General features: G+C 71.7%; 84 protein-coding genes, 1 tRNA gene and 5 pseudogenes (1 of these 90 only partly in view). 42 read left to right on the forward strand and 48 right to left on the reverse strand.

The window, feature by feature from the left end; all coding sequences use genetic code 11:
• A protein-coding gene (locus tag ACIOC1_RS01540; protein ID WP_401851077.1) for an alpha/beta fold hydrolase crosses the window boundary here: on the forward strand, positions 1–628 show its 3' portion. The gene continues 149 nt to the left of window position 1, outside the view; only the last 628 of its 777 coding nucleotides appear in the window; the start codon falls outside the window, past its left edge; it ends in the stop codon at positions 626–628.
• 99 nt (positions 629–727) lie between these two features.
• Here the strand turns inward: ACIOC1_RS01540 and ACIOC1_RS01545 are convergent, their stop codons facing one another.
• The gene (locus ACIOC1_RS01545) at positions 728–1,612 is read right to left on the reverse strand and encodes a sigma-70 family RNA polymerase sigma factor (RefSeq protein ID WP_401851080.1); all 885 of its coding nucleotides are present in this window, start codon (positions 1,610–1,612) and stop codon (positions 728–730) included.
• Between the two features lie 246 nt (positions 1,613–1,858).
• Here ACIOC1_RS01545 and ACIOC1_RS01550 point away from each other — a divergent pair, with 246 nt between their 5' ends.
• The 4 genes from ACIOC1_RS01550 (at position 1,859) to ACIOC1_RS01565 (ending at position 4,601) form a co-directional block, all read left to right on the forward strand.
• The gene (locus ACIOC1_RS01550; RefSeq protein ID WP_355336493.1) at positions 1,859–2,656 is read left to right on the forward strand and encodes a ferritin-like domain-containing protein; all 798 of its coding nucleotides are present in this window, start codon (positions 1,859–1,861) and stop codon (positions 2,654–2,656) included.
• A complete protein-coding gene (locus tag ACIOC1_RS01555) occupies positions 2,653–3,495 on the forward strand; it encodes a ferritin-like domain-containing protein (RefSeq protein WP_355336494.1) in 843 nt (280 codons plus the stop codon). Before ACIOC1_RS01550 ends, ACIOC1_RS01555 begins: the two co-directional genes overlap by 4 nt.
• Before the next feature lie 127 nt (positions 3,496–3,622).
• Complete coding sequence (locus ACIOC1_RS01560) at positions 3,623–4,060, forward strand: cupredoxin domain-containing protein (RefSeq protein ID WP_401851082.1); 438 nt, start codon at positions 3,623–3,625, stop codon at positions 4,058–4,060.
• An 85-nt stretch (positions 4,061–4,145) separates the two neighbouring features.
• Positions 4,146–4,601, forward strand: coding sequence for a hypothetical protein (locus ACIOC1_RS01565; RefSeq protein ID WP_391126687.1), 456 nt, complete (start codon positions 4,146–4,148; stop codon positions 4,599–4,601).
• A 99-nt stretch (positions 4,602–4,700) separates the two neighbouring features.
• Here the strand turns inward: ACIOC1_RS01565 and ACIOC1_RS01570 are convergent, their stop codons facing one another.
• From ACIOC1_RS01570 to ACIOC1_RS01590, 5 genes are all read right to left on the reverse strand, one after another.
• Positions 4,701–5,111 carry a rodlin gene (locus ACIOC1_RS01570; protein WP_355336497.1) on the reverse strand — a complete coding sequence of 137 codons (411 nt, stop codon included), beginning with the start codon at positions 5,109–5,111 and terminating at the stop codon, positions 4,701–4,703.
• A gap of 156 nt (positions 5,112–5,267) precedes the next feature.
• Positions 5,268–5,633 (reverse strand): hypothetical protein, encoded by a 366-nt coding sequence (locus ACIOC1_RS01575; protein WP_355336498.1) that lies wholly within the window; start codon positions 5,631–5,633, stop codon positions 5,268–5,270.
• Between the two features lie 144 nt (positions 5,634–5,777).
• On the reverse strand, positions 5,778–6,545 hold the full coding sequence (locus ACIOC1_RS01580) for a chaplin family protein (RefSeq protein WP_391159056.1): 768 nt from the start codon (positions 6,543–6,545) through the stop codon (positions 5,778–5,780).
• A gap of 164 nt (positions 6,546–6,709) precedes the next feature.
• Positions 6,710–6,943: a chaplin gene (locus tag ACIOC1_RS01585; RefSeq protein WP_355336751.1), complete on the reverse strand. Its 234-nt coding sequence runs from the start codon at positions 6,941–6,943 to the stop codon at positions 6,710–6,712.
• Positions 6,944–7,269: 326 nt separating this feature from the next.
• Entirely contained in the window at positions 7,270–7,680 is a 411-nt protein-coding gene (locus ACIOC1_RS01590; RefSeq protein ID WP_355336500.1) for a rodlin, read from the reverse strand.
• Positions 7,681–8,120: 440 nt separating this feature from the next.
• On the opposite strand from ACIOC1_RS01590, the gene ACIOC1_RS01595 reads away from it, so the two are divergent.
• From ACIOC1_RS01595 to ACIOC1_RS01630, 8 genes and pseudogenes are all read left to right on the forward strand, one after another.
• Positions 8,121–9,293: a glycosyltransferase gene (locus ACIOC1_RS01595; RefSeq protein WP_401851084.1), complete on the forward strand. Its 1,173-nt coding sequence runs from the start codon at positions 8,121–8,123 to the stop codon at positions 9,291–9,293.
• A gap of 371 nt (positions 9,294–9,664) precedes the next feature.
• The gene (locus tag ACIOC1_RS01600; RefSeq protein ID WP_401851086.1) at positions 9,665–11,581 is read left to right on the forward strand and encodes an exopolysaccharide biosynthesis polyprenyl glycosylphosphotransferase; all 1,917 of its coding nucleotides are present in this window, start codon (positions 9,665–9,667) and stop codon (positions 11,579–11,581) included.
• A gap of 3 nt (positions 11,582–11,584) precedes the next feature.
• Entirely contained in the window at positions 11,585–13,024 is a 1,440-nt protein-coding gene (locus ACIOC1_RS01605; RefSeq protein ID WP_401851088.1) for an O-antigen ligase family protein, read from the forward strand.
• Positions 13,021–14,955, forward strand: coding sequence for a murein biosynthesis integral membrane protein MurJ (gene murJ, locus ACIOC1_RS01610; RefSeq protein WP_401851091.1), 1,935 nt, complete (start codon positions 13,021–13,023; stop codon positions 14,953–14,955). The genes ACIOC1_RS01605 and murJ overlap by 4 nt, the downstream gene beginning before the upstream one ends.
• A gap of 286 nt (positions 14,956–15,241) precedes the next feature.
• A pseudogene (locus tag ACIOC1_RS01615) lies at positions 15,242–15,925 on the forward strand (polysaccharide deacetylase family protein); the annotation flags it as partial.
• 188 nt (positions 15,926–16,113) lie between these two features.
• Positions 16,114–17,274, forward strand: coding sequence for a glycosyltransferase (locus ACIOC1_RS01620; protein WP_401851093.1), 1,161 nt, complete (start codon positions 16,114–16,116; stop codon positions 17,272–17,274).
• A gap of 8 nt (positions 17,275–17,282) precedes the next feature.
• Positions 17,283–17,984 carry a lipopolysaccharide biosynthesis protein gene (locus ACIOC1_RS01625; protein WP_355336506.1) on the forward strand — a complete coding sequence of 234 codons (702 nt, stop codon included), beginning with the start codon at positions 17,283–17,285 and terminating at the stop codon, positions 17,982–17,984.
• Between the two features lie 335 nt (positions 17,985–18,319).
• Complete coding sequence (locus ACIOC1_RS01630) at positions 18,320–19,417, forward strand: GNAT family N-acetyltransferase (protein ID WP_401851095.1); 1,098 nt, start codon at positions 18,320–18,322, stop codon at positions 19,415–19,417.
• 12 nt (positions 19,418–19,429) lie between these two features.
• Here the strand turns inward: ACIOC1_RS01630 and ACIOC1_RS01635 are convergent, their stop codons facing one another.
• On the reverse strand, positions 19,430–21,436 hold the full coding sequence (locus ACIOC1_RS01635) for a glycosyl hydrolase (protein WP_401851097.1): 2,007 nt from the start codon (positions 21,434–21,436) through the stop codon (positions 19,430–19,432).
• A 323-nt stretch (positions 21,437–21,759) separates the two neighbouring features.
• Between ACIOC1_RS01635 and ACIOC1_RS01640 the strand changes: the two genes are divergently transcribed.
• Positions 21,760–22,233: a tyrosinase family oxidase copper chaperone gene (locus ACIOC1_RS01640; protein ID WP_355336508.1), complete on the forward strand. Its 474-nt coding sequence runs from the start codon at positions 21,760–21,762 to the stop codon at positions 22,231–22,233.
• A 102-nt stretch (positions 22,234–22,335) separates the two neighbouring features.
• Positions 22,336–23,205, forward strand: coding sequence for a tyrosinase family protein (locus ACIOC1_RS01645; protein WP_355336509.1), 870 nt, complete (start codon positions 22,336–22,338; stop codon positions 23,203–23,205).
• Between the two features lie 141 nt (positions 23,206–23,346).
• Here ACIOC1_RS01645 and ACIOC1_RS01650 read toward each other — a convergent pair whose 3' ends face one another.
• Positions 23,347–23,610, reverse strand: a complete 264-nt coding sequence (locus tag ACIOC1_RS01650) for a chaplin (protein WP_188284466.1) — start codon at positions 23,608–23,610, stop codon at positions 23,347–23,349.
• Positions 23,611–23,852: 242 nt separating this feature from the next.
• A complete protein-coding gene (locus tag ACIOC1_RS01655; protein ID WP_401851099.1) occupies positions 23,853–24,587 on the reverse strand; it encodes a hypothetical protein in 735 nt (244 codons plus the stop codon).
• Positions 24,588–24,875: 288 nt separating this feature from the next.
• Between ACIOC1_RS01655 and ACIOC1_RS01660 the strand changes: the two genes are divergently transcribed.
• Entirely contained in the window at positions 24,876–25,379 is a 504-nt protein-coding gene (locus tag ACIOC1_RS01660) for a DUF5949 family protein (protein WP_355336511.1), read from the forward strand.
• Between the two features lie 124 nt (positions 25,380–25,503).
• On the opposite strand, the gene ACIOC1_RS01665 is transcribed toward ACIOC1_RS01660, so the two are convergent.
• Complete coding sequence (locus tag ACIOC1_RS01665) at positions 25,504–25,776, reverse strand: hypothetical protein (protein WP_188284469.1); 273 nt, start codon at positions 25,774–25,776, stop codon at positions 25,504–25,506.
• 254 nt (positions 25,777–26,030) lie between these two features.
• Between ACIOC1_RS01665 and ACIOC1_RS01670 the strand changes: the two genes are divergently transcribed.
• Positions 26,031–27,113, forward strand: coding sequence for a hypothetical protein (locus ACIOC1_RS01670; RefSeq protein ID WP_355336512.1), 1,083 nt, complete (start codon positions 26,031–26,033; stop codon positions 27,111–27,113).
• Here ACIOC1_RS01670 and ACIOC1_RS01675 read toward each other — a convergent pair.
• The 3 genes and pseudogenes from ACIOC1_RS01675 to ACIOC1_RS01685 form a co-directional block, all read right to left on the reverse strand.
• On the reverse strand, positions 27,101–27,682 hold the full coding sequence (locus ACIOC1_RS01675; RefSeq protein ID WP_355336513.1) for a hypothetical protein: 582 nt from the start codon (positions 27,680–27,682) through the stop codon (positions 27,101–27,103). The genes ACIOC1_RS01670 and ACIOC1_RS01675 overlap by 13 nt on opposite strands.
• A 168-nt stretch (positions 27,683–27,850) precedes the next feature.
• Positions 27,851–28,243: pseudogene (locus ACIOC1_RS01680) on the reverse strand (DUF1992 domain-containing protein); the annotation flags it as partial.
• Positions 28,244–28,291: 48 nt separating this feature from the next.
• The gene (locus ACIOC1_RS01685) at positions 28,292–29,962 is read right to left on the reverse strand and encodes a SpoIIE family protein phosphatase (protein ID WP_355336514.1); all 1,671 of its coding nucleotides are present in this window, start codon (positions 29,960–29,962) and stop codon (positions 28,292–28,294) included.
• A 223-nt stretch (positions 29,963–30,185) separates the two neighbouring features.
• Between ACIOC1_RS01685 and ACIOC1_RS01690 the strand changes: the two genes are divergently transcribed.
• Positions 30,186–31,247 (forward strand): alpha/beta fold hydrolase, encoded by a 1,062-nt coding sequence (locus ACIOC1_RS01690; RefSeq protein WP_401851103.1) that lies wholly within the window; start codon positions 30,186–30,188, stop codon positions 31,245–31,247.
• A gap of 12 nt (positions 31,248–31,259) precedes the next feature.
• Here ACIOC1_RS01690 and ACIOC1_RS01695 read toward each other — a convergent pair whose 3' ends face one another.
• The 3 genes from ACIOC1_RS01695 to ACIOC1_RS01705 are packed head-to-tail and all read right to left on the reverse strand — an operon-like array spanning position 31,260 to position 32,925.
• Positions 31,260–31,694: a DUF5994 family protein gene (locus ACIOC1_RS01695; protein ID WP_355336516.1), complete on the reverse strand. Its 435-nt coding sequence runs from the start codon at positions 31,692–31,694 to the stop codon at positions 31,260–31,262.
• The gene (locus ACIOC1_RS01700) at positions 31,691–32,350 is read right to left on the reverse strand and encodes a hypothetical protein (RefSeq protein ID WP_401851106.1); all 660 of its coding nucleotides are present in this window, start codon (positions 32,348–32,350) and stop codon (positions 31,691–31,693) included. The genes ACIOC1_RS01695 and ACIOC1_RS01700 overlap by 4 nt, the downstream gene beginning before the upstream one ends.
• The gene (locus ACIOC1_RS01705; protein ID WP_401718216.1) at positions 32,350–32,925 is read right to left on the reverse strand and encodes a DUF5994 family protein; all 576 of its coding nucleotides are present in this window, start codon (positions 32,923–32,925) and stop codon (positions 32,350–32,352) included. The genes ACIOC1_RS01700 and ACIOC1_RS01705 overlap by 1 nt, the downstream gene beginning before the upstream one ends.
• A 216-nt stretch (positions 32,926–33,141) precedes the next feature.
• Here ACIOC1_RS01705 and ACIOC1_RS01710 point away from each other — a divergent pair, with 216 nt between their 5' ends.
• Positions 33,142–33,663: a GNAT family N-acetyltransferase gene (locus ACIOC1_RS01710; protein WP_355336519.1), complete on the forward strand. Its 522-nt coding sequence runs from the start codon at positions 33,142–33,144 to the stop codon at positions 33,661–33,663.
• Between the two features lie 30 nt (positions 33,664–33,693).
• On the opposite strand, the gene ACIOC1_RS01715 is transcribed toward ACIOC1_RS01710, so the two are convergent.
• The gene (locus ACIOC1_RS01715; protein WP_401851110.1) at positions 33,694–35,442 is read right to left on the reverse strand and encodes a helicase HerA-like domain-containing protein; all 1,749 of its coding nucleotides are present in this window, start codon (positions 35,440–35,442) and stop codon (positions 33,694–33,696) included.
• Positions 35,443–35,539: 97 nt separating this feature from the next.
• Between ACIOC1_RS01715 and ACIOC1_RS01720 the strand changes: the two genes are divergently transcribed.
• Both ACIOC1_RS01720 and ACIOC1_RS01725 read left to right on the forward strand, forming a co-directional pair.
• Positions 35,540–35,836, forward strand: a complete 297-nt coding sequence (locus tag ACIOC1_RS01720; RefSeq protein WP_188284476.1) for a type II toxin-antitoxin system VapB family antitoxin — start codon at positions 35,540–35,542, stop codon at positions 35,834–35,836.
• A 21-nt stretch (positions 35,837–35,857) separates the two neighbouring features.
• Complete coding sequence (locus ACIOC1_RS01725) at positions 35,858–36,577, forward strand: LytR C-terminal domain-containing protein (RefSeq protein ID WP_391042312.1); 720 nt, start codon at positions 35,858–35,860, stop codon at positions 36,575–36,577.
• Between the two features lie 111 nt (positions 36,578–36,688).
• Here ACIOC1_RS01725 and upp read toward each other — a convergent pair whose 3' ends face one another.
• Positions 36,689–37,324 (reverse strand): uracil phosphoribosyltransferase, encoded by a 636-nt coding sequence (gene upp / locus ACIOC1_RS01730; RefSeq protein WP_355336522.1) that lies wholly within the window; start codon positions 37,322–37,324, stop codon positions 36,689–36,691.
• A gap of 214 nt (positions 37,325–37,538) precedes the next feature.
• On the opposite strand from upp, the gene ACIOC1_RS01735 reads away from it, so the two are divergent.
• The 4 genes from ACIOC1_RS01735 to ACIOC1_RS01750 all read left to right on the forward strand — a co-directional run bounded on the left by ACIOC1_RS01735 (position 37,539) and on the right by ACIOC1_RS01750 (position 39,246).
• Positions 37,539–37,847 (forward strand): hypothetical protein, encoded by a 309-nt coding sequence (locus ACIOC1_RS01735; protein WP_401851961.1) that lies wholly within the window; start codon positions 37,539–37,541, stop codon positions 37,845–37,847.
• 271 nt (positions 37,848–38,118) lie between these two features.
• The gene (locus tag ACIOC1_RS01740; RefSeq protein WP_355336524.1) at positions 38,119–38,658 is read left to right on the forward strand and encodes a hypothetical protein; all 540 of its coding nucleotides are present in this window, start codon (positions 38,119–38,121) and stop codon (positions 38,656–38,658) included.
• Between the two features lie 32 nt (positions 38,659–38,690).
• Positions 38,691–39,125: a nucleoside deaminase gene (locus ACIOC1_RS01745; protein WP_355336525.1), complete on the forward strand. Its 435-nt coding sequence runs from the start codon at positions 38,691–38,693 to the stop codon at positions 39,123–39,125.
• A gap of 31 nt (positions 39,126–39,156) precedes the next feature.
• Positions 39,157–39,246: transfer RNA gene (locus ACIOC1_RS01750), tRNA-Ser, on the forward strand.
• A gap of 93 nt (positions 39,247–39,339) precedes the next feature.
• Here the strand turns inward: ACIOC1_RS01750 and ACIOC1_RS01755 are convergent.
• Complete coding sequence (locus ACIOC1_RS01755) at positions 39,340–39,945, reverse strand: Uma2 family endonuclease (RefSeq protein ID WP_391042308.1); 606 nt, start codon at positions 39,943–39,945, stop codon at positions 39,340–39,342.
• A 267-nt stretch (positions 39,946–40,212) separates the two neighbouring features.
• Here ACIOC1_RS01755 and ACIOC1_RS01760 point away from each other — a divergent pair.
• From ACIOC1_RS01760 to ACIOC1_RS01775, 4 genes and pseudogenes are all read left to right on the forward strand, one after another.
• Positions 40,213–40,623 (forward strand): annotated as a pseudogene (locus ACIOC1_RS01760) (transposase); the annotation flags it as partial.
• 29 nt (positions 40,624–40,652) lie between these two features.
• The gene (locus tag ACIOC1_RS01765) at positions 40,653–40,982 is read left to right on the forward strand and encodes a hypothetical protein (RefSeq protein WP_401851114.1); all 330 of its coding nucleotides are present in this window, start codon (positions 40,653–40,655) and stop codon (positions 40,980–40,982) included.
• A gap of 158 nt (positions 40,983–41,140) precedes the next feature.
• Positions 41,141–41,371 (forward strand): hypothetical protein, encoded by a 231-nt coding sequence (locus ACIOC1_RS01770; RefSeq protein ID WP_401851117.1) that lies wholly within the window; start codon positions 41,141–41,143, stop codon positions 41,369–41,371.
• Between the two features lie 3 nt (positions 41,372–41,374).
• Positions 41,375–41,983 carry a histone deacetylase gene (locus ACIOC1_RS01775; RefSeq protein WP_401851120.1) on the forward strand — a complete coding sequence of 203 codons (609 nt, stop codon included), beginning with the start codon at positions 41,375–41,377 and terminating at the stop codon, positions 41,981–41,983.
• Here the strand turns inward: ACIOC1_RS01775 and ACIOC1_RS01780 are convergent.
• Positions 41,958–43,097, reverse strand: coding sequence for a Fic family protein (locus ACIOC1_RS01780; RefSeq protein ID WP_401851123.1), 1,140 nt, complete (start codon positions 43,095–43,097; stop codon positions 41,958–41,960). The genes ACIOC1_RS01775 and ACIOC1_RS01780 overlap by 26 nt on opposite strands.
• Positions 43,098–43,345: 248 nt before the next feature.
• Here ACIOC1_RS01780 and ACIOC1_RS01785 point away from each other — a divergent pair, with 248 nt between their 5' ends.
• The 6 genes from ACIOC1_RS01785 to ACIOC1_RS01810 all read left to right on the forward strand — a co-directional run bounded on the left by ACIOC1_RS01785 (position 43,346) and on the right by ACIOC1_RS01810 (position 49,130).
• Positions 43,346–45,346 (forward strand): phospholipase C, encoded by a 2,001-nt coding sequence (locus ACIOC1_RS01785; RefSeq protein ID WP_401851125.1) that lies wholly within the window; start codon positions 43,346–43,348, stop codon positions 45,344–45,346.
• Positions 45,347–45,598: 252 nt separating this feature from the next.
• Complete coding sequence (locus ACIOC1_RS01790; RefSeq protein ID WP_188284483.1) at positions 45,599–45,763, forward strand: hypothetical protein; 165 nt, start codon at positions 45,599–45,601, stop codon at positions 45,761–45,763.
• Between the two features lie 83 nt (positions 45,764–45,846).
• A complete protein-coding gene (locus ACIOC1_RS01795; protein WP_355336532.1) occupies positions 45,847–46,140 on the forward strand; it encodes a Dabb family protein in 294 nt (97 codons plus the stop codon).
• Between the two features lie 256 nt (positions 46,141–46,396).
• Entirely contained in the window at positions 46,397–47,218 is an 822-nt protein-coding gene (locus tag ACIOC1_RS01800) for a SigB/SigF/SigG family RNA polymerase sigma factor (RefSeq protein WP_391042301.1), read from the forward strand.
• 167 nt (positions 47,219–47,385) lie between these two features.
• Positions 47,386–48,228: an RNA polymerase sigma factor SigF gene (locus ACIOC1_RS01805; protein WP_093712083.1), complete on the forward strand. Its 843-nt coding sequence runs from the start codon at positions 47,386–47,388 to the stop codon at positions 48,226–48,228.
• Positions 48,229–48,281: 53 nt separating this feature from the next.
• Entirely contained in the window at positions 48,282–49,130 is an 849-nt protein-coding gene (locus tag ACIOC1_RS01810; RefSeq protein ID WP_401851128.1) for a hypothetical protein, read from the forward strand.
• Positions 49,131–49,329: 199 nt separating this feature from the next.
• Here the strand turns inward: ACIOC1_RS01810 and ACIOC1_RS01815 are convergent, their stop codons facing one another.
• Complete coding sequence (locus ACIOC1_RS01815; protein WP_355336534.1) at positions 49,330–49,515, reverse strand: hypothetical protein; 186 nt, start codon at positions 49,513–49,515, stop codon at positions 49,330–49,332.
• A gap of 263 nt (positions 49,516–49,778) precedes the next feature.
• Here ACIOC1_RS01815 and ACIOC1_RS01820 point away from each other — a divergent pair, with 263 nt between their 5' ends.
• The 3 genes and pseudogenes from ACIOC1_RS01820 (at position 49,779) to ACIOC1_RS01830 (ending at position 52,724) form a co-directional block, all read left to right on the forward strand.
• Entirely contained in the window at positions 49,779–50,261 is a 483-nt protein-coding gene (locus tag ACIOC1_RS01820; protein WP_355336535.1) for a MarR family winged helix-turn-helix transcriptional regulator, read from the forward strand.
• 12 nt (positions 50,262–50,273) lie between these two features.
• Positions 50,274–51,959 (forward strand): annotated as a pseudogene (locus ACIOC1_RS01825) (MDR family MFS transporter); the annotation flags it as partial.
• Positions 51,960–52,262: 303 nt separating this feature from the next.
• Complete coding sequence (locus ACIOC1_RS01830; protein ID WP_355336536.1) at positions 52,263–52,724, forward strand: PPOX class F420-dependent oxidoreductase; 462 nt, start codon at positions 52,263–52,265, stop codon at positions 52,722–52,724.
• Between the two features lie 58 nt (positions 52,725–52,782).
• Here the strand turns inward: ACIOC1_RS01830 and ACIOC1_RS01835 are convergent, their stop codons facing one another.
• The 10 genes from ACIOC1_RS01835 to ACIOC1_RS01880 all read right to left on the reverse strand — a co-directional run bounded on the left by ACIOC1_RS01835 (position 52,783) and on the right by ACIOC1_RS01880 (position 65,030).
• Positions 52,783–54,012: an FtsX-like permease family protein gene (locus ACIOC1_RS01835; protein WP_391042295.1), complete on the reverse strand. Its 1,230-nt coding sequence runs from the start codon at positions 54,010–54,012 to the stop codon at positions 52,783–52,785.
• Positions 54,009–54,860 (reverse strand): ABC transporter ATP-binding protein, encoded by an 852-nt coding sequence (locus ACIOC1_RS01840; protein WP_401851963.1) that lies wholly within the window; start codon positions 54,858–54,860, stop codon positions 54,009–54,011. The genes ACIOC1_RS01835 and ACIOC1_RS01840 overlap by 4 nt, the downstream gene beginning before the upstream one ends.
• Positions 54,861–54,964: 104 nt before the next feature.
• The gene (locus tag ACIOC1_RS01845; RefSeq protein WP_401851131.1) at positions 54,965–56,035 is read right to left on the reverse strand and encodes an efflux RND transporter periplasmic adaptor subunit; all 1,071 of its coding nucleotides are present in this window, start codon (positions 56,033–56,035) and stop codon (positions 54,965–54,967) included.
• Complete coding sequence (locus ACIOC1_RS01850; RefSeq protein ID WP_355336538.1) at positions 56,028–56,552, reverse strand: hypothetical protein; 525 nt, start codon at positions 56,550–56,552, stop codon at positions 56,028–56,030. The genes ACIOC1_RS01845 and ACIOC1_RS01850 overlap by 8 nt, the downstream gene beginning before the upstream one ends.
• 90 nt (positions 56,553–56,642) lie before the next feature.
• On the reverse strand, positions 56,643–57,890 hold the full coding sequence (locus ACIOC1_RS01855; RefSeq protein WP_355336539.1) for a HAMP domain-containing sensor histidine kinase: 1,248 nt from the start codon (positions 57,888–57,890) through the stop codon (positions 56,643–56,645).
• Entirely contained in the window at positions 57,887–58,579 is a 693-nt protein-coding gene (locus tag ACIOC1_RS01860; protein WP_355336540.1) for a response regulator transcription factor, read from the reverse strand. Before ACIOC1_RS01860 ends, ACIOC1_RS01855 begins: the two co-directional genes overlap by 4 nt.
• Positions 58,580–58,830: 251 nt before the next feature.
• A complete protein-coding gene (locus tag ACIOC1_RS01865; RefSeq protein WP_401851134.1) occupies positions 58,831–61,053 on the reverse strand; it encodes an ArnT family glycosyltransferase in 2,223 nt (740 codons plus the stop codon).
• Positions 61,050–62,567, reverse strand: a complete 1,518-nt coding sequence (locus tag ACIOC1_RS01870) for a glycosyltransferase (protein WP_401851136.1) — start codon at positions 62,565–62,567, stop codon at positions 61,050–61,052. Before ACIOC1_RS01870 ends, ACIOC1_RS01865 begins: the two co-directional genes overlap by 4 nt.
• Positions 62,568–62,592: 25 nt before the next feature.
• On the reverse strand, positions 62,593–64,233 hold the full coding sequence (locus tag ACIOC1_RS01875; RefSeq protein ID WP_401851139.1) for a sensor histidine kinase: 1,641 nt from the start codon (positions 64,231–64,233) through the stop codon (positions 62,593–62,595).
• A 20-nt stretch (positions 64,234–64,253) separates the two neighbouring features.
• A complete protein-coding gene (locus ACIOC1_RS01880) occupies positions 64,254–65,030 on the reverse strand; it encodes a response regulator transcription factor (RefSeq protein ID WP_355336754.1) in 777 nt (258 codons plus the stop codon).
• 442 nt (positions 65,031–65,472) lie between these two features.
• On the opposite strand from ACIOC1_RS01880, the gene ACIOC1_RS01885 reads away from it, so the two are divergent.
• Entirely contained in the window at positions 65,473–66,345 is an 873-nt protein-coding gene (locus tag ACIOC1_RS01885) for an MEDS domain-containing protein (RefSeq protein WP_401851141.1), read from the forward strand.
• On the opposite strand, the gene ACIOC1_RS01890 is transcribed toward ACIOC1_RS01885, so the two are convergent.
• The 4 genes from ACIOC1_RS01890 to ACIOC1_RS01905 form a co-directional block, all read right to left on the reverse strand.
• Entirely contained in the window at positions 66,305–66,790 is a 486-nt protein-coding gene (locus ACIOC1_RS01890) for a cytidine deaminase family protein (protein WP_401851143.1), read from the reverse strand. The genes ACIOC1_RS01885 and ACIOC1_RS01890 overlap by 41 nt on opposite strands.
• Before the next feature lie 294 nt (positions 66,791–67,084).
• Positions 67,085–67,825, reverse strand: a complete 741-nt coding sequence (locus ACIOC1_RS01895; RefSeq protein WP_401851145.1) for a class F sortase — start codon at positions 67,823–67,825, stop codon at positions 67,085–67,087.
• Between the two features lie 233 nt (positions 67,826–68,058).
• Positions 68,059–68,472 carry a hypothetical protein gene (locus ACIOC1_RS01900; protein ID WP_401851148.1) on the reverse strand — a complete coding sequence of 138 codons (414 nt, stop codon included), beginning with the start codon at positions 68,470–68,472 and terminating at the stop codon, positions 68,059–68,061.
• A gap of 606 nt (positions 68,473–69,078) precedes the next feature.
• Positions 69,079–69,360, reverse strand: coding sequence for a hypothetical protein (locus ACIOC1_RS01905; RefSeq protein WP_355336548.1), 282 nt, complete (start codon positions 69,358–69,360; stop codon positions 69,079–69,081).
• A 386-nt stretch (positions 69,361–69,746) separates the two neighbouring features.
• Here ACIOC1_RS01905 and ACIOC1_RS01910 point away from each other — a divergent pair, with 386 nt between their 5' ends.
• Positions 69,747–69,950, forward strand: coding sequence for a hypothetical protein (locus tag ACIOC1_RS01910; RefSeq protein ID WP_401851150.1), 204 nt, complete (start codon positions 69,747–69,749; stop codon positions 69,948–69,950).
• 620 nt (positions 69,951–70,570) lie between these two features.
• On the opposite strand, the gene ACIOC1_RS01915 is transcribed toward ACIOC1_RS01910, so the two are convergent.
• The 3 genes from ACIOC1_RS01915 to ACIOC1_RS01925 form a co-directional block, all read right to left on the reverse strand.
• On the reverse strand, positions 70,571–71,152 hold the full coding sequence (locus tag ACIOC1_RS01915; RefSeq protein ID WP_401851153.1) for a type II toxin-antitoxin system VapC family toxin: 582 nt from the start codon (positions 71,150–71,152) through the stop codon (positions 70,571–70,573).
• Positions 71,149–71,967, reverse strand: a complete 819-nt coding sequence (locus tag ACIOC1_RS01920; protein WP_401851155.1) for a hypothetical protein — start codon at positions 71,965–71,967, stop codon at positions 71,149–71,151. The genes ACIOC1_RS01915 and ACIOC1_RS01920 overlap by 4 nt, the downstream gene beginning before the upstream one ends.
• Before the next feature lie 338 nt (positions 71,968–72,305).
• Positions 72,306–73,037 (reverse strand): DUF4145 domain-containing protein, encoded by a 732-nt coding sequence (locus ACIOC1_RS01925; RefSeq protein WP_401851158.1) that lies wholly within the window; start codon positions 73,035–73,037, stop codon positions 72,306–72,308.
• Between the two features lie 773 nt (positions 73,038–73,810).
• On the opposite strand from ACIOC1_RS01925, the gene ACIOC1_RS01930 reads away from it, so the two are divergent.
• On the forward strand, positions 73,811–74,743 hold the full coding sequence (locus ACIOC1_RS01930) for an aminoglycoside phosphotransferase family protein (RefSeq protein WP_401851160.1): 933 nt from the start codon (positions 73,811–73,813) through the stop codon (positions 74,741–74,743).
• 299 nt (positions 74,744–75,042) lie between these two features.
• On the opposite strand, the gene ACIOC1_RS01935 is transcribed toward ACIOC1_RS01930, so the two are convergent.
• The 8 genes from ACIOC1_RS01935 to ACIOC1_RS01970 all read right to left on the reverse strand — a co-directional run bounded on the left by ACIOC1_RS01935 (position 75,043) and on the right by ACIOC1_RS01970 (position 84,969).
• Positions 75,043–76,158: a hypothetical protein gene (locus ACIOC1_RS01935; RefSeq protein WP_401851162.1), complete on the reverse strand. Its 1,116-nt coding sequence runs from the start codon at positions 76,156–76,158 to the stop codon at positions 75,043–75,045.
• Positions 76,159–76,246: 88 nt separating this feature from the next.
• Positions 76,247–78,325 (reverse strand): methyltransferase, FxLD system, encoded by a 2,079-nt coding sequence (gene fxlM, locus ACIOC1_RS01940; RefSeq protein WP_401851164.1) that lies wholly within the window; start codon positions 78,323–78,325, stop codon positions 76,247–76,249.
• Between the two features lie 24 nt (positions 78,326–78,349).
• On the reverse strand, positions 78,350–79,618 hold the full coding sequence (locus tag ACIOC1_RS01945; protein WP_401851166.1) for a lanthionine synthetase C family protein: 1,269 nt from the start codon (positions 79,616–79,618) through the stop codon (positions 78,350–78,352).
• The gene (locus ACIOC1_RS01950; RefSeq protein ID WP_401851966.1) at positions 79,615–82,557 is read right to left on the reverse strand and encodes a lantibiotic dehydratase; all 2,943 of its coding nucleotides are present in this window, start codon (positions 82,555–82,557) and stop codon (positions 79,615–79,617) included. Before ACIOC1_RS01950 ends, ACIOC1_RS01945 begins: the two co-directional genes overlap by 4 nt.
• Before the next feature lie 213 nt (positions 82,558–82,770).
• A complete protein-coding gene (locus ACIOC1_RS01955) occupies positions 82,771–82,950 on the reverse strand; it encodes an FxLD family lanthipeptide (protein ID WP_401851168.1) in 180 nt (59 codons plus the stop codon).
• 472 nt (positions 82,951–83,422) lie between these two features.
• Positions 83,423–83,698 (reverse strand): helix-turn-helix transcriptional regulator, encoded by a 276-nt coding sequence (locus tag ACIOC1_RS01960; protein ID WP_401305317.1) that lies wholly within the window; start codon positions 83,696–83,698, stop codon positions 83,423–83,425.
• A 260-nt stretch (positions 83,699–83,958) separates the two neighbouring features.
• Positions 83,959–84,360, reverse strand: coding sequence for a hypothetical protein (locus ACIOC1_RS01965; RefSeq protein WP_401851170.1), 402 nt, complete (start codon positions 84,358–84,360; stop codon positions 83,959–83,961).
• A gap of 108 nt (positions 84,361–84,468) precedes the next feature.
• A complete protein-coding gene (locus ACIOC1_RS01970) occupies positions 84,469–84,969 on the reverse strand; it encodes an ATP-binding protein (protein ID WP_401851173.1) in 501 nt (166 codons plus the stop codon).
• Between the two features lie 194 nt (positions 84,970–85,163).
• Here ACIOC1_RS01970 and ACIOC1_RS01975 point away from each other — a divergent pair, with 194 nt between their 5' ends.
• Entirely contained in the window at positions 85,164–86,336 is a 1,173-nt protein-coding gene (locus tag ACIOC1_RS01975) for a helix-turn-helix domain-containing protein (protein ID WP_391159257.1), read from the forward strand.
• Between the two features lie 7 nt (positions 86,337–86,343).
• Here the strand turns inward: ACIOC1_RS01975 and ACIOC1_RS01980 are convergent, their stop codons facing one another.
• Positions 86,344–86,748 (reverse strand): type IV toxin-antitoxin system AbiEi family antitoxin domain-containing protein, encoded by a 405-nt coding sequence (locus tag ACIOC1_RS01980; protein ID WP_401851176.1) that lies wholly within the window; start codon positions 86,746–86,748, stop codon positions 86,344–86,346.
• Positions 86,745–87,600 (reverse strand): annotated as a pseudogene (locus tag ACIOC1_RS01985) (IS5 family transposase). Before ACIOC1_RS01985 ends, ACIOC1_RS01980 begins: the two are co-directional and overlap by 4 nt.
• Between the last annotated feature and the right edge of the window lie 626 nt (positions 87,601–88,226).

Below are 88,226 nucleotides of genomic sequence, written 5' to 3' on the forward strand. Positions count from 1 at the left end.
GCGTGTCCTCACCCCGACCCTCCCCGGCTGGGACGGCACGCCCCGGCCCGAGGCGTACGACGGCGTGGACGACCTCGCCGTGGCGTACCTGGAGCTGCTTCGGGAGCGCGGGCTGCGTGACGTCCTGGTGATCGGCTCCTCGCTCGGCGGCTGGATCGCGGCCGAGATGGCGGTACGGGACGGCGCGGGCCTGATCACCGGGCTCGTCCTGATCGACGCGGCCGGAGTGCTGGTCGAGGGCGAGCCAATGACGGACTTCTTCGCGCTCGACGCGCGGGGCGTGGCCGAGCGCTCCTTCCACGACCCCGACCGCTTCTTCGTGGACCCCGCCACCCTCCCGGCCGGTCAACTGGCCGCGCGCCAGGCGAACATGGCCACTATGCGGATCATCGCGGGCGACCCGTACATGCACACGCCCGGCCTGCGCGAACGGCTCGCCGACGTCCGCGTCCCGACCCTCGTCCTCTGGGGCGAGAGCGACCGCGTCTTCACACCGGGGTACGGGGCCGCGTACGCCGCCGCTTTCGCCGACGCGCGCTTCGAGGTCGTCCCGAAGGCGGGCCACCTCCCGCAGATCGAGCAGCCGGAGGCGACCTTCGCGGCGATCGACGCCTACCGCGCCCGCTAGGCCCCGGCACCCGGCAGAAGAACCGCCCAGGGGCCGCGCCCCAAGAACCACCGGCGAACCCCCACGGCAGAGGAACCGTCCTCGCGGCGCGGGGGAGGGTCACTCGTCCACGACGACGACCCGCAGGAGCGAGAGGCGGGCCTCGTCCGCGAGGACGTGAATTTCGGCGACGCGCCCGGATGGGCTGACGGTGAGGGTGAAGACGGCGCGGGCCCGGCCGTCGTGGATCCAGGCGAGCTGGGGGACCCCGTCGACGAGGACGCGGCGAGCCCCCTTGGCCCGGGTGAGGAAGGTGGTGGCGACGGCGGCGGCGCCGCGGACGGAGGTGGCGCCGGACAGGGCGGCGGCGGGATCGGCCCGGAGCACGACATCGGGGTCGAGGAGTTCGAGGAGCGCCTCGAAGTCCCCGCCGCGGGAGGCCGCGAGGAAGGCGTCGACCACGGCGCGGCGCCGTACCGCGGAGCGCTCCTCGTCGACGACGGCGACCCCCTGCACCCGGCGCCGGGCGCGACTGGCGAGCTGACGGGTGGCGGCGGGCGAGCGCTCCACGATCGGCGCGATCTCGTCGAAGGGAACGGCGAACATGTCGTGCAGGACGAAGGCGAGCCGTTCCGCGGGACCGAGCGTGTCGAGGACGACGAGCAGGGCGAGCCCGACCGAATCGGCGAGCAGCGCCTGCTGCTCCGGGTCGGTGTCCTCGGCCGCGGCGGCGCGCGTGACCGGGCCTCCCGAGGGCGTCTCCAGCGGCTCCTCGCGGCGGCTGCCGCGCGAGCGCAGCATGCTCAGCGACACCCGGGCCACCACCGTGGTCAGCCACCCGGCGAGATTGTCGACCTCGTCGGCGTCGATCCGGCTCAGCCGCAGCCAGGTCTCCTGCACCGCGTCGTCCGCCTCGCCGGTGGAGCCGAGCACCCGGTACGCCACCGCGCGCAACCGGCCGCGCTGCTCCTCGAAACGCGCCGCCAGGAACTCGTGCTCGTCCATCGGGCCACCCACCTCCGTCACCTCGTCGTCGTGGCAGTGACCCGCCGGACGGGCCCGATGTGACACCTGGCGGTACCGCCACGCACCGTACAGACGCTTTTACTGGGCGGAACGGCCCCCTGCCGTCACCCGGAAGAGTGGTCTCGGTGCCCGTACGGAGGACGGGACCAATCCGGATGAGCCGCCGCCACGAACCTGTCGCAGGAGTGCCCTCACAAGAGCGGGCACCGTGAGAGATGGGGCGTGATGGGCGTAGAGCGCATCGACACCCGGCTGCTCGAAGAACTGACGGAGCAGTCACAAGACCTGAACAGTGACGCCTTGCGGATCACCGCGAGCGCGCTGGACGACTTCCGCGCGGCGGCACAGCCCGCGCCGGCGTCCTCGCGCCGCTGGTGGCACCGCGGCGGAGCGGTCGCCGGAGTGGCGGGCGCCGCCGCTCTGCTGCACACCTCGCGGGTCGCCGCGGCCTCCTCCAGCGACGACATCATGGCGCTGCAGACGGCGGCGTCGATCGAGAACCTGGCGATCAGCGTCTACCAGACGGCCGCGGGACTGCCGTTCATCAAGGACGGCAACAAGACGATCGCGGCGTTCATCGCCAAGACGACCACGCAGCACCAGGCGCACGCGAAGGCGTTCAACTCCGCCGCCACCCAGGCGGGCGGCAAGGCGCAGGACCAGCCGGACCCGAAGTACGCGGCCGTGGTCAAGCAGGCGCTGCCGTCGATCAAGACCCCCGCGGACGTCGTGAAGCTGGCGATCACGCTGGAGGACGTCGCGGCCCAGACGTACACGAAGAACGTCAGCCAGGTCAGCAACGGCGACCTGCGCAAGCTCTTCGCCTCCGTCGCGCCCGTCGAGGCCCAGCACCGCGCGACGCTGCTGGCCGTACAGGCGCTGCTCGCCGGGAACATGGGCGACCTGATCGCCATCCCGACGGACGTCGCCAAGCTGCCCGCCGCGGCAGGCAGCGTCGGCTTCCCCAACGCCTTCTACCCGACCAAGAACGCTTCACCGATCTCTGAGGGGGCCGTGAAGTGACCACCGCACGCGACGGCTGGGAGCTGCAGATCAGCGAGCGCGAGCTCGCCCGTCTCACCCAGGACATGGAAGAGGCCCACCGCGACACGCTGCCCGCGATGCGTGCGGCGGCCGCGGACCTCGCAGCGGAACAGCGCGACAAGGCACAAAGCGACCGGCGCGGCGGGGTGGCCGACGCCTCCCGGCGGCGTTTCCTGCTCGGCGCCGGCGGGGTGGCGGCGGCGTTCGCGCTCGCGGCGTGCTCCAGCAGCGACAAGAAGACCTCCGCGGACTCCGCGACCGGTGCGCCCGGCGGCTCGCCGACCGCCTCGGCGTCGGCGTCCGGGAGCAGCCAGTACACCGGTGACCTGAAGGTCGTCGCGCTGGCGACGGCGCTGGAGAACCAGGCCGTCGGCGCCTACAAGGCGACGCTGGAGGCGGCCAAGGCGGGCAAGCTCGGTACGGTGCCGCCGGCCGTCGCCACCTTCGTGACGACCGCGATGGCTCAGCACGCGGACCACGCGAAGGCGTGGAACGCGGTACTCACGGGTGCGGGCAAGCCCGCCATCACCAATGTGCCGCTGTCCAACCAGGCCGCCACCCTCAAGGCGCTCGGCGAGGCGAAGACCTACGGCGCCGTCGCCAAGCTGGCCCTGCAACTGGAGGACCAGGCCGCGCAGACGTATCTCTTCGCGACCTACAACGTCACCAGCCCCGCCGGGATCGCGACCGCCGCCACCATCGCGCCGGTCGAGGCGCAGCACGCCGCGATCCTCAACTTCGTCCTGGGCCAGTACCCGGTCCCCGACGACTTCCTGCCCGTGGACAAGGCGGCCAGCCCGACCCTGCTCACCGTCTGACCCCACCTGTACGGGACGGCCCGCACCCCCACACGGGCCGTCCCGTGCTTCGCCCGAATTCCGAAGGGAAAAGCCCGAGTTGATCGTCACCCGGCTCCACGCACGCACCGCTCCCGTCCCCGTACGCGTGCCTTCGCGCGTCCCCGTACGCGTACGCCGTGCGCCGTTGCTGGCCGCCGCCTGCGCCGCGCTGGCCCTGACCGGTTGCTCCAGCTCGGGTTCGAGCGGCAGTAGCGGTACGAGTACGTCGGCGGCTGCCACGTCGGCGTCCTCGTCCGCGTCGAGTTCCGCGTCGGCCTCCAGCGGCGGTGGCGCGGACACCATCGTCATCCAGAACTTCGCCTTCACGCCCGCGTCGCTGACGGTCGCGGCCGGCGCCACCGTGACGGTCACCAACAAGGACTCGACGGCGCACACGGTCACCTCGGTCAAGAGCGGCCAGTTCAACACCAACGACATCGCGCCGGGCAAGACGGTGACCTTCAAGGCCCCCTCGGCCAAGGGCACGTACGACTACATCTGCACGATCCACCAGTTCATGAAGGGCACGCTCACCGTGAACTGACGCGCCGTCGGATCACCGCGCGTTCCGCTCCCCCCACCGTGGCCGTACGACCCGTACGCGCCGTACGAGGAAACGAGGATCCGTCATGCCGTCAGCCGGGGTCAGCTCCACCGGCCGAGCGCTCGACCTGGCGGCACGCCTCGTCGCCGCCGCCGGGCTCGCCGTGGACGCCTATGTGCACGCCAAGCTCGCCGACCAGTACGACGCGGTGTCCGCCGACATCAGCCAGGGCACGCTCTTCCGGATCGAGGCGGGCATGGCGTCGTTCGCGGCCCTGCTCATCCTGGTCTGGCGCCGCCCGCTCAGTGCCGCCCTGGCCTGGCTGGTCGCCGCGGGCGGCCTCTTCGCCCTGATGCTCTACCGCTATGTGAACGTCGGCGCGCACGGCCCGTTCCCCAACATGTACGAGCCGGTCTGGTTCTACGACAAGAAGCTCGCCGTGTGGTCCCAGATCGTCACGATCGTCATGGCGACCGGCCTGCTCATCCACTGGTACGTCACCCGCGTCACCCGCCGCCGTGACGCGTCCACGCTGCGCTAGGAACACCTCTCAACGACGAACTGCCCGATCCGGCCGGTGCGGCCGGGTCGGGCAGTTCGCTGTGCGGTGCGGTGGAGCAGATCAGCCGTGGGGGGCGGATCAGCCGTTGTGCACGCCGTTGCCGGACAGGACCGGGATCTGGTCCAGGATGTGCGAGGCGGGCTCGTCACCCTTGATCTGGCTGCTGTTCTCGGCGCACTGCTGGTTCTGCGGGGAGGCCAGGACGTTGATGTCCTGGACCGTGACCGGCACGAGGCCCACGAGGGAGCCGACGTTGGCCTTGACCGGGACGCCGAGGCAGGGCTTGTTCAGGGTGCCCTGGACGAGGCCGATCTGCGGGCTCTGGGTGCCGCCGGTGTGGGTGTTGCCGTAGCTCTGCTCGGCGCCGTTGCCGTTCACCGTGGTCGTGCCCTGGTCGTCGCCGAGGGCCATGGCCTGCGGGGCGGCGGTGACGCCGACAGCAACAACCGAGGCGGCGAGCGCAGCGCCGGCCAGCATCTTCTTGATCATCTGAAATCCCTTTTTGGTGCTCGATTGCACGGTTCTGGAGCGATCTGATCAACCGCTCACGTGGGGTTTGGTTCCGGCGATTCACTCCGATGGCGGAGTGCTGCCGCGAGGATGGCCGAAGCCGACGCGCGGCAGGTGAGGGGAGCCGGGGCCGGGTCAGCGGCCGAGCGGGAGTCCGCCCAGCAGCGAGGCACCGGGCACCGCACCGGTCACGGTGGAGGTGGCGGCATCCTTGGTGGCGGAGGTGGCCTGGCCGAGGAGCGCGTCGGTCGAGGTCTCACCGCGCAGGCGGTCGGCGGCGGCGCTGACCGTCCGGAGCGCGGAGTCGACCTTGAGGCCGTCACTGAGCTGCTGCAGCGGCTGCTCGTTCAGGGCCTGCTCGACACCGCCGTTGATGCTGGTGGGCATCGTGGCCGCGGTGGGCATCTCGGGCGCCGTCATACCGTCGGCGAAGGCAGGCGCGGCGACGCCGACCGCCATCATCGATCCGGCCACGACTGCTGCGACCTTCGAGTACTTCATTGCCACCCTTTCAGTGCCGGTGTCTGTCGGCATGGTCAACGACCGCGGATAGCAACGGAAACGAGGAGTAAACCGGCCTCTCGACAATCACCCGAACGTGAGAGCCGCCTCGCCCAATTCTCGTATTAATTCCGTTGCCCAGGGTTACGAATACGTGCGGCGAATACGGGCCATGGAGGCCGCGTGGGCGCCCGACGCGGCGTGCGCGCCGTGGGCGGCGGCGTGCGCGACCCGCGGTCCGCGCCCGCGGCGGTAGAGCATGGCGCCGCCGAGCAGCAGCGCGGCGCTGGTCGCCCCGGCCGCCCCGAACTCGCCGCCGGCGACGCCGGTCTCGGCGAGCGACTGCTGGTCAACCCCGTCCAGGACGGCGGGGACCGCGTGGTTCGGCTCGGGAGCCGGCGGAAGCCTCCGGACGTCGACCGTCGGATCGGTGTGCACCGAACTGGTGTCGGTGCCGGTGACCGCGTGCGCGCCCGTGCCGTCGTTGTCGCAGGAATTCCCGGACACCGCATTCAGCAGCGCCAGGGGGTCCACGGTGTTTCCGCACACATTGAGCGGAACGTCGACCGGAATTTGCACCGAGTTCCCTGAGGCCACGCCCGCGGAGCCCTGGGTGCCCGACGAATGGGCGGAGGAGGGGGCGCCGGAAGCGGTGTGGTGGTGGGAATGCGATTCGTTGGAGCAGTGGTTGCCCAGCGCGGCGTTGTCGGCTCCCACGACGTTCACGCTGTTCCCGCACGCGTTCAGCGGGACGTCGACCGGTGCCTCGACGCTGTTGCCCGACAGCAGGCCGGGTGAGTTGGACGCACCGCCCTGCGCGTCGGAATCCGCGTTCGCGTACCCCCCGGTGGCCGCGAGGATGCTGCTGGCGGCGGCGACGGTGAGCAGGCTCCGGCTCAAGATGTGTCGCATCGACTTCTTTTCTCCGCTCGGTTCTTCGGCTGCGCCGAATACGTCCCGCGGCCGTCCCGTGCCCATCCCCGTAAGACGGACCGCCCCGGAGCGCGACGCACACGCTCCGGGGCGGTCCGGGATCAGAACCTGACGGCCTGACAGGACGACGTCACTTCACTTCGTCACTTGTTGACGCAGGTGTTGCCGAACGCGGGGTTCAGCAGACCGATGACGTTGACGGTGTTGCCGCACACGTTCACGGGGATGTGAATCGGCACCTGGATGCTGTTGCCGGACAGGACGCCCGGGGAGTGCGAGGTGATGCCACTGGCGTCGGAGTCGGCGAACGCGGGGGCCGCGACACCCACAGCCATGAGCGTTCCGGCAGCGACCGCCGCGACCTTCGAGTACTTCACGTTGAGCTCCCTTTCCGGAGCGGTGTCTGGCACCAGCACGTCCTTCGTACGGGCCGGACACAGGAAATCCGCGTCCGTGAACACCACTACCGACCGGGCTAACGACGGGTGCCGACCGTAAGCAACTCCCCAGCGTGCGGCGCCTTCCATCATCCACTCGAATGGCTCGGCTTTTTCCGCCCGGAGCGGAAACCCCGAGGCGGAAGGCGCGGGACGGAAGGCGCGGGGCGGAAACCCGGCGCGGAAACCCGGCGCGGAAAACGCGTACGGCCCCGGCCGTCGACGGAAAGTCGACGGCCGGGGCCGTACGGAGCCAGGGGAATGGCTCAGTGGTTGGCGGCACCGTTGCCGGACAGCACCGGGATGTTGTCCAGGATGTGCGACAGCGGCTCGTCGCCCTTGGCCTGGGTGGAGTTCTCGGTGCACTGCTGGTTCTGCGGCGACGACAGGACGTTGATGTCCTGGACGGTGACCGGCACGACGCCGACCAGCGAGCCGACGTTGCCCTTGAGCGGCAGCGCGAGGCAGGGCTTGTTGAGCGAGCCCTGGACCAGCGCGAACGACGGGCTCATGTAACCGCTGGTGTACGTGTTGCCGTAGCTCTGCTCGGAACCGTTGCCGTTGGCGGTGGTGGTTCCGTGGTCGTCACCGATGGCCATCGCGGAGGGGGCCACCGACGCAGAGACGCCCGCGATGGAGACGGCGACGGCGGCCGTGGCGAGGAACTTCTTGATCACGGTTGGTCCTTCTTGGGTGAGATTGCCCTGTACATGGGTCTACATGGGTCGCACTGACCAACCGGCTCCCAGGCGATTAGTAATGATGTTTCACCCGAATGGATAGAACCCCCGGGGGCCGGGCGCCAGGGCGTATCGGAAGGGTGACGGCGGTGACGTGGGTTGACGTCTCGTCAACACCGGTCATGTGATCGTCATAAGACATTCGTCCTGCTCGGCGGGCCGCGCGCCTTACGTGAATCGTGCGCCGAGGTCTGCGACCGTGCATTCCTGTTTCACGAGGATTACCTGACAGGCACGGGATTCGTTGACTCCACGCAGCCCGCTCGAACGCGCGGGCGCGCACATGACACGCAGCAAACCCATCGGCTTCTCCTCGGCCCCGGTCGGTCCACCGGAGACGGTCACGGAGATGGTCACGGACAGAGAGACGGCGCGCGATGCCGCAACACCAGTACGAACTCGCCGGGCTGACGGTGCTCCATGTGACCCAGCCCGTCGAGGGCGGAGTCGCCCGCGTCGTCACGGACCTGGTCCGGGCCCAGCTCGACGGCGGTACGCGCGCGGTGGTGGCCTGTCCGCCGCACGGCGCGCTCCCCGAAGCCGTCACGGCGGCCGGCGGCCACGTCGTACGGTGGCCGGCCGGCCGCTCGCCGGGGCCCGGCCTGCCGCGCGAGGTCCGTACCGTCGCCCGGCTGATCCGCGCCGTCCGCCCCGACCTGCTGCACGTCCACAGCGCCAAGGCCGGGCTCGCGGTACGACTGGCCGTACGCGGCGGCCTGCCGACCGTCTTCCAGCCGCACGCCTGGTCGTTCGACGCCGTCACGGGACCGACCGCGCGGGCCGCGCTGCGCTGGGAGCGGTACGCCGCCCGCTGGGCCGACCGGGTGCTGTGCGTCAGCGACGCGGAGCGGCGCGCGGGACAGGACGCGGGGGTACGGGGTACGTGGGCGGTCGTGCCGAACGGCGTGGATCTCACGCACTTCACGCCCACGGCGGACGTCGGTTCGGCGCGGGCCGCGCTGCCCGCGCTGTCGGACCTCGGGCCCGACACCCCGCTGGTCGTGTGCGTCGGCAGGCTCTGCACGCAGAAGGGCCAGGACGTGCTGCTCAGGGCGTGGCCCCGGGTCAGCGAGCGGCTGCCGGACGCCCGTCTCGTGCTCGTCGGCGAAGGCCCGGCGCTGCGGCCGCTGCTGCGGGACGCGCCGCCCGGTGTGCTGTTCGCCGGGAGCACCGTGGACACCGCGCCCTGGTACCGCGCGGCCGACGTCGTCGTCCTGCCGTCCCGCTGGGAGGGGATGGCGCTCGCGCCCCTGGAGGCGATGGCCTGCGGACGGCCGGTCGTCCAGACCGACGTCAGCGGCGCCCGCGAGAGCGTGCCGCCCGCCGACGCCGCCGGTTCCGTCGTCCCGGTCGAGGACGAACGCGCCCTCGCCGACGCCTTGCTGAGGCTCCTCACCGATCCGGTACGGCGCGCCGACGCCGGTCGCCGCGCGCTCGCGCACGTCCGCGAACGGCACGACGTACGAAGAACGGCTGCCGCCGTCGCCGACCTCTACCGCGACGTCCTCGCGCTGCCCCAGCCGGGCCGCCCCACCGAGAGGGTCACCTGATGACGTGGGAGAGCGCGCGCGTGCCGCCGCCCACCCCCACCGGGCGCCCCCTCCCCTCAGGAGGCCGCCCCGCCGACCGCACACCCGCACCAGGGGGCCGTACGGCCGACCGCGGAGGCGGTACGCCCGACCGCGAACCCACGTCGGGAAGCCGCGCACCCGCACCCGGGGCCCGTACGGCCGACCGCGGAGGCAGTACGCCCGACCGCGAACCCGCTTCCGGAGGCGGTACGGCCGACCGCGCGCCCGTGTCGGGAAGCCGCCCCGCCGACCACGCACCCGCACCCGGGGCCCGTACGGCCGACCGTGCACCCGCACCCGCGGCCCGTACGGCCGACCGTGCGCCCGCGAGCGGGGGCCGTGGCGAGCGCGTGCTGGGCGTCGTCGGCCAGGCTGCGGAGAACACCACGGCGACGCCCGGCCAGGGCGGTGACCGCGCCCAAGGAGGCGGGCCAGAACCGGCGCCCGCGCGCGCCGCCGACCGCAGGCTCAGCTTCGCGCTCGCCCCGGCCTCCGACACCGCGTCCAGCACGCCCCCGAGGTGGGGCGGCGACCGCAGCCTCCGCTTCACCCTCGGCCCACGCCCCGAGTCCACGACCCCCGCGACTGCCACCCGCGCCCCGGAACGCCCCCGCGCCGTCACGCGCGGCCAGGAGCCGGAAGCCGCTGCGGGCCCGGCCCCCGGGCGGGCCGTCGACCGGGGGGTCGGTGTCGCGCTGGACACGGGGCCCGGGACCGGCTCAGCCGGGCGGGGCAACGGGCAGGCGGCTGAGGCGTCCTCGGCCGGGCGGGTGCTCGGGGTGGTCGTGGGGCAGGGCGGTGACGGCGGAGGGCGGGCTCCCGTGTTGGCGTCGCGGCAGACGCCCGCGTCGGCACCGCGGCAGACGCCCGCGACGGTGTCCCGACCGCGGCACCGGGCGTTTCGGCAGCGGGTGGCGGGGCCGCTGGTGGCGGCGGACTGCGCGGCGGCGCTGATGGGCGCGTTCGCGGTGCGGGCGGATGTGGGGCCGCTGCTGCTGGCGCCGCTGCTCGGGTGCCTGGTCCCGGCGCTGCGCAGGGCGCGGCTGTACCGGCCGGGGTTCGCGCCGACGGCGTCGGACGAGGTGCCGGCGCTGGCGCTGTGCGCGACGCTGGCGTGGGGCCTGGTGGCCGTGACGGCCGCGGCGACCGCGCCCGAAAGCGCCCTCGGATGGAGCGAGTTGCTGACGGCGCTCGTGCTGACCGTGCTCGGCCAATGGGTGCTGCGCGGGGTCGTGCACGGCGCGCGGCGCCGGTACGCGCGGCTGCACCCCGGATCGACGCTGATCGTGGGCGGCGACGGGTCCGTACGCGAGGTCGCCGCCGTGCTGCACGCGCATCCCGAGTACGGGATGCACCCGGTGGGCATCGCGGCCACCGGCCAGGTGCCGGGGCAGGAGCAGGGCCCGGGGCCCGGACACGGCACCGCGCCCGACGACTTCCCCCTGCCGGTGCTGACCGGCCACGGCGACATCACGCGCGCGGTGATCCAGAACTCGGTGCGGTACGCGGTCGTCGCGGGCCCGCAGCCGCTCGACGCGCGTACGACCGCGACGGTACGGCTGCTGGCCGCGCAGGGCGCCTGCGTGTGGCAGGTCACCGCGGGTCCCGGCCCCGGCGACGGCCAGGCGGCCCCCGGCCACCTGTGGGGCTTCGCGTGCCGCCGCCTCGACCCGTATCCGCCCGCGCCGCCCGGCCGTTGGGGCAAGCGCGCCCTCGACATCGTGCTCGCCTCGGCCGCCCTGCTGGCGCTCGCGCCGGTCCTCGCGGGCTGCGGCCTCGCGGTACGGCTGACCGACGGCCCCGGTGTGCTGTTCCGGCAGGAGCGCATCGGCCTGGGCGGACGGCCGTTCACGCTCCTGAAGTTCCGTACGCTGCGGCCGGCCGACCCCGGCGAGTCCGCGACGCGCTGGAGCATCGCGCACGACCGCCGGGTGAGCCCGGTCGGCCGGCTGCTGCGGCGCACCTCGCTCGACGAGCTGCCGCAGTTCTGGAACGTGCTGCGCGGCGACATGAGCCTGGTCGGTCCGCGCCCCGAACGCCCGTACTTCGTCGAGCAGTTCAGCCAGACCCACCCCGGCTACCAGGACCGGCACCGGATGCCGGTCGGCATCACCGGGCTCGCCCAGGTGCACGGGCTGCGCGGCGACACCTCGATCGCCGACCGCGCGCGGTTCGACAACCACTACATCGACAGCTGGTCGCTCTGGCAGGACGTCAGAATCCTCGCCCGCACGGCGACTTCGCTCTTCCGGTTCGGTGGGAGCTGAATCATGGCCACGATCGCCACGCCCGCGCCCGCGCGAAACACGGCGCCCGCGCACAGAGCCGAACCCGCCCCTCGTATCCCCCCGGGCCTCGCCCGATACCGCTGGCTGGCACCGCTGTTGCCCGCCCTGGCGACCGTGCTGCTGCTCGCGGCGCCGGTCAGCACGGGCGACGTCAGCACCTCGGGCAAGGTCACCCCGGCCGACGCCGCGTCCGCCGTACTCATCCTGACCGTCGCCGTACGGCTGCTGCGCGACCGGGCACGGCCGCTGACCGCGACCGCCGCGGTGGTGCTGGGCGCGCCCGTCGTCGGCTTCGCGCTGTCCGCGATGACCTCGGTCGACCCGGCGGCCGGACTCGCCGGATTCCTGCGCTACGCCCAGGTGTTCGTCCTGGTGCCCGCCTCGCTGGTGCTGCTGCTGCGCGACCGGCGGGACTTCGCGGTGGTGGCGGGAGCCGTCGTCGCGGTCGCCCTCGTCCAGGGCGCGATCGGCGTGTGGCAGTACGCGACCGCGACCGGCGCCTCCTACATGGGCGAGGACATCAGGGCGGTCGGCACCTTCGGCCCCTCGGACATCATGGGGATGGCGACGGTCGTCGCGTACGGCCTGGTCATCGCCACCGGCTGCGCGCTCGTACCGGCCGCGGCGGGCGCGCCCCGCTGGCTGCGTCCCGCCGCGCTGGCCTGCGCGGCGGCGCTGCTCGTACCGCTGGCGGTGTCCTTCAGCCGCGGTACGTGGATCGCCACGGCCGTCACGTGCGCGGCGATGATCGTGCTGTCGGGACGGCGTCAGGCGCTGCGCGTCTTCGGCGTACTGACCGCCTCCGCCGTGCTGTTGGTCGGCGGGCTCGGCGTGGGCTCGCAGATGATCGGGCAGCGGGTCAGCAGCATCACGCAGGTCACCGCGGACCCGGACCCCTCGGTCACCGACCGGTACACGCTGTGGGCCGCCGCCGTCAGCATGTGGCGCCAGCACCCGGCGACCGGCGTCGGCCTCAAGCGCTTCCCCGACGAGCGCGACGGGCACGCCTCGCTCGCGCTGTCGTCGGGCAGCGACACGGCGGGGGCCGGGCAGCGCTTCACCCGTGAACCGCTGCTGTCGCCGCACAACATGTATCTGCTCGCGCTCAGCGAGCAGGGTCTGATCGGCTTCGCTCTCCTCGTCGGCGGCTGGGCCGCCTTCCTCACCCGCGGCACCGACCGTCTGCTGCGCGCCCGCCGCGCGGGCAACCGCGCACCGGGCGCCGCCGCGAGCGGACTGGCCGCCGTCGGGCTGCTGATCTGGCAGTGCGTCGACTTCCTCTACGCCGACATCGGCGGGCCCTCCACCGTGCTGACCGCGGTGCTGCTCGGCCTGACGGCCTGGTGGGCGCTGTCGCCCGCGGCGGACGCCGCTGCCGGTGCGGACCTCAGCGCCGACGCCACGGACGGCCGCCGCCGATGACCGCGAGTGCGGCGACCGCCGCCCACGAGGACGACGCGCCGACCGGCCGTACGCTCCGGGCCCCGGACCCGGCTCCTGGCGACGCCAACGGAAGCGGCGCCAGAAGCGGCGTCGACACCGGCGTCGAATCCGGCCCGAGCTCCGGTTCCGGTCCCGGCTCCGGCTCCGGTTCCGGTTCCGGTTCCGGGGGCGACCGGGGGTCGAAGGGGCTCGCGCGGGCCGCCCTGGTCACCGCCGTGCTGTCGGTGGCCGGTTCCGTGCTGGGGCTGGTGCGCGACCAAGCCATCGCCCACCTCTTCGGAGCCGGGGCGGCCAGCGACGCGTTCCTCGTGTCGTGGACGGTCCCGGAGCTGGCGGCGACCGTCCTGATCGAGGACGCGATGGCGCTGCTGCTCGTACCGGCCTTCGCCGCCGCCCTCAGCAGGCGGGCGGACGGAAGGGCGGCCGACGGCCGGGCGGCGCGGACGGGCGATCCCGTACGGGCCCTGCTGGCCGCCACTTTGCCGCGGCTGACGCTGCTGCTGGCCGCCGTCGGAGCCGCCATCGCGGTGGCCGCGCCCCTCGTGGTCGACGTGCTCGCGCCCGGACTGACCGACCACCGCCTCGCGGTGGACTGCACGCGGCTGACCGCCGTGACGGTCTTCACCTTCGGCCTCGCCGGGTACCTGAGCGCCGCGCTGCGCGCCCACCGCCGCTTCCTGCCGCCCGCCGCGATCTACGTGGCGTACAACGTCGGCATCATCGGCACGCTGTTCGCGCTGCACGCCCGCTGGGGTGCGCGGGCCGCAGCGGCCGGTGTCGCGGTCGGCGGCCTGCTGATGGTGCTCATCCAACTGCCGGCGTTTCTGGCCGAGTTGCGCACCGGGCGGCAGACCGTACCGGCGAAGACCGCGGTCATTCCCGAACAGCCGCAACGCGAGGGGCAGTTGAGGAACGCGGGCCGGTCCGGGCCCGAAGCGCTCTCCCTGGCACGCGAATCCGCCCCGGCAGGCGGCCGAGCGAGCGCCGGAGCCCGGTCCCACCGGGCCCCGCGCGTCCGGACCGGCACCCAACTCCCCACGCGGCCCAAGGCGTCCCGGCTCGGCCTCGCCCTGGTCGCGCCCGTCATCTTCTTCACCGTCAGCCGCCAGGCCCAGGTGCTGATCGAGCGGTTCTTCGCCGCGCCCCTGCCGTCGGGCGCGATCTCGCACCTCAACTACGCGCAGAAAGTGGCGCAGATGCCGATGGTGCTGTCGGTGATGATCTGCACGGTCACCTTCCCCGTCGTCTCGCAGGCGCTCGCCCGCGGCGACCGGGAGCGGGCCAGACGGCAGGTGCAGCGCGACCTGACGGTGGTGTGCGTCGTGGTGCTGCTCGGCACCGCCTTCATCATCGGCTGCGCCCCGCAGATCATCCAGGTGCTCTTCCAGCGCGGCGCGTTCGACGCCTCCGACACCGCGGCGACGGCCGCCGTGATGCGGGTGTACGCGCTCGGGCTGCTCGGCCAGAGCCTGGTGGGCGCGCTCATCAGGCCGTACTTCTCGGCCGCCCGGCCGACCTGGTACCCGGCCGCCGCCATGTCCGCGGGCCTGCTCGTCACGATCGGCGCCGACGCGGCGACGGTCGGCGCGTGGGGCGCGTACGGCATCGCGGCGGGCAACGCCGCCGGGATCACCGTGACGGCCGGACTGCTGGTCCGCGGCCTCGCGGCGCATACCATCGCGATCGGCGCACGCCAACTCCTCACCGGCGTAGGCCGGATCACGCTTGCCGCGGCGGTGGCCACCGTCGCCGGCTGGGGCCTCGGATCCCTGATCCCCGATCCGCTGGCCGCGACGGCGGTGTGCTGCATCGCCGTGCCCGTCACCTTCGCCGCGGCGGCCGCCGCGGTGCGGGTGCCGGAGGTTCCGCACCTGCTCGCCACAGCGAAACGAAGGCTGTCCCATGCCTAGTTCGAACGCCATGCCCGGCTCCGCGCCGGAATCCGTCCTCCGATTCGTACGCAGGCCGTCCCCCGGCCCGGCCCCCGAATCCGCGCCCGTGTCCCCCAGCGGACCGGCCTCGGTACGCACCAGCGCGCGGACGACCGCGTTCCGCCCGTCGCCCGTGCGCGTCTCCGGCGCCCGCTCCGGCTCAGGACCCGTCCCAGGTCCCCGGCCCGACAGCGCCGCCGACCGGGCCCGCGCGCACAGCGCCGCGCGCAGCCGCAGGCGGCAGGCCGCGCTGCCGTGGACGCTGATGTACCACTCGGTGGGCGACTGCCGGGACGACCCGTATCTGGTGACCGTCTCGCCCGAACGGCTCGGCCGCCAACTGGAGTGGCTGCGCCGCAGGGGCCTGACCGGCGTCGGCGTCGGCGAGTTGATGCGCGCCCACGCGGCCGGACGCGCGAGCCGCATGGTCGGGCTGACCTTCGACGACGGCTACGCCGACTTCCTGGAGTACGCCGTCCCGCTGCTGCTCCGGTACGGCCACACCGCGACGGTCTTCGTGCTGCCCGGCAGGCTCGGCGGCGTCAACGCCTGGGACGAACAGGGCCCGCGCAAGCCGCTGTTGACCGCCGACGGCATCCGCGCGGCGGCGGCGGCCGGGATGGAGGTCGGCTCGCACGGCCTGCTGCACCTGGACCTCACCGCGGTCGACGAGGACGAGCTGACCGTCGAACTCACCGAGAGCCGCGAGCTGTTGCGGGAGATCACCGGCCACGAGCCCGACGGCTTCTGCTACCCGTACGGCGCGACCGACGCCCGCACGGTGGCCGCCGCCCGCAGCGCCGGTTACCGCTACGCGTGCTCGGTCGACCCCGGCCCGCTCGCCGGGACGTTCGCGCTGCCGCGCGCGTACGTCGGCCAACGGGACGCGGCGGGACGGCTGAACGCCAAGCGGCTGCTGCACAAGCTGCGGACGGCGACGGCCGCCGGAGGGCCGCCCGCCGCGCCCGCGCCGACGCCCGTGCCGGGAGACGGGATCAGCGTCCTGCCCGGCGTTCGGGACGGCGGGCAGACCAGCGGGCGGGACGGCGTGCGGGACGGCGGCCAGTCCGGCGTTCGGGACGGCGCGCGGTCCGGCCCGGGGTCCGGCCGGGGGACGGCCGCTCCGGAGGAGCCCAGGTGAAGGTCCTGCACGTCATCACCGGTCTGGGCATCGGCGGCGCGGAGCAGCAACTGCGGCTGCTCGTACGCCACCTGCCCGCCTCCTGCGAGAGCGAGGTGATCACCCTCACCAACCCCGGCCCGGTCGCGGACGCGCTGCGCGCCGACGGCGTACGCGTCACGCACCTGGGCATGACCGGCAACCGCGACCTGTCCGCGCTGCCCCGGCTCACCCGGCAGATCAGGGCGGGCCGGTACGACGTCGTGCACACCCACCTCTACCGCGCGTGCGTCTACGGCCGCCTCGCCGCACGGCTGGCCGGGGTGCGTACGGTCGTGGCCACCGAGCACTCGCTCGGCGACTCCCAGATCGAGGGCCGCCCGCTCACCCGTGGCACCCGCGCGCTGTACCGGGCCACCGAACGGCTGGGCGTGGCCACCGTCGCCGTCTCCGCGACGGTCGCGCGCAGGCTGCGCGAGTGGGGCGTGCCCGACCCCCGTATCCACCTGGTGCCCAACGGCATCGACCCGGCCCGCTTCCGTTTCGACCCGGCGGTACGCGCCGCCGCGCGGGCCCAACTCGGCTTGCCCGAGCGGGCGTTCGTTGTCGGCGGGGTCGGCAGGCTCGTACCGGGCAAGAACTTCGACACCGTCATCCGCGCGCTGGCCGGTGTCCCGGACGCCCATCTCCTCGTCGCGGGCACCGGGCCCGAGCACGACGCCCTGCTGCGGCTGGCCCGTTCGACCGGCGTCGCGCCGCGCGTGCATCTGGTGGGCGCGGCGGGCGGGGACGACGGCAGCGGTGTCATGCCCGACATGCCCGCGCTGCTGGCCGCGATGGACGTCTTCGTGTCCGCGTCGCGCGAGGAGTCCTTCGGGCTCGCCATGGTCGAGGCGCTGGCGGCCGGGCTGCCGGTGCTGCACACCGCGTGCCCCGCGATCGAGGACCTGCCGCCGGACAGCGCGCCCGGCGCCCGCCGGATCGGCACCGGCCCGCGGGACCTCGTCTCCGCGCTCCACGCCCAACAGGGCGCGGGCGTACGGCGGTTGCCGGTGCCCGCCGCCGTCGACAGCTACCACATCGCCCACACCGCCGACCGCGTGATGCGGCTGTACGCAACGGCAACCACATCCGCATCCGCATCCGCCACCGGCGTGGGGCCGGGACAGAAGAAATGAGACCGCTCATGCAGGACACCGCAGTGCAGGAGAAGGCCGCGATCCGCGACGAGGGCCGCGCCCCCGCGGGCAGGCAGGGGCGCGGGCGCCGCGCTTCGTGGCGGACGCCGCCGCGCTGGCTGCCGCTGCCCCTGTGCCTGGGCATCGGCCTCGCGGGCGGCCTCGGTTACGGCCTGACGGCGGCCCCGCAGTACGCCGCCACCAGCTACGTCATCGTGGTGCCGCAGCACGGCGACGCGACGACCACCACCGGTTTCGCGCAGGCGTACGGGCGGGTCGTCACCGGTTCCGCGGTGCTCGCGGGAGCGCAGGCCGCGTCCGGGATGGCGGTGGACGACCTCAAGGGCAGCGTGCAGGCCGCGACCTCGCCCGACGCGCCGATGATCTCGATCACGGGGACGGCCCGGCGCGGGGCGACCGCCGCGAAGGTCGCCAACGCCGTGGCCGATTCGCTGGCCGCGACCGGCAACCGCAACGCCGGCAGCACCGGCGTCCGCCTGCTGGTCTTCTCCCCCGCCACCGCCCCGACCTCCCCCTCCTCGCCCTCCACCGCCCTGTCCGCGGCGGTCGGCGCGAGCGCGGGCGGCCTCCTCGGCGCCCTCTTCCTCCTGGTCCGCCCCCGCTCCCGCCGCGAACCCGCCTACGGCGCCTCCCTCCCGGCCCCCACCCCGGGCCACGCCCCGACAGCGATCCCCAGGGAATCCGTATGACCACCCCCGCCGCCCACCCCCGGCCCACGCCCGAGACCCCCCCGAAGACCCCGCCCACCTCCGGGCCTGCGACGACCCCGATGGCTGCGCCCGCGCCAGCGCAGGCACCGCAAGCGACCACCGGCAGCACGGGCGGCACCGCGGCCGGACGCGTATCCGAGCCACGCACTGCCCCCGGCGCCGACATCGGCGCACCGGACGGGCGCGGAACCTCGCCCGCGTCGGCGCGGGCACGGCGGGCAGTCGCCGATCGCGCGGACCGGGGCGGGGCTCCGGACGGGGACGGGGGCGGGCTCAGGGTGGAGGTGTGCCGGGACGGCGAGGCGTTCGGGGGGATGGCCGCGCAGTGGGGGCGGTTGTACGGGCGGTGCGGGGCGGCGACGCCGTTCCAGAGTCACGCGTGGCTGTATTCGTGGTGGCTGTCGTACGGCAGGCGCGGGCGGCTGCGGGTCGTGGTGGTGCGGCGGGGCGAGGAGCTGGTCGCGGCGGCGCCGTTGATGGTGACGTACCGGCCGGTGCCGGTGCTGGTGGCGCTCGGCGGGGCGATCACGGACTACGCGGACGTGCTGGTGGACGACGCGGATCCGGCGTACGCGGCGGCGTTGACCGGGGCGCTGCGGCGGTTGGCGCGGACGGCGGTGATCGACCTGCGCGAGGTACGGCCGGGCGCGGCGGCCGAGCGGGTGTACGGCGCGTGGCGCGGCCCGCGCAAGGACCTGGAGGACTCGGTCTGCCTGGAGCTGCCTGGCCTGCCGATGGACGGCCTGATCGCGAGGGTCGGCAGCTCGCGCGGCCAGCGCATCCGCTCGCAGTTGCGCAAGCTGGACGCGGCGGGCGTCGAGGAACGCCCGGTGCCCGCGCACGAGGTGGCGCCCGCCGTCGAGACGATGCTGCGGCTGCACCTGCTCCAGTGGCAGGGCCGAGGGGTCACCCCCGAGCACGTACGCCCGCGCTTCGCCGAGCACCTGACCCGCGCCGCGCGGCTGATGGTGGCGAACGGCGACGCGGCGGTCACCGAGTTCAGCCTCGGAGGCGAGGTGGTGGCCGCGAATCTCACCGTGCTCTGCCCGAGCCTGGCGGGCGGCTACCTCTACGGCGCGCACCCGGACCTGCGCACCACCAAGGTCGACGTCACGACGCTGCTGATGCGGCACGGCGTCCGGCAGACCCAGGACGGCGGCCGGGCCGCCCTCAGCCTGCTGCGCGGCGCGGAGCCGCACAAATTCCACTGGCGCCCCGACCACCTCGCCAACCGCCGCCTACTGCTGACCACCCGCCCGCTGGCCGTCGTCCTCCACAGCCGCGTCGCCCTGGCCGCCGCCCGCACGCGCCTGGCCGCGACCGCCAAGCGCCGCCTGCCGGTGCTGCGCGCCTGGCGGGCCGGGCTGAACGACCGGCTCGCCAGGCGCGGCGGCAACGCTCAGGGCGCGTAAGCCGCCCTGCGGCTAGCCGGCCGGTGGCGTCGGGCTCGTCGCGGGCGCGGCCTCCTGCACCGACTCCGGCTTCACGGCGGACGTGGCCGTCGGCGGCAACGTGGGTGTCGGTGTCGTCGGCACGGCCGGAGTCGGCGCCTCAGGCGTCGGCGACTCGGACGTCGGCGCGGTCGGCGTCGGCGAACCAGGCGTCGGCGAACCGAGTGTCGACGCGCTCGGCGTCGGCGTCACCGTCTGCTCCCCCGGCGCCTTCGGTTGCAGCTTGATGCAGACCTGACCGCTGGCGTACTGCTTCTGCATCTCCTCGCTGAGCTGGAGCGGCAGGCACGCCTCCACCACGGGCGGCAGCGGCGAGGGCCCGGCCTGCGGCACCGGCGTCGGGCCCGGCGTGACGGCCGGAAGCAGAGTCGGTACGGCCACGGGTGTGAGCGCCGGGGTCGGCGTCACGGGCGGCAGCACGCTGGGCGTCGGGCTCGCGCTCGGGCTGACCGCCGGGCTCGGCGACAGGTCGGGGGACGGCGACACCGAGGGCGTCGTCGGCGCGGTCGGAGTCGGGCTCGGCGACAGCGACGGCTCCGGGGTGAGCGTGCCGCTCGGCGTCGGCGTCACCGTGGGCGTGTCCGTAGGCGTCGGGGTCTCGGTCGGCGTCGCGGACGGGCTGACCGAGGGGGTCGGCGTATCCGTAGGCGTGCCCGAAGGCGTATCCGTGGGCGTCGGCGTCACCGTAGGCGTATCCGTGGGCGTCGGCGTGACGGTCGGCGTGTCCGTGGGAGTCGGAGTCTCCGTCGGCGTCGGCGTCTCCGAAGGCGTCGGCGTCTCCGAAGGCGCAGGCGTCTCCGAAGGCGCAGGCGCCGGCTTCAGGTCGAACAGCGCGTTGCGATACACCTTCGAGGACTTCGGGTTCTCCGTGCACTGCCACACGCCGTGCGGGCAGTAGTCGGTGATGGTCTGGTACACCGGCTGGTGGTCGTTGATCCACTGGAGCATCTGCCGCATGTAGTCGGGGTTGTCGCCGTTCCTGAACAGGCCCCACTCCGGGTACGAGATCTCCTTGCCGTGCAGGTCGGCGAAGTCGACCTGCGCCTGGAGCCCGTACGCCTCGTTGACCTGGTCGTAGAAGGTCTCGCCGGGCGGCTGGTCGTAGGAGTCCATGCCGACGATGTCGACGGTCGCGTCACCGGGGTAGCACTCGGTCCAGCCGATGGCGTCCTGGCCGCGGTTGGGCGTGAAGTCGAAGCGGAAGCGCTGGCCGGGGACGGCGCGCATGGCCTTGACGATCCGGTTCCAGTACGTCTTCCAGCCGGACGGGTCGGGCCCGCAGCGGTGGGTGTACGTGGTGCCGTTCATCTCCCAGCCGAGGACGATCACGGTGTCGGGCACGCCGAGGTCGACCAGCCGGTGGGCGAGCCGGGTGAAGTGGCCGTCGAAGTCGCCGCGCGCGCCCTCCTGGATCAGTTCGCGTACGTCGCGGTCGGGGACGCGGTCCTCGTTGTGCTCCTGCATCGGCACGTTGAGGACGAAGAGCCGGTCGGGCTTCGCGCGTTTCCAGGCGGCCCACGGCTGGAGCAGCCCGCCGCTGCCCTCGATGCCGGACCAGTCGTCACCGGGCAGATACGTATGGCCGACCGTCGCCTCCGTACCGCCGAGCCAGGATTCCAGGGCGCCGATCCGTGCTACGCCCTCGGCGCCGGAGTCGGTGAAGGCACCCATGGGGGCGTACGAGGCGCGCGGCGGGGGCGTGGGCGTGGACCCGGAAGCACCGGCGGGACCGTTCGAGCCGTCAGGGCCGTCAGGGCCGTCAGGGCCGTTCGATCCGCTGGCGCCGCTCGACCCGTTGACGCCGTCCGGGCCGCCCGGTCCCGTGGCGCCCTCCGCGCCGACGGCACCGGCGAGCGCGGTGACCAGGCGGCGGCCCGCGCCCGGCGGGTCACCCGCGATGCCGGACAGTCCTGACACGATCAAGGCGGCCGACACGAACCCGACGCCCGCACCCGTCAGCCACTGGCGTCGGTTGGCCATGGTCACTCCTCGTTCGCTGTCCGCTGTGCGTGGTGCGTGGTGCGGTGACCGCCGTGCGACCGCACGGAAATCGGACTCCTAACGATCAGTCATAACGTATGAGTAATAAGCGCGCCCCCTGACGTAGACCAAAAGCGGTTCCCACGACAGTTCCTACCCGGCCTCAAACAACCTGGCGGTCCGTCAATACCGGCACCGGGCCGATCGCGATATCACTCGGGCGGATGAAATTCCTTGCATCGCCCACCGATTATCCGGGTGACTCACCCCTACGGCGGCATGATGAGCCGCGGAAACGGCCGGAGGAGAGGAGTGTGTCGGACATGAGCGAAGCCATCGAGAACGGCAGCGGAAAACACTCACGACCCCGGGTGGCGACGCGACGGCGGTTGATCAGGCGCGGCATCACGACCGTGGCCGCCGTATCGGGGACCACCGCGGCGCTGCGTCCGATGCTGGCCGCGAGGCAGTCGGACACCGCGGTCGCCGAGCCCGCCGCCGGGTACGACAGCGCCGCCGCCGGGTACGAGCCCGCTCCCGTGCCGGGCGCGGGGGCCGCCCTCTTCGACGAGGTCTACCGCGGGCGCCGCATCCAGGGATTCAGCTCCGCGCGGGACAGCGGCGTCGACATCCGGATCGACGGGCGCCCGCTGCACGTGATGCGGCGCGTGGACGGCAGCTTCATCAGCATGGCCAACCACTACCAGCCCTTCCCCACCGCCCTCGGCACGGCCCGCGGCGCGGTCGACGTGCTCGGCCGCGCCCAGCTGTCCACGACCGCGGAGCACCACCACTGAGCGCCGTCCACGGGCGCCCGCACTGAGCGCCACCACTGAGCGCGGCACCACGCGCCACCACTGACGGCTGAGCGCCGTACGACCGCCGAGGGGTCAGTTCCTGTGTACACGCGAATGAATCAGCGGCATCTGACCAGCAGCCAACGCTCCCGGTTCGTCGAGGCCGTGCTGGAGCTCAAGCGTGTGGGCGGCTACGACAAGTACGTCATCACGCACGGCAAGTACTTCGCCGCCGACGGCGAGAGCGGGCTGCGGGTCGCCCACATGGCGCCGACCTTCTTCCCCTGGCACCGCCGGTTCCTGCTCCAGTTCGAGGCGGATCTCCAGATGTTCGACCCGGGCGTCACCATCCCGTACTGGGACTGGACGTACGACAACGCGCAGAGCTCTTCTCTGTGGGGCCCGGACTTCATGGGCGGCAACGGCCGCGACAGCGACGGCCAGGTGATGACGGGCCCGTTCGCGTACCAGACCGGCGACTGGCCGATCAATTACGGGGTCACGCAGGAGAAGTACCTGACCCGCAACATGGGGCGGCCCGACCGGCCGATCGTGCTGCCGACGAAGGCGGAGCTGGACAACGCGCTCGCGATGCCGGTCTACGACGTCGCGCCGTGGAACTCCGCCCCGTCCACCAAGGGCTTCAGGAACAAGATCGAGGGCTGGACGGTCAGCGACACCAAGGGCGGCTACCTGCACAACCGGGTCCACCAGTGGGTCGGCGGCCACATGATCGGCGGCACCTCGCCGAACGACCCGGTGTTCTGGATGCACCACGCCTTCCTCGACCTGGTGTGGATCCGCTGGCAGCGGCTGCACCCGAAGTCCGCGTACCTGCCGTCCATGCCGCTGTCGGCCAAGGACCCCGAGCACGGCCGCGTGATCAGCAGCAACGAGCTGATGCCGCCGTGGAACGAGAAGCCGTCGGACTACTTCGACCACCGCTCGTTCTACCGCTACGAGGAGAGCTGACGCGCTCGCGCCGCGGGTGACGGGCCGAGGGTGACGGGCCGCGGGTGACAGGCGGAGGGAAACGCGCCGAGGGTGACGGGCCGAGGGAAAAGAAAACGGCCTCCCGCACACAAGGTGACGGGAGGCCGCGGTGGCGCGGAATTACCACTCGCCGCCGTCGTGCCCGGAGACGTTGGCGCACTGGTTGCCGAACGCCGGGTTCAGCAGGCCGATGACGTCGACGGTGTTACCGCAGACGTTGACCGGGACGTGCACGGGCACCTGGATGAGGTTGCCGGACAGCACACCCGGCGAACCGACAGCGGCACCCTGCGCGCCGGAGTCGGCAACAGCCATACCGGCGCCGGCGGCCAGAACGGCACCCGCCGCGGCGGTGACGGCCGCCGCCTTTGCGATACGCGACATCAAGATCTCCCTGAGACGAAACCCAACCGCAAATACCTGCGGCGTTGACGCTGTGCGCAACGGGGGGAGATCACGAATAGTCACGCATGTTGGGCTGAATCGGTGACGGCGTATCAAAATAGGCCGAAGGGGTGAGCGCGGTTCGCGCTCACCCCTTCGGGTGTCACATCCGGCCGGAGCACGGCTCGAAGCGCCGCTCAGGAACCCTGTGAACCACGGCTCCGGCTACGCCCGGCGCTCGGTCAGAGCGGCAGGCCGGGGGCCGAAGGGAGGCCGCCGGGCAGCGACGGGAGGGCGGGCAGACCGGGCAGGTTCGGCGCCGGCAGGCCACCGCCGAGGACGGTGGCGACGACGACGTTGACCAGGCCGGTGACGACGGCCGTGGCGGCGGTCAGCAGCCCCGCCGGGTCACCGGCCGTGGACGCCTTGACCAGGTTGTCGACGGCCGTCTGGAGCGCGGTGAGGGCGTCGGCCTTCAGGTCCCGCGTGGCGGACGGCTTCGCCGACGGCTGCGTGGCGACCTTGCCCGAGGGGCTGCCGAGGCTCGGCACCGCGGGGGCGGCGGGAGCGGCGGGACGAGCCGGCGCGGCAGGAGCCGCGGGAGCCGCAGGGGCAGCGGGAGCCGCAGGGGCAGCGGGAGCGGCGGGGACGGCCGGCGCGGCGGCCTTCGCCGCGTCGATCGCCGACTTGGCCCCGGCGGCGTCGGCGGTGATGGTCTCGGGCTTGACGGTGCCGGGCTTGGCGAGCACGTCCTGGACCAGTTTCGTGACCGGGGTGAGCACGCCTGCCACGTCTCCCAGTGACTTGGCCTGCGCGAGCAGCGCGGTCGCGTCCGGCGCGGCCGGTGCCGTCACGGTGCCCGCGGGCTTGGTGTCTGCGGGAGTGGCGGCAGCGGCGGTCGTCGTGAGCGCGCCGCCGGCGATGGTGGCGACGAGCGCGGAGGCGACGACCACGCCGGTGATCCGGTGGGTACGCATGGAAAACAGTTCCCTTCGGTGGTGAACAGCTACGCCACCACCGTGAAAAGCAGACGGTATTACCGCAACTGCTGAGAATGGCCGCCGCCCACCAGGGTGGCGGCGCGAACTGTGTGAACTGCGGATTTCCCGTTTTCAACCGCTGCCGATCCACATCACCCTGATGGGCCGTTAGGGTGCGTACGCGCGGCCGACTTCTCCCCTAACGGAGGAATCCGGGAGCCTCGGGTCGCCCGCGGAGGTGATATCCGCCCCGGCCGGGCTCTCCCGGCGGTTAGGGTCCGGCGCATGAGCCAGACCAATACCGCCCTGAATTCCGCCCTCCAGCGCCGACTCGGCACCCTCGTGGTGATTCCGTGGGCCGGTGAACACCACGAGGACGGCCGCGACATGCCGTTCCTGATGGCCTATTCGCTCGGTGACGGGCCGGACGGCCCGGAGTCGGGGCAGGAGGCGGCGCTGGCCGTCGCGGAGGAGGTCGGGCTGCCGGTCGGCGGCGCGATCCTCGACGTCAAGCAGGCGCCGAACGTCCCGGTGAAGGTGCTGGTCGAGGGCGGCAAGGCCGTGCTGACGATGCCGTACCTGCACGCCGCGTGCCCGGTGCCCGAGCAGTGGGTGGCCGCGGCGCAGGACCGGGGCGCGGTGTACTTCATCCTCGCCACCCGCCCGTGGCCCGAGGCCAAGCCGGGCACCCCGGTGACCGAGGAGACCCTCCAGGGCTTCGCCGGGGACACCGACGTCCTGGGCACCGCCGCGCACTGCCTGGTGCCGGTGGGCACCCTCAAGGGTTAGAGCCCGAAACCCGCGCGCAGGGGCGCCCCGCCGGACCGGAGAAGTCCCGCGGGGCGCCCCTGCGTGTGGTGGGTCTGTGCCTACGCGCCCGCACGCGTCCCGTGCGTACGGCGTCCGGCTCGGGTCAGTGGACCAGGTCGTTGGCGGCGGTGACCGCGTCGGTGCCCGCCTGGGCGACGTTCTTCACGTCCTGGACCTTCTGGTCGACCTTGTAGTCGCCGAGCACGCTGGCGGTGGCGCCCTTGGCCTGCTCGCCCGCGGCGCTCGCGGTGATCGCGGTGCTGCTCAGGGTGGAGCCCAGATCGGCGGACTGCTCGGCGGCCATGGCGGCGGGGGCGCCCGCCGCGATCAGGAAGGAACCGGCGGCGGCGGTGGTGAGGATTCGGCTTACGTTCATGATCGATACAACGCGCGAACCGCCCGCAGGGCACGCGGACCGTACCGGTCCTGGTCGGCGCGGGACCGCGGGCCCTCCCGCCGCGCGCGCCCCCGCTGTTGCACTGGCGTGACAACGGCAGCACAGGAGACGGACGTTGCGGGAGCACTCTTTGTGTCACCGGCACGAGCAGCCGGAGCCGGCCGGAACAGCGGGACACCGCCGCGAGCGGCCGGAGAACGCCGCACCGCATCCGTTCCTGGGGGGAACCCGATATGTCCGTTCGTGCCCGTGGCCGTCGCAGCACCGCCGCCGCCATCGCGCTCACCGCCGGGATCACGGCGGGTGCCGCCCTGCTCCTGTCGGCCTGCGGCCCCACGGACGGCACCGCCTCCGACCCGGCGCCCTCGGCGACGAGCGGCGCGAGCGGTCAGCCCACCCCCAGCGGGAAGGGCGGCAGCGGCGGCAGCGGGGGGAACGCGGGGGACGACGGCGCCAACGGCTCGGGGGCCAGCCCGGTGGGCAGCAGCACCAAGCTCAACGGCACCGCGCACTCCGGTCTGACCATCAGCGACGGCACCCGCTACGTCGTCATGAACGGCACCCGGGTGGACTTCGGCACCGAGGTCCGCGACCTGGCCTGGTCGCCGAACGGCGCGAAGGCCGCCTTCATCGACGGCGACGGCGACCTCGCGGTCAGCGACCCCGACGGCAGCGGACGCGTGATCGTGGCCAGGAACCCGGGCGACCAGAACTGGTCGCACCCGACCTGGCAGGTGCGCGCGAAGGACCCGCAGAACGGCCTTCCCGCCCTCGACAACATCCTCTTCGCCGGCCGCCGGGGCGGCACCGCCCGGCTGTACGGCGTCCCGGCCACCGCGCACGGCGGCACGCCCAAGGTGCTGAGCCTGAACCACGAGTCGGACGAGAACGTGAAGCCGCTGCCCCAGACCGGCAACGTATGGCCCAGCTCCGCGGGGAAGTACGGCACCGCCGTCTACGCCAACACCGGCGACGGCAACGTCTACATCCGCGACGACTACCTGCGGCAGCAGGGCTACGCGCTCACCCCGGGGTCCGAGCCCGCCATCGGGCCGACCGAGGACGACGGCATCGTCTTCGTCCGGTCCGTCGGGGGCCACGACCACCTGTTCCTGGAGACGCCCCACGACGGCGCGCCCGTGTACAAGGACCTGACCCCGCAGGCGACCACCGACTACACCGAGCCCGCCTTCGAGCCGAACGGCAGGACGGTCGTGGCCCGTACGCCCAACGGCATCGTGCGGCTGCCCGTGGACGGCTCGCAGGCGCCGGTCAAGGTCTCCGACTACGTCGGGCTCCCGGCCTACCGCGCCTGAGCCAACTCGGCCCGCAGCGCCTCCAGATGGGCGTCGGCGGTGTCGTGCGGCAGGAACTCCACCACGTCGACGAAGCGGAACAGCACCTGTGACGAGGTGACCGCGAACTCGTAGTCGGCGAAACCGACGACGGCGCCCAGCGTGCCGCGCACCGCGCCCCGGACGACATGAGCGGTCATGTCGTCCGGGTTCCGCGCGTCCAGGCCGCGCCGCGCGTTGGGCCGCGCCAGATACGGGCAGACCATCGAGGCGTAGAGCATGCAGGCGCGGTGGCCGGGCCCTTCGAGGGTCGGCGCGAGATTGCGGTACGGGCGCCCGGCCGCCAGCGCCTCGCCGATCGCGGCGCTCTCGGAACCGCCCACCACCCGCCACACCGGGCCGCGCGGCATCAGCGTGTCGCACACCGAACACAGCCGCTGCCGGGCGCAGTTGGCGCTGCGGTCGTAGTCGGTCAGCGCGAACTGCGGCTGGTCGTCCTGCCACGGGGTGATCGCGGGCACCGGGTAGCCGCGCGGATCGCGGGGCCTGACCTCGACGGTCGGCGGCATCGGCACGGAGTCAAAGCGCACGGCCCATCCCTATCAGGCGGAACGGTCCCTGCGGAACAGCCGTCCGAACCCCGTCCGCCGCCCGCCCCTGCCGGAATCGGTATCGGTTTCGGTATCGCTATCGCTATCGGCGGCCGTAGCCCTACCCGTATCCGTATCCGCGCTGTCGTCCGTGCCCGTACCGACGGCCCGCGCCGCGTGCCAGTCCGCCACGACCTTCTCGACGTCGAACAGGCCGAGGTTGAGGGGCGGTCCCTCCGGGGGACGGCGCAGGGCCTCGCGGAGACGGTCGTTGATCTCGGTGAGGATCTGCCGCACCTGCCGCTCGGAGCGCGCCCGCGCTATCGCGGCCGTCGCGTCCTCCGCCGCCTTGCGCAGCACGAGCGTCGGCGGCAGCGCGGACAGGCCCTCGCGGTGCATCTTGCCCTTGATCCACCACAAGTCGTCGTACGGGGTGTCCAGCGAGGCCAACGGCTTTCCCGCGCCCGGCAGTTCGGCGAAGTCGCCGCGCTGCTCCGCCTCGCGGATCTGCTTGTCCACCCACGTCTCGAAGGAGACACCGGCGGGTTTGCGGTCGGTCATACCTCGCTCCTCACGTGGGCGCACGCAGCGGGTGGCGTACGTACCAGGTTACGGCCGCGCCCGCGCGGCCAGCAGGGCGACGTCGTCCTCGGCGGCGGAGGGCGCCAGGCGGTGCACGATCCGGGCCAGGAGCGCGTCCAGCGGTTCACCGTCGGGCGGGAGGACGAGCGAGGCCAGCCGGGCGAGCGAGGCGTCGATGTCCTCGGTACGGCGTTCCACCAGCCCGTCGGTGTAGAGCAGCAGCGTCTCCCCCGCGCGCCACGGCACGTACACCGTCTCGTACGTGCCCCGCAGGTCCGCGCCGAGCGGCGGTCCCGGCGGTACGGCGAGCAGCCGGACACGGCCGTCGGGGGTGACGACGGCGGGCGGGAGGTGGCCCGCGCTGGCGAAGAAGCAGCCGCCGCGCGCCGGGTCGGCGAGGCCCAGCAGGCAGGTGCCCGGCCGCTGGGCGCCCGCGGCGGCCAGCAGCGCGTCCATCCGGCGCAGGACGCGGTCCGGCGCGTCGCCCTCGCCCGCGACCACGCGCAGCATCGAGCGGTAGTGGCTCATCTCGACGGCCGCCTCGACGCCGTGCCCCATCACGTCGCCCATGGCCAGCAGCGTCACACCGCCGGGCAGCGCCAGGGTGTCGAACCAGTCGCCGCCGACCAGGTCGGTGGCGCCCGCCGGGAGATAGCGGGTGGCCACCTCGACCCCGGGGTGCGGGGCGCCGGGCGTGGCCAGCAGGGCGCGCTGCAACTCCACCGCGATGCCGTGCTCGCGGGTGTAGCGGCGGGCGTTGTCGAGGCTGATCGCGGCCCGGTCGGCCAGCGCGCGGGCGATGGCGGTGTCCTCGTCGTCGAAGCCGGGCGAGGTCCCGGCCCTGATCAGCGTGACCGTGCCGATCCGGTCGCCGCGGGCGCTCAGCGGCACGACCAGCACGGAGTGGATGCCCGCCGCGCGGTAGGCGGCGACCCGCTCGGCGTTCGGCGCGGAGTGGGCGATCTCCTCGTCGCGCGGCAGATTCTGCACCACGGGACGCCCGGTCTCCAGGCAGGTCGGGATCGCCGAGCCGCGCTGGTAGACCACGTACTCCCCCGGCGTCCCGAAGATCCGCACCCGCTCGCGCAGCGCGGGCCGCGCGGCCATCGCGGCCCTGCGCAGCCGCAGCGCGCCGTCCGGCGGGGGGCGGCGGCGGGCGCGCGGGCCGCTGTCCAGCACCTCGACGGTGGCGGTGTCCGCGATCACCTCGACCAGCAGGTCGGCCAGTTCCTGGCAGGTCGGGTCCATCTCCAGCGTGGAGCCGATCCGGACGGCCGCCGCGTCGAGCAGCAGCAGCCGCTCCTTGGCCCGTTCCAGCTCGCGCTGCGCCTCGTGGTCCTCGCTGACCTCGATGATCACCGCGCCGATCCCGCCCACCCCGCCGTCCCGGCCCTGGAGCCGGTGGTACGTGCACTGCCAGTAGCGCGTGGTGTGCGGCGAATCGGCCCGGGTCTGGCCGCTGGAGAGCAGTTCGCGCGGTGTGCCGTCGGCGAGCACCATCCGCAGGACGCCCTCGCCCACGTCCACGCCCGGCACCGTCTCGGCGATGGTCCTGCCGATGTGCGCGGCCGCTTCGACGCCGTTCATCCGGGCGAGCGCCGGATTGACGTACCGGTAGCGCAGGTCGGGGCCGAGTACGGCGACACCCGCCGCCGTCCCCTCCAGCAGCGCGCGCCACAGCGACTCATCCGCGTTCACCTGTTCCACAGTGCACGCAGGGTCGCGGGGCCGCGAATCGGGACGGCGGAGGGGCCGCGCGGCGGCCGTACCCACGGGGTCGGGGGGTCCGGGGATTCGGGGTCCGGAGAGGCTCGGCGGGGTCGGGGGCGCGGGGCGCGGGCTGATATAACAGCGCTGTTAGATTAGCCGCCCGGCGCTTCGACGGTTGAGGCGTCGCGCCCGTCGAGAGGAACGGACCGCCATGACCGAGACGCAGCGGAGCCACCCGCCGATCGAGCCGTACGACCGGGGCATGCTCGATGTCGGCGACGGGAACCTCGTGTACTGGGAGACCTGCGGCAACCCCGAGGGCAAGCCGGCGCTCGTCGTGCACGGCGGCCCCGGCTCGGGGTGCAGGCCGTCGCACCGGCAGGACTTCGACCCGGAGCGGTACCGGGCGGTGCTGTTCGACCAGCGCGGCTGCGGGCGCAGTACGCCGCACGCGAGCGACCCGGCGACCGACCTCACCCACAACACCACCGACCACCTGATCGCCGACATGGAACGCCTGCGCGTCCACCTCGGCATCGACCGCTGGCTGCTGACGGGCGGCTCCTGGGGCTCGACGCTGATCCTGGCGTACGCGCAGCGGCACCCCGAACGGGTCTCGGAGATCGTCATCAACGGCGTCACGACCACCCGCAGAGCGGAGATCGACTGGCTCTACCGGGGCGTCGGCCGCTTCTTCCCCGAACAGTGGGCGGCCTTCCGCGCGGCGGCCGGTCCGGCGTACGACGGCACGGGGTCACGTACGGCGCCCGGCACGGCGTCCGGCTCAGCGACCGGCATAGCGACCGGCATGGCGTCCGATACGACGGGCGGCATCGCGGGCGGGCTCGTCGCCGCGTACGCGCGCCTCACCGAGGACCCCGATCCGGCCGTACGAACCAGGGCCACCGCCGACTGGTGCGCGTGGGAGGACGCGGTGCTCTCCCTGGAGCCCAGCGGCTCCGCCCGCCCGTACAGCGACCGCCCCTCCGCCGCCCGGCTCGCCATGGTCCGGATCTGCGCCCGCTACTTCTCGCACGGCGCCTGGCTCGAAGAGGGCGCCCTCCTGCGCGACGCGCCCCTGCTGCGGGGCATCCCCGCCACCCTGCTCCACGGCCGCCTCGACCTCAGCTCGCCGCTCGACACCGCCTGGCACCTCGCCGCCGCCTGGCCGCAGGCCACCCTCACCGTCGTGGACGACGCGGGCCACAAGGGCAGCGCCACGATGTCCCGCCATGTACGGGACGCGCTGGACGGGTACGCGCGAGCGGTGTAGGACCGGGCCCGGTCAGCCGCGTACGGGGACCGTCGAGGTGGTGAGGAGCTGACGGGCCTGGCGCTCCGGGGTCTCGGGCGGGACGACGAGCAGGTCGCAGCGGCCGACGCCCCGGCAGAGCAGGCACACCGAGTCGCGGTGGCCGGTGGTGGTGGAGCGGTGGATACGGAGGGTGTGGCCGCCGAGCAGCAGGGCGGAGGGCCCGTCGAGCCAGTTCGCCGCGTCGAGGGTGATGTCGGTGATCCGGCCCCAGCGGCCGTTCAACGCGGCGAGCAGCGGCGGCAGTTCCTTGGTCACGTCACGGGTCCGCGGCCACCAGGCGCCGTCGATCCGTACGGGGCTGCCGCCCGGGTGGATCAGGGACAGCCGGGCGGGCGGCCCGTCCCAGACCGGCAGGGCGCAGGCGGGCAGCGGCGGCGGTGTCTCGGTCGCGGTGGTGATCGTCATGGTGTCGGCCTGTCTCCGGACGGTTCGTCCGGGGTGGTGGGTGGTGCCAAGCGCGTGTTCGGGGCGGGCCGCGGCGGGCGGGGCGGCGACGGCGGACGTACGGGCGGCGGTACGTCGGCGGCGGCGGTCCCCTCGGTGACGTCCGTGCCTCGGCTGACGTCCGGGTCCTGGGCGGTGTCCGGGTCCTGGGCGGCCTCGGTGACGCCGGTCACGCCCGTGACCTCGGCCGTCCCGGTGCCGTCCCGTACGCGCTCCTCGCCGCCGACCAGGCGGAGCTGGAAGGGGCCCGCGTCGGGGAAGTGGACGGTGTCCACGGTCAGCCGCAGCCGGGTGCCGCCGTCCTCGTCCACCACCGGGCGGCCCGGGGGCGGCTGCTCGGTCGCGGCGAAGCGGAAGCGCAGCACCTGCGCGATCCTGCGGGCCGCCTCCGGGGTCGCGGCCACGATGCTGACCTCGGCGAAGCCGGGCGCGGGCAGCGCCCGCTCCGCGCCGCCGGTGCCGGAGCCGGTGGCCGCCGCCGCGTCCCGCCCCGCGTCGTCGCGCCCGGCCCCGGCACGGCCCCGCGGCGGCCCGGCCGTACCCGCCATGCGCGGATCGGCCCCCGTCCCCGCACCGGCCGCGCGCGGCTCGCCCGACTCGTTCTCGCGCGGGGACATCAGGCCGCCCGCTCCGGCCGGGCCAGCCCCGCGGGACCGCCCTCGGCCTCCCAGGCGGCGTCCGCGCCGCGGTCGGGGTCGGCCTGGGCCATCAGCTCGCTCGCGGTACGGACATTGGCCGGGTCCGCCGCCGCGGCCATCAGCCGGGCCGCCGTCGCCGCCGGGGTCTGCGGCGGGACGATCAGCAGATCCCAGCGGCCCGTACGGTACGAGAGCACCAGCAGCTTGTGCGGGTCCTGCTCCTCGACGAACCAGCCGACATGCACCACGTGCCCGGCGACCGGCACCTTCTTCGGCACGGTCGGCCAGTACAGGGGGTTGACGGTGACCCGGGTGATCCGTCCCCACAACAGGTCCAACGCGCCGACCAGGGACGGCAGTTCGAGGGAGAGGTCACGGGACTTGGGCCACCAGGCGCCGTCCAGCGGCCCCGGTCCGTGGCCCAGCTCGGCCGAACCGATCCGCAGGGCGCTGACGCCGGGCGACAGCGAGAGCCGCGGCGCGGGGGGCGCGGGAGGGGGCCGCGGGGCCGTACGGACCGCCGAGGGGTGTGCGGAATCCTGAGAGGAGAGCATGGAACAAATCCGTCCACGGGCCCGCTGGAACGGGTCCGGCACCGTCGCTCACCGCGAACGACGCCGACTTGAGTGCCGGTGTACGGAATGCCCTCGGTCCGTTCACCCTACTCCGTCCGGGGTGTCTGGGACGATGATGGAAGGTCACCGTTCCGGACCGCCGGGACACGGGGCCGATGGGGGAGGGAACACGTGGCCGAGGTCTTCACGCGCCGCATGTCCAGATGGCAGGCGGAGCAGCAGCGCGAGGCCGTCGCGGATGTCTACGTCGAGGCGTACCGAGGTGTGCCGGGCCAGGAATTCCACGACCGGGAGGATTTCCTGGGGCGCTTCGCCGAGGCCACGCAGCGGCCCGGCTTCGACATGATCGTGGCCAGCGAGCGGCGGCTGACCGGGGTCGCGTACGGCTACGTCCTCGACCGCGCCGACGGCTGGTGGCGGGACTTCACGGTCGCGGGCACCGACGGCGCGGGGCCCGACGGCACGGACATCGAGGAGCTCACCGCCTCGGGCCAGGTCTTCGCGCTCGCCGAGCTGATGGTCGTGCCCGCCTACCGCAGGCAGGGCATCGCGACCGGTCTGCTCGACCAGCTCCTGCTGCGCAGCGACGCGGCCCTCGTCACCGTCCTCACCGCGCCCGACGCCGACGCCGTCCACGCCCTGCGCGCCTGGGAGTGGACCTACCTCGGCGACACCCACGGCCCCCGCCAGGCATGGAGCCGCCCGCTGCGCCCGTGAGCGTCGCCGCCGCCATGTCCCCTGGCGTCGCTACCGCTTGCGGACGCCGAACAGCGAGCGGCTGATCTCGCGGCCGAGCTGCGTGCCCATGGAGCGGGCGAGGGACTTGAACGCGCCGCTGTGGACGACCTGTTCGACGATTCCGGCGTCGGCGGCGGCGCCCTTGGCGGAGGAACGGCCGCTCTTCGGGGCGGTCTTGGGCGCGCTCTCGGCGGCTTCGGCCCGCGCGGCGGAAGCCGCTTCGGCGGCGGCCAGCTTCTCGTAGGCGGACTCGCGGTCGACCGCCTCGGCGTACCGCCCGTACAGCGGCGAGGACTTGACGGCGGAGTCGAGCACGGCCGCGTCCACGGGACCCATCAGCGACTCGGGGGCGCGCAGCCGGGTGGCGGCCACCGGCGTCGGCGCGCCGTTCTCGCTGAGGACGGTGACGACGGCCTCGCCGGTGCCGAGCGAGGTGAGCGACTCGCCGAGGTCGTAAGCGGAGTTGGGGAAGGTGGAGACGGTGGCGCGCAGCGCCTTGGCGTCGTCGGGCGTGAAGGCGCGCAGGGCGTGCTGGACACGGTTGCCGAGCTGGGCGAGCACGTCGCCGGGGACGTCCTTGGGCGTCTGCGTGACGAAGAAGACGCCGACGCCCTTGGAGCGGATCAGCCGTACGGTCTGGGTGATCGCGTCGAGGAACGCCTTCGAGGCGCCGTTGAAGAGCAGGTGCGCCTCGTCGAAGAAGAAGACCAGTTTCGGCCGGTCGAGGTCGCCGACCTCGGGCAGGTCCTGGAAGAGGTCGGCGAGCAGCCACATCAGGAAGGTCGAGAAGAGCTGCGGCTTGTCCTGCACGGCGGGCAGCTCCAGCACGGAGACCAGCCCGCGCCCGTCGGACGCCGTACGCAGCAGCTCGCTCGTGTCGAATTCCGGCTCGCCGAAGAACGCGGCGGCGCCCTGCGCCTCGAAGGCCGTCAGGGTCCGCATCAGCACCCCGGCCGTCGCCGACGAGATGCCGCCGATCTCCTTCAGCTCCGGCTTGCCCGCGTCGGAGGCCAGGAAGGCGATGACGGCCCGCAGGTCCTTGAGGTCGTACAGCTCGAGGCCCTTGGTGTCGGCGTAGTGGAAGATCAGGCCGAGCGACTGCTCCTGCGTGGTGTTCAGGCCGAGCACCTTGGACATCAGGACGGGGCCGAAGGCGGTGACGGTCGCCCGTACCGGGATGCCGGGGCCGAGGCCGCCCAGCGCGTAGAACTCGGCCGGGAAGCCGGTGGCCGTCCAGTTCTGGCCGACTTCCGCCGCCCGCCGCTGGACCTTCTCACCCGGTTGGCCCGGCGCCGACACGCCGGAGATGTCGCCTTTCACGTCCGCGAGGAAGACCGGGACGCCCTGCGCGGAGAGCTGTTCCGCGATGAGCTGGAGCGTCTTGGTCTTGCCGGTGCCGGTGGCGCCCGCCACCAGGCCGTGCCGGTTGAGCATGCCGAGCGGGATGCGGACCGGCGCGTCGGGGTGGCACTCGCCCTCCCAGAGCAGCGCGCCGAGGTCCAGCGCGGGGCCGGTGAAGGCGTAGCCGCGGGCGATGTCGGCGGCGGGGGACGGCAGTGTCGGCCCGGACGGTGCGGCTGATGGCCCGGACGGTGCGGGAGTCGACCCGGACGGCGCGGCTGATGGCCCGGAAGGCGCGGAAGTCGGCCCGGACGGTGGGGCTGTCGTCCCGGACGGTGCGGGAGTCGACCCCGGTGTCACGGCCGCCTCACCCGTGACGGCCTCACCGGCGGAACTATTCGGCTGGGGATCGGTCATCACATGCTCCCGATTCATACGACGATGAGGCTTTTGCCACCATCGCACCCCGGCAGCGGTGCTGCGCCCGGACAAGCCGGGCCGGTAGGCTTTCCGTGTGATCTTCAAGCGCATCGGAAACGGGCGGCCGTACCCGGACCACGGCCGGGTGAGTACGCGCGAGTGGGCCGACGTCGCCCCACGTCCCGTGCGGCTGGACCAGTTGGTGACCACCAAGGGACAGCTCGACCTGGAGACACTTCTCGCCGAGGATTCCACCTTTTACGGCGACCTCTTCGCCCATGTCGTGAAATGGCGGGGCGACCTCTATCTCGAGGACGGACTCCACCGGGCGGTACGCGCCGCGCTCCAGCAGCGCCAGGTGCTCCATGCCCGGGTCCTGGAGATGGACTGACAATCCGCTTACGCTGCGCTCATGAGCATGCTGACCCCCTCCGGTATGGGCGGGAAGTACCGGGTCACCGGCAAGCAGTACCCGAGGATGCGCCGCCCGCGCCGCCGCGGCCGTGTCGTCACCGCCGTGCTCGCCTCGGTCGTCGTGCTCGGCCTCTTCGGTTACGGGGCGCTGCAACTCGTCCATGTCTTCCGCGGGGACGACAACGGCGACACGAAGGCGAACGCGGCACCGCAGAACCGCCCCTGCGTCACCGTGGCCCCCACCGCCCCCACGGGTAAACCGGCCCCGCTGCCGCAGCCCGCGGGCGTCACGCTGAACGTCTTCAACGCCACCGCCAAGGGCGGTCTGGCCAAGACCACGGCCGACGAGCTGGCCAAGCGCGGCTTCAAGGTCAACAAATTCGGCAACGCGCCCGACCCGTACGACAAGAAGGTCGGCGAGTCCGCGCTGATCGTCGCCGGGCCCGCGGGCGAGGCGGCGGCCCGCACGGCGGGCACCCAGGTGGCGGGCTCGACCGTGAAGATCGACCCCAAGCGGACTGACAAGACCGTCGATGTGATGATCGGCACGGCCTTCACGGCGCTTTCCGGTCCGACCGACGTGGCGAAGGCCCGGATCGTGGCGGCGAACCCGCCGCCGCCGAAGCCGGTGTGCGTGACGCCGAGCCCGAGCGCGTCGGGGGGCGCCCCCGGCAAGACGGGGGCCACGACGAAGGCGGGCGCGCCGGCGAAGCACTAGCCGCCGTGGCGGGCGCCGCCGTGGCGGGTGGCTTGGCGCGGGTGGCGCTTGTCCGGACCGTTCAGCCCTTCCGGGTCGTCCGCGACACGCCGGGTCGGGCCGGGCCGATTGTCAGCTCACCGTGCCGTACATCCGGTCGCCCGCGTCGCCGAGGCCGGGCACGATGTAGCCGCGCTCGTTCAGCCGCTCGTCGACCGCGGCCGTGACCACGGTGACCGGCTTGCCCGCCAGGGCGCGCTCCATCGACTCGACGCCCTCGGGCGCGGCCAGCAGGCACAGCGCGGTGACGTCGTCGGCGCCGCGGTCGATCAGCAGGTCGATCGCCGCCACCAGGGTGCCGCCGGTCGCCAGCATCGGGTCGACCACGTACACCTGCCGTCCCGACAGGTCCTCCGGCATACGGGTGGCGTACGTCGCCGCCTCCAGCGTCTCCTCGTCGCGGACCATGCCGAGGAAGCCGACCTCGGCGGTGGGCAGCAGACGCACCATGCCGTCGAGCATGCCGAGCCCGGCGCGCAGGATCGGCACCACAAGGGGGCGCGGGTAGGAGAGCCTGACCCCGGTGGTCGGGCCGACCGGGGTGCGGATGTCGACCTGCTCGGTCCGCACGTCGCGGGTGGCCTCGTAGGCGAGCAGGGTGACCAGCTCGTCGGCGAGCCGCCGGAACGTCGGCGAGTCGGTGCGCTCGTCGCGCAGGGTGGTGAGCTTGTGCGCGACCAGCGGGTGGTCGACAACATGGAGACGCATGAATATGACTGTATCCGCCGGGTGGGGGGCGCGTCGCCAGTGCGATGAGCAGCCCGGCTCCGCGCACCTTCTGCGCCTGGCGTGGGGTAAACGGCGCGAACGAGGGAAACTGGCCAGATACGCCCGGTGTGCCTTCCGGGTGAAGCGAGCCCCAGGGATGGTGCCCGAGATGCCGGAGCCCGACCGAGCAGCCGAGCGAGCAACCGACCGAGCCATCGACCGTGACGCGGATCGCACCGACCGCACTCCGGATCGCGCCTCCGACGGCGCCCCCGCCGGCCCCGAGGACCGATCTGAGGACCGATCCGCGGACCGTACTGCCGACCGATCCGCCGACCGGTCCGCGGACCGGTCCCCCGGCCGTTCCCCCGCCCGCGACACGGACATCGAGCGGCGCCGCAAGCGCGCGCTGTTCCTGCGGGAGCTGAACGAGGCCAAGGAGCTGCGCGAGCGGGTCCAGCCGCGACGCGCCCGGGTCGCCCGGCTCCGTCAGCAAATGCGGATGCGCACCTTCCGTTGGTGACCGCGCCGGGCGCGTGACCGGGTACGGATCACGTATACGCCGCATACGCGCCGCGTACACAGCGTGACGGATCAGTACCGTACGGGTGACCGTTCCGGGCCCCCGATGGCCGGACTTTCCAGAGAAGTGACGAAGACCTGGCACGTCGCGGTGCAGAAGACCCTTCGCAACGCCCCGGTTTCTGCCACGATGCCGAGTGGGTGGGGCCAACGGAAGTCGAAAGCGGCCCCCATCCGGTCCGGACGGCCTGAGACCCTGTGGGAGAGTCACGGTGTACTTCGCCGCACTGCTCGCGCGCACCGAGGACGGTTGGCAAGCGAGCGAACCCGATCTCGACGATGTGGAAACCCTCGCCGATCTGAGCGATCTGGCCCGCGCGGCCGGCGACGAGGAGGAAACGGTTCTGGTCTTCATCGAACAGGAGGACGCCTGGTTCGGCGTCATCCGTGTGGACGGTGAAGAGGATCCCAGGATCTATGTGTCCGACGCGGCTGCCGCCGCCCGCAGTTCGTACGGGGAGATCCTGCTCACCGACGAAGTGCTGGGCCGCGACCCCGAGGACCTGGACGAACTCGTGGACCTCGACGGCACCGAGGACGGCGAGGACGACGAGACCGAGGACGCCGTGGCGGGCCCCTCGGAAGACCACGTGCCGACCGGTCCGCTCGGCGAAACCGACATCCTCACGGATCTCGGCATGAGCACCAGGGAACTGCTGGCGCTCAGCGGTGACGGCGCGCTGACCGGTGAGGCGCTCGGCGAGATCGCCGACGCGCTGGGGTGCGGGGACGTGCTGGAGGCGGTCCGCTGACAGACCCTCTGAAGGACCCCTGGGTCGCCGCGATGCGGCTGGCCCTTGAAGAGGCGGCACAGGCCCCGCTCACCGGTGACGTACCGGTGGGCGCGGTCGTGCTGGCCCCCGACGGCACGGTGCTGTCCCGTGCCCGCAACGAGCGCGAGGCCACCGGCGATCCGACCGCCCACGCCGAGGTCCTCGCCATCCGCCGCGCCGCCGCCTCCGTCGGCGGCTGGCGCCTGACCGGCTGCACCCTCGCGGTCACCCTCGAACCGTGCACCATGTGCGCGGGCGCGATCGTCCTCTCCCGGCTCGACCGCGTCGTCTACGGCGCCGCCGACGACAAGGCGGGCGCCGCCGGTTCCCTCTGGGACGTCGTCCGCGACCGCCGCCTCAACCACCGCCCCGAAGTCATCCCCGACGTCCTCCCCACCCCCTCCGCCGCCCTCCTCACCCGCTTCTTCCGTACAACCGATTTCTGACCACCCCCCCGCGTGGGCTAGGATCTCTCTCGGTAGCGTGTCCGAGCGGCCTAAGGAGCACGCCTCGAAAGCGTGTGAGGGGGCAACTCCTCCGTGGGTTCAAATCCCACCGCTACCGCCATGAACAGCGAAGTTGAGGGGCCCGACCGCACTGCGGTCGGGCCCCTCAACGTGTTCGTCGGAGGGCCGTTCGCCGGGGAACCCTTCGTGGCCGTTACTCGTCGTCGTAGCGCTTGAAGTCGCTGGTGTCGATGGTCCAGGGGCCGAAGGGGACCTGGTCGCCGAAGACGTAGGGGAGCACGGTGGAGTAGTGCGGGCCGCTGGAGCCGGGGGCGGGATCGGCGTAGGTGAAGACGAGACCCTTGCGAGGGTCGATGAGCAGGTAGAGCGGGATGCCCATCGCGGGGTAGTCGGCGGCCTTCTCGACGTAGTCGTTGTCCGGGTTGGACTCGGAGACCACCTCGACCACCGCGAGCAGGTCAGCGGGGTCGACTGTCGGTTTCGGCTCTTCCAGGATGTCGAGCGGGAGGACGACGGCGTCCGGTCGGCGCATCCGCCCCACCGCCGGGTGCTCCACTTCGGCACCTGACTGGGCGACGATGTCACGGTCCGGATGCGTGGCCGGGAGCTGAGCGTTCAACTGGCGGACGACGCGGGTGGCGATGGCCTCGTGGCGGTTGACCGGGCTCATCATCACGACGACCCCGGCAGCTCCGATCTCGATCGCCCAGGCACCTTGCATGCGGTCCGCCAGCGGCCAGAGCTCCTCCGCGATCTTCCGCATACGTGCGTAGACCTGCGGGTCCGCTGCTTCGGTCACGACTCCTCCGTACGGTGGGTTCAACCGGCACCCGAGCCAGTGAAGCGCCTGCAACCGACTGACGCGGTTGCTCCTGCGAGTCTGCATGCCCCCGCGGCCATCGCCAAGGCGGACTTGCCCCGGCCTGCGGCGTTCCGGGACCGGCCGAAGAACGACGATCCATGAGCGCATGGCTCCCAAGCCGCGCCGCGCGCCTGTCGCCCCCCAAACGGCTCTACCTTCTTGATCGGGTTGATCGAGCCATTCGTAGGGTTGGGTCGCCCAGGGGTGACCGGCGGTGAGCCCGCGCTGCTGCTGGCGCTGCTGGTCAGCCACGGCCAGGAGGTCCTCACCCGCGTGGTCAACCGCCTGCGCGGCACCCCGCTGTCCATGTTCCCGGCCCTGGAGAGGGCCCTGGACACGGCCAACACCGGTCCACTCAGGCTGCTGACGGGCTGCCAGACTCCGCATGCGATCCGCCGTGCCGGGGTCACTCGGCTGGCGATGGCCCTCAACGAGCATGTTGTCGAGCTGGACAAGCTCATCGAGGACCGGTTTCGCGAGCACGAGCTCGCTGACATCGTGCTGAGCGTCCCGGGCATCGGCACGACTCTCGGAGCCGAGTTCCTCGCCGCCGTCGGTGGCAGCCTGGACAGGTTCGACTCCCCAGACGCCTTGGCGGCCTTCGCCGACGTCGCCGCGGTGAAGGCGCATGGAAGAATCGACGTATGCAGTCTTTTTCCGCCAGCCCCGACAGTCTGAGCGGACCCCTGCCCCTCCTTGACGACGAAGGGACGAGCTGGATTCTTCATCGCAAGCGGCTTGACCTGCGCATCGTCCGTCGGCTGGTCAAGGACGCCACCACACTTGTCCTCTGGGGAGACATGGGCGGTATGAGCCCCCGGCTCACGACGGCGGCCGAACGTCCCCTGCTCTGGGACCGGATCAAAGACGAGTACATGGGCCCCGGCGGAACATGGTCGACCGGCCGCTACCTGGCTCACGAGTTCCGCGCCGAGCCGGGACGCCGCATGCTCTACGTCGAGGACCACTGCTGAGCTCCGCGCGCAGCGATTGAGTCGGAACCCGTTTCCGCGAACGGAGTCATCGACAACAGCATTAGGAAGCTGGGACATCACTGCTCCCAAGCCTCACCTCTTCAGTGACCAGCGGTTACTCAATAAACCCGACCCGCTCCCCCGGTAGAATCGGAGCCATGCCCTCCCCCGTGAACGCCACGACCGGCGAAGGCGCGCCGCGGTGGCCGGCGGGGTCGACGCACGACGAATTCCTCGCGGTGCCGGGTGACGCGGCCCGCGCCTCGCGCCCGCACCGGCGCAATCCCCAGGCCCTCGAACCCGGCGACGGCGAACCGCGGTTCGGCCTCTTCCCCGACGTCCTCCCGCGCGGCCTGCCCGCGACCGAACCGACGACCCCCCGCCCGTAACCGATGCCCGCCACGTCGGAGCGCCTGGTCTGGTACGTGTCGTACGGCTCCAACATGTCGCTGGCGCGCCTGCGTTGCTACCTGACGGGCGGCACGGCCCAGGACACCGCGGACGGCGGCGGGCGTACATATCCCGGTTGCCGCGACCCGCGGATGCCGGAGCGCTCGGTGGGGATCGAGCTGCCGGGGACGGTGTACTTCGCCACCTGGTCGCCGGTCTGGCACGGCGGACGCGCCTTCTACGACCCGCTGGCCCCCGGCCGCGCCTGGGCCCGCGCCCACCTCCTGACCCTCGGTCAGTTCTCGGACATCGCCGCCCAGGAGATGTACGCCGCCCCCGGCCACGACCTCGACCTCACCCGGGTCCTCGCCGAGGGCCGCGACCGCCTCGGCCCCGGCCGCTACGAAACCCTCCTCCACCTCGGCGACCTCGAAACCCACCCCCTCCTCACCTTCACCGCCCCCTGGCACGCCCCCGACGCCCGGTCGGTCCCCCCGTCCCCCGCCTACCTCGCCCACCTCGCCGCGGGCCTCCGCGAAGCCCACACCTGGCCCCCCGAAGCGATCACGACCTACCTCGCGGGCCTCACGTCGCGGAGTACGGCTCGATGAGCGGTCGCGGATCACGTACTCCGCGAACGATCTCCTCCGGCACCCCGGGGCCCTGTGCGTAGTAGCGCCCCTGCGCTTCACCGTGGGCCGACAGCCATCCCGCCCTGACGAGTTCACGGATGTCACGTTGGGCCTGCTGCTCGCTCAACTCCGCGTCCGCCTGGTACGTCGCCCGCCGGACCCGGTTTCCCATCAGGGCCGGGTACAGGGCGTACAGCGTGCGCTCGGGCAGCCCTTGTCGCTCGACGGCCTCCTCAAGCGCGGACCACACCGTGCGGGTGGTCTCGACCTGCCGCTGTACGGCCTGGGCCTGTTGATGGTGGGCGCGCAGGCAGAACCGGACCCAGGCGCGGGTGTCCCGGTCCGGCGTCCAGACCGGGCCGCCGACCTCCGCCAGTACGTCGTAGTAGCGATAGGTGTTGCGGGCCCGGCCCAGCCACTCCTCAATACTGGAGAACTCCGGCGCGACGATCCCTTCCCGCGCCAGGACCAAGGTCTGGAGCGCGCGGGACATCCGGCCGTTTCCGTCCGTCCAGGGGTGGATCGCGACGAGATTGAGGTGCGCCATCGCGGCTCGCACCAGAGCGGGCGCTTCCAGGTCGCCCTCGTTGAGCCAGACGACCAGTTCCGCGATGAGATCCGGCACCGAGTCGGCGTCAGGCGCGGTGTAGGCCGCGATGGTCGGGTCCTCGGGTGAGGTCACGTACACCGCACCGGACCTCCACCAGCCCGGACGTTTGAGCAGGTGGTGGCCTTGCATCATGAAGTGCAGACCGTTGAGCAGACCCTTGCCGTAGGCGAAGTCCGGCCCGGCGTCCGTCAGTCGCTGGATGTACGTCATGGCCTGCCGGTAGCCCTCGATCTCGGCGGAGACCGTCTGGTCGGCCTCGATCGGCGCCTCGCCGAGCATGATGTCTTCGACATCGGCGACGCTCGCCGCGTATCCCTCGATCGTGTTCGAGCCGGCGATCGCCCGCGCTGTCAGATTGCGGCGGAGCTGCCCCTCCCAACGGCGCGGCGTCCGCAGGTGGAGCCGGAGCCGGTCGCGCATCCCCTCGATCTCACCGAGGACCCGCTCATCCACGTCGTCCAGGCCAGGCGTTTCATACAACATGACGCAATGACACCATCATCCCGTCAATACGTCAAACCGTCTCTCAACGCGACCTACCTCGCGGGGCTGGCCGGGGTGGCCTGATCTCGTCGCGCGGGGGGCGTTCCCCTTGGGGGGCGGACTCCGTACGTTCGTACGGAGTCGGGGTCGCGTTCACCGAAGGGCGGATCGGCGAAGGCGGCGCGCCGGTCGGTGTGTCCTGATATGTCTGGTGTGGGCGGCACGAGAGCGAAGGTGGGATCGGGAGCATGGACCTGGCTGAGTGGACGAGGAGCCGAGGGGGGGTCCGGCGCAGACACGCACACCAGGGGTACGCGCACCGCGGACACGCGCACCGCGGGCGGATCGCGCTGGCCGCGACGGCCCTGACCGCCGCCGCCGTGCTGGCCGTGGCGCCGGGGGCGTCCGGGGCATCCGGCGCTCCGGGACCCGAGGCCGCGACCGCCACGCCGGTCAAACACGTCGTGGTCATCTTCGACGAGAACGTCTCCTTCGACCACTACTTCGGTACGTATCCGCAGGCCGCGAACACCGACGGCACGCGCTTCACGGCCGCCCCCGGCACCCCGGCCCCGGTGAATCTGCTCAGCGACGGCTCCCGGCTGCTGACGCACAACCCGAACCAGTACCAGCCGCGCCGCCTGAGCCCGTCGCAGGCGCTCACCTGCGACCAGAACCACAGCTACACGCCCGAGCAGCAGGCGTACGACGGCGGCGCGATGGACCAATTCGTGCAGCACACGAGCAGCGACAAGTGCTCGGGCCTGTACGGGAGTCCGGGCCTGACGATGGACTACTTCGACGGGAACACCGTCACCGCGCTGTGGAACTACGCCCAGAACTACACGCTGGGCGACAACAGCTTCGGCGACGTCTTCGGCCCCTCCACGCCCGGCGCGCTCGGCCTGGTCTCCGGGCAGACGCACGGCGGCGTCTCGATCGACCCGAAGACCGGCGAGCAGGTCCCGGTGGAGCGGTCCACGACCGTACGCAGCCCCGACCCGACGACCGGGGTCGGCACGGTCGTCACCGACCCGGACCCGGCGTACGACGACTGCTCGGACAACAACCACACCGCGAGCGGCCAGCTCACCGCGATGCGCGGCCGCAACGTCGGGGACCTGCTCAACGACAAGGGCGTGAGCTGGGGCTGGTTCCAGGGCGGCTTCGCGCCGACGTCCTCGCCGGGCGGCACGGCGGTCTGCGGCGCGACCCACGCCAATGTCGGCGGCAACGCGTCGGTGGACTACTCGCCGCACCACGAGCCGTTCCAGTACTACGAGTCGACGGCGAATCCGCACCACCTGCCGCCGACGTCCGCCGCGATGATCGGCCGCCAGGACCGGGCCAACCACCAGTACGACCTGACCGACTTCGACACGGCGCTCGCGGCCGGGAATCTGCCCGCGGTGTCGTTCCTGAAGGCGGCCGAGTACCAGGACGGGCACGCGGGCTACTCCGACCCGCTGGACGAGCAGCACTTCCTGGTCCGCGAGATCAACGCGGTCCAGCGGTCGCCGCAGTGGGCGAGCACGGCGGTGATAGTGGCGTACGACGACTCCGACGGCTGGTACGACCAGGTCGCCGCCGCGATCACCAACGGCTCCACCGACGCGGGCGCGGACACCGCGATGTGCGCCGACGGCCCGCCCGCGGCAGGCGGCTACCTCGACCGCTGCGGTCCGGGACCCCGGCTGCCGCTGCTGGTCGTGTCCCCTTACACCCGGCGCGATCACGTCGAGCACGCGCTGACCACCCAGTCGTCCGTCCTGCGCTTCATCGAGGACAACTGGGGTACGGGCCGGATCGGCGACGGCTCCTTCGACGCGACCGCGCACCCGCTCGACCCGATGTTCGACTTCGCCCGGCCCCAGCAGCGCGCGGTGCTGCTGAACGCGGACGGCTCGGTCGCGAAGACCGTGCCGGTACGGGTGGCGCCCGGCCGCCGGACCCCGCTCCCGGAAGGCGCGTCGGGCGGTACGGCGAGCGGTACGACCACGGGTACCAGCAGCGGTACGAGCAGGGGTACGACCACGGGTACGAGCAGCGGTACCAGCAGCGGTACGAGCAGGGGTACGGCGTCGGCCGCGGACGCCACGACGGCGGGACCGGGTACGGGCGCGCCCGCCGCCTCGGGGCCGGGCGCCCGGCTGACCGGCACGGAGATCGCCGGCGGGTCCGCCCTGGTGGTGCTGCTGGCGGCGGCGGGCGGCACATGGCTGCTGCTGCTCCGGCGCCGCAGGACGTGACGGCGGGCGGCCGGAAACAAAGCGACGGCAAAGCGAGGTCAAGGGGCGGTAAGCCGCGGCAAGCGGCGGCAAGCGGTGCCGACAGGCCGACCCCACGCTCCGGACCTGCCGCAAACCCGAGCCCGACCTTCATCTTCTAAGAGGATGATTGGGACAACAGGCCGTCTGATTACGCCATCTGATGGATAGACTTCCGTGATTGCACACTTGTGACCGTCGGTGCGGGCTGCGGGCTGGGGAGGGCAAAGGCGCATGGCGCAGGCGAAGAAGATCACCATGTACGTACTGGTGATCTTCATCCTCTACACGATCATCAATCAGCCGGCCCGAGCCGCTGATCTCGTCCAGGTAGGCTTCCAGGGCATATCGAACGCCGCGAAGAGCATCGGGAAGTTCATGCACGACCTGGCCAACTGACCGGCGGGCCGTCCCGGCCGTTCCGGCGGCGCACCACCAGTACCCAGCGGCACGCGGCGGCATGCCGGCGGCGAGGGAGTCCCATGATCCGGCATCTGGTCCTGTTCAGGCTCAACGAGGGCGTGCGGCAGGACGAACCACGTGTCCAGGCGGGCGCGCGGGCCTTCGCCGAGCTCGGCGAGAAGGTGCCCGAAACGCTCTCCTGGGAGTGCGGCTGGAACATCACGGACCGCCCGATCGCCTACGACTTCGCCATCAATTCCACCGTCGCGGACGCGGCGGCGCTGACGGCGTATCTCGAACACCCGGAGCACCGGGCGGCCGTCGCGCTCTGGTCGGAGTTCGCCACCTGGGTGATCGCGGACCTGGAGATCTGACCCCCCGGCCGAGCGCACGACGAGCGTTCGCGCGCCCCCCGCCGACCGGTGGGGGGCGTTTTCGCGCCCTTTGAGCCCCCTCGCGCGCCACCTCCGCGCACCCTTCGCTCCGGATTCACACCGCCGGACGGGGGACTTCCGGGCCGCCGGTTCGTACAACACGGCAATATGCGGTGCTTGCACAAAGCGGACATGAATTGTGATGCTATGACCGCTTTTGCCGGATGAGTGGACCGATAAGGGGTGTGGTGTGCCGGTGTCGGCCCATACGGCGTCAACAACGTATCCCCGAGGCAGAACCCGTACGCCCAGTGCCAACGCGGCGGACGCGAGAGCGCTCACCCAGGTGCTCTTCGAGCAGATCACCAAGCTGGAGCCCGGCACCCCCGAGCACGCACGGGTGCGGGCCGCGCTGATCGAGGTGAATCTGCCGCTGGTGCGCTACGCGGCGGCCCGCTTCAGGAGCCGCAACGAACCGATGGAGGACGTGGTCCAGGTCGGCACGATCGGCCTGATCAACGCGATCGACCGGTTCGACCCGGAGCGCGGCGTGCAGTTCCCGACCTTCGCGATGCCGACCGTCGTCGGCGAGATCAAACGTTACTTCAGGGACAACGTGCGGACCGTGCACGTGCCGCGCCGCCTGCACGAGCTGTGGGTCCAGGTGAGCGGCGCGATCGAGGACCTGACCGTGCTGCACGGCAGGTCGCCGACGACGGCCGAGATCGCCGAGCGGCTCAAGCTCGCCGAGGAGGAGGTGCTGGCGTGCCTGGAGGCGGGCCGCGCCTACCACGCGACCTCACTGGAGGCGGCGCAGGAGGGCGACGGGGCGCCGGGGCTGCTCGACCGGCTCGGCTACGAGGACCCGGCGCTGTCCGGGGTCGAGCACCGCGACCTCGTCCGCCATCTTCTGGTCCAGCTTCCCGAGCGGGAGCGGCGAATCCTGTTGCTCCGCTACTTCGGCAACCTGACGCAGTCCCAGATCAGTGCGGAACTGGGGGTTTCGCAGATGCACGTGTCCCGTCTGCTGTCCCGGAGCTTCGCGCGGCTGAGGTCCGCAAACCAGCTCGAAGCGTAGCTGAAGAGGATTAAGTCACCTGCACGGATATGTCGACATGGCGCTACAGCGTGTTGCCGACATGTGACATTCTGCGGGTACCGCGTTTGTCGCGAGCCGGCCTCCGGTATTCCAGTGGAGGAACAACCGTCGCTCGCGACACCCGTCCGCGACCTCAAGGGGGTGGCATGTCCGTACAGGTGGGCAGTCCCAAGGTGCTCAAGCCCGACACGGCGACCGCACCGCACGATGCTCTTCACGGCGAGGCCATCGACACCCGCACGCTGTCCCGATCGCTGTTCCTGCGCCTCGCGGAACTGCCGGTGGACAGCCCGGAACGCACCTATGTACGTGACACGCTCATCGAGCTGAATCTGCCACTCGTGCGGTACGCAGCCGCTCGCTTCCGCAGTCGGAACGAGCCGATGGAGGACATCGTCCAGGTCGGCACGATCGGCCTGATCAAGGCGATCGACCGCTTCGACTGCGAGCGCGGGGTGGAGTTCCCGACCTTCGCGATGCCGACGATCGTCGGTGAGGTGAAGCGATTCTTCCGCGACACCTCCTGGTCGGTCCGGGTCCCGCGCCGCCTCCAGGAACTGCGGCTGGCGCTCACCAAGGCCAGCGACGACCTCTCCCAGAAGCTGGACAGGTCGCCGACGGTCGCCGAACTGGCGGTCTGCCTCGGGGTGTCGGAGGAGGACGTCGTCGACGGCCTCGCGGTGGGCAACGCGTACACCGCCAGCTCGCTGGACTCCCCGCCGCCCGAGGACGACGGCGGCGAGGGCACCCTCGCGGACCGCCTCGGCTACGAGGACACCGCGCTCGAAGGCGTCGAGTACCGCGAGTCGCTCAAGCCGCTGCTGGCCCAACTGCCGCCGCGCGAACGGCAGATCATCATGCTGCGGTTCTTCGCGAACATGACGCAGTCGCAGATCGGCGAGGAGGTCGGCATCTCCCAGATGCACGTCTCCCGGCTGCTCACCCGCACCCTCGCACAGCTCCGTGACGGCCTCACCGCAGAGGCATGAGGTGGCACTGACGGGGTGGTGACGACCTGACACCCCGTCAGTAAACTGACGTGATGGTCGCGTTGGTCTCGTACGTCGCGTTGAGGAAGACCCAAGCACTGCTGCGCACCACGGCTCCGGCGCTCGCCGCGCTGGGCCTGCTCGTCATGGCCACCGGCTGCGCGGGCGGCGGCACCACCGGCCATGTCGCGATCGGCGGCGTCGGCCCCTCCCCGAGCGCTCCCGACGTCCCCCCGGACGGCGACGTGGTCCTGGTCCCGCTCGACGGCCCGGCCCCCGGCGCCGCGAAGCCGTCCCGTACACCCTCGGGCACGGACACCGGCACGGGGCCGCGTACACCCTCCTCCGGAGCGCCCCGGACACCCTCCTCGCCCCACGGGACCCCCACGACCCCCGGCGGACCGGCCAGCGGCTCGACGGCCCAAGCGGGCGGCGGCACGGACTCCGGTACGGGACCGGGCTCGGCTACGGGCGGCGGCACGGGTTCAGGGGGTACGAGTTCAGGCGGCACGGGTTCAGGGGGCACGGGACCGGGCGGTACGGGCTCGGGCGGTACGGGCTCGGGCGGCGGGTCCGGTGGGGCCACGACGGCGCCGCCGACGGCCGCGCGGCTGACCGTGAGCGCGCCCACGCGTACGGCGGACGCGGACCGCTGGTGCGAGAAGGTCGCCGTCACCTTCACCAACGCCGGGGGTCTGCCGGTGACGGCGGGCACGGTCACCTTCGGCACCCACATCATCGGCGGGCTCGGCATCGACTGGGCGACCGTGGAGACGGCGAAGCCCGTGCCGGTGCCGCTGGCGGGCGGGGCGTCGCGCACCGCCTCCTGGGACCTGTGCGTGGACGCCTGGCGGGTGCCGCTGGGCATGCACATCGAGACCAGGGACGTCACGCTGTCCTGACCGGCGCCGTCCTGGCTCCGACCCGGTCCCGGCCTGTCCCCCGATCCGCCCGTGGACCCAAGGACAGCCCGACAACGGACCCGTCAAGACCCGTCCACGGACCTGCCCACCGACCTGCCTGCCGACCTGTCCACGGACATCCGTGGCGATATGCCCCCGTTGGCACATCCTGCTGCGTAGGGACGGGCAGGCCGGGCGGTCAGCGCATCGCGAGCGCGACCACTCCGATGACCACGGCCACCGCCACGATCACACCGATCACGAGGCCGACCTTGCTGCGGCCCTGCGCCCGCTGCACCTCGGCGGCGGGCGGCTGCTCGTCGACGAAGGCACGGAACATCTGGGTGTTGCCGGCCGGGTCGTAGTTGTTCTCAGGGTTCGACATGCCGCCTGACCCTAGCGTCTCGACGGAAGGGCCCGCACCCCCGGCCCGCCCGGCGGCCACACGGCCTCCGGCCCGAGCCGTTCAGGCAACCCGGACACGTACCTCTTGGGCGGATACAGGCGTTTCCTTTGCTGAATCTTTGCCGCGATTCCGGGCAAAGAATTTGTCTGGCACAACCAACTACTTTACAGTTGCTTCAGGCAACCAAAGATCACAGCGGACTCACAGGCAGCTCCCGCAGCGGAAGGACAGGTGACCGTCGCATGGCGGACCGCGAGCAGTGCGTGGAACTCGCACACCAGCTCCGCACCACCTTCGTCGTCAGCCGCGAGATCGCCCGGGGGCTGCCGCCCGAGACCCCGCTCACGGCGGTCATGGTGCTCGGCGCCCTCGACCGCCACGGCGAGCTGCGGATGAGCAGGCTCGCCGAACTCCTCGACGTCGACATGTCCGTGACGAGCCGTCATGTCGCCTTCGGCGTCGAGCGCGGCTGGATCGACCGGGCCCCCGACCCGCTGGACCGCCGCTCACGGCTGCTGCGGCTCACCGAACACGGCACGCGGACACTGCGGTCCTCGTCCGACCGGGCCGCCGCCGTGGTCGCCGACCATCTGGCCGACTGGCCGGACGCCGACGTGGCCCGGCTCTCCGAACTGCTCGCCCGGCTGCGTGACAGCTTCGGCGACTGCCGCTCCGCCGCCTCGCGCGGCGGCGCCCACCACATATCGCGCGCCCAGACGGGCTGAAGAGGACTGAAGATGGCAACAACAACCCAGGCCGGCAAGCGGGACGGGCAGGCACCGGAACCGGGCCACGGCGGCCAGGAATCCGCGCCCATGTCGCACCGGCAGATCATGGAGGCGCTGTCCGGGCTGCTGCTCGGCCTGTTCGTGGCGATCCTGTCGTCCACGATCGTCTCCAACGCCCTGCCCCGCATACTCGCCGACATCGGCGGCGGGCAGAGCGCGTACACCTGGGTGGTCACCGCCTCGCTTCTCGCGGTCACCGCGACCACCCCGATCTGGGGCAAGCTCTCCGACCTGTTCAGCAAGAAGCTGCTGATCCAGCTCTCGCTGGTGATCTACGTGGTCGGCTCGATCGTGGCCGGCTTCTCCACCAACCCCGGCATGCTGATCGCCTGCCGCCTGGTCCAGGGCGTCGGCGCGGGCGGTCTGTCCGCGCTGTCGCAGGTGATCATGGCCGCGATGATCTCGCCCCGGGAGCGCGGCCGTTACAGCGGCTACCTCGGCGCGACCTTCGCCATCGCGACCGTCGGCGGCCCGCTGATCGGCGGTGTCATCGTCGACTCCACGCTCGGCTGGCGCTGGTGCTTCTACGTCGGTGTGCCGTTCGCCGTCGCCGCGCTGGTCGTGCTCCAGAAGACGCTGCACCTGCCGGTGGTCAAGCGGAAGGTGCGGATCGACTGGACCGGCGCCTTCCTGATCACCGCGGCCGTCTCGCTGCTCATGGTGTGGATCTCGCTCGCCGGTGAGAGCTACGCGTGGGTGTCCTGGCAGAGCTACGTGATGGTGCCGCTGTCCCTCGTGCTCGGCGCGCTGTTCGTCTACACCGAGACCCGCGCGGCCGAACCGATCGTCCCGCTGCGGCTGTTCCGCAACAAGACGATCACCCTCACCTCGATCGCGAGCCTCTTCGTCGGTATCGCGATGTTCGCCGGCACGGTCTTCCTGAGCCAGTACTTCCAGCTCGCCCGCGGCAAGACCCCGACGATGTCCGGCATCATGACGATCCCGCTGATCGGCGGCCTGTTCATCGCCTCGACCGTCTCCGGCCAGATCATCACCCGCACCGGCCGCTGGAAGGCGTTCCTGGTCTCCGGCGCGGTCCTGCTCACCGCGGGCTCCGCGACCCTCGGCCTGATCCGCAACGACACCCCGTACTGGGAAGTCGCCGTCTACATGGCCCTGTTGGGCCTCGGCGTCGGCATGATGATGCAGAATCTGGTGCTCGCCGTGCAGAACCAGGTCTCCGTCGCGGACCTCGGCTCGGCCAGCTCCCTGGTCACCTTCTTCCGCTCGCTGGGCGGCGCGGTCGGCGTCACCGCGCTCGGCGCGGTGCTCGGCAACCGCGTCACGCACTTCGTCACCACGGGCCTCGCCGACCACCACATCACCGGCGCCGGGACCGGCGGCGGCATCCCGGACGTCGAGCAACTGCCCGCCCCCGTCAGGGGGATCGTGGAGAGCGCGTACGGCCACGGCATCGGCGACGTCTTCCTGTACGCCGCGCCCTTCGCCCTGCTCTCCTTCCTGCTGGTGATCTTCGTCAAGGAGACCGCCCTGCGCACCCGCAGCGGTTTGCAGCAGGCTGAGGCGGGTACGGGCCGGGCGGCGGAAGTCGCCGTCGCGGAGCTGGCGGCGGCCGAGACAGGCGCGGCGGACATCGCCGCCACCCAGACGGGTACGCCCGAGGCGGAAGCCGTCCGGGACCGGTCGGGCGACCAGACCCGGTAACCGGGAGGGCCGGTCACCCGGCCCGCAGGAACTCCCGGCCGACTGTCCTGTTCCCACAGCGGAGAGGTCCAGGGCGGCGGACGGGACCGGGTCCCGGAGGACGGCCGGAGCAGGGGACGGCCGAGGCCGTCCACCGGGACCCAGCACGAAGGGCGTGCCGCCGGAGCCGATGTCACGGCACGGCGGCCCGCCCCCTCTCGTCGGACGCCGTTTCGGCGTATGGCCGCAGGCGCCTGCGGCCGCATCCGCGGGTGCCCGACGTAGGGTGCTGGCATGGCTCCCAACATCGCCACGAATACGTCCGTCACGCTGGATGAGCTGCTGGAGTTCGTGCGCCCGCGGCACCGCGCGATCCTGCTCACCACCCGTTCCGACGGCCGCCCGCAGGCGTCCCCGCTCACCTGCGGGGTCGACGACTCCGGCCGGATCGTCGTGTCGACCTACCCCGAGCGGGCCAAGACGCGCAACGCCCGCCGCGATCCGCGCGCCTCGCTCGTGATCCTCTCCGACGAGTGGAACGGCCCCTGGGTGCAGGTCGACGGCACCGCCGAGGTCATCGACAGCCCCGAGTCCGTCGAGCCGCTGGTCGAGTACTTCCGCAACATCTCGGGCGAGCACCCCGACTGGGACGAGTACCGCTCCGCGATGGTGCGGCAGGGCAAGTCCCTGATCCGCGTCACCCCGGAGCGGTGGGGCCCCATCGCCACCGGCGGCTTCCCGGCCCGGCTGGCGTAGCGCGCACTCCCCGTCCCGTCGGGGGTTCCGACTCCCGCGCCCTGAGCGGTCGTTGCCCTCAGCCGCTCAGGGCGGCGGTCGGGTGGGTGCGGGCGGCGCGGATCGCCGGGTAGAGCCCGGCCACCGCGCCGATGAACAAGGTCGCGCCGACCGCGATCAGCAGGGTCACCGGCGGCACCGACAGCGGCCAGCCCTTGATGACGGCGAAGCCCGCCGTCACCGCGACGCCGAGGGCCGAGCCGAGGACGCCGCCGAGCGCCGAGAGCAGCAGGGCCTCCGCGAGGAACTGCGCCCGGATATGGCGGCGGGTGGCGCCCAGCGCGCGGCGCAGCCCGATCTCGCGGCGGCGTTCCAGCACGGAGATGATCATCGTGTTGGCCACGCCGATGCCGCCGACGAGGAGGGCCACGGAGCCGAGCCCGACGAGCAGCCCGGTGAACGCCTGGTCGGCGGCGTTCTTCGCGGCGAGCGCGTCGGAGGGCCTGGACACGGTGACCTCGTCGGGCGCCTGCGGGTTGACCGTACGGCCGAGGCGGGAGCGTACGGAGTCCACGGCCGCGTCCGCCGAGCGCTCGTACACCACGGTCGGGCTGCCGTCGTAGCCGAACTGCGAGCGCGCGACGGGGGTGCCGACCAGTGCGGAGGTGTCCAGCTCCGGGGCGAGCGGCACCGCTTCGAGGATGCCGACCACGGTGAAGTACCGGTCGCCCAGCCACACTTGGGAGCCGGGGGAGACAACTCCCAGCCGCTCGGCGGTCTTCGAGCCGAGGACGACGGCGGGGAACTTCGCGGTGGCGGCGTTGAGCCACGATCCGGCCGCGAGTCTGGCGCCCACGGTGCCGATCAGGCGGAGGTCGGCCGCGCGGGCGGTGATGCCGCCGGTGGCGTCCTTGTCGGACAAGTGGCTGCGGTACACCGGGACGCTGAGGTCGCCGTAGCCGCTGGTGCTCTCGACGCCGTCCAGGAGGCCGACCTTCGCGATCGTGTCCTGCGGCAGCTTCGTGTCCTGCCCGAAGAGGCTCTTGCCCGCCTGCGCGGTCAGCAGATTCGTACCGAGCTTGGCGAGTTGGGCGTTGAGCTTCGCCTGGCTCGACGCGGAGATGCCGACGACGGCGATCATGGCGGCGATGCCGATCGCGATGCCCAGCGCCGAGAGGAGCGCGCGGGCGGGACGGGTGCGCAGCCCGACCGTGCCGAGTCGCAGCAGGTCGCGGCCGAGCAGGCGCGAGCGGGGCGGCCTCCGGCCCGGACGCGGTGGAGAGGCCGCCGCCGTGGCCTGGGCGCTCACGCCGACGCCCTTTCGCCGGAGGCGACAGAGGACGCCCCTCGCGCCACTCCCCCGGAGGGCCCGCTGTCCCCACCGGCTCCCGCACCACCGGCCGCTCCGGCCGCCCCGACAGGTCCGGCAGGTCCGGCCTCTCCAGCAGCTTCGGCCGCTCCGGCAGGCCGGGGCGCTGTGGACGCCCCGGCCGGGCCCGAGTCCGACAGGACTCGTCCGTCGCGGATGGCGATCCGGCGGGGCAGGCGGGCGGCCAGCTCGGCGTCGTGGGTGATGACCAGGACGGTGGTGCCCTGGGCGTTGATCTCGTGCAGGAGCTCGACGACCCCCGCGCCGGAGGCCGAGTCGAGGTTGCCGGTCGGCTCGTCCGCGAGGAGCAGCGGCGGGTCGCCGACCACGGCGCGTGCAATGGCGACGCGCTGCCGCTCGCCGCCGGAGAGCTGGTTCGACTTGTGGTCGTGGCGGTGGGCGAGCCCGACGCGGTCGAGGACGGCCCGCGCGCGCTCGCGCCGCTCGGAGCGGGGGACGCCCGAATAGAGCAGCCCGTCGGCCACGTTGTCGAGCGCGGTGACGCCGTCGGCCAGGTGGAACTGCTGGAACACGAAGCCGATCCGGTGCGCGCGCAAGGCGGACAGGGCACGGTCGGAGAGGTCGTTCACATCCACCCCTTCGATGGCGACCGAGCCCGCGGTGGGCCGGTCGAGGGTCCCGATCAGGTTGAGGAGGGTCGATTTGCCGGAGCCGCTGGGGCCGACGAGCGCGACCAGTTCGCCTTTCCGAACGGTCAGGCTCACTCCCGCGCACGCGAGTACCGGAGGCTCGCCGTAACCGCGCTCGACATCGCGCAGTACGACGATGCCAACGCTGTCACCGCTGTCACCGCTGTCACCGCTGTCGCCGCTGTCGCCGCTGTCGCCGCCGCCGAACTCGTCGCGGCCGCCGCTGAGTTCCCTGGTGTCGCTCACAGTCCCGGCACCACGACCCTCTGACCCTCGGCGACGCCGTCGCCGGAGATCTCCACCCGGCCGCCCGCGAACAGGCCGGTCCTCACGGGGACGCGCGTGGTCCTGCCGTCGGGTCCGACGACCTCGACCCCGAACCGGTCGCCGTCGAGGGCCTGGAGGGCGCCGACGGGTACGGACAGCACGTGCTCGCGCGTCGCCGATGGGAAGTTGACGGTCACCGTCGCCTGCTGGAGCGCGCCCACCGCGGCGGGGTCGGCCAGCGAGACGACGACGGGGATCACCACGGCCTTGCCGGTGCCGCCCTCCTTCTCCGTGGGCACCCCGACACCGGTGATCGTGCCCTTCGTGGACGTGCCCGAGGGCAGGTCGATGGTCACCTTGCCGCCCACGACGGCCAGTTGCTGATCGGCGAGCTTGAGGTCGACGTCCACCTTCTTGTCGAGTCCCGTGATGCCGAGGACCGGCGCGCCCGCGCCGAGCCGGTCGCCGACGGACACCTTCACGGCGGCGACGCGTACGTCCCCCGGCACGAAGACGACGCGGCCGAGTTCGACGGTGCCGGTACGGCGCTGGCCCGTGGCCTTCTGCCAGGCGCGGACCGCCTCCGCGGTGCGCGCGGTGAACTTCTCGTCGGGTGCGAGGCCGAAGTACCCGAGCTTGGCGAGGCAGCGCTCCAACTGCCTGACGTCGGGCCCGTCGTCCATCCCGGCGCGGAAGGCGCGCCAGGCGGGAAGCGGCCCGCGGAAGAGGAACACCGGCACGTTGTCGACCGCGAAGAGCCGCTGGCCGAGCCTGATCCGCGTGCCGGTGGCGGGCAGTTGGGTGACCACGCCGTCCAGGCCGCCCGCGATGTCGCGCGCGACGGCGAAGGCGAGGGTGCCGGAGTTCTTGGTCGTACCGGTGAGCGTGCCGCGCTCGACCGGCGCGGTCTCGACGTGCGGGGTCTCCTTGGCGGTCGCGGGCGAGCGGTCACTGCCGTACGCGTAGATCCCGGCGGCGCCGCCGCCCCCGAGCAGGAGGACGACCGCGAGGGCGGCGCCGGTCACGGCGAAGCGTTTCCTAGCCATTGGGGCGCACGCCCCCCATGTCCGCGTTGCCGCCGCTCGCGCACTTGGCGACCACGTCCTTGGGCGCGTCCTGCGGGACGGTCAGGCCGATGACGCCCTTGCCGGGGTCGGGGACGTCCACGCCGTTGTCGCGGAAGCACTTGGCGCTCTTGAGCGCGTCCTCCTGCAACTGCTCGTCCGTCTTGTTCTCCATGCCGGGTACGGGCGGCGGGTCGCCGAGCGTCCCGCGGCACTTCGTACTGGCCTTCTCCAGCGCGGCCATCTCCGAGGCGTCCTGCGACTCGGTGACGGCGAGGCCGCCCTTGCCCGGGTCGGGGAAGTCGATGCCCTCGTCGCGCATGCACGTGGAGAAGGCGAGCTGCCAGTCCTCGAAGCTCTTCGCCTTGGCGGTGGGCTTGCCGGTGTCAGCCGTGCCGCCGCCGTCGGTGCCGCCGCCGCAGGCCCCGAGGAGCACGATCGTCAGCGGTACCGCGGCCACGGACCCGAGCAGGCGCCGGCGCTGCTTCGTAAGGAACATGGTGTCGTCCTTTCGGCGCGGCACCCCGTGGTGCCGCTCGTCCCGGACAGTCCATCGATCGCGCGGTTGCGAGGGAGTCAAGGGATTCTTTTAGCTTTTGATGACACCGCGCGCGGGCAGCGCGAAGGTCACGGTGAGCCCGCCGCCGGGGTTCGCGGCGATGCCGAGCGCCGCGTCGTGCACGTCGGCGACGGCGGCGACGATCGCCAGCCCGAGGCCGTGATGCCGCTGCCCGCCGGCGCGCCCCTCAGACCGCCCGGCCGTACGTCCCGTGCCGCGCACGAAGGGCTCGGTGAGGGAGGCGACGGTGCCTTCCGGCACCACGGGTCCGGTGTTGACCACGCGCACCTCGGCGCCGCCTTCCGGGGCCGGTCCCGTACGCACCTGGAGCGAGCCGCCCGCCACGTTGTGCCGCACCGCGTTCTGGAGGAGATTGGCGACCGCCCGGTGCAGGAGCACGGGATCGCCGACGGCCGCGGCGGGGCGGAGGTCGAGGCCGGCCCGGACGCCCGAGGCGTCGAGTTCGTCGTGCAGGTCGCGCAGCGCGTCCGCCGCGATCCGGGCGAGGTCGAGGCCGTCCCGGCGGACGCCGCGCGCGCCGATCTCGGCGAGGGTCAGCAGCGAGTCGACGGTCTCGATGTTGCGCCGGTTGGTCCGGTAGACGCGCTCGGCGACCTCGCGCAGTTCGGGGTAGCCGACCTCGGGGTCGGGCTCGCGGTCGGCCAGCGCGACCTCCAGCATCGTCTGGTTGGCCGCCAGGGGCGTCCGCAGCTCGTGGGAGGCGTTGGCCGCGAACCTGCGGTGCGCCTGGAAGGAGCTGTCGAGCTTTTCGAGCATGTCGTCGAAGGTGTCCGCGAGGTCGTGCACCTCGTCCCCGGGGCCGCGCATGCCGATGCGGTGGTCGAGCGCGCCCGTCGCGGCGAGCTTCGCGGCCGAGTTGATCGCCGCCAGCGGGCGCAGCACCCGGCCCGCGACGACCCAGCCGATCACCGCGCCGATCACCGCGAGGACGACGAGCACGACGGCCGAGACGATCAGCAGCGTGTTGAGGATGTCGGAGGCGCTGCTCAGGTGCAGGGCCGAGGCCGTGTCGGCGTCACCGTTGGTGGGGCTGACCGGCGACGGGACGACCTTCACCCCCGGCACGGACATGCCCTCCTCCAGTTTTGACGGCAGGATCGCGTACGTCGGCACGTACCGCATGAAGACGTACACGGTGCCCAGCATCAGCGCGCCGGTGGCCGTCAGAAGGGTCGCGTAGGTGAGGGTCAGGCGGGCGCGCATCGTCATCCGCGGGCGCCAGGACAGCATGCCGAGGGGGGACGTCCTGTCGGTCACGGCCGGTCCCGGTCGGTCGCGTCGGGTACGGGGGCGCCGAAGCGGTAGCCGCTGCCGGGGACGGTCTGGATCACCCACGGCTTGCCGAGCTTCTTGCGGAGGTTGGAGATGGTCACGCGGATGGTGTTCGTGAACGGGTCGGCGTTCATGTCCCACGCCTTCTCCAGCAGCCGCTCGGCGCTGAGCACACCGCCGCCGGCCCGCATGAGCAGTTCGAGGACGGCGAATTCCTTGCGGCTGAGCCGTACCTGCCGTCCGTTCCTGCTCACCTCGCGGCGGTACGGGTCGAGGCCGACCCCGGCCGCCTCCAGGGACGGGGGCGCGGCGGGCTGATTGCGCCGCTCCAGGGCGCGCAGCCGCAGGACCAGCTCGGGGAAGTCGAACGGCTTCGCGACGTAGTCGTCCGCCCCCCGCTCGAAGCCGGTGACCTTGTCGTCGAGGGTCCGCGCCGCCGTGAGCATCAGCACACGGGTACGGGGGTGGTCGGCGACGATCCGCGCGCAGACGTCGTCCCCGTGCGTGCCGGGGACATCGCGGTCGAGGACGACCACGTCGTAGTCGTTGACCGCGACGTGTTCGAGGGCGGTGTCGCCGTCGTGCACCACGTCGGCCGCGATGCTCTCCCGGCGCAGGCCGGTCTGGATCGCTTCGGCCAGGAACACCTCGTCCTCGACGATGAGCACCCGCATGGCTTCCTCGCTTCCGCCTGTTCCGCTGTTCCGTACGTCCTGGCGCGCTCACGCGTGCCGCGTACGGCATGCGTGGGGCGTACGGCGTGCGTGGGGCGTACGGCGTGCGTGGGGGTACGTCGTGGCCGTCGCAACCGTCGCGCCGGATTCAGCTAAACATGGGGTGGATTGCGAAGCCGTAAAGGAATGCGCCGCGGCGGCGCCCCCGGGTGTGCGGGGCGCCGCCGCGGCGCGGTCGGGGGACGAGAGCGTCAGGACGTGGGCGCGGTCAGGTCGTAGACCGTCGTGCCGCCCACGGTCTTGGCCGTGTAGTGGGCCTCGACCCAGGTGGTGATGGCGGACGCGGTACCGCTGCCGCCCATGCCACCGCCGCCGCCCTGGCCGCCGCCGAGGAAGTAGTGGATCTTCCCCGCGGCCACGTACTTCTGGAACTGGGCGAGGGTGGGCGAGGGGTCGCTGCCGTTGAAGCCGCCGATGGACATCACCGGCTTTCCGGTGGCGAGCTGGTAGCTGGCCTGATTCTGGGAGCCGATCGCGGCGGCGACCCAGGTGTAGTCGCCGGAATCGGCGAGGAGCAGCTTCTTCATGGCGGAGCCGACCTGGGTGCCATTGAGCAGGCCGCCCATGCCGCCGCCGTTGCCGCCGTTGCCGCCCGGGGCGCCGTCCTGGCCGGTGCGGCCGGTGCCGGGCATGGTCTGCCCGTTCTGACCGGTCTGGCCGTTCTGGCCGCCGCCGAAGGGGCCGCCCTGGCCGGTCTGCCCGTTCTGGCCGCCGGGCATGCCCTGCCCCTGACCTTGGCCCTGGCCCTGGCCGTTGGTGGGGCCGCCGCCCATGCCGGGCGGCATGCCGCCGCGGCCACCGCCACCGCCGCCGGGACGTCCGCCGCCGCCGAAGCCGCCCATGCCGCCCTGGACGGCGGGCCCCGCGGTCACGATGGAGCCGGAGTGGCCGGTGTTCACGGTGTTGAGGGTGTACGCGACGGGCCCGCCGAGCGCCGCGGCGACGCCGACGAACGCGGCGATCACGCCGAGCCGGGCGGCGACCCGTACCCCGGGCATCGCACCCGCGAGCAGCCCCGCGGCGGCGACGAATCCGCCGATCAGGACCGCGCCGCGCAGCCACGGGAGCCAGTCGGAGGAACGGTCGAGGAGTACGTACGACCACACGCCGGTGCCCGCGACGGTCACGGCGAGCACGGCCGCGGCGGCGATGTGCGTGCGCCGGGCCCACAGCAGTGCCGTGCCCATGCCGACGACGGCGGCGATGTAGGGGGCGAGGGCGATGTTGTAGTACTGGTGGAAGATCCCGGACATGAAGCTGAAGGTCGCGAAGGTGATCAGCAGCGCGCCGCCCCACACCAGGAACGCCGCGCGGACGGTGTCGGTGCGCTTGGCGCGCCAGGTCAGCCACAGTCCCGCGGCGAGCAGGACGAAGGCCGCGGGCAGCAGCCAGGCGATCTGGCCGCCCATCTCGGAGTTGAAGAGCCGCCCGATGCCGGTCTCGCCCCACATCCCGCCACCGCCACCGCCGCCACCGCGGCCCCCGCCGCCTCCGCCGACGCTGCCGGTCTCGTTGCCGGTGATGCGGCCGAAGCCGTTGTAGCCGAAGGTCAGCGACAGGAAGCTGTTGTCCTGCGAGCCGCCGATGTACGGGCGGGACGACGTCGGCCACAACTCGACGATCGTCACCCACCAGCCGCCGGACACCACCATCGCACCGCCCGCGGCGAGGAGTTGGCCGATACGGCGGCGCGGCGTCGTCGGCGCGCAGACCGCGTAGACCAACGCGAGCGGCGGCACGATCAGCCACGCCTGGAGGGTCTTGGTGAGGAAGGCGAAGCCGAGCGCGACGCCCGCGATCAGCAGCCACTTCGTCCGGGCGTCCTCCAGCGCGCGCAGCACGCCGTAGACGGCGACGACCATCAGCAACGCCAGCAGCGCGTCGGGGTTGTTGAAGCGGAACATCAGCGCCGCGACGGGGGTGAGCGCCAGGACGGCGCCCGCGATCAGGCCCGCGCCCGCGCTGAACCGGCGGCGTACGGCCGCGTACAGCACGCCGACCGTGGCGACGCCCATCAGCGCCTCCGGCACGAGGATCTGCCAGGAGCCGAGGCCGAACAGCCGCACCGACAGGGCCATCGGCCACAGCGCGGCGGGCGGCTTGTCGACGGTGATGGAATTCGCGGCGTCGGAGGAGCCGAAGAAGAACGCCTTCCAGCTCTGGCTCCCGGCCTGGACGGCCGCGGAGTAGAAGGAGTTGGCGTATCCGGCGGCGCTCAGATTCCACAGGTAGAGGACCAGGGTGCCGAGCAGCAGCGCGAAGAACGCGGGGCGCACCCAGGCGGCGTCCTCCGCCCGGCCCCGCCAGGTCCGCCGCGCGAGCCCTCCCCGGTGCCCCGCTGGTCGCGGCGCCGGTTCCGCGACCGGATGCCCGAACACGTCCGTGTCCACTGTGGTGTTGCCCGGCGCGCTCATCGCGCCCTCCTCAAGTCGTCGCGGGGGGAAGGGGTTTCGTGGGCCGGGAGGTCGGCGGACCGGGCCTCGTACGAGACGGGGCCGGCCCCCGTGACCGTCTCACCGTCGCGGCAGGCCGCCGTGACCGTCTCACCGTCGCGGCAGGCCGCCGTGACCGTCTCACCGTCGCGGAAGGCCGCGCCGCCGGTCGCGCCCTCGCGGAAAGCCGAGCCGCCGGTCGCGCCCTCGCGGAAAGCCGAGCCGCCGGTCGCACCCTCGGGGAAGACCCACGCCCGGAAGAGCAGGAATCTGAGCACCGTCGCCGCGAGGTTCGCCGCGATCAGGACGGCCAGCTCCGTGCCGTGGTCCGGGTGGGCGGTCGCCGCGTGCAGGGCGGCCAGTGAACCGCTGGTCAAGGCGAGGCCGATGGCGAAGACGACGAGGCCCTGCGCCTGGTGGCGTACGGCCTGGTCGCGCCCGCGTACGCCGAAGGTCAGCCGCCGGTTGGCGGCGGTGTTGCCGAAGGCGGAGAGCAACAGCGCCAAGGCGTTGGCCACTTGGGAGCCGGTGCCGAGCCGGAAGAGCGAGAAGAGCGCCAGGTAGACCAGCGTGCTGAGCACCCCGACGACGCAGAAGCCGACGAGCTGCCGCGCCAACCCGGCGGGCACGCCGGTGAGTTCGCGGTCGCGCGGGTCGTCCCCGAAGGGCCGCCGCAGCCGGTCGAGCGCCAACTGCCCGGTGGCCAGGGCCCGGCCGACCCGCCAGACGCCGCGCAGGTCGTCGGTGGCGGTGCGGACGAGGTCGACGCTGCTGTCCGGGTCGTCGACCCAGTCGACCGGCACCTCGTGGATGCGCAGGCCCGCGCGTTCGGCGAGCACCAGCATCTCGGTGTCGAAGAACCAGCCGGTGTCCTCGACCATCGGCAGCAGCCGCTGGGCGACATCGCCCCTGATGGCCTTGAATCCGCACTGCGCGTCGGAGAAGCGCGCGGCCAGCGAGCCGCGCAGTATCAGGTTGTAGGCGCGGGAGATGAACTCCCGCTTCGCGCCGCGCACCACCCGCGAGGAGCGGGCGAGCCGCGAGCCGATCGCCAGGTCGGAGTGGCCGGAGATCAGCGGCGCGACCAGCGGGAGCAGCGCGTTGAGGTCGGTGGACAGATCCACGTCCATGTACGCCAGCACGGGCGCGTCGGAGGCGGACCACACCGTCCTCAACGCCCTTCCGCGGCCCTTCTGTTCAAGCCTGAAGGACTCGACCTCGGGGAGTTCCGCGGCCAGCGCCTTCGCCACCGCGGACGTCAGGTCCGTACTGGCGTTGTCGGCGACGGTGATCCGGAAGGGGTAGGGGAAGGTGCCCGACAGATGCGCGTGCAGGCGGCGGACGCAGGGCTCCAGGTCGTTCTCCTCGTTGTACACGGGGATGACGACGTCGAGGACCGGGGCCGCCTGGGCACCGGGCCCGGCCGGGTGTTCCGGAGCTGTGCCCGCGGCCGGCAGGTGCTGCCGGGCGGGCAGGTTGCCGAGTTGGGTTCGCATGATCCGACCCTCGGCGGGCGCGCTGTCACGACGTTGTGGCGAGCCTGAGCGGCGGCTGTGAGTGTGCGGCGCGCAGCCGGACGGTGAAGACCGTACGCCCGGGCACGCTGTCCACGGACACCTCGCCGCCGTGCGCGGTGACCACCGAGCGCACGATCGCCAGGCCGAGCCCCGTACTGCCGGACCGCGCGGCGGCGGCCGTCCGGGTACGGGAGGCGTCGCCGCGCGCGAACCGCTCGAAGACATGGCGTCGCAGGTCGGCGGGGATGCCGGGGCCATCGTCCTGGACCTGGAGCAGGACGCCGGGCCCGTCGCGTACGACGCGGGCGGTGACCGTCGTACCGGCCGGGGTGTGGGTGCGGGCGTTGGCCAGCAGATTGGTCAGCACCTGGTGGAGGCGCTGCGCGTCGCCGTGCACGGTCGCCGGGTCGTCGGGCAGGTCGAGCCGCCAGATGTGGTCGCGGCCCGCCGCGCGGGCGTCGCTGACCGCGTCCACGACCAGCGGGGACAGGTCGGTCTCGGCGAAGCTGAGCGGGCGGCCCGCGTCCAGTCTGGCCAGCAGCAGCAGATCCTCGACGAGGGTCGTCATCCGTCCGGCCTCGGACTCGATCCGGCCGAGCGCGTGCCGGGTGTCGGGGCCGACGGGTTCCCTTCCCCGGCGGGTGAGTTCGGCGTAGCCGCGGATCGAGGCCAGTGGCGTACGCAGCTCGTGGCTGGCGTCCGCGACGAACTGTCTGACCCGTGTCTCGCTCTCCTGCCGCGCGTGCAGGGCCGAACCCACGTGCCCCAGCATGCGGTTGAGCGCCGCGCCGACCTGGCCGACCTCGGTCCGCGGGTCGGTGTCGGAGTCGGGAACGCGTTCGTGCAGCGCCACCTCGCCGCTGTGCAGCGGGAGTTCGGACACGCGGGTGGCGGTCGCGGCGACCCGGCGCAGTGGTTGCAGGGCGATCCGCATCAGCGCCGCGCCCGCGAGGCCCGCCGCGACGAGACCGGCGGCGGCGACCGAGAACTCCACCCAGATCAGGGTGTTGAGGGTGTCCTCGATCCCGCTGGTGGACAGGCCGACCAGTACGGTGCTGCCGTCCGAGGACTGCTGCGCCGACGCGACGCGGTACGTGCCGAGGCCGGGGACGCTGAGGGTGTGGGCCTTGCCGTCCCTCGGTACGGAGGCGAAGGCGGCGGTCTGCCGCGCGGTGAGCGGGTCCGCTTCGAGCAGGCCGCCGCCGGACGGTGTCGCGCTGACCGCGGCCCGCGTGACCGTGCCGTTCGCGCCGACGATCGCCCCGACGGTCTCGCCGGGCTGGCCGCCGCCCGCCAGGAATCCGAACGGCCGCTCGGTGAGCGGACTCTGCGGAAGCCGTGCCGCCCGGTTGGCCTCCGGGCCGTCCCCGGGGCCGCCGTGCGGCCCCGCCGCCCGTACCGCCACGTCCTGCACCTTGCCGTCGAGCTGCCCGTACAGGAAGTCGTGCAGCGCGAATATGGTGACCGCGCCGATGACCGCGCACACGACGGCGACGAGCGCCACGCAGGACGCGACGAGCCTGCGGCGCAGGGACCAGGGGCGGGACCAGGGGCGCTTGCGGGTACGGGAGTTGGGCTTCGGGTCGGCGCGCGGAGTGGGGGGCGGGGAGGCGTGGGGAGTAGGGGGCGGGGAGGCGTGGGGCATCGTCTCGGCTTCCGGGGTCGTCAGGCGGCGGGCTCGCCGGGCTTGATCAGGTAGCCCGCGCCGCGCCGGGTGTGGATCATCGGCGCGCGGCCGGCGTCGAGCTTGCGGCGCAGGTAACTGATGTACAGCTCCACGACGTTGGCCTGACCGCCGAAGTCGTACGACCACACGCGGTCGAGGATCTGCGCCTTGCTCAGCACCCGGCGCGGATTGCGCATCAGGTACCGCAGCAGCTCGAACTCGGTCGCGGTGAGGTGGACGTTGTCGCCGCCGCGGCTGACCTCGTGGCTGTCCTCGTTCAGTACGAGGTCGCCGACGACCAGCAGCGACTCGTTGCGTACGGCGGCGGCGCCCGAGCGGCGCAGCAGGCCGCGGAGCCTGGCCACCACCTCCTCCAGGCTGAACGGCTTGGTGACGTAGTCGTCGCCGCCCGCGGTGAGCCCGGCGATCCGGTCCTCGACCGCGTCCTTCGCGGTCAGGAACAGCACGGGGACGTCCGGGGTGTCGCGGCGCAGCTTCGCCAGCACCTCCAGGCCGTCCATGTCCGGCAGCATCACATCGAGCACGACCGCGTCGGGCCGGGTCTCGCGGGCCGCCCGCAGCGCGCCCGCGCCGTCGGCCTCGGTGCGTACCTGCCAGCCCTCGTAGCGCAGCGCCATCGACAGCAGGTCGGCGAGCGGCGCCTCGTCGTCGACGACGAGGACGCGCACCGGCGAGCCGTCGGGGCGCGCGAGGTCGGTGGCGGTGGCGGTGGTGGCCGCGTGCGCGGTCGCGGGGGCTGCGGTGGCGGTGCTCATCGATGTGGAAGGCATGGTGTTCACCCTGTGCGCGCGCTATGAGAGGAGCCTTGGCCGATTCTGTGAATCGTCTGAGAATCGGGGTGAGGGTTGTTTGCGGCGGTGCGCGCAGCGGTGCGTACGGAGTTGCGCACGGCGGGCCGTACGGCGGCGGGTGCCGCGCGGGACCGGGTGCCGACTCCGGCGCGGAGAACGATCAAGGGGTGAACGGTCGGAGGCGGACGGTTCGGCGGTCGTTCTGGGCATCTTCCTGGGCACTTTTCGTCATCGGCGGCCGATATGCGATGCGCGGGCCGAAAGGTTGGTGCGGGCGGCGTACGTTCGGTCCATGGGAGGTGGCATGGCGGGCGGCGGGGGTGGCCGCGGTGACCCCGTGGGCGCGGAGCGCGACCGGTCGGTCGCGGCAGGCGGCCATGACGGGAGCGGGGCCGGGTGTACGTCGGTGGCCGAGGCGATACCGCGGGCGGTCGCGGTCGACCGTATGGGCCCCGGTGACCACGCCTGCCTCGGAATCCACGGCGACGACGACCGGTGGGCGGTGCGCGCCGCCTTCACCGTCGCGGGCCTCGCCCTCGGTGAGCGCGTCATGATCTTCACCGGCGGGGACACCGCCGGTCCTGACGCCCTCGCCCATCTCTCCGCGCACGGCGTCCCCGCCGAACGCTGCGCGCGCACCGGGCAGTTGGCGCTCTCCTCCGAAGCCCCCGGCTACGACCCCGCGTCCGGCGCCTTCGACCCGGCGGTCCGTACGGCCTTCTGGGCGGCGGGCACCAGCACCGCGCGGCGGCGCGGCTTCACCGGCATGCGGGTGGTCGGCGACATGACGTGGGCCGCCGCCGCGCACTCCGGCCTCCCCGAGTCCGAACTCTCCTCCTACGAAGCGGAGTTGACGCCCTTCTCGGCCAGGACCGGCTTCACCGCGATCTGCAAGTACGACCACGGCGCCGTCCCGGCACCCCTGCTCTCACGTATCGCCGCCCTGCACCCGCTCGCCGTCCTGCCCTCCCTCGACACCCTCCACGCCGACCGCACCGGCTCCTGCCTCCGCCTCACCGGCACCGCCGACCTCGCCACCCGCCTCCACTTCGACCTCACCCTCCGCGCCGCCTTCACCAGCGACCCCCCGCCCGCCCTCCTCGACCTCACCCCGCTCTCCTTCCTCGATGCCCACTGCGCCGGCACCACCCTCCGCCTCCCCCGGGGCACGACGGTGCGCTGCACCCCGTCGCAACACCGCATGCTCCGCGTCTGCGGCGCGGCCGAGGCAGAAGGGGTCACCTTCCAGGTGGAGGATCCTCCGGCGCGGGGTCGGTGAAGAGCGCCGGGTCGTAGGGCTGGGTGCCCTCGTCCGGGGTCCAGAGGGCGGCGAGGGGCATCAGGTCGGTGATGCGGGCGCTCCGGACGCCGTCCGGGGTCGGCAGGAGGACACGGATGGACGGGTGGTAGTCGAAGAGGATCTGGCGGTCGCGGCCGCACGGGCCGACGGGGCCGCGGCCGAGGTTCCCGACGGCCACGATGGTGGTCAACTGCCGCGCCCCGCAGGCTCGGGCGTGGCCGAGGGCGACGAGTTCGGCGCAGGGCCCGCCGGTGAAGTGGTAGAGGTTGATGCCGCCGTGCATGCGTCCGTCCGCGTCACGGACGGCGGCGCCCATGGTGTGGACGCCGCCGTCGCCGTCGGTGTTCTCGTCGACGATGGCGCGGGCGTACGCGATGAGTTCGTGGTCGGCGGGGGTCAGTTCCCGACTGGGGATCGTCAGCACGGGCCGGATGCTACGGACCCGGGCGGGCGGGACGCGAGGGCTTTACGGGTGGTGCGCGGCGCGCCGGGTTCGGCTCCGCCACCGAGGATCACCTCGCCCGCCGCGACGGCCCGCGCCCGCGGGCGCGCCGTAACGGTTCGGGCAGGAAGCCGAGTTGGGCGTGGAAGCGGGTCCACAGGCGCTCGCGGCTCCAGCCCGACCTCGGCGGCGAGGTGGTCGACACGGACGAGGCCGCGGCTGCGGCTGCGGCTGCGGCTGCGGCTGCGTCGCATACCGCGGCTCAGCTCCTCCCGTTCACCACGGCGCGGTCCACGGAGCCGCGGGGGAGGCCGGGGGCGCCGGGGCCGCCGTGGCCACGGGAGACGCCACCGGGGCGGGAGCGGGCGGACCGACCTTCGTGAGGTGGGCGTAGACGACGATGTTGGCGCTGTAGCTGGTGGCCCGGGAGTAGGCGCCGGCGCAGGTGATCAGGCGGAGTTCGGGGCGGGTGGCCTGCCGGTAGACCTTCTCGCTGGGGAAGTCGCTCTTCTCGTACTGCTCGACGGCGTCGACGGTGAAGACGGCGGTGCGGCCGTCCTGGCGCCGCACGGTGAGGGTGTTCTGCTTGTGGAGCTGGCCGATGCGGTAGAAGACGGCGGGGCCGCTGTGGGTGTCGAGGTGTCCGACGACGACCGCGGTGCCGGTGCTGCCGGGCGTGGGGCCGTTCCGGTACCACCCGGCGAGGTTCTTGTCGTCCGGCGGCGGGGGTTGCAGGGTGTGGTCCTTGTCCGTGGTGAGACCGGTCATCGGCGCGTCGACGCCGATCTCGGGGATCGTGATGCGGGTGGGCGGCGACGGCGGCAGCGGGTCCACCGCGGGGGCCGGGACGGCCGGTGCGGCGGGGCCGGAGAAGGCGTCGGCGGCCGAGGGCCTGGGCGGGGTGAGTCCGGTGCCGGAGGCGCTGTCGACCACGAGGAAGCCGCCCACGGCCATGCCTGCCAGGAGCAGTGCGAGGCCCGCCTGGCGGCGGCGGTGGGCGGCGCGGGGGTGCTGCATGCGGGGCGGGCCTTTCTCGAAGTCTGCGTCCGTCCGCCTCTGGCCGGGGCCCAGCGATCAGCGCGTGGCGCCTGGCGCTTAGCGATTGGCGATTGGCGCTTAGCGCCTGATGCCTGGCGCTTAGCGCCTGGTGCCTGGTGCCGAACGAGCCGCGGACGTATGACGCCCCCTGCGGTCGCGCGCTCCGCTTCGAGCGGGGCGCGCGGCCACAAGGGGCGGAGGTGGAACCGAGGTCAGCCCTCGACGGAACGGCGGCGCATCATCACGACGCCACCGGCGGCCGCGACGGCGAGCACAGCCGCGCCCGCGGTCATCTCGGTGCCGCTGATCCCGCCCGCCAGGCCGCCGGAACCGGCGTGCACCGGACCGGTGACGCTCGCGCACGCGTCCCGCTCGCCGACCTGCGCCTGCTCCAGGATCTCCTCGGCCGTGGCGATCTGCTTACGGATCTCCGGGGTCTTGTTCGGCAGCTTCTCCAGCCGGTCGAGCTCCCTCTGCGCTTCATGGGTCTTGACCTGGGCCTGCTCACAGATCTCCGAGTGGGGACCCGTCTCGGCGGACGCCATCGGGGCGGAGAGCGCCAGAGCGCCGCCGCTGAGGGCAATGCTGGAGATGGCGAGAGCGGCGAGAGCACGAGCGGAACGCATGGGACTCCTTCGCGAGGGCACGCCCTCGGTCCCTGATGGCCCGAGAAGGGGGACGTACGTGCCCAACGAAGTCATAGATACGAATAATGTGACTTATTAACACACCTTCACACCATTTTTGCCCCGTTCAGACCACATCCCCCGGCGCGTCGCTCACCCCCCGCCGCCCCCGACTGTGCTTACCCCTCTTCACATCTGCCGGACCGTCACCTCACGCCCCTACGCGAACGCCACGGCCGACACGAGTGGCGCCGCGTGAACGGCTATCTGCCCGACGAGGCCGCCGTGCTCGACAAGGCGTTCGCCACGTACCCGCGGATCGCCGACTACGTCGCAACCGTTGCTCGGCCGGCCATGGTTGCCGTCGACCAGACCGTCGACCAGCACCGCATCCCCGGCTGCGACGGCGTGTGGCACCAGGAAGGGGTGTGCGAGGCGACCTTCGCCGACATCACCACGCCGGGCACGACGCTCGTCGTCAACGTCAGTTCCGAGGAGGACCGGACCACGCACCTGGTGATCTGGGAGGGCAACGACGGCCGCGACCTGCTGCGGACCACCAACCGCGCCGACGCCGTCGCGTTCGCCAGCTGGCCCGGCCGCGAATCACTGGTCATTCGATCCGGAGGACGAAGTGAACGCAGCCCGATCCGCCGCCCGATCCGCCGCCCGCCGCGCCGCCCGCCGCTCGCGCCAGGGCAGCACCAGCCTGACGACAAGCACCGCCACCACCGGCACCGGCACGGTGACCCAGAGCGCGTGCCGCGACTGCGGCCAGGTGGCGTTGCCCCACAGCATCGGCACCAGCGCCCCCGCGGCCAGCACCACCCCCGTGACCAACGCCCACTTGATCGCGCTCAGCGGCGACCCGTCCCCCCGCTTTTCCATGGCTGCCACCGTAGCGGGCCTTTCCGACCCGTCTCGGAGCACCCCATGAGCGTCCGGTACGGAGCGGGGGGTGATGTTCGCCGCCGCCGAGGTGGCGCTGTTCTCCATGGCGCTGTTGGCCCGGCAAAACCTGGGCGCCCTCGGGGTGCCGGGTACGCCAGAGGTGCTGGTGTGGGTGGTGACCGGGGGGGAGCTGCGGGAGCGGCTGCTGTCCCGGTTCGGCCTGGCCCAGCGGGGGCGGGACGCGGCGCAGATCACCCGTGACCGGTGGACGCGGATTGCCACCCGCAGGGCCGCGCGGCGTCGATCCGCGTACTCAAGGACCGCTACGGCGTCGGCCAGCTCCGAGCCACCCGAATCCAGAGCGACCTGCAAGCGAGGATGTCGTGAGCCTCGATCCGAAGCACCGTCAGTACGCCAACCCGGTGCCCAGCTTCGAGGCCCGCCCGCTGCCCGCCCGGCACCCGGAAACCTCCGTGTCGGCGTCGGCGGGCCACTCGGATCTGTCGTTCACGAAGCGGACTTACGTGCACCCTGACCCTCAGTCACTGCGGGCCGGTTCGGAGAAGCCTGCCGAGCTGTTGCGCTGACGCAAGATCATTCGGCGATTGTGAGAAATTATGACAGAAGCCCCGCACCCCCGAAGGGGCACAGGGCCTCTGATCTGCTGTGCACTCGGCAGGATTCGAACCTGCAACCTTCTGATCCGTAGCTCTAGCCGGAAGGGGCGGAGGCGGTCATACAGGTCGCGGCTGGGGCGGTGGGCGTCAGGCTCGCTCGCTGGTGGTCGATGAGGTTGCTGTACTTCGTTGCTGTACTGCATGACACGCCCCAGGAAGGACCCCACTTTACAAGAGCGGCGAGCCGGGTGGGCATCTGGCCTGCGCCTCGGCTTGCTGGTCTGAGGTGGAGTCACTCCCCCGCGAGTCACCGCTGTTGCCCGTGACTCCCCGCTGGATCTGGCGCGGTAGTAGCACGCGGTTGACTGCTGGCGACCGCGGTCCCTGTAACTTCGCTCGGCAAGACACGGGATGGGCTGCGTGACCTTATGATCTCTAGCTCTAGCCAAGAAAAGACATCGACGGTCATACCGACTGCTGATCCCCTGCTGTAGGCTCTGCTCTAACCTTTGCCCGTATCTTAATAATGCCGGTAATTCAGAAAAATTCACACGCAAGGTTGATATGTTTAGATTTCCCAAACCCCCCTACTAAGAGGGGTCAAGAGGTGAGACTGTCTCGCTTGCGGATACTTGACTCGGGATGGTCAATTGCCCCATGGCCAACGGGAGGAGAAGCTGAAGACTAGAAATGCCGCCGCCGTCCTCAATTCTTCGGATGAGTCGTCGGTCAAGCGTGTAAAAGATTCCGCACTCTTCATCGATCGCGGTTGCCAAATGTACCGCGTCCTGGGAATCAAGGCGGAACCTTCTCGCCATCTCGCGTGCATCTTCGGCTATATCCTGGTGGACCTCAACCCAAGAAATAGGGACGGATTTGAACCAGGAGTCGATAATTGCGGACGCTGCGGCCTGCGTCTGGCCCGTCGCGAGTTGACTCTTACGCTTATCTTCCAGTTTGGCTTCTCCCTTTCCGAACACCTCGACGTACACTAAGGTTGATGCGGTGACGTCCAGGGCACCGCTTTCGAATTGAGCTAACACCTGAAGGCAGCGGTCGTAGTCCTCTTCCTCGTGGTCAATCCCAACGCCAGTACGGCCTTTTATGACTTCGATAAACACACAGGAGTCGATGTAGCAACGCTGCGCGACTCCCCCCCTGCGTCGGCTCACTCTTGCCTCTCGCCCCCCTCGTTCGACTGACTAAAAGATCGCCGCTGAAGCCGGACGAAATCTACAGAGCTTAAGCCCTCAGTCCAGTTCGGCGCAATGCCCGCGATGCTGTGCAGCGTTGGCACAATTGCTGGTCGCTCAATGATGCGAAGACGATCCACACGCATGTGGATAGGCTGCCTCATTGAATTTCTCTTGAGATCGCCGCGAGCACTCACGAACGCACCAACGCTACTTTTAACCTGTTCTAGCAGATCGACATCGCTCTTGTCACCCAAGTGGCAACGGAGTGCGATCCCGCGATTTTCATCGAATAGCGAAAACTCGGGCGATCGAGGTCGGAGGTTGATTTTATCGAGACGGCCGCGAAATGAACTTCGAGTGCGCGAAACTTCTTTAATCGCCTCACGGGCATGTGCGGCTACAATGGAATTGATAGAAGTAACACGGGCAAGTTTGTCGCCGACCTCACTAAGTTCAATACCAGTGAGCCCGCGCTTCCCCGTCAGCTGGTGTAGCTTGATCACCTTGCGAACGGCGAATTCATTAGCTCCCAGAGGGATTGCTGGTCTGTCATGGAGTTCGCGCACCGCCTCCAAGGCCCGCGGCAGCGCCCGTTCTCCTTCTGGGTGGGCTGCGGCGATCGCCACACAGGCACTTCCCTCTCTCAAGCCAGTGACGACCCAATCTCGCTGAATGTCGTCCCGTCCAGCGCTGGGGTCTAACTCATTAAGCAGCGAGACGGTGTTCGACAGGACGTCTCGCAGCGCCAGTACCGAGATCGCCCCAAGATCACCAGTCAGTCGCACCTGCATACGCACTACAGTTCCCCCCTCTCGCCTGTGCTCTCGCCGGATGCTCCATCATGCTCTCTACCCAGTCCGCGTGGAAGTGATTCAAGGACCCGAGGGTGCCACAAGTAGGTCGATGGAGCCTCAACGAGCTGGTCAACACCCAGGTGATCTTGAAACCTCTCGTGGCCGGAGTCACCGTGCGTTCAAATCCCGTACACACCAAGCAGATTGAAGACTCCTGACCTGGAACGATGGTCGAGGTCCCTCGCCGTACTCCTTGCCCGTTGGTGACTGCAAGTCGCCGTCAGCTCATGATCTATAAAACACCGATGGAGCACGCTCCTCGGTCGTCCTTGGGTTTACGCCTCCGTCAGCGCCGCCGACCCCGCCGTGCTCTGCTCTGAGTCGGAGGTTTCCGCCCCTGCGTCAGAAGATGGGGCTGCATGTTTCTGCACCTTGTCGCGTGCGGCCTGCCTTCGCTGCTTGAACGTGTTGAACTGCGCGTGAAGGACGTACAAGTAATCGAGCAGGGCCTCTGCCAATGCTAGGCCGTCGGCAGCATCTTCGCGGGTCACGGACGTGCTGCTGTAGTGCGCACCCTGATTGCCTAGGCTGCGAAGCTCATGGGCCCATTCGAAGAGACGTCCATCGATCTTGCCTTGATCGCGCATCTCTTCGAGCATCTTGAACAACGGCTTCGGGCGCCGGGAATCATCATCGACCATCCCCTGATCAACACAAACGGCCTCTAGCGTGCGCCGCACCATGACAGCCGTGGCGGTGTATGCCTTCGCTGAGAAGCACCGTCTTGCCTCAGAGTGTGTTCGGCGAAGGTCCTCCGGTACGTGCACACTTAAGGGGCGTTGCTGCTCTGGCCACAGGACCCCAGGCTCGCCGTCCCAGCCCTCTCCGTAGTCTTCCTCGACCGTCAAGAAGGGCTTCCGGCACTTACCGCAGCGGACCAACTCAAGCAGGTAGGGAGGTCCGTCATCGGCGCTGTGGTCGGATGCCTCTCCTACCACTCCGGCAAGTGCTGGCCTCTCGCAATGCGGACAGGTGACAAGTAGGTCTGTGCCAACTCGTGCGTTCATGAGCGCGATCCTCCCAGGGACGAGCGAAGAAGGCAGGCCGTCCCATAAAAATGCGTAGATGTCGGGGTGCACGACTGTCACCGCACCGCCGGCTTAACCCACCACGCTCCCTGCTTCCATCCCGTCTGCCGTCGGCCCGCACTCCTGTGGAGCGGGCGTGGTTCAGGGCGTCAAGGTGGAGCGCGCCACTGTACGAACGATCTTGACGCCCTGGGCCGCGACTGCTCGGCTTGCCCGGGTCGATGGCAGGTGGGATGGGAGCGCCCACCACCCACCACGACGAACGTGCGGACGCCAGCGATCTGGGGCCATCTCGGAGCCGGAGCGCCCCCGCCGGAGGCGTCGTCTTGACCTCGGCTGTACAGGATCACCTCATGCCCTCGGGCCACCCCCATACGCAGGCGCGTACGGCGCGGCCGAGCCGGAGCGGGGCGGAGACAGGAGCGGCGGCGCGGCCGGACGCCGGACGCGCGCCCGGCGGAGCGCCAGGGGAGCCGGGAGCCTTGATGAGGCAGAGAGACCCGTAACAAGGTTGCCGTCCGCGTGGCCGATTCGCGCTCGGCCGCTGCCGGGGCGGGGTGTGCAGCCTGGGTGCACAAGGTGTGCGGACTCGGGGGTGTGATGAGCGGCTTGCACGTCAAGCGCTGCCGGGGGCACGGTATCGCTGAGATTCGGGTCAAGACCGCGATCTTGGTATTGCTCGGTCTGCCTGGCGGCGGCAGCGGCGGGCTTGGGCTTAGTGGTTGCAGATGGCTGGCGCGTAGGGTGCCGGGGTGATCGCGATGCCAGAGGAGTTCGCGCAGAGCACCGTCGCCCGCGAGGGGAAGACCGGGGCCGCGTGGCTCGCCGAGCTGCCCGGGATCGTCGACGAGTTGCTGGGGCGCTGGGAGTGCGAGCCTAATGGTGAGGTTATGCACGGGGGCGTCGGCGTCATCGTTCCGGTACAGCGGCGCGCTGGGGAGAGCGCCGTACTGAAGGTGTCGTTTCCGCATCCCGGCAACGTTCATGAGCCGGATGCGTTCGTTGCGTGGCGTGGATGCGGCGCCGTTCTGCTGCATGACCGTGACGACGAGCGGTTCGCGATGCTGCTGGAGCGGGTTCAGCCGTCGACCCTGGCGGAGGTCGAGAACGGCGACGAGGTGGTGACGGTCGCCGGGCGGCTCAATCACCGCTTGGCCATTCCCGCTCCGCGCGGCCTGCCCCGGCTGCGTGATCAGGCCGGTGCCTGGGAGGAGCGGCTGCGCAAGGACGCCGAGGAGCTGCCGCATGCACTGCCGCGTCAGGTGCTGGATGCCGCCGTGGCGACCGTTCGGGAGCTGGGCCGTGTCCAGCCGGACACCCTCGTCCATGGCGACCTCCATGCACGGAACATCCTACGTGCGAGCCGAGAGCCGTGGCTGGCCGTCGATCCCAAGGGATACGTAGGAGATCCTGCCTACGACGGCGGAACACTGCTGAAGTCCCGCGCGCTGACGCTCCTCGAAGCGGATGACCTGCACAAGGCTGCCCACCGCATCTTGGACGTCTTTGCTGAGGCCACGGAACTCGACCGTGAACGCGTCCAGAGGTGGGCTCAGTTCCATGCCGTCAAGGCTGCGTTCGGGGGCCGCCGCCACGGTTTTCGTATCGCCCGCAGTGGACCGCAGCTGGACTGGCTCACCGAATTCGTCGATCGCCTGGCGGAGTTGCTCACCGAACGCTCGTAGTGCGAGATGGTGCTGGTCGATGCCGGTGGGTGGACGAGTTCGGCCGCCGTTGATCATCGTGAGCTGTGGGGACCGACGATGAGGTCATAGTCGCAGGTCACAGCATAGATCCTGACCGGTGGCGGGAGACGTTCGCGGAGGCCATGGGCAGCATCGCGGGCCAGTTCGTCTGACACGAACCTCGCCGGCGAGCCGGGCCGCTGTGCTGGATCTGCTATCGGACCTGCCCCGGAAGACCTACTGGACCACCGGGGAGGGCGTAGGGGGCTGTGCGGACAACTCACCTGGCTGCAAGGCCGCTACGCGTCCGACGGTGCTGGGGTGATCAGTGAACGGGTGATGATCGCCTCGCCGATGTCCAGGCCAGCCGACAGGTTGGCCGCGTATTTCTCGGGGAGCGTCCCAGTCTGGAGGCTGCAGGCTTGGATCAGGCTCTCGCACTCCTGGATCTGGCGGTCGGTGGCCAGCATGTTGAACAGTTGGTCGGACACGACTTCGCGGGCGGCGTAGCCGTCCCGCGTTGTCGCTATTCGCCGGGCCAGATCGTCAACGAGGCTGCGGGCCCCGGGATGATCGGCACTCCCGACGATGTCCAGGACCGTGAGCCCGAGGCGCACGTCGAACACCGTCAGCCCTGGCCCGCCTTCATGGCCCAGGTACGTGGTCACCAGATCTTCCAGGTGGGAATCGTCATCTCGCCCTGCTATGCGGTGGCACAGCGCGGTCAGGCATGCGGTGACGGCCTGCTCCCACGGGTCTCCTTCCACCGTGGTGGCGACGAGTTCCACAGCCCGGTCGACATCTCCGTCATCGAGCGCGGCGATGACGGCGACTTGGCGGCCGTCGAGCATGCGGGCGCCGACACCGCGGTGTTGTTCGAGGTGGGCGAGGGCTTGTCGCCACCGTCCCGTGGTGGTCAGGGTGCGTGTCCCGTCACCGAGCAGGACGCGCCACAGCCAGGCCCGGACTTCCCGCCGGCCGTCTTCGGTGCGGGTGAGGTCGGGCGGTACGACGATGCCCTCGAAGACGACGCTGTTCCCGGAGCCAACCGCTTCGTACAGGTCCAGGAGCCGCTGGCGGCCGTCGTCGGTGTTGCCAGCGCGGATCTGCAAGCGGGCGAGGTTGACCAGAGGTTCCAGTCCTCGGATGGTGCTGGATGCCGTCAGCGGGCTGGCGACCAAGTAGGCGTTGGCGTGCCGGTGGCACATCGCCCTGGCGAGGTCGGGAAGGCCGACGTCTGAGGCGAGGAGAGCGGATTGGTTGAAGATGGTGGAGGCCAGGCCCTGGTCGTTCTGAGCAGCAGCTCGCCCGGCAAGGTCGACCAGCGCGCGTACGCGGTCGGGCAACGGCAGGCAGGCGGGGCGGAAGCGGGCGACGAGCGGGAAGCGTCGGGCTATGTGGCCGTACGGGTCCACGGGGCCCCCTTGGGGTGACAGTGCGGGTAGGGGACGGTGGAGCCCGTCGGCTGCTTACGGGCTCCACCTCCATTACGCCGGGCCGGCGTCACCGCCAGTCGGCGACGATGCGGTTGAGCGGGGTGTCGATGGCGAACAGGCCGGGCCGCTGCTCAATCGCGGGTGCGTCGAGGCGCTGGATCTCGAAGGACGCCTCGTGGCCCCGGTAGCCGCGGTCCCACGTGCGGACTGCTTCGGCGACCTTGGCGGCCAGTTCGTCACTGCCGGGGCCGTGGCCGATGACGCCGAATTCCCAGAGCTTGCCGCCCTCGGGCGTGGTCTTCTCCAGCAGGCGGCGGGCGAGGTAGGTGACGGCGCCCTCCTCGACGGCTGCGGTGGAGGAGGGGTAGGGGTCGTCGGTGAGCAGCGCGCCCTTGGCTGCGGCCGGGAACAGCATCCGGATCAGTCCGGACGGCAGGCAGCAGGAGACGAACAGTTCCATCCACTCGGGCGACTCCGAGGCTTGGACCGTCATGCCGGTCCACTCCTCGGTGCGCGGCTGGTGGAGCACCCCGGCGAGGGCGTCGGCGTCGATGGGCTGCCCGGCGGGGGCCTGGAGCCGGACGGTGCCGTCCGTGCTGAGGGGGATGACGCGGCGGTCGTCGTCGGCGATGCCGCGGCGCAGGGGCATGAAGGTGTTCATCTTGCTGCCGACGCTGGTCCAGCGGCCGTCGTGCTGCTCGTAGGCGATGGAGCGGGAGACGCTTCCTTTGAGGCGCTGGGGGACGACGAGCCGCCCGCCGGGGGCGAGTTGGTTGAGCCAGGCGTGCGGGATGCCGTGGGCGCCGACGGTGGCGATGATCCGGTCGTACGGTGCGCCCTCGGCGTGGCCGAGCGCGCCGTCGCGGGTCACAGCCTCCACGTTGGTGAATCCGGCAGCGGCCAGGTGCGCGCGGGTGCCGTCCACGAGGTCTTCGTCGACGTCGATGGTGGTGACGTGGCCCTTCTCGCCTACGAGATGGGCGAGAAGGGCTGCGTTGTAGCCGGTGCCGGCGCCCAGTTCGAGGATGCGTTCGCCGGGCTGTGCGTCGAGTTGGTCGAGCATGAGGGCAACGACGCTCGGCTGGGAGGCGCAGGAGATCGACGTGCCATCGGTGTCGTACTTGATGTTGACCTGACTGTTGGCGTACGCCTCCTGGACGGAGGCGTCGGGCACGAACAGGTGGCGGGGAACGGTACGCAGCGCGTTCTCGACTGCGGGCGTGCGGGCGTATCCGATCTTGCGGATCTGGTCGACCAAGGCGTTGCGGAGTCGTGGGGCCTCGGCTCCGTTGGGGGCGATCGTCTCGGTAGTCACCGCCCCGACGCTAGTGGTCGCGGACGTGCCCTCCGTGGAGGACGCGGTGTTGTCACTCGATCCCATGACTGCCTCTCGTGCTGTGGCGAACAGGGCGCTTTGGTCGTCCGGGAGGAGACCGGCGCGGTTGGCGTGGAAGATCACGTGGTGCGCGATGACGGCGCGCAGACCGCGCGAGAGCCCGCCCGTACTGGCGAGGTTGGCCAGCGTGGTGCCGGCTCGTTCGAACGCGGCTATCCACTCGGTGTGCCCGTCGAGCGGCCTGCCCGGCCGGGACAGGCTGTGGGCGTCGACGGTCATCAGCGTGCGCATCGCCGGTATCAGGGCGGCGGTCCGCTGCGGGGTGAGTTCGGTGGGCTGTCGCAGCGCGGCGGCCTTCGCCCAGACGTCGCCCTGCTCGTACCAGTCCAGGTTGGCGGCGCGCATCATGGCGCTGAGCAGCAGGGCTGCGGTTTCGCGGCGGCCGATACGTCCGGGGCCGGGCTGGTAGGTGACCAGGTGTCGGCAGTCCTCGTGGAACAGCGCGTGCGCGGCGTCCATCGCGCGGGCTCCGCCGAAGGTGGCGGATTCCGGCTCGTAGATGCCGGGCAGCCAGGACATCACCGTGCCGTCGTTGACGAGTTCGCTGAGGACGGACTGGACAAGCGGCGACGGCTGCGGGGCGCGGTACCGCAGGGGCCACGGCTGCTTGTTCATGAACCACCACCCGTCGAGTTGCCCTTCTTTCTCGGCAGTGAGCAGGGTTGGGCCGAGGCGGCGGCTGATGGCGGCCTTGCCCGCCTCGCGGTCGGTGAAGACGACGTTGTGCTGGTGCCAGTGGTCCGGGGCCATCGTGGAAGTCCTTGTATGGGTGGGTCAGGCAACGAGCAGGCAGGAGTCCCAGGCAGAGCAGGGCGGCGTGGTGGTGACGAGGAGGGCGAGGGCGATCCCAGCGGCACCGTTGAGGAAGCCGGGTCCGGCTTCCTCGTCCTCCACGGCAGCCTTCGCAGCGTCGTGCGGATCGGTGCCGGGCGGGCAGATTGAGGCCGTCAGCGCCGGTATGGCTGCACGGAGCTGTGCGCGCGTTGGGCCTGTGGTGTCCTCGGCGACTCGGGATGCGAGGTGGGCGAGGCCGGCGAAGCCGTGGCACAGGCCGTTGTCGGACATCGCCTTGACTTGCAAGGGGTCGGTGAGGGCGGTCGCGAGAGCGTTTTCCGACTCGGCCTGGAGAGCGTCATCGCCCAGCGCGCGGGCCGCGAGTTGGCGGGCGCGGGCCAGTCCCGCGGTTCCGTAGCACCAGGAGGGTCGGCGCAGCCCGGACGGGGCGAGGCGATGGTCGCGCAGTTCGGCGCGGGTGACCCAGTACGGCCAGGCGATGCCGACGTCGGCCGGCTCCCGCCAGCGGTCCAGCCAGGCCAGGACGGACTGCATCGCGTCGAAATGGCCGGGCACGAATGTGCCGCGGCGGGCAGCGAGCGCAAGGAAGGAGAGGACACCGCCGATCCCGTGCGCGAGACCGCTGTTGCCGTGTCCTCCGGGGAACCGCTCGTCGGGTCGGCCGGAGGGGCCGCTCGGCGTCCACCACCCTGGCAGGACCTCGTCCTTGAGGCTCACGGGCTGGACCAGGCGCACGCAGTAGTCGAGGACGGCGCGGACAGTGGAGCCGGACGGATCACGGCGAAGCAGGTAGGCCCCGTACCCGACCAGGCCGCGGATCGTGTCGAACTCCGCCATCTGCGGCAGGTATCCGGCGTCCATTCGTCGGTGTGCTGCATCCAGGCGTCGGAGGGTATCCGTGGTGATCTTCGCGTCCAGGGCGGCGAGGGCGCGCTCGTAGGGGGCGGGTTGGTGCTCGACGGCGCAGGCCACGGCGTGGGCGAGGGCGGGTGCTCCGTAGAAGGGGTGGCTGTCGGGGCCGCTGGTGAGCGGCTGGGAGGTAGCGACCGCCAGCCAGTCGTGGGCATGCCGCCACGGTCCCAGGCCGCGGGCGGCTCGCTCGATGTGGAGCAGGGCGATCCCTGTCGGTCCGTACGCCAGATGCTGCCGGTCGGTGGTGAGAGTGCGGGCGCCGACCGGGGCGGTCGCAGGGTCGGCCAGCAGGTCGGCGATGGCCTCTCCCATCGCCGTCGCGCGGGGGCGGGTCATCGTGTCCTCCGTGACGTCCAGGCCAGGGCGGCGGCTCGCGTGAGGTACAGGCAGATGGCTTCTTCGGCGAAGTCGACGGTCAGGTGGCGGACGAAGTGGACGTGCAGCAGCGAGGACAGGACATCGTCCGGGCGGATGCCTTGGGTGTTCAGGCCGGGAAGGTGGGTCCGGTAGGCGGCGACGGCTGTGTCGCGGTCGGCCCACGCTTCCACGACTGCCTGCCCACCAGGCTGGCCACGCAGCGCTGCCCAGTCGTCGGACGGGTCGGCCAGCCGTACCGTTTCGGTGAACTGCGGTCGCGGCACCGGGACGGGCGCGGCGGCGGGGATCTGCTGGATCAGCCAGCGCATCGCGGCTTCGGTGCTGCCGAGGAACGCGGCGGCGATAGCGATGGTGTGGGCGGCAACCAGGGCTCGCTGAGGGGGGCGTTGACGCTGGCCGAGTTGGGTGACCACCGCGCGCGAGTCGGTGCGGAACACCTCCTCGACGGCGTCCCAGGCCGGTCCGGACCCCCAGCGGCCGGTCTCACGGTAGGAGGTGGGGAAGCGTAAGTCAGAGAGCAGGCCGGCGTCGCGTAGTTCGTTGGCCCAGGTGCCGATGGCGCGGGCTGTCTCGGCGAACGCGTCGGGAGAGGGCAGGGCGATCCGTAGCCGAAGGTGGTGGTCGGGGTCGCGGAAACGGATGAACCACCAGGGTCGACCGCCGAGCCGGTCGAGGACGTCAGGGACACGGGCGAGGATCGTGTCTTGACGGCGCAGGTCGCCGTAGAGGGTGGCCAGCAGAAGGGAGGAGACGCCCGGGGTCTGGATCTGGTCCGGAGAGAAGGTCCGGGCCAGGGTGGGGGTCGGCAGCACGGGCCAGGCCGGCGGCCGGGCGGCCTTGAGGGGCACGACGACTTCGTGCGCGCGGCCGTCGCACCAGCCGTAGGCGTCGGAGGTCGGGGCTTCCACCAGTACCGCCGAGGGCGTGCCGTTCAGGTGGAGGCGCAGCAGAGTTCGGTGCGCCGCGTGTGTCATGTCCAAGAGCAACAGTCGGTCGCCTTCGGCCAGGTGAACCCGCGCAGGCATCCGCCGGCGGGCCCGCCAGTCCTCAAGGGCGGCGTCCCACAGGGGTTGGGGGTCGTTGCGTCCGGGCAGCTCGGCGGCCTCCAGCCGCCATCGCGCTGGGGCCAGCACGGTTCGCCCGTATCGGACCCGGGGCAGGAACGGCATGGCGTTCGCGGTGCCCCAGTCGAACGAGGTGACTTGTGCGCACTGGGCGCGGGACAGCTCGGTGAGGAACCGGACGAGCGGCGGCGTGTGCTCCTTGAGGTTCAGCGCGTGCATGCCCACGGCCTCGATTCGCTGCCCGCGTTCGGGCGCGGCCAGGTACATGCGGCGCCCGTCGCATGCGACCGCCAAGTCGTCGGGGGTGAGGACGTCGCCGCCCGCGGCCCGATGCTCCTGGATGCTGATCACGGTCGGCAGAACCTGGGGAGTGCGCGTGACGTGGGCACTGGCGGGATGCAGCGGCGGGAAGGAGAGCTGGGCGGCGATGGTGCCGGCGTCGGCGGCCGGGAGGTCGGCCAGGTCCGCTGCCAGCCGCTTCCGGTCTTCGTGGGCCAGCACGCTGAGGAAGCGGCCGGTGGTGACGCCGGCACCCCGGGACACGCTCGTCAACTCCACGAGGTATCGACCGCGTTGTAACTCGTCGATGCTGGCAGCGTGCACGCGGACGCCGATCTCCAGGTGCGGAGGCACCCTCGGTTGGTCCGGTCCCAGATCGAGCGCCGCGATCAGCTCGTCGGTGAGGACCACTTCGTCGTGGCCATCGAGGACGGCGGTCTGCGCGAGCCGTACGAGCGTGTCGTGGCGTTCGTTGAGCCGGGACCGGCGGGTCTCGGCGGTCGCCCCTGGGTAGCCGTCCGGGAAGCCTGTGCCGCTGTCGGAGATGACGTCGACGAGCGGCACCATCGTGCCGATGCCGTACCGCTCGTAGAACCTGCGCTGGTACGCCTTCCACGCCGCCGTCCCGTGCGGCAGTGGACTGATCCTGGTCAGGACGTCAGCGGCGCGCTCGATCTCGTGGACGACCTGCTCGGGAAGTTCAACTCTGGAGTCCAGACGCACGTCGAGGGCGAGGGGGTGTCGGCGCAGGCCGGGAGACAGCGCCCGCATCCGGGCGGCGGTACGGGCCCGGCCGGCGCGCGAGCGGAAGTCGTGCAGGTCCTCTCGTACCGCGCGCAGCTCACGGACCATGCCCGCGGCCCCGGTCACGGCATCGACGTCCACGGCGTGGAGCTGATTCAGGAGGTATTCCAACGCGTCGGTCTCGGTGCTCGGCGCGCGCAGGCTGGTGATCAGCGCGTGGTTGCGGACCAGCCCGTGCACGAGTCTCCGTGCCCTTTCCCGGCCGGCTGCGGGAAAGTCGGCGGTGAGCTTGTCGCAGAGGACGCCCGCGCAGACGGGTTCACGGGCCGCTTCCATGATCACCCGCACGGGTTCGGTAAGGACCATGGAAGCCTCGACCGCTCGCCGCCGTGCGCCGCTGGTATCGGACTCGTACGGCACAACCAGCTGCCCGCCGCGTACCTGCACGGTGTTGTTGAGGATCACCGGCAGGCGCTCCAGCAGTTCGGGGAATGACTCCAGCCGTTCGACGACGGCCGCCAGCCACTCCGCGCTGGCCCGCGCGACGACCGCGTGCTCCGAGCCCCACGCCGCGCCTGCCCGCGGTCCGAAGGCGGCCGGTGCGACGCCGGCGAACAGGCCGAACGGCGTGGGCCGCTGCTCGGCGCGCAGGATGTAGCGGGCTACCGAAGCAGCGGCACGGCGCACCTCACGATCGGCCGGATCGTCGGCGAGGCACAGCGCGCCAACCTGCGAGGCCAGGACAGGGCTGGCGTGCTCCAATGCCTCAGCGACGTCGTCCTGAGACCAGGCAGCCCGCAACCATTCCAGCCGACCACGTGCGCCACGCGGGGAGGAATCGGCGAGGTCGGGGGCCAGTGGCACAGGGAGTTCCGGTCGAGCGACGGCCCGGATGAGTGCGTTCCGACTGGCACGGAATACGGTCCTCGACGCCATCACAACCTCCTGGTCAGCCTGACGGGTGGCCGGTGCCTTCACGTTGTGGGCCGTGAAGACACCGACCCGGGTTCCCTGCGCCCACGGTCAGGCCACGCTGGAGACGCACGCGCCGCAGGTCGAGCCGCAGCCGTCGTCCGTCAGGTTGACCAGGCCGGCGGGGTCGCCGACCTCGACCAGGATGACGTCCAGTTCGAAACCGTCCGATGCCGCCGTGCTTGCGGCCACCGGCTGCGCCTTCGTGGTGGGGGTGATGTTGGGGCTCATGTCAATTCCCTTTCGTCTTTTGGGGAGTGCGGATGGTGCTGCTGACAAGTGCCTATGTGCGGGGCGTATGGAGACAACTACTGCGCGGAGGCGGTTACCGACCACCGGCCCGAGGCGCTGGCCTGGGCGCGGCGTCGGCGGTCCAGTGGGTGCGGGCGGAGGTCAGTGTGGAGGCGACGTCGTTGGTGAGCGGTCGGCGAAGGCGCTGATGCGGCGGCGACTTCAGCGGTGCCGGCCAACCGCTCGCTGTCGATATCCGGCCGTTGCTGAGGCACGTCGATGCCCGGGGCCCGGGCCAAGGCCGATAAGGAACGCTCGATCGCTTCGAACCGCTGGGCAACGCTTCCGGAAGCGTGGTCCTGCAGCTCCCCGGCCGCCTGGCGCGGGCTGTGCGCGGCGAGGGTGCAGCCGGTGCGGCACGCTTCGGCTTCGAGGTCCCGCAGCCGTCTTCTGTGCTCCGTCGACACGTGCGTCACGCTGTTCCTCCGTCTTCCGGGCGGTTGTCGCGCTTGCGTTCCAGGCTGACGAGAGGACAGTTGAGCGCCCTGGCGATTTTGGTGAGGTTGGCGGGGGTGGCGTTGCGTCGGCCGGATTCGATCTCGCCCATCAACTGCTCGGAGACCCCGACCTGCTCGGCCAGGGCCCGCTTGTTCAGGCCGGCCTTCTCCCGTGCCCAGCGCACGGCTTCGGGCTCCTGGTGCAGGCGGCGCGGGGACGTTCGGGTCGTGCGGTCCGCGGGGCGTTCCACGATGAGTCCCTTCGGGAAGATCCCGGCGGAACGGGATCGGGTGGTGTGCGGGTCCCGGACTTGGCTGCGTCCGGGCGGAGTCGTCGAGAGATGGCGCTTGGTGGGGCCTCGCTCCGCCCTGTGGAGGAGGAAGGGCGGAGCGAGGAGTTGGGGGGAGCTCAGCGGGTGGTGCTCGGGCCATAGCGGTTGCCGATATCGCGACCGTTGGGGCGGCGTCGGACGCAGGCGTGGCACCGGCCTGTTACGAGGGGTGGCTCGTCTCACCGACCGGAGTGCAACGGGGGTTCCAGGGGGTCGTCAATCTGCCAGGTGTGACCACCGGGGTGACCTTCGTACTCACCGCAGCCGCCGTGGGCGGGGTGCGAGGCGGGGCAGTCGGGGAGGACGAGCAGCGTGTCGGGGGTGCTGTCATGGAGCCAGCGGCTCCACGCGGCCGTGCTCTCGGCGACATCGTGGACCAAGGCGTAATGGTGGCCGCCGGTGTGGTGTTCGAGGGTGCAGCGCAGGTCGCGGATGTCGGCGGGTATGCCGTGGCGATCGCCGGCCCAGGCGAGGGCGGTGCGGGCGAGGGGGTCGGGCAGGACCGTCATCGCGGAGCAGAGGGGCGGTCGGCTGGGCACCGGGTCGCGGTCCGTCGGGGAATTGGAGGTGGCGGTGGTCACGGCGTATTCCTAGGAGGTGGGTGTGGATCACTGTGCGGATCGGATCGGCCGAGGCGGCCGGAGGCGGTCTGGCCGAGCGACGGCGCGGCTCGGCGTGCTGAGATGTACTCACGCGGTCACCGCGTGGTTGCCGGTGGTGGTCAGAGCGGGTTCCGGTGGAACGCCGGCCGTGACGGGGAGTTGGGCCCAGACGGTCTTCCCCGGACGGTGTGCGGCCGGCTGGTAGCCCCATGCGCCGTCGCTGAGGCCGTTCACCAGTTGCAGGCCCCGGCCGTTCTCGGACTCGGCGGAGGGCGGGCGCAGGAGAGGCGGGCGCGGGCTTTCGTCGTACATGGCTATGCACAGGCGGTCGGCTGCGATCCACAGGGTCAACTCGCACCGGGGAACGTGCGGTTGTCCGCAGTCGGGGGCGAACGGCTCTGCCTCGGCGCCTGCGTGGCGTACGGCGTTGGAAGCCAGTTCGGCGACAACGGTGAGGGCGTCGTACGCGAGGTCTTCGGGCAGGCCCCAGTCGCGTAAGACGGCGTCGGCGTGCCCCTTGGCGTAATGGACGGCCGACCGTTCGCATGCCAGGTCCAGCACGCTGTGTAAGCGGGAGCTGGAGGTCATGACCACACCCTTCACCGATGTCTCCGGGCAGCCACGGCGTCTGTGGGACGACCGGGGCAACGCTGCTGTCTGTAATCAGTCAACGACAGAAACGATCGGCGAAAGTGCACAAGAAGTGCACAAGCCCGGGGTGGGGGTATGGATGGGCTGAGAGCATGGCTGGGAAGGAAGACGATCAGAGGGACACTGGCGACATGGGATCAGTCATCGCAGTTCCTGGGCCCGGTGCCAACGTCTCCCGGCTCCGCAAGGAACGGGGCTGGGGGCAGGCGCGGTTGGCCGCGGCGGCGGGGGTGTCGACCTCCCAGCTCGGCAAGATCGAGCGGGGTGAGCGCACGCTGACGCAGGGCGTCGCGGCCGCCCTCGCGCGTGCCATGAACCTCTCTCTCGAAGAGGTGCTCGGCACCACGGCCGTCCCGCTGGACGCCGCGGCTTCGGTGAAGGCCCTCAACAGCGCGGTGCGCAGATTCGACCTCCCCCACGAGCCCGAGATGAGCGGCGAGGAGGTCAGGGCGGCCCTGGACGCGATGGGCCGTACCCGTAGCAGCGCCGACCTCGACAAGGTGCTGACCGACCTGCCGGCGCTGGTCTGCGGGGCGCAGAACCACGCGCACGCGGTGGGTACGCCGGAAGCCTGGGCATGGGTGGTGGAGGCGTACTCCTCCGTCTACTGGTTGGCCGCCAGGCACCGCTGGATGACGCTGGCCGATCTCGCCGTCACCAAGCAGAAGCTGGCCGCACAGCAGTCCGACCCGGTGACCGCCGCCCTGGCCGCCCGGGACGAGGCCGGGATCTACCTCAACCACGGCGAGTTCGAGGACGGCCTCGCGGTCGTGGACCGCGCCATTGTCGAGGCGGAGGGAAACGCGACGGGACGGGGACGTACGTACGCCCTGGGCATCCTCCACCTGCGCGGCCTGACGCTGGCCGGGCGCCTTCAGGACAAGCGGACCGCCGACCAGCACATCGGCCGCGCGTGGTCTGTCGCGGACGACTTCAGCGAGGACGTCGAGCGCTGTGGCATCCAGTTCGGACCCGAGAACACCGCGGTCCACGTGATCGCAACCAGCGGGGACCTGCGCCGGCACGGCGACGCCATCAGCACGATGGAGGACCTCATGCGCGACGGGGTCTCCCTCCCGGCCACCCGGACCAGCCCCCTCCACATGAACACCGCCCGCTCCCGCCTCGCCCTCGGCGACCGGGACGGCGCGCTGGAGGACCTGGAGATGGCATGGGTCCTCGCCCCCCAGATGGCGAAGGTCCATCCCACCTCGCAGGAAGTCCTCCGCGTCCTCACCTCGGCCCACAAACGCAGCAACCCCCGCCTGGTGAAGCTGGCGAAGAGGGCGCACATCCAGTTCTGAGAGGGCGTTAAGTCCGTTTCTGGTAGCGGCCGCGTCCGGGCTGTTCGAGGAGTCCCTGGCGGACAAGTCGTCCCAGTCGGGAGCGTGTGACGTTGATCGAGGGCTCGTCGGTGGGCAGGCCGAGGTGTTCGTGCAGATCACGGACGCGGAACACCTTCCCGGGGTGCTCGTTGAACGTGGTCACGATGCGCTGGTAGACGGTCGCGGTGGCGGTCTCCGCGGGAGCTGTTCCGTCGTCGGGCGCGGCGAGGTGGTCGATGACCTTGCGGGTGGCGGCGAGCTCGGCCAGGCGGGCTTCGGTCTCGGCGAGAGTGGTGGTGAGCCGCTCGATCTGCTCGCGCAGGTGGTCGGCGCGTGCGACGGTCTCATCGTGCTCGGTCTGCAGCAGCCGCAGGAGTTCGTGGACGTTCACGCGGCCAGTTCCATGGCGTCCCGCCAGGTGGGGGTAGGGGTGGTGAGGCGGCGGAGCATGCCGGCGGTGGAGGCCCAGTAGACGCGGGAGGCCGCGTTGTCGGGCCGGTGGTCGTAGTCGCGGGCGAGACGGCGGTGGAGCATAAGGGTGCCGTTGACCTGCTCGATCACCCACCGTTTCGGTTGCGGGACGAAGCCCTTGCCTTTGTCGTCGGGGTTGCGGCGGACCACCTCGACGGTGATGTCCTTCATCGCTCCGTGGATGATCACGGCGTCCTTGAAGCCCTGGTCGACCAGGACCTTCTCCAGACGCATCCCGCACCGCTCGGCCGCCTGGTCCAGCAGGGCGATGCCGGCCTCGTTGTCGTGCGCGCTCGCGGCCAGGACCACCACGCCGATGACCAGGCCCAGCACGTCGTTCGGCCAGTCCCCGCTTCCTGCCGGGCGTCTTCTTGTTCACGTCCAGTCCCGTCGTCTCCTTCGGCACCCCGGCCGCCACGCGGAAGGACTGGGTGTCGATGATCACCAGGGACGGGTCCTCTAATCGTCTGGACCGCTCCCGCACCTGGCAGCGCAGAATCTCCTGGATCCGCTGGTCAAGGCCGTCCTGGCGCCACAAGGTGAAGTAGTAGAACACTGCCGACCAGGCCGGGAGATCGTGCGGCAGGAGCCGCCACTGACAGCCGGTCCGGTTCTGGTAGAGCAGCGCGTTCACGACCTCGCGCAGGTCGCAGGAGCCCGGGTCCCCGGTCGCCGACCGCGCTACCCGCTCCTGCTTCCACCCGATGACCAGCGGCTCGATCAACGCCCACTGCTCGTCGGTCAAGTCAGTTGCGTACGGCATCCGTTCCATGCCAGCCAACCCCATCATGCACACGACATGGCGCGAGGACGAAACCGTCCCATCATCCACGAACGGGCGACACCACATGGGCAGAAACGGGACTTAACGCCCTCTGAGAGCCGGACATTGCCGGTTGGTGTACTTCGCTGCTGTTTCGCCGAGGGGTGGCGGTCAACCGGGCCGGCCCCCGATTGCCCCTGCGATGAGGACCGTAGTGGCGGGCCGGTGCTCATTGCGCCCCTGAGGCTGCTACCGGCGGGGCTGGCGGTAATGCGAGCGTACAGACCTGAGAGCACATCACCAAACCTCTGCTCGAGCGGAAGCACTCCCCATACTCCGCACCGACCGAAGGCCCCAACCAGGAGCTGGTCAGGGCCTTCTCGTGGCGCTACGACTTCAACCTGAAGCTTCTTCTTGCGTCCCTGCCAACCCCCTTCACAGCCGAGGTGTCGAGCCCTCGGCCGTACGCTGCCAATCAGGGACATCCACGGGTGTTGATGTCACCCGTGGATGTCTCCAAGCGGCTAGAACTTCAAGGACGGCAGCCGGATCTGCGTCAGGCGCACCATGCGCTCGTAGTCCCGCTGCATCTTCACCACCGGGTCGCTGACCAACCGGTCAAGGTTCCGCTGCAT

The sequence above is a fragment of the Streptomyces sp. NPDC088197 genome, from assembly GCF_044741185.1.
Classification (GTDB): Bacteria; Actinomycetota; Actinomycetes; order Streptomycetales; family Streptomycetaceae; genus Actinacidiphila.

Coding starts and splice junctions, on each gene's coding strand:
- ACIOC1_RS01580 (WP_391159056.1), bottom strand. CDS start 6,545: ATGCGACACATCTTGAGCCGGAGCCTGCTCACCGTCGCCGCCGCCAGC.
- ACIOC1_RS01545 (WP_401851080.1), bottom strand. CDS start 1,612: ATGGACGAGCACGAGTTCCTGGCGGCGCGTTTCGAGGAGCAGCGCGGC.
- ACIOC1_RS01955 (WP_401851168.1), bottom strand. CDS start 82,950: ATGAGCCCCAACATCACCCCCACCACGAAGGCGCAGCCGGTGGCCGCA.
- ACIOC1_RS01670 (WP_355336512.1), top strand. CDS start 26,031: ATGTCCGTTCGTGCCCGTGGCCGTCGCAGCACCGCCGCCGCCATCGCG.
- ACIOC1_RS01790 (WP_188284483.1), top strand. CDS start 45,599: ATGGCGCAGGCGAAGAAGATCACCATGTACGTACTGGTGATCTTCATC.
- ACIOC1_RS01775 (WP_401851120.1), top strand. CDS start 41,375: ATGCCCGCCACGTCGGAGCGCCTGGTCTGGTACGTGTCGTACGGCTCC.
- ACIOC1_RS01805 (WP_093712083.1), top strand. CDS start 47,386: ATGTCCGTACAGGTGGGCAGTCCCAAGGTGCTCAAGCCCGACACGGCG.
- ACIOC1_RS01575 (WP_355336498.1), bottom strand. CDS start 5,633: ATGAAGTACTCGAAGGTCGCAGCAGTCGTGGCCGGATCGATGATGGCG.
- ACIOC1_RS01815 (WP_355336534.1), bottom strand. CDS start 49,515: ATGTCGAACCCTGAGAACAACTACGACCCGGCCGGCAACACCCAGATG.
- ACIOC1_RS01570 (WP_355336497.1), bottom strand. CDS start 5,111: ATGATCAAGAAGATGCTGGCCGGCGCTGCGCTCGCCGCCTCGGTTGTT.
- fxlM (WP_401851164.1), bottom strand. CDS start 78,325: ATGGCCCCGGACCACTGGCACCAGCACAACGTCGTCTTCACCGACCGC.
- ACIOC1_RS01725 (WP_391042312.1), top strand. CDS start 35,858: ATGAGCATGCTGACCCCCTCCGGTATGGGCGGGAAGTACCGGGTCACC.
- ACIOC1_RS01905 (WP_355336548.1), bottom strand. CDS start 69,360: ATGGAAAAGCGGGGGGACGGGTCGCCGCTGAGCGCGATCAAGTGGGCG.
- ACIOC1_RS01650 (WP_188284466.1), bottom strand. CDS start 23,610: ATGTCGCGTATCGCAAAGGCGGCGGCCGTCACCGCCGCGGCGGGTGCC.
- ACIOC1_RS01795 (WP_355336532.1), top strand. CDS start 45,847: ATGATCCGGCATCTGGTCCTGTTCAGGCTCAACGAGGGCGTGCGGCAG.
- ACIOC1_RS01865 (WP_401851134.1), bottom strand. CDS start 61,053: ATGAGCGCGCCGGGCAACACCACAGTGGACACGGACGTGTTCGGGCAT.
- ACIOC1_RS01820 (WP_355336535.1), top strand. CDS start 49,779: ATGGCGGACCGCGAGCAGTGCGTGGAACTCGCACACCAGCTCCGCACC.
- ACIOC1_RS01695 (WP_355336516.1), bottom strand. CDS start 31,694: ATGACGATCACCACCGCGACCGAGACACCGCCGCCGCTGCCCGCCTGC.
- ACIOC1_RS01850 (WP_355336538.1), bottom strand. CDS start 56,552: ATGTTCCTTACGAAGCAGCGCCGGCGCCTGCTCGGGTCCGTGGCCGCG.
- ACIOC1_RS01860 (WP_355336540.1), bottom strand. CDS start 58,579: ATGCGGGTGCTCATCGTCGAGGACGAGGTGTTCCTGGCCGAAGCGATC.
- ACIOC1_RS01655 (WP_401851099.1), bottom strand. CDS start 24,587: ATGCGTACCCACCGGATCACCGGCGTGGTCGTCGCCTCCGCGCTCGTC.
- ACIOC1_RS01920 (WP_401851155.1), bottom strand. CDS start 71,967: ATGCAGGTGCGACTGACTGGTGATCTTGGGGCGATCTCGGTACTGGCG.
- ACIOC1_RS01635 (WP_401851097.1), bottom strand. CDS start 21,436: ATGGCCAACCGACGCCAGTGGCTGACGGGTGCGGGCGTCGGGTTCGTG.
- ACIOC1_RS01875 (WP_401851139.1), bottom strand. CDS start 64,233: ATGCCCCACGCCTCCCCGCCCCCTACTCCCCACGCCTCCCCGCCCCCC.
- ACIOC1_RS01895 (WP_401851145.1), bottom strand. CDS start 67,825: ATGCAGCACCCCCGCGCCGCCCACCGCCGCCGCCAGGCGGGCCTCGCA.
- ACIOC1_RS01630 (WP_401851095.1), top strand. CDS start 18,320: ATGGCCGCGCAGTGGGGGCGGTTGTACGGGCGGTGCGGGGCGGCGACG.
- ACIOC1_RS01605 (WP_401851088.1), top strand. CDS start 11,585: ATGGCCACGATCGCCACGCCCGCGCCCGCGCGAAACACGGCGCCCGCG.
- ACIOC1_RS01690 (WP_401851103.1), top strand. CDS start 30,186: ATGACCGAGACGCAGCGGAGCCACCCGCCGATCGAGCCGTACGACCGG.
- ACIOC1_RS01780 (WP_401851123.1), bottom strand. CDS start 43,097: ATGTTGTATGAAACGCCTGGCCTGGACGACGTGGATGAGCGGGTCCTC.
- ACIOC1_RS01745 (WP_355336525.1), top strand. CDS start 38,691: ATGCGGCTGGCCCTTGAAGAGGCGGCACAGGCCCCGCTCACCGGTGAC.
- ACIOC1_RS01870 (WP_401851136.1), bottom strand. CDS start 62,567: ATGCGAACCCAACTCGGCAACCTGCCCGCCCGGCAGCACCTGCCGGCC.
- upp (WP_355336522.1), bottom strand. CDS start 37,324: ATGCGTCTCCATGTTGTCGACCACCCGCTGGTCGCGCACAAGCTCACC.
- ACIOC1_RS01785 (WP_401851125.1), top strand. CDS start 43,346: ATGGACCTGGCTGAGTGGACGAGGAGCCGAGGGGGGGTCCGGCGCAGA.
- ACIOC1_RS01880 (WP_355336754.1), bottom strand. CDS start 65,030: ATGAGCACCGCCACCGCAGCCCCCGCGACCGCGCACGCGGCCACCACC.
- ACIOC1_RS01640 (WP_355336508.1), top strand. CDS start 21,760: ATGAGCGAAGCCATCGAGAACGGCAGCGGAAAACACTCACGACCCCGG.
- ACIOC1_RS01660 (WP_355336511.1), top strand. CDS start 24,876: ATGAGCCAGACCAATACCGCCCTGAATTCCGCCCTCCAGCGCCGACTC.
- ACIOC1_RS01975 (WP_391159257.1), top strand. CDS start 85,164: ATGGGATCAGTCATCGCAGTTCCTGGGCCCGGTGCCAACGTCTCCCGG.
- ACIOC1_RS01665 (WP_188284469.1), bottom strand. CDS start 25,776: ATGAACGTAAGCCGAATCCTCACCACCGCCGCCGCCGGTTCCTTCCTG.
- ACIOC1_RS01810 (WP_401851128.1), top strand. CDS start 48,282: ATGGTCGCGTTGGTCTCGTACGTCGCGTTGAGGAAGACCCAAGCACTG.
- ACIOC1_RS01625 (WP_355336506.1), top strand. CDS start 17,283: ATGCAGGACACCGCAGTGCAGGAGAAGGCCGCGATCCGCGACGAGGGC.
- ACIOC1_RS01770 (WP_401851117.1), top strand. CDS start 41,141: ATGCCCTCCCCCGTGAACGCCACGACCGGCGAAGGCGCGCCGCGGTGG.
- ACIOC1_RS01550 (WP_355336493.1), top strand. CDS start 1,859: ATGGGCGTAGAGCGCATCGACACCCGGCTGCTCGAAGAACTGACGGAG.
- ACIOC1_RS01565 (WP_391126687.1), top strand. CDS start 4,146: ATGCCGTCAGCCGGGGTCAGCTCCACCGGCCGAGCGCTCGACCTGGCG.
- ACIOC1_RS01595 (WP_401851084.1), top strand. CDS start 8,121: ATGCCGCAACACCAGTACGAACTCGCCGGGCTGACGGTGCTCCATGTG.
- ACIOC1_RS01705 (WP_401718216.1), bottom strand. CDS start 32,925: ATGCTCTCCTCTCAGGATTCCGCACACCCCTCGGCGGTCCGTACGGCC.
- murJ (WP_401851091.1), top strand. CDS start 13,021: ATGACCGCGAGTGCGGCGACCGCCGCCCACGAGGACGACGCGCCGACC.
- ACIOC1_RS01945 (WP_401851166.1), bottom strand. CDS start 79,618: ATGACCCGCCCCCGCGCGACGGCGATGGGAGAGGCCATCGCCGACCTG.
- ACIOC1_RS01925 (WP_401851158.1), bottom strand. CDS start 73,037: ATGAACGCACGAGTTGGCACAGACCTACTTGTCACCTGTCCGCATTGC.
- ACIOC1_RS01970 (WP_401851173.1), bottom strand. CDS start 84,969: ATGACCTCCAGCTCCCGCTTACACAGCGTGCTGGACCTGGCATGCGAA.
- ACIOC1_RS01765 (WP_401851114.1), top strand. CDS start 40,653: ATGCAGTCTTTTTCCGCCAGCCCCGACAGTCTGAGCGGACCCCTGCCC.
- ACIOC1_RS01830 (WP_355336536.1), top strand. CDS start 52,263: ATGGCTCCCAACATCGCCACGAATACGTCCGTCACGCTGGATGAGCTG.
- ACIOC1_RS01710 (WP_355336519.1), top strand. CDS start 33,142: ATGTCCAGATGGCAGGCGGAGCAGCAGCGCGAGGCCGTCGCGGATGTC.
- ACIOC1_RS01900 (WP_401851148.1), bottom strand. CDS start 68,472: ATGCGTTCCGCTCGTGCTCTCGCCGCTCTCGCCATCTCCAGCATTGCC.
- ACIOC1_RS01700 (WP_401851106.1), bottom strand. CDS start 32,350: ATGTCCCCGCGCGAGAACGAGTCGGGCGAGCCGCGCGCGGCCGGTGCG.
- ACIOC1_RS01715 (WP_401851110.1), bottom strand. CDS start 35,442: ATGACCGATCCCCAGCCGAATAGTTCCGCCGGTGAGGCCGTCACGGGT.
- ACIOC1_RS01845 (WP_401851131.1), bottom strand. CDS start 56,035: ATGGCTAGGAAACGCTTCGCCGTGACCGGCGCCGCCCTCGCGGTCGTC.